The organism is Leifsonia sp. 115AMFTsu3.1 (assembly GCF_004362795.1).
Classification (GTDB): domain Bacteria; phylum Actinomycetota; class Actinomycetes; order Actinomycetales; family Microbacteriaceae; genus Leifsonia.
Map to the genome: position 1 here is coordinate 1 of NZ_SNYB01000001.1, position 109,954 is coordinate 109,954.

The 109,954-nt window shown below is 68.6% G+C and carries 117 protein-coding genes, 2 tRNA genes and 1 pseudogene (1 of these 120 cut by a window edge); 40 read left to right on the top strand and 80 right to left on the bottom strand.

All coding sequences use genetic code 11. From position 1 onward, the window contains the following. Positions 1-3,789 (bottom strand): annotated as a pseudogene (locus tag AXZ95_RS00005) (DUF11 domain-containing protein); the annotation flags it as partial. Between the two features lie 563 nt (positions 3,790-4,352). Beyond that, positions 4,353-5,171 (bottom strand): SDR family oxidoreductase, encoded by an 819-nt coding sequence (locus AXZ95_RS00010; protein WP_018188927.1) that lies wholly within the window; start codon positions 5,169-5,171, stop codon positions 4,353-4,355. 56 nt (positions 5,172-5,227) lie between these two features. On the opposite strand from AXZ95_RS00010, the gene AXZ95_RS00015 reads away from it, so the two are divergent. The 4 genes from AXZ95_RS00015 to AXZ95_RS00030 all read left to right on the top strand — a co-directional run bounded on the left by AXZ95_RS00015 (position 5,228) and on the right by AXZ95_RS00030 (position 6,880). Continuing rightward, positions 5,228-5,896, top strand: coding sequence for an HAD family hydrolase (locus AXZ95_RS00015; RefSeq protein WP_018188928.1), 669 nt, complete (start codon positions 5,228-5,230; stop codon positions 5,894-5,896). A gap of 119 nt (positions 5,897-6,015) precedes the next feature. Beyond that, positions 6,016-6,315, top strand: coding sequence for a hypothetical protein (locus tag AXZ95_RS00020; RefSeq protein WP_018188929.1), 300 nt, complete (start codon positions 6,016-6,018; stop codon positions 6,313-6,315). Continuing rightward, on the top strand, positions 6,312-6,659 hold the full coding sequence (locus AXZ95_RS00025) for a hypothetical protein (RefSeq protein WP_018188930.1): 348 nt from the start codon (positions 6,312-6,314) through the stop codon (positions 6,657-6,659). Before AXZ95_RS00020 ends, AXZ95_RS00025 begins: the two co-directional genes overlap by 4 nt. Before the next feature lie 26 nt (positions 6,660-6,685). Next, a complete protein-coding gene (locus tag AXZ95_RS00030) occupies positions 6,686-6,880 on the top strand; it encodes a hypothetical protein (RefSeq protein ID WP_018188931.1) in 195 nt (64 codons plus the stop codon). 112 nt (positions 6,881-6,992) lie between these two features. Here the strand turns inward: AXZ95_RS00030 and AXZ95_RS00035 are convergent, their stop codons facing one another. From AXZ95_RS00035 to AXZ95_RS00045, 3 genes are all read right to left on the bottom strand, one after another. Further along, positions 6,993-7,307: a hypothetical protein gene (locus AXZ95_RS00035; protein ID WP_018188932.1), complete on the bottom strand. Its 315-nt coding sequence runs from the start codon at positions 7,305-7,307 to the stop codon at positions 6,993-6,995. 22 nt (positions 7,308-7,329) lie between these two features. Next, positions 7,330-7,542: a hypothetical protein gene (locus AXZ95_RS00040; RefSeq protein ID WP_018188933.1), complete on the bottom strand. Its 213-nt coding sequence runs from the start codon at positions 7,540-7,542 to the stop codon at positions 7,330-7,332. Positions 7,543-7,690: 148 nt separating this feature from the next. After that, positions 7,691-10,582 (bottom strand): hypothetical protein, encoded by a 2,892-nt coding sequence (locus AXZ95_RS00045; protein WP_018188934.1) that lies wholly within the window; start codon positions 10,580-10,582, stop codon positions 7,691-7,693. Positions 10,583-10,704: 122 nt separating this feature from the next. Between AXZ95_RS00045 and AXZ95_RS00050 the strand changes: the two genes are divergently transcribed. Further along, positions 10,705-10,932: a hypothetical protein gene (locus AXZ95_RS00050; protein WP_018188935.1), complete on the top strand. Its 228-nt coding sequence runs from the start codon at positions 10,705-10,707 to the stop codon at positions 10,930-10,932. Between the two features lie 86 nt (positions 10,933-11,018). Here AXZ95_RS00050 and AXZ95_RS00055 read toward each other — a convergent pair whose 3' ends face one another. The 3 genes from AXZ95_RS00055 to AXZ95_RS00065 all read right to left on the bottom strand — a co-directional run bounded on the left by AXZ95_RS00055 (position 11,019) and on the right by AXZ95_RS00065 (position 12,602). After that, positions 11,019-11,207, bottom strand: a complete 189-nt coding sequence (locus AXZ95_RS00055) for a hypothetical protein (protein WP_018188936.1) — start codon at positions 11,205-11,207, stop codon at positions 11,019-11,021. A gap of 16 nt (positions 11,208-11,223) precedes the next feature. After that, the gene (locus AXZ95_RS00060) at positions 11,224-11,853 is read right to left on the bottom strand and encodes a TMEM175 family protein (protein ID WP_018188937.1); all 630 of its coding nucleotides are present in this window, start codon (positions 11,851-11,853) and stop codon (positions 11,224-11,226) included. 65 nt (positions 11,854-11,918) lie between these two features. Beyond that, a complete protein-coding gene (locus AXZ95_RS00065; protein ID WP_231374283.1) occupies positions 11,919-12,602 on the bottom strand; it encodes a TetR/AcrR family transcriptional regulator C-terminal domain-containing protein in 684 nt (227 codons plus the stop codon). A gap of 30 nt (positions 12,603-12,632) precedes the next feature. On the opposite strand from AXZ95_RS00065, the gene AXZ95_RS00070 reads away from it, so the two are divergent. Next, positions 12,633-13,385 carry a DUF4386 domain-containing protein gene (locus AXZ95_RS00070; RefSeq protein WP_018188939.1) on the top strand — a complete coding sequence of 251 codons (753 nt, stop codon included), beginning with the start codon at positions 12,633-12,635 and terminating at the stop codon, positions 13,383-13,385. On the opposite strand, the gene csrA is transcribed toward AXZ95_RS00070, so the two are convergent. The 8 genes from csrA to fliO are packed head-to-tail and all read right to left on the bottom strand — an operon-like array spanning position 13,363 to position 19,838. Beyond that, positions 13,363-13,599: a carbon storage regulator CsrA gene (gene csrA, locus AXZ95_RS00075; RefSeq protein ID WP_018188940.1), complete on the bottom strand. Its 237-nt coding sequence runs from the start codon at positions 13,597-13,599 to the stop codon at positions 13,363-13,365. The two genes, AXZ95_RS00070 and csrA, sit on opposite strands and share 23 nt — an antisense overlap. 9 nt (positions 13,600-13,608) lie before the next feature. Beyond that, complete coding sequence (locus AXZ95_RS00080; protein WP_018188941.1) at positions 13,609-14,334, bottom strand: hypothetical protein; 726 nt, start codon at positions 14,332-14,334, stop codon at positions 13,609-13,611. Continuing rightward, positions 14,312-16,369 carry a flagellar biosynthesis protein FlhA gene (locus AXZ95_RS00085; protein ID WP_018188942.1) on the bottom strand — a complete coding sequence of 686 codons (2,058 nt, stop codon included), beginning with the start codon at positions 16,367-16,369 and terminating at the stop codon, positions 14,312-14,314. The genes AXZ95_RS00080 and AXZ95_RS00085 overlap by 23 nt, the downstream gene beginning before the upstream one ends. Further along, positions 16,366-17,460: an EscU/YscU/HrcU family type III secretion system export apparatus switch protein gene (locus AXZ95_RS00090; RefSeq protein WP_018188943.1), complete on the bottom strand. Its 1,095-nt coding sequence runs from the start codon at positions 17,458-17,460 to the stop codon at positions 16,366-16,368. Before AXZ95_RS00090 ends, AXZ95_RS00085 begins: the two co-directional genes overlap by 4 nt. Next, the gene (locus AXZ95_RS00095; RefSeq protein WP_018188944.1) at positions 17,457-18,218 is read right to left on the bottom strand and encodes a flagellar biosynthetic protein FliR; all 762 of its coding nucleotides are present in this window, start codon (positions 18,216-18,218) and stop codon (positions 17,457-17,459) included. Before AXZ95_RS00095 ends, AXZ95_RS00090 begins: the two co-directional genes overlap by 4 nt. After that, positions 18,218-18,493, bottom strand: a complete 276-nt coding sequence (gene fliQ, locus AXZ95_RS00100) for a flagellar biosynthesis protein FliQ (protein WP_018188945.1) — start codon at positions 18,491-18,493, stop codon at positions 18,218-18,220. The genes AXZ95_RS00095 and fliQ overlap by 1 nt, the downstream gene beginning before the upstream one ends. Continuing rightward, positions 18,490-19,302 (bottom strand): flagellar type III secretion system pore protein FliP, encoded by an 813-nt coding sequence (gene fliP / locus AXZ95_RS00105; RefSeq protein ID WP_051087282.1) that lies wholly within the window; start codon positions 19,300-19,302, stop codon positions 18,490-18,492. Before fliP ends, fliQ begins: the two co-directional genes overlap by 4 nt. Positions 19,303-19,340: 38 nt before the next feature. After that, positions 19,341-19,838 (bottom strand): flagellar biosynthetic protein FliO, encoded by a 498-nt coding sequence (gene fliO, locus AXZ95_RS00110; protein ID WP_018188947.1) that lies wholly within the window; start codon positions 19,836-19,838, stop codon positions 19,341-19,343. A gap of 124 nt (positions 19,839-19,962) precedes the next feature. Between fliO and AXZ95_RS00115 the strand changes: the two genes are divergently transcribed. Continuing rightward, the gene (locus AXZ95_RS00115) at positions 19,963-20,703 is read left to right on the top strand and encodes an SUMF1/EgtB/PvdO family nonheme iron enzyme (protein ID WP_018188948.1); all 741 of its coding nucleotides are present in this window, start codon (positions 19,963-19,965) and stop codon (positions 20,701-20,703) included. 19 nt (positions 20,704-20,722) lie between these two features. On the opposite strand, the gene fliN is transcribed toward AXZ95_RS00115, so the two are convergent. Both fliN and AXZ95_RS00125 read right to left on the bottom strand, forming a co-directional pair. Further along, positions 20,723-21,439: a flagellar motor switch protein FliN gene (gene fliN / locus AXZ95_RS00120; RefSeq protein ID WP_020076242.1), complete on the bottom strand. Its 717-nt coding sequence runs from the start codon at positions 21,437-21,439 to the stop codon at positions 20,723-20,725. 5 nt (positions 21,440-21,444) lie between these two features. After that, on the bottom strand, positions 21,445-22,329 hold the full coding sequence (locus tag AXZ95_RS00125) for a flagellar motor switch protein FliM (protein ID WP_018188950.1): 885 nt from the start codon (positions 22,327-22,329) through the stop codon (positions 21,445-21,447). A 147-nt stretch (positions 22,330-22,476) separates the two neighbouring features. Here AXZ95_RS00125 and AXZ95_RS00130 point away from each other — a divergent pair, with 147 nt between their 5' ends. The 4 genes from AXZ95_RS00130 to AXZ95_RS00145 all read left to right on the top strand — a co-directional run bounded on the left by AXZ95_RS00130 (position 22,477) and on the right by AXZ95_RS00145 (position 25,220). Further along, entirely contained in the window at positions 22,477-22,803 is a 327-nt protein-coding gene (locus AXZ95_RS00130) for a flagellar FlbD family protein (protein ID WP_018188951.1), read from the top strand. Next, entirely contained in the window at positions 22,803-23,621 is an 819-nt protein-coding gene (locus AXZ95_RS00135) for a MotA/TolQ/ExbB proton channel family protein (RefSeq protein ID WP_018188952.1), read from the top strand. The genes AXZ95_RS00130 and AXZ95_RS00135 overlap by 1 nt, the downstream gene beginning before the upstream one ends. 1 nt (position 23,622) lies before the next feature. Then, entirely contained in the window at positions 23,623-24,450 is an 828-nt protein-coding gene (locus AXZ95_RS00140; RefSeq protein ID WP_018188953.1) for a flagellar motor protein MotB, read from the top strand. Between the two features lie 92 nt (positions 24,451-24,542). Then, on the top strand, positions 24,543-25,220 hold the full coding sequence (locus tag AXZ95_RS00145; RefSeq protein WP_018188954.1) for an SDR family oxidoreductase: 678 nt from the start codon (positions 24,543-24,545) through the stop codon (positions 25,218-25,220). Here the strand turns inward: AXZ95_RS00145 and AXZ95_RS00150 are convergent. From AXZ95_RS00150 to AXZ95_RS00245, 20 genes are all read right to left on the bottom strand, one after another. After that, the gene (locus AXZ95_RS00150) at positions 25,217-26,722 is read right to left on the bottom strand and encodes an alpha-N-arabinofuranosidase (protein ID WP_018188955.1); all 1,506 of its coding nucleotides are present in this window, start codon (positions 26,720-26,722) and stop codon (positions 25,217-25,219) included. The two genes, AXZ95_RS00145 and AXZ95_RS00150, sit on opposite strands and share 4 nt — an antisense overlap. Before the next feature lie 148 nt (positions 26,723-26,870). After that, positions 26,871-27,884, bottom strand: a complete 1,014-nt coding sequence (locus tag AXZ95_RS00155) for a LacI family DNA-binding transcriptional regulator (RefSeq protein ID WP_018188956.1) — start codon at positions 27,882-27,884, stop codon at positions 26,871-26,873. A gap of 99 nt (positions 27,885-27,983) precedes the next feature. Next, the gene (locus AXZ95_RS00160; RefSeq protein ID WP_018188957.1) at positions 27,984-28,733 is read right to left on the bottom strand and encodes an ABC transporter permease; all 750 of its coding nucleotides are present in this window, start codon (positions 28,731-28,733) and stop codon (positions 27,984-27,986) included. Positions 28,734-28,861: 128 nt separating this feature from the next. After that, a complete protein-coding gene (locus AXZ95_RS00165; protein ID WP_018188958.1) occupies positions 28,862-30,034 on the bottom strand; it encodes a flagellar hook protein FlgE in 1,173 nt (390 codons plus the stop codon). A 31-nt stretch (positions 30,035-30,065) separates the two neighbouring features. Then, complete coding sequence (locus AXZ95_RS00170; protein WP_018188959.1) at positions 30,066-30,527, bottom strand: flagellar hook capping FlgD N-terminal domain-containing protein; 462 nt, start codon at positions 30,525-30,527, stop codon at positions 30,066-30,068. A gap of 12 nt (positions 30,528-30,539) precedes the next feature. Continuing rightward, on the bottom strand, positions 30,540-32,036 hold the full coding sequence (locus AXZ95_RS00175; RefSeq protein WP_043741994.1) for a flagellar hook-length control protein FliK: 1,497 nt from the start codon (positions 32,034-32,036) through the stop codon (positions 30,540-30,542). After that, entirely contained in the window at positions 32,033-32,725 is a 693-nt protein-coding gene (locus AXZ95_RS00180) for a C40 family peptidase (RefSeq protein WP_018188960.1), read from the bottom strand. Before AXZ95_RS00180 ends, AXZ95_RS00175 begins: the two co-directional genes overlap by 4 nt. Next, the gene (locus tag AXZ95_RS00185; protein ID WP_018188961.1) at positions 32,722-33,156 is read right to left on the bottom strand and encodes a hypothetical protein; all 435 of its coding nucleotides are present in this window, start codon (positions 33,154-33,156) and stop codon (positions 32,722-32,724) included. Before AXZ95_RS00185 ends, AXZ95_RS00180 begins: the two co-directional genes overlap by 4 nt. Beyond that, positions 33,156-34,484 (bottom strand): FliI/YscN family ATPase, encoded by a 1,329-nt coding sequence (locus AXZ95_RS00190; protein WP_018188962.1) that lies wholly within the window; start codon positions 34,482-34,484, stop codon positions 33,156-33,158. The genes AXZ95_RS00185 and AXZ95_RS00190 overlap by 1 nt, the downstream gene beginning before the upstream one ends. Beyond that, complete coding sequence (locus AXZ95_RS00195; RefSeq protein WP_018188963.1) at positions 34,481-35,089, bottom strand: FliH/SctL family protein; 609 nt, start codon at positions 35,087-35,089, stop codon at positions 34,481-34,483. Before AXZ95_RS00195 ends, AXZ95_RS00190 begins: the two co-directional genes overlap by 4 nt. Further along, entirely contained in the window at positions 35,079-36,089 is a 1,011-nt protein-coding gene (gene fliG, locus AXZ95_RS00200) for a flagellar motor switch protein FliG (RefSeq protein ID WP_018188964.1), read from the bottom strand. The genes AXZ95_RS00195 and fliG overlap by 11 nt, the downstream gene beginning before the upstream one ends. Beyond that, positions 36,086-37,687, bottom strand: coding sequence for a flagellar basal-body MS-ring/collar protein FliF (gene fliF / locus AXZ95_RS00205; RefSeq protein ID WP_018188965.1), 1,602 nt, complete (start codon positions 37,685-37,687; stop codon positions 36,086-36,088). Before fliF ends, fliG begins: the two co-directional genes overlap by 4 nt. Continuing rightward, a complete protein-coding gene (fliE, locus tag AXZ95_RS00210; RefSeq protein WP_018188966.1) occupies positions 37,687-37,992 on the bottom strand; it encodes a flagellar hook-basal body complex protein FliE in 306 nt (101 codons plus the stop codon). The genes fliF and fliE overlap by 1 nt, the downstream gene beginning before the upstream one ends. Continuing rightward, the gene (locus AXZ95_RS00215) at positions 37,992-38,384 is read right to left on the bottom strand and encodes a flagellar basal body rod C-terminal domain-containing protein (protein ID WP_018188967.1); all 393 of its coding nucleotides are present in this window, start codon (positions 38,382-38,384) and stop codon (positions 37,992-37,994) included. Before AXZ95_RS00215 ends, fliE begins: the two co-directional genes overlap by 1 nt. Positions 38,385-38,412: 28 nt before the next feature. Beyond that, entirely contained in the window at positions 38,413-38,754 is a 342-nt protein-coding gene (gene flgB, locus AXZ95_RS00220) for a flagellar basal body rod protein FlgB (protein WP_018188968.1), read from the bottom strand. A 359-nt stretch (positions 38,755-39,113) separates the two neighbouring features. After that, positions 39,114-39,458: a hypothetical protein gene (locus AXZ95_RS00225; protein ID WP_018188969.1), complete on the bottom strand. Its 345-nt coding sequence runs from the start codon at positions 39,456-39,458 to the stop codon at positions 39,114-39,116. Then, positions 39,439-39,870, bottom strand: coding sequence for a flagellar export chaperone FliS (locus tag AXZ95_RS00230; protein WP_018188970.1), 432 nt, complete (start codon positions 39,868-39,870; stop codon positions 39,439-39,441). The genes AXZ95_RS00225 and AXZ95_RS00230 overlap by 20 nt, the downstream gene beginning before the upstream one ends. Further along, positions 39,867-41,255, bottom strand: a complete 1,389-nt coding sequence (fliD, locus tag AXZ95_RS00235; RefSeq protein WP_018188971.1) for a flagellar filament capping protein FliD — start codon at positions 41,253-41,255, stop codon at positions 39,867-39,869. Before fliD ends, AXZ95_RS00230 begins: the two co-directional genes overlap by 4 nt. Before the next feature lie 106 nt (positions 41,256-41,361). Then, positions 41,362-42,198: a flagellin gene (locus AXZ95_RS00240; RefSeq protein WP_026306982.1), complete on the bottom strand. Its 837-nt coding sequence runs from the start codon at positions 42,196-42,198 to the stop codon at positions 41,362-41,364. Between the two features lie 155 nt (positions 42,199-42,353). Then, a complete protein-coding gene (locus tag AXZ95_RS00245) occupies positions 42,354-43,166 on the bottom strand; it encodes a sigma-70 family RNA polymerase sigma factor (protein WP_018188973.1) in 813 nt (270 codons plus the stop codon). 387 nt (positions 43,167-43,553) lie between these two features. On the opposite strand from AXZ95_RS00245, the gene flgN reads away from it, so the two are divergent. Genes flgN through AXZ95_RS00265 form a run of 4 tightly spaced genes read left to right on the top strand, consistent with a single transcriptional unit; the run spans position 43,554 to position 46,742 of the window. Next, the gene (flgN, locus tag AXZ95_RS00250) at positions 43,554-44,045 is read left to right on the top strand and encodes a flagellar export chaperone FlgN (protein WP_018188974.1); all 492 of its coding nucleotides are present in this window, start codon (positions 43,554-43,556) and stop codon (positions 44,043-44,045) included. A gap of 4 nt (positions 44,046-44,049) precedes the next feature. Continuing rightward, positions 44,050-45,474: a flagellar hook-associated protein FlgK gene (gene flgK / locus AXZ95_RS00255; RefSeq protein ID WP_018188975.1), complete on the top strand. Its 1,425-nt coding sequence runs from the start codon at positions 44,050-44,052 to the stop codon at positions 45,472-45,474. A gap of 15 nt (positions 45,475-45,489) precedes the next feature. After that, positions 45,490-46,362 carry a flagellar hook-associated protein FlgL gene (gene flgL, locus AXZ95_RS00260; RefSeq protein WP_331272597.1) on the top strand — a complete coding sequence of 291 codons (873 nt, stop codon included), beginning with the start codon at positions 45,490-45,492 and terminating at the stop codon, positions 46,360-46,362. Further along, positions 46,359-46,742 (top strand): flagellar assembly protein FliW, encoded by a 384-nt coding sequence (locus AXZ95_RS00265; RefSeq protein ID WP_018188977.1) that lies wholly within the window; start codon positions 46,359-46,361, stop codon positions 46,740-46,742. The genes flgL and AXZ95_RS00265 overlap by 4 nt, the downstream gene beginning before the upstream one ends. A gap of 18 nt (positions 46,743-46,760) precedes the next feature. Here AXZ95_RS00265 and AXZ95_RS00270 read toward each other — a convergent pair whose 3' ends face one another. After that, entirely contained in the window at positions 46,761-48,029 is a 1,269-nt protein-coding gene (locus AXZ95_RS00270; RefSeq protein ID WP_018188978.1) for a serine hydrolase domain-containing protein, read from the bottom strand. Between the two features lie 164 nt (positions 48,030-48,193). Between AXZ95_RS00270 and AXZ95_RS00275 the strand changes: the two genes are divergently transcribed. Together AXZ95_RS00275 and AXZ95_RS00280 are read left to right on the top strand one after the other, a co-directional pair. Next, a complete protein-coding gene (locus tag AXZ95_RS00275) occupies positions 48,194-48,607 on the top strand; it encodes a DUF4383 domain-containing protein (protein WP_018188979.1) in 414 nt (137 codons plus the stop codon). Between the two features lie 29 nt (positions 48,608-48,636). Next, on the top strand, positions 48,637-49,179 hold the full coding sequence (locus AXZ95_RS00280) for a hypothetical protein (protein WP_018188980.1): 543 nt from the start codon (positions 48,637-48,639) through the stop codon (positions 49,177-49,179). Positions 49,180-49,222: 43 nt separating this feature from the next. Here the strand turns inward: AXZ95_RS00280 and AXZ95_RS00285 are convergent, their stop codons facing one another. Next, on the bottom strand, positions 49,223-49,576 hold the full coding sequence (locus tag AXZ95_RS00285) for an FHA domain-containing protein (RefSeq protein WP_018188981.1): 354 nt from the start codon (positions 49,574-49,576) through the stop codon (positions 49,223-49,225). A 37-nt stretch (positions 49,577-49,613) separates the two neighbouring features. After that, positions 49,614-50,930 (bottom strand): AAA family ATPase, encoded by a 1,317-nt coding sequence (locus AXZ95_RS00290; RefSeq protein ID WP_018188982.1) that lies wholly within the window; start codon positions 50,928-50,930, stop codon positions 49,614-49,616. 93 nt (positions 50,931-51,023) lie between these two features. Here AXZ95_RS00290 and AXZ95_RS00295 point away from each other — a divergent pair, with 93 nt between their 5' ends. Further along, entirely contained in the window at positions 51,024-52,070 is a 1,047-nt protein-coding gene (locus AXZ95_RS00295) for a hypothetical protein (RefSeq protein WP_018188983.1), read from the top strand. Positions 52,071-52,111: 41 nt separating this feature from the next. Here the strand turns inward: AXZ95_RS00295 and AXZ95_RS00300 are convergent, their stop codons facing one another. The 14 genes from AXZ95_RS00300 to AXZ95_RS00365 all read right to left on the bottom strand — a co-directional run bounded on the left by AXZ95_RS00300 (position 52,112) and on the right by AXZ95_RS00365 (position 64,398). Beyond that, positions 52,112-54,082 carry a cytochrome c oxidase assembly protein gene (locus AXZ95_RS00300; RefSeq protein WP_029042906.1) on the bottom strand — a complete coding sequence of 657 codons (1,971 nt, stop codon included), beginning with the start codon at positions 54,080-54,082 and terminating at the stop codon, positions 52,112-52,114. A 125-nt stretch (positions 54,083-54,207) separates the two neighbouring features. Further along, positions 54,208-54,492: an HU family DNA-binding protein gene (locus AXZ95_RS00305; RefSeq protein WP_018188985.1), complete on the bottom strand. Its 285-nt coding sequence runs from the start codon at positions 54,490-54,492 to the stop codon at positions 54,208-54,210. A 246-nt stretch (positions 54,493-54,738) separates the two neighbouring features. Continuing rightward, on the bottom strand, positions 54,739-55,044 hold the full coding sequence (gene rpsN, locus AXZ95_RS00310) for a 30S ribosomal protein S14 (RefSeq protein ID WP_018188986.1): 306 nt from the start codon (positions 55,042-55,044) through the stop codon (positions 54,739-54,741). A 2-nt stretch (positions 55,045-55,046) separates the two neighbouring features. Continuing rightward, entirely contained in the window at positions 55,047-55,214 is a 168-nt protein-coding gene (gene rpmG, locus AXZ95_RS00315) for a 50S ribosomal protein L33 (RefSeq protein WP_018188987.1), read from the bottom strand. 2 nt (positions 55,215-55,216) lie between these two features. Beyond that, the gene (rpmB, locus tag AXZ95_RS00320) at positions 55,217-55,453 is read right to left on the bottom strand and encodes a 50S ribosomal protein L28 (RefSeq protein ID WP_018188988.1); all 237 of its coding nucleotides are present in this window, start codon (positions 55,451-55,453) and stop codon (positions 55,217-55,219) included. A gap of 138 nt (positions 55,454-55,591) precedes the next feature. Continuing rightward, positions 55,592-56,008, bottom strand: coding sequence for a transcriptional repressor (locus AXZ95_RS00325; RefSeq protein WP_018188989.1), 417 nt, complete (start codon positions 56,006-56,008; stop codon positions 55,592-55,594). Between the two features lie 6 nt (positions 56,009-56,014). Further along, on the bottom strand, positions 56,015-56,905 hold the full coding sequence (locus AXZ95_RS00330; protein WP_018188990.1) for a metal ABC transporter permease: 891 nt from the start codon (positions 56,903-56,905) through the stop codon (positions 56,015-56,017). Beyond that, positions 56,902-57,762, bottom strand: coding sequence for an ATP-binding cassette domain-containing protein (locus tag AXZ95_RS00335; RefSeq protein ID WP_018188991.1), 861 nt, complete (start codon positions 57,760-57,762; stop codon positions 56,902-56,904). Before AXZ95_RS00335 ends, AXZ95_RS00330 begins: the two co-directional genes overlap by 4 nt. Further along, complete coding sequence (locus tag AXZ95_RS00340; RefSeq protein WP_018188992.1) at positions 57,759-58,664, bottom strand: zinc ABC transporter substrate-binding protein; 906 nt, start codon at positions 58,662-58,664, stop codon at positions 57,759-57,761. Before AXZ95_RS00340 ends, AXZ95_RS00335 begins: the two co-directional genes overlap by 4 nt. A gap of 98 nt (positions 58,665-58,762) precedes the next feature. Continuing rightward, positions 58,763-60,211 (bottom strand): dihydrolipoamide acetyltransferase family protein, encoded by a 1,449-nt coding sequence (locus AXZ95_RS00345; protein ID WP_018188993.1) that lies wholly within the window; start codon positions 60,209-60,211, stop codon positions 58,763-58,765. Positions 60,212-60,270: 59 nt separating this feature from the next. Beyond that, the gene (locus tag AXZ95_RS00350; RefSeq protein WP_039731350.1) at positions 60,271-61,230 is read right to left on the bottom strand and encodes an alpha-ketoacid dehydrogenase subunit beta; all 960 of its coding nucleotides are present in this window, start codon (positions 61,228-61,230) and stop codon (positions 60,271-60,273) included. A 383-nt stretch (positions 61,231-61,613) separates the two neighbouring features. Continuing rightward, positions 61,614-62,753 carry a pyruvate dehydrogenase (acetyl-transferring) E1 component subunit alpha gene (pdhA, locus tag AXZ95_RS00355; RefSeq protein WP_018188995.1) on the bottom strand — a complete coding sequence of 380 codons (1,140 nt, stop codon included), beginning with the start codon at positions 62,751-62,753 and terminating at the stop codon, positions 61,614-61,616. 4 nt (positions 62,754-62,757) lie between these two features. Beyond that, the gene (locus tag AXZ95_RS00360) at positions 62,758-63,867 is read right to left on the bottom strand and encodes a pyridoxal phosphate-dependent aminotransferase (protein WP_269209380.1); all 1,110 of its coding nucleotides are present in this window, start codon (positions 63,865-63,867) and stop codon (positions 62,758-62,760) included. Positions 63,868-63,909: 42 nt separating this feature from the next. Continuing rightward, entirely contained in the window at positions 63,910-64,398 is a 489-nt protein-coding gene (locus AXZ95_RS00365; RefSeq protein WP_231374285.1) for a hypothetical protein, read from the bottom strand. 57 nt (positions 64,399-64,455) lie between these two features. Between AXZ95_RS00365 and AXZ95_RS00370 the strand changes: the two genes are divergently transcribed. Both AXZ95_RS00370 and purB read left to right on the top strand, forming a co-directional pair. Beyond that, positions 64,456-64,842: a phage holin family protein gene (locus AXZ95_RS00370; RefSeq protein WP_018188998.1), complete on the top strand. Its 387-nt coding sequence runs from the start codon at positions 64,456-64,458 to the stop codon at positions 64,840-64,842. A gap of 69 nt (positions 64,843-64,911) precedes the next feature. Next, positions 64,912-66,291 (top strand): adenylosuccinate lyase, encoded by a 1,380-nt coding sequence (purB, locus tag AXZ95_RS00375; protein ID WP_018188999.1) that lies wholly within the window; start codon positions 64,912-64,914, stop codon positions 66,289-66,291. Positions 66,292-66,327: 36 nt separating this feature from the next. Here purB and AXZ95_RS00380 read toward each other — a convergent pair whose 3' ends face one another. Both AXZ95_RS00380 and AXZ95_RS00385 read right to left on the bottom strand, forming a co-directional pair. Continuing rightward, positions 66,328-66,627 carry a hypothetical protein gene (locus tag AXZ95_RS00380; protein WP_018189000.1) on the bottom strand — a complete coding sequence of 100 codons (300 nt, stop codon included), beginning with the start codon at positions 66,625-66,627 and terminating at the stop codon, positions 66,328-66,330. 26 nt (positions 66,628-66,653) lie between these two features. Next, complete coding sequence (locus AXZ95_RS00385; protein WP_018189001.1) at positions 66,654-67,256, bottom strand: DUF308 domain-containing protein; 603 nt, start codon at positions 67,254-67,256, stop codon at positions 66,654-66,656. A 96-nt stretch (positions 67,257-67,352) separates the two neighbouring features. Here AXZ95_RS00385 and AXZ95_RS00390 point away from each other — a divergent pair, with 96 nt between their 5' ends. Beyond that, positions 67,353-68,069: a Pr6Pr family membrane protein gene (locus tag AXZ95_RS00390; protein ID WP_018189002.1), complete on the top strand. Its 717-nt coding sequence runs from the start codon at positions 67,353-67,355 to the stop codon at positions 68,067-68,069. Here the strand turns inward: AXZ95_RS00390 and AXZ95_RS00395 are convergent. Beyond that, positions 68,062-68,565: a hypothetical protein gene (locus tag AXZ95_RS00395; RefSeq protein WP_018189003.1), complete on the bottom strand. Its 504-nt coding sequence runs from the start codon at positions 68,563-68,565 to the stop codon at positions 68,062-68,064. The two genes, AXZ95_RS00390 and AXZ95_RS00395, sit on opposite strands and share 8 nt — an antisense overlap. Before the next feature lie 85 nt (positions 68,566-68,650). Between AXZ95_RS00395 and AXZ95_RS00400 the strand changes: the two genes are divergently transcribed. Continuing rightward, entirely contained in the window at positions 68,651-69,250 is a 600-nt protein-coding gene (locus tag AXZ95_RS00400; RefSeq protein WP_026306987.1) for a transferase, read from the top strand. Positions 69,251-69,270: 20 nt separating this feature from the next. Here the strand turns inward: AXZ95_RS00400 and AXZ95_RS00405 are convergent, their stop codons facing one another. From AXZ95_RS00405 to AXZ95_RS00415, 3 genes are all read right to left on the bottom strand, one after another. Continuing rightward, complete coding sequence (locus AXZ95_RS00405; RefSeq protein ID WP_018189005.1) at positions 69,271-69,684, bottom strand: VOC family protein; 414 nt, start codon at positions 69,682-69,684, stop codon at positions 69,271-69,273. A 74-nt stretch (positions 69,685-69,758) separates the two neighbouring features. Next, the gene (locus tag AXZ95_RS00410) at positions 69,759-70,187 is read right to left on the bottom strand and encodes an AraC family transcriptional regulator (RefSeq protein ID WP_018189006.1); all 429 of its coding nucleotides are present in this window, start codon (positions 70,185-70,187) and stop codon (positions 69,759-69,761) included. Positions 70,188-70,272: 85 nt separating this feature from the next. Next, entirely contained in the window at positions 70,273-70,824 is a 552-nt protein-coding gene (locus AXZ95_RS00415; RefSeq protein WP_018189007.1) for a TetR/AcrR family transcriptional regulator, read from the bottom strand. Positions 70,825-70,903: 79 nt separating this feature from the next. Between AXZ95_RS00415 and AXZ95_RS00420 the strand changes: the two genes are divergently transcribed. Then, a complete protein-coding gene (locus AXZ95_RS00420) occupies positions 70,904-71,878 on the top strand; it encodes an NADP-dependent oxidoreductase (RefSeq protein WP_018189008.1) in 975 nt (324 codons plus the stop codon). 68 nt (positions 71,879-71,946) lie between these two features. Here AXZ95_RS00420 and AXZ95_RS00425 read toward each other — a convergent pair whose 3' ends face one another. The 10 genes from AXZ95_RS00425 to AXZ95_RS00470 form a co-directional block, all read right to left on the bottom strand. Beyond that, the gene (locus AXZ95_RS00425) at positions 71,947-72,438 is read right to left on the bottom strand and encodes a hypothetical protein (protein WP_133638733.1); all 492 of its coding nucleotides are present in this window, start codon (positions 72,436-72,438) and stop codon (positions 71,947-71,949) included. Positions 72,439-72,513: 75 nt separating this feature from the next. Further along, entirely contained in the window at positions 72,514-73,887 is a 1,374-nt protein-coding gene (gene dnaB / locus AXZ95_RS00430; RefSeq protein WP_018189010.1) for a replicative DNA helicase, read from the bottom strand. 461 nt (positions 73,888-74,348) lie between these two features. Further along, positions 74,349-74,801, bottom strand: a complete 453-nt coding sequence (gene rplI / locus AXZ95_RS00435; RefSeq protein WP_018189011.1) for a 50S ribosomal protein L9 — start codon at positions 74,799-74,801, stop codon at positions 74,349-74,351. 11 nt (positions 74,802-74,812) lie between these two features. After that, the gene (rpsR, locus tag AXZ95_RS00440; protein WP_018189012.1) at positions 74,813-75,076 is read right to left on the bottom strand and encodes a 30S ribosomal protein S18; all 264 of its coding nucleotides are present in this window, start codon (positions 75,074-75,076) and stop codon (positions 74,813-74,815) included. An 81-nt stretch (positions 75,077-75,157) separates the two neighbouring features. After that, positions 75,158-75,670 carry a single-stranded DNA-binding protein gene (locus AXZ95_RS00445; RefSeq protein WP_018189013.1) on the bottom strand — a complete coding sequence of 171 codons (513 nt, stop codon included), beginning with the start codon at positions 75,668-75,670 and terminating at the stop codon, positions 75,158-75,160. Positions 75,671-75,674: 4 nt separating this feature from the next. Next, a complete protein-coding gene (gene rpsF / locus AXZ95_RS00450) occupies positions 75,675-76,046 on the bottom strand; it encodes a 30S ribosomal protein S6 (protein ID WP_018189014.1) in 372 nt (123 codons plus the stop codon). A 242-nt stretch (positions 76,047-76,288) separates the two neighbouring features. After that, positions 76,289-77,626, bottom strand: a complete 1,338-nt coding sequence (locus AXZ95_RS00455; protein ID WP_018189015.1) for a sugar ABC transporter substrate-binding protein — start codon at positions 77,624-77,626, stop codon at positions 76,289-76,291. Positions 77,627-77,639: 13 nt separating this feature from the next. Next, a complete protein-coding gene (locus tag AXZ95_RS00460; RefSeq protein ID WP_018189016.1) occupies positions 77,640-78,473 on the bottom strand; it encodes a carbohydrate ABC transporter permease in 834 nt (277 codons plus the stop codon). Beyond that, a complete protein-coding gene (locus tag AXZ95_RS00465; protein ID WP_018189017.1) occupies positions 78,460-79,362 on the bottom strand; it encodes a sugar ABC transporter permease in 903 nt (300 codons plus the stop codon). Before AXZ95_RS00465 ends, AXZ95_RS00460 begins: the two co-directional genes overlap by 14 nt. After that, positions 79,347-80,771 (bottom strand): CCA tRNA nucleotidyltransferase, encoded by a 1,425-nt coding sequence (locus AXZ95_RS00470; protein WP_018189018.1) that lies wholly within the window; start codon positions 80,769-80,771, stop codon positions 79,347-79,349. Before AXZ95_RS00470 ends, AXZ95_RS00465 begins: the two co-directional genes overlap by 16 nt. Positions 80,772-80,866: 95 nt before the next feature. Between AXZ95_RS00470 and AXZ95_RS00475 the strand changes: the two genes are divergently transcribed. The 6 genes from AXZ95_RS00475 to AXZ95_RS00500 all read left to right on the top strand — a co-directional run bounded on the left by AXZ95_RS00475 (position 80,867) and on the right by AXZ95_RS00500 (position 88,593). Next, entirely contained in the window at positions 80,867-83,140 is a 2,274-nt protein-coding gene (locus AXZ95_RS00475) for a DUF6049 family protein (protein ID WP_231374286.1), read from the top strand. Then, the gene (locus AXZ95_RS00480; protein ID WP_018189020.1) at positions 83,133-84,740 is read left to right on the top strand and encodes a lipid II flippase MurJ; all 1,608 of its coding nucleotides are present in this window, start codon (positions 83,133-83,135) and stop codon (positions 84,738-84,740) included. Before AXZ95_RS00475 ends, AXZ95_RS00480 begins: the two co-directional genes overlap by 8 nt. 84 nt (positions 84,741-84,824) lie before the next feature. Continuing rightward, a complete protein-coding gene (trxB, locus tag AXZ95_RS00485; protein ID WP_018189021.1) occupies positions 84,825-85,811 on the top strand; it encodes a thioredoxin-disulfide reductase in 987 nt (328 codons plus the stop codon). A 14-nt stretch (positions 85,812-85,825) separates the two neighbouring features. Beyond that, positions 85,826-86,152: a thioredoxin gene (gene trxA / locus AXZ95_RS00490; RefSeq protein WP_018189022.1), complete on the top strand. Its 327-nt coding sequence runs from the start codon at positions 85,826-85,828 to the stop codon at positions 86,150-86,152. A 135-nt stretch (positions 86,153-86,287) separates the two neighbouring features. Next, the gene (locus AXZ95_RS00495; RefSeq protein ID WP_018189023.1) at positions 86,288-87,613 is read left to right on the top strand and encodes a PLP-dependent aminotransferase family protein; all 1,326 of its coding nucleotides are present in this window, start codon (positions 86,288-86,290) and stop codon (positions 87,611-87,613) included. A 14-nt stretch (positions 87,614-87,627) separates the two neighbouring features. Beyond that, positions 87,628-88,593: a D-alanine--D-alanine ligase gene (locus AXZ95_RS00500; RefSeq protein WP_018189024.1), complete on the top strand. Its 966-nt coding sequence runs from the start codon at positions 87,628-87,630 to the stop codon at positions 88,591-88,593. Here the strand turns inward: AXZ95_RS00500 and AXZ95_RS00505 are convergent. From AXZ95_RS00505 to rpmH, 8 genes are all read right to left on the bottom strand, one after another. Continuing rightward, complete coding sequence (locus AXZ95_RS00505; protein WP_018189025.1) at positions 88,584-89,561, bottom strand: ParB/RepB/Spo0J family partition protein; 978 nt, start codon at positions 89,559-89,561, stop codon at positions 88,584-88,586. The two genes, AXZ95_RS00500 and AXZ95_RS00505, sit on opposite strands and share 10 nt — an antisense overlap. Beyond that, positions 89,561-90,547, bottom strand: a complete 987-nt coding sequence (locus AXZ95_RS00510) for an AAA family ATPase (RefSeq protein WP_018189026.1) — start codon at positions 90,545-90,547, stop codon at positions 89,561-89,563. The genes AXZ95_RS00505 and AXZ95_RS00510 overlap by 1 nt, the downstream gene beginning before the upstream one ends. A 3,167-nt stretch (positions 90,548-93,714) precedes the next feature. After that, positions 93,715-94,341: a 16S rRNA (guanine(527)-N(7))-methyltransferase RsmG gene (gene rsmG, locus AXZ95_RS00515; RefSeq protein WP_018189027.1), complete on the bottom strand. Its 627-nt coding sequence runs from the start codon at positions 94,339-94,341 to the stop codon at positions 93,715-93,717. 14 nt (positions 94,342-94,355) lie between these two features. Then, positions 94,356-94,913 (bottom strand): R3H domain-containing nucleic acid-binding protein, encoded by a 558-nt coding sequence (locus AXZ95_RS00520; protein ID WP_018189028.1) that lies wholly within the window; start codon positions 94,911-94,913, stop codon positions 94,356-94,358. A gap of 16 nt (positions 94,914-94,929) precedes the next feature. Next, positions 94,930-95,892: a membrane protein insertase YidC gene (gene yidC, locus AXZ95_RS00525; RefSeq protein ID WP_018189029.1), complete on the bottom strand. Its 963-nt coding sequence runs from the start codon at positions 95,890-95,892 to the stop codon at positions 94,930-94,932. Between the two features lie 9 nt (positions 95,893-95,901). Then, a complete protein-coding gene (gene yidD / locus AXZ95_RS00530) occupies positions 95,902-96,231 on the bottom strand; it encodes a membrane protein insertion efficiency factor YidD (protein ID WP_018189030.1) in 330 nt (109 codons plus the stop codon). Continuing rightward, positions 96,228-96,614: a ribonuclease P protein component gene (gene rnpA / locus AXZ95_RS00535; protein WP_081626578.1), complete on the bottom strand. Its 387-nt coding sequence runs from the start codon at positions 96,612-96,614 to the stop codon at positions 96,228-96,230. The genes yidD and rnpA overlap by 4 nt, the downstream gene beginning before the upstream one ends. Positions 96,615-96,623: 9 nt before the next feature. Further along, positions 96,624-96,761, bottom strand: coding sequence for a 50S ribosomal protein L34 (gene rpmH / locus AXZ95_RS00540; RefSeq protein ID WP_018189031.1), 138 nt, complete (start codon positions 96,759-96,761; stop codon positions 96,624-96,626). 447 nt (positions 96,762-97,208) lie between these two features. On the opposite strand from rpmH, the gene dnaA reads away from it, so the two are divergent. The 10 genes from dnaA (at position 97,209) to AXZ95_RS00590 (ending at position 108,152) form a co-directional block, all read left to right on the top strand. Continuing rightward, a complete protein-coding gene (gene dnaA / locus AXZ95_RS00545) occupies positions 97,209-98,639 on the top strand; it encodes a chromosomal replication initiator protein DnaA (protein WP_018189032.1) in 1,431 nt (476 codons plus the stop codon). A 413-nt stretch (positions 98,640-99,052) separates the two neighbouring features. Continuing rightward, positions 99,053-100,198: a DNA polymerase III subunit beta gene (gene dnaN / locus AXZ95_RS00550; RefSeq protein WP_020076179.1), complete on the top strand. Its 1,146-nt coding sequence runs from the start codon at positions 99,053-99,055 to the stop codon at positions 100,196-100,198. A 38-nt stretch (positions 100,199-100,236) separates the two neighbouring features. Continuing rightward, the gene (gene gnd, locus AXZ95_RS00555; protein WP_018189034.1) at positions 100,237-101,124 is read left to right on the top strand and encodes a phosphogluconate dehydrogenase (NAD(+)-dependent, decarboxylating); all 888 of its coding nucleotides are present in this window, start codon (positions 100,237-100,239) and stop codon (positions 101,122-101,124) included. 21 nt (positions 101,125-101,145) lie between these two features. Further along, positions 101,146-102,312 carry a DNA replication/repair protein RecF gene (gene recF / locus AXZ95_RS00560; protein ID WP_018189035.1) on the top strand — a complete coding sequence of 389 codons (1,167 nt, stop codon included), beginning with the start codon at positions 101,146-101,148 and terminating at the stop codon, positions 102,310-102,312. Beyond that, positions 102,305-102,814, top strand: a complete 510-nt coding sequence (locus tag AXZ95_RS00565) for a DciA family protein (protein WP_018189036.1) — start codon at positions 102,305-102,307, stop codon at positions 102,812-102,814. The genes recF and AXZ95_RS00565 overlap by 8 nt, the downstream gene beginning before the upstream one ends. A gap of 123 nt (positions 102,815-102,937) precedes the next feature. Further along, a complete protein-coding gene (gene gyrB / locus AXZ95_RS00570) occupies positions 102,938-104,938 on the top strand; it encodes a DNA topoisomerase (ATP-hydrolyzing) subunit B (protein ID WP_018189037.1) in 2,001 nt (666 codons plus the stop codon). A 47-nt stretch (positions 104,939-104,985) separates the two neighbouring features. Further along, positions 104,986-107,538, top strand: coding sequence for a DNA gyrase subunit A (gyrA, locus tag AXZ95_RS00575; RefSeq protein ID WP_018189038.1), 2,553 nt, complete (start codon positions 104,986-104,988; stop codon positions 107,536-107,538). After that, the gene (locus AXZ95_RS00580; protein WP_018189039.1) at positions 107,528-107,941 is read left to right on the top strand and encodes a DUF3566 domain-containing protein; all 414 of its coding nucleotides are present in this window, start codon (positions 107,528-107,530) and stop codon (positions 107,939-107,941) included. Before gyrA ends, AXZ95_RS00580 begins: the two co-directional genes overlap by 11 nt. A gap of 50 nt (positions 107,942-107,991) precedes the next feature. Next, a tRNA-Ile gene (locus AXZ95_RS00585) sits at positions 107,992-108,068 on the top strand. Between the two features lie 11 nt (positions 108,069-108,079). After that, positions 108,080-108,152, top strand: a tRNA-Ala gene (locus AXZ95_RS00590). 1,160 nt (positions 108,153-109,312) lie between these two features. Here AXZ95_RS00590 and AXZ95_RS00595 read toward each other — a convergent pair. Beyond that, positions 109,313-109,786, bottom strand: coding sequence for an Lrp/AsnC family transcriptional regulator (locus tag AXZ95_RS00595; protein ID WP_018189040.1), 474 nt, complete (start codon positions 109,784-109,786; stop codon positions 109,313-109,315). 101 nt (positions 109,787-109,887) lie between these two features. Here AXZ95_RS00595 and AXZ95_RS00600 point away from each other — a divergent pair, with 101 nt between their 5' ends. Further along, positions 109,888-109,954, top strand: partial view of a rhodanese-like domain-containing protein gene (locus AXZ95_RS00600; protein ID WP_018189041.1) — the 5' end (the start) only. The gene runs 356 nt beyond the window's last position; the window shows 67 of its 423 coding nt (coding positions 1-67); the start codon lies at positions 109,888-109,890; its stop codon lies off the right edge, out of view.

Sequence of the window (109,954 nt, forward strand, 5' to 3'; positions counted from 1 at the left end):
GAGGGTGCCGGGGGTGCCGGGCCAGGTGTAGCTGATCGCGGACAGGCCCGGGAGCTGGTCGGTGATGCTCACCCCGGTGAGGGTGACGTTGCCGGTGTTGGTGGAGGTGAAGGTGTAGGTGATCGTGTCCCCGACCGTCGCCGGGTTCTTCACCGCGGACGCGTTCGCGGTCTTGATCAGGTTCAGGGTGGGGTTCGCCACCAGCGGGGTGTCGGTCGCGGCCGGGGGCGGGGTGACCGTGGTCCCGTCCGGGGTCTTCCCGGAGGTGGTGGCCTGGTTGTTCACCTCACCGGCGTCCAGGTCGGCCTGGGTGAGCCGGTAGGTCGCGGTCGCGGTGACCTTCTCCTTCGGCTGCAGAGTGCCCGGGGTGCCCGGCCACGTGTAGGTGAGGGCGGACAGGCCCGGCTTGGGGTCGGTGATGGTGACCCCGGTCATCGTCACATTGCCGATGTTCTCAGTGACGAACGTGTAGGTGATCACATCGCCGACCGCGGCCGGGATCTTCACCTGGGAGTTGTTGACGCCCTTGGTCAGCGCCAGGCCCGGACCCTGGGTCAGCGGGGTGTCCGTGGTCGCCGGCGGCGGGGTCACCGGAGGACCGGTCGGCGGGTTCCCGGAGCTGGTGGCCGTGTTGGACACCATGCCCACATTCAGGTCCGCCTGCGTCAGCACATACTGCGCCTGCGCGACGACCTCCTGCGACGGCTGCAACACTCCCGCCACGCCGGGCCAGGTGTAGACCAGGTTCGACAGACCCGGCTTCGGATCGGTGATCGTCACCCCGGTCAACGTCGTGTTCCCGGTGTTCTTCGCCTTCATCACGTAGGTGATCACATCGCCCACCTTCGCCGGCGAGGACACCCCCGAACTCACCGCATCCTTCGTGAACGTCAGATCCGGACCCTGCGTCAGCGGGACCTGGGCGTTCGCGGGGGTGGACGTCACGGCGACGCCGTTCGGCATGTTGCCGGTGGAGGTCGCGGTGTTCGGCACGAGTCCGTTGTCGATGTCGGCCTGCGTCAGCTTGTACGTTGCCGTCGCCGTCACGGTCTCGCCTACGAGCAGGCGGCCCGGAGACGCCGGCGTCGGCCAGGTGTAGGTGAGCGCGGACAGGCCCGCGTGCGGGTCATTGATCGTGACGCCCGTCAACGTGTTGCCGCCGGTGTTCTTCGCCGAGAAGTTGTACGTGATGGTGTCGCCGACCTTCGCCGGCTTCGCCACCGCTGCATCGTCAGCGGTCTTGGTGACGGAGATCGTTCCGACCGACGACGTGGCCGTGCAGTTCACGTCTGGTCCGGCCGCACAGTTGCTGCCCACCGTGGTCGAGACGACCACGTTGTCGAGCTTGCGATCGCCGCCCGCTGTCGCGGCGTTAGCGGTCACCGAGTAGGTGATGGTGGCGGTCGCACCCGCCGCAAGGCCGCCCGACCATGCGAGGTTCGGGGCGGTGTAGTTGATCGAGCCCTGCGAAGCGGTCTGGTCGTTGTTGTAGGTGGACTCCTTCAGCGTGTCCGTCAGGTCGTCCGTGAACGAAGCGCTGTTGTACGCCTGGGTGCCCGTGTTCTTCACGGTGATCGTGTAGGTGATCTTGTCCCCCGGTTTCGCGTACGGGGTGGAGACGGACTTCTTGATCGCCAGGGAACACTGCGACGGGTCGGCTTTCACCGTGAACTCAGTCGGACCCGAGGAGTTGCCACCGGGGGCGTCGCTGCCGGCCGCGGAGGTGGTGACCGCCTTGGCGATGTTTGAGAGGGTGACCGGAGTTGCCGCGTCGCACGAGACCGGCGGAGCCGTGGTCTGAAAGCAGAGCTGAGGAGCGTCGCCGGACCAGTTGAGCTTGATCTGGCCGTTCACGACGCCGGACGGGTCGTTGACGCCGTTCACCGTGACGGAGGCTGTGATCGAGGTGACCGTGGTGGGGATGGTCGCGAGATTGAGCGTGCCCCCCGGTGCCAGGGTCACGTTGTTGAAGCCGCTGATGATGTTGTTGCTCTGGTCACGCAAAGTGACCGACGAGTTGGTGTAGGTGCCCGCCACCATGCCCGGCAGGGTGAGAGTTGTCCAGCCGCGGAAGCTCGATGATCCCGTGCCGCAGTAGTAGGCGGGCGGATTGACCGTGATGGTGCTCGGTCCGGTGACTCCGACGCAACCGCCGCCGGTAATCGCGTTGAAGAAGGTGATCTGACCGGAGTCGCCGGTCGCGACGAGACAGTTCGGAGCGACGTCATACGCCGTGCGCGTCGTGTAGTTGGCCCGGTTCTGCGGCGGAGTGAAGCCTGCGCACGCCGGAACAGCGCCCGTGCCGCTCCAGAGGGAGAAGTCGCGACACGTGACGTTGTTCGTTGCCGCCGTGTACACCTTGGCGCCTTGTTGGAACCCCTCACCCATGAGGAACGTGAAGTTCGCCCCCGTGCCGGTGTACGGATTCGCCCTGGGACTTCCGGTGACGTCCCAGCACGCGGAGGCGCCCCCATTGGCTGTGCTGGCCATGGCACAGACACCCTGCTGGGCGCCGGTCGTCTCCAGAATCGGCGCGTACACGACGGCGCCCGCAGTCGCGAGACCCGGGGCCACGACAGGCCAGTTGCCGGAACACACGTTCCACGTAATCGTGCTGTAACAATAGGTGCGGTTGGACGTGCCGGCGACCGGAGAAATCGGCGCAGTAACGAAGATTCTATTGCCGAATACTGCGGTCGTGAGGTTGATGTTGCTGACGGCAACGGCGTTGGGCAGCAGGACGCTGTTCTGCAGAGTTCCGGTCGGCGTGATCTGAAGGAGGCGCACACCGCTCGCCGTCATGACGGACGCGTACGTGAACCCGTTGTAGAAGAGCCCGGTGCCACTGATCATGGCGCCGATGGTCCCGTTGATGTCCGGTGCCGTGAACAGACCCCGGAATCCACAGCTCGTCGGGGTCGTCGTGGACAGATCGAGACACGCCACGCCCACCTGGCCGGTCGAGCTACCGGGCGTGCCGGTGCCCGCGTACCAGTACATCTTGTTCGCGTCGATCCACATACCATTCTGGCTGGCGGAGAACCCGACGAAGTCGGTGCCCGTACCGATCGCCTGGCCGACCGTCGAGGACCAGTACTGGTTGTTCGCGTTCGTGGGCCAGCCGGGGCAGGTCGTGCCGTCGGTCTTCGCGCAATAGACGATCGGCCCGGTGCGGTGGTGATACACGTTGTAGGTCAGGCCATTGCGCGAGAGCGTCATGTAAGCGTCACCGGACGCCGTCGTCAGGATGTTCGAGGTCGGGCTCGGGAACTTCGCCGACACCTGGGCAGTGCCCTGCGGCACCACCGTCCCGGTGTAGCCGAGACCGTTGGCGTTCGACGGGGGCGTGCCGGGCGCCCAGCTGACGCCGCCGTCTGTGGAGTACTGGGGCTTGATCTCGCCCGCGGCGTTCTGGTTGGGCGGGAGCTGCAGCGACCCGGGGACGTACGTGCCGGAGCTGGTGATCGTGTCTCTGAGGTCGACGGAGCCGTTCTCACCCGTGTTGTTCTGGTAGCTGACGACCCACTTGAGGTTGTCGCCGGGCTTCGCCGTGCCGGTCGCCGCGCCGCCCGGGGCGTCGGAGGAGCGCGCCACGGAGCCGTTCGTCGTGTTGGTCGCCGTCTTGAAGATGGTGGAGACGGCGGTGGTCGCGGCGTTCGAGTAGTACTGCGGGAGGATCAGGGTGCCGACGAGCGCGCCGACGGCGACGCACGCCGCGACGAACATGCCGAGGCTCCAGCGGCGAGCCAGCTTGACCCGGCGGGAACGGCTTCGGATTTGACGCGTCATGGTCAGCACTCCCCCACTCGCGCCCAGTCGCTGCACAGGGGGGACCAGCCGACCAGGGGTCGGTCGGTGAGCACGTGTGTCGTCACGAGTGAGCGCTTCAAAATGTTCCTCAACGTTCAGCGATCGCAGCGCCTCCGACGAGTCGGACAAGCGCCGCTTTCACGAGCGAATGCGTTCGGGGACCAGGTGTCCTCACTTATGAGGACGATGGTTCCGGTGTTCTATTACGCGACGACGGCCAGGTTTTTATTACCGAACTATCACCACGTCGAGAACGGGCCCGAAAGACACCTGTCGAAGAAAAACACCTGATCAGGCAAAAGAAATGCAAAGCAGACAGCACGCGGGAAGGGAGGCGCCGGCGGGTTCGCGGGCACCCGAAGCCAGGCGAACCCACCGGTCTTCATCTCGGGGCGGCGGATGGGAGACGCCGACGCGGGAGATGGCCCCGGACCGATCACACCAGGCGGCCGCCGACAAAGAAAGACAGCTGACGCAGAAAAGTCCGCGCCGCCGCACGACGAGGTGCGACGGCGCGGGCCGTCAGAACGTAAAGAGCAGGACTACAGGCGGCGCCAGTCGTCCGAAGTCAGGTGCGACCCGGCCTGCGGGCCCATCTGCAGCATCCCGCCGTCGACCGCCCAGGATGCGCCGGTGACGTACGAGGCCGCCGGCGAAGCGAGGAACGCGATGACCGCGGCGATCTCGCGCGCGTCTCCCGGACGCCCAAGCGGGATGCCGGGGCGGTGGACCTCGCGCGGGTCCTCATCCTCTGGGTCGTTCATCGGCGTCGAGATCTCGCCGGGCGCGACGGCGTTCGCGGTGATGCCGTACTCGCCGAGCTCCAGCGCGAGGGTCTTCAGGAGGCCGCCGAGCCCGTGCTTGGCGGCGTCGTACGCGGCGGATCCGACCCGCGGCTGGTGCTCGTGGACGCTGGTGACGCCGATGATGCGACCGCCGCGTCCCGCATCCACCATCCGCCGGGCCATGCGCTGGATGCAGACGAACGGGCCGTCGAGATCGGCGCAGACGGTCTTCCGCCAGGTCTCCCAGTCGGTCTCGAAGAAGGGGGTTCCGCCGTTGAGGCCGGCGTTGTTGACGAAGACGTCGCAGGCGCCGAGCTCGTCGGCCATGCGGTCGACGACGTCGCCGCAGGCGGGAGCGTCGGTGGTGTCGAGCTGCGCGACGACGGCACGGCGGCCGGTCGCGCGGACGAGGCGCGCGGTCTCCTCCGCGCCCTCCTCGTCCGAGTGCCAGGTGATGCCGACGTCCATACCGGCCTGGGCGAGGGCGACCGCGGTCGCTCGGCCGATGCCGGAGTCGGAGCCGGTGACGATGGCGGTGCGCGGGTCGGTGAGTTCCGGATACGAGTGATCAGCCATGCCGGGAACGGTGCACCCCATGCCGGGCGTGCGCAAGGGGTGGTAGTCGTGGAGCCATGACGATCTCCGCAGTGCTCTTCGATGTCGACGGGACCCTGGTCGACTCCAACTTCCTTCACGTCGACGCGTGGAGCCGCGCGTTCGCCGACATGGGGACGCCCGTCGACTCGTGGCGCATCCACCGGGCCATCGGGCAGGACTCCGCCCGGCTGCTGGAGGGGCTGGTCGGTGACCGCGACGACGACTGGGTCAAGCGGGCGAAGGATCTGCACTCGCGGTACTACCGCGAGCAGGCCGGGCGGCTGCGGGCGTTCGAGCACGCGGGCGACCTGCTGCGGGAGCTGTCGTCGCGCGGGATCCGGGTGGTGCTGGCGACCTCCGCGCCGACGGACGAGCTGGAGCTGCTGATGGATGCTCTGGATGCGGAGGACGCCATCCACGCGACGACGAACGCCGACGATGTGGCGACGGCCAAACCCGAGCCCGGGATCATCGAGGTCGCACTGGAGCGCGCGGGATCCGCGCCGTCCGACGCGCTCTTCATCGGCGACTCGACGTGGGACATGATGGCCGCGGCGCGCGCGCACGTCCGCGCGGCGGGCGTGCTGTCCGGCGGGGTAGGGCCCTCCGAGCTGCTCGAAGCCGGAGCGGTGTCGGTGTTCGACGACCCGGCGGACCTGCTCGACCGCATCGACGGCGTTCTCAGCGGCCGACGGTCAGCCTGAGACCCCGCTGGGCCTGCGGCGAGCGCGCGCTCCGCAGCGGCCGCTCGCGACATCCCTCTTGCCAAGCGCGGGCGCTGGGCGTTCGATAGGTGCCGACGAGTCCGACGAGAGGAGTCGCCATGTCGGCGAGCGAGCTCGAGATGTCCAGCGTGCGGTACCCGTACCGGGGCCGCATCTTCCACGTGGAGAAGAAGACGGCGGGGGTGTGGGTCGTCCTCGACGAATCGCACGCCGAACTGGGGACCCTGGTCCGCGTCGCCGTCGAAGGGGAGGAGCACGAGCCGGTGTTCGGCGCCGTGCCCCCGGGCTACACGGAGACGCTGCACGAAGGATCCGACTGGAAGATGCTCGTCGCATCCCTCATCAACGAGTCGCTGGACGCGGAGACGGCCGCGACAGGCAACCAGGGAGAGGCATGACGGTACGTCTCAACAAGAAGGCGCTGGAGCACGCCAGGAAGCTGGTCGAGCAGGGCAAGGTCGTGCACGACGAGCGCGACGACTGGAGCGAACACGCCCCCAGCGCCGACGAGGAGAACCGCTACATCGAGAAGAACGGCTGGGACGACTACGCGCTCTGGCACCTCGGCGAGGATCCGGACAAGAGCGAGGAGACCAAGGGCCGCTTCAGCTTCCCGTACGGCGACTTCACGAAGGCGCACCGCTGCGCGGTGATCTCGCTCGAGAGCCGCGCCGCACAGAACGACCACGATGACATCGCCCGTGAGACCAAGCGCCTGCTCGAACTGATCGACGGGGAGTAGCCGCCCGACGGGCTACGATTGCCCGGATGAACGCGACGCTGCGCACGACACTCGGCTGGGTCTCCGCCGTGACGCTCAACGTCGGCGCGCTGCTGTTCGTCGTCGGTCTGCTGCTGCCGCGGACCGGCGGGGACGCCCCGGTGCTCGGCGTGGGCGTGGGGATGTGCGTGGTCGGAATCATCGCGGGCGCCTGCTGGCTGGCCGGGCGGCCGCACGTCTGAACTGCGCTGCTGCGCTGACAGCCGCACCCGGACAGCGAGCAGCCCCGCCCTGGGATGAAGAGGGCGGGGCCGGTCGGGTACCGGCGTCACGCCGGTGGCTGGATGCGGCGGATCAGTCCGGGGGCTCGACGTGCCCCACGAGGTCCGGGTTGGACGGCTGGTCAGCCGGATCGAAGTCCGCGGGCGGGGGCTCGGCCTGGTCGGTGCCGCTGTCGGCGGCCGTCACATCCTCTGCCCCTTCCGGTGCGACTCCCGTCTCGTGCGGTTCGGAGACGTCTCCGGACTGGCCGGCTTCCGTCTCCGCGGGCTCGGCGGCCTGGGCGTCGCGCTCGGCGTCGGCGCCCTGGCCCTGCTCGAAGCGCTCGGGCTTGTCCTCGGCCGGAACGCCCTCGGCGTCCGTGTTCGGCAGTCCGCTGGTGTCACTCATGCTTCGCTCCTTCCCGGGCGCCTCACGGCTTGCCCTCTTCGCTGTACGAGGTGGCGGAGGTCCCGTCCTCCGGTTCGGCGCGGGCGTCGTCGAGATCCGGGATGACCTCCTGGATCACGTCCTTGTCCGCGGAGGGCTCGGCGGCACCGCCGTCGTCGCCCTCGAGGTCACCGGCCAACCCGTTGGTGGGGTCGTGGCCGGTGATCGGCTCCTGTGCATCGCGCGAATCGGTCATGGGCCCCACGAAACGCCGCACCCCCGCCGCCCGCAAGGGGGCTTACCGGCGCCCGCCTCCCGGCGTACCGTGCATCCCCGCGCCCGCGGCCTCCTCGCCAACAGCTCCGGAGTTTTTCGGCGTTTCGCGGTCGAAAAGGCCGAAAAACTCAGGAGCTGTCGGATGGGGAGGCGGGCGGAGCGGGCGGGGCGGGCGTGTCGAGGCGGGCGATGAGGTCGAGGAGCGCCACGCGGTACTGCGGCGCTGACTGGTAATCGGGATGCGTCGCGACCTTCACGAGGTAGCGCGGCGGGCCGAACTCGTCGGCTCCCCGGTCGATGTCGTCCGGGCGGCGGTCTTCGAGGCGGTAGCTGTTGACCGGGAAGCCCAGGTAGTCGGTCCGGCGCCACAGGTTGATCCAGGCGACCGAGCCGTCCTCCTGTGTCAGCAGCTGCACGAGCGACGGGTCGGATGCGCCGGACGCGCCGATGACGACCGGGTCGCCGTCCTGATCGCGCTCCACCTGGGTGAACCACGGGTCGGCCTTGCCGAGGAGCGGACGCCGCGAGCCGAGGGTGCCGAGCGCATCCGGTCCGAACAGCTCGGGGAAGAACCGTCCGAAGTAGACGCGCAGCTGCGACCCGTAGGTGAGCAGGGCGACGTTGCGCAGCCGGTCGGCGTCGTCCGGCCGCAGGGTGAACAGCGTCGAGACCGCCAGCACGGCGCCCAGGCTGTGCGCCGAGAGGACCACGCTGAACGGGCGCTTCTCGCCGAGCGCGACCTCCTCCTGCTCGTCGCGCCAGCGGAGTCGTTCGGCCAGCGTGAGGCCTTCCGGCGGCTCCAGGTCGTGCGTCAGCCAGTCGGCGACGCGGTCGCGCAGCTCGGGGACGACGCGCTCCGCGTAGCAGGGGGGACCGAACGGATGGCCCGCCCGCGGGAGGAAGCACATGAGGTCCCACATGATGCTGATCGGGCGTTCCTTGGCGGTCAGCGCGTTCTCGACGACCACCGCGAGGATGGCGGCGGCGATCACCGCGAGGGCCGGTCCGACGAGCGCGTCGATCCAGCGGAAGACGACCGAGTACGAGACGGCGAGCGCCACGACGAAGCCGACGGCGAGCAAAGCGGCGAGGATTCCGAGGATGGGCTCACCCCGATGCACCAGCGCGGCGAGTCGCCGTGCACGCAGGATCTTCAGCGACAGGCGGTCGGCCGTGGTGCTCGCGGCGATGCGGCCGTCGCGGTACGCATCCACCTGCTCCAGCAGCGGACGGCGGCCGTCGCGCGTGCGGGGCGTCGTCAGCAGCGGAACCCAGCGCAGGACCGCGGCGGCGACGCCGATCCCGACGAGGGCGAGCGCGATGGCGATGAACGGGAGCACGTCGCCGAAGTTGTGGTAGACGATCGGCGGCCGCAAGACCGCGTGCGGCGGGGTCGCACAGCCGCACGGCGGCGACCCGCTGACCAGCCAGCCCTGCACCCCGAGCACGAGCAGGGTGGAGAGGATCATCGCGGCGCCCAGCGACCACAGCATGACGACGCCCGGACCCATGCCCGCCCAGCCTTCGGCCCGGAATCGCTCCGGCGGTCCGGCCCGGCGGCCGCTCGGGAAGTACGGCCACCGCCAGACGAGGATCAGCTGCGCGAGGGTCAGCACGGCCGCGATGGCGAACAGGGGCAAACGAAGCGGACCCGGCGCGGCGTTCTGCGTCGGCGGATTCTGCGCGACACCGGCGAGGAAGGTCAGCCCTGCACCGGTCATCAGGGCGATCGACAGCCCGTGCGGCACCCCTCGCCGCCATCCCAGCGCCGAGATGCAGATGGCGAGCAGTACGCCGAGGATGATGGATGGCGCGGTCGCGAGCCCGAGGAACGCCCCCGACGGCGGCGCCGCATACTCGCCGCCGAACCACAGGGTTGCGCCGACGTAGAGGTAGACGAGGACGGCCGCCACCAGCACCCAGGCTGTGACCGTGCCGGTGCGGCGGAGGCGGTCGCGCAGGAACTCGTCGACCGAGGTGTCGCCGGCATCCCCCGTGCTCGTCGTCTCGGCGAACACCCCGACCAGGATGATGGTGACCGTCAGCCCTGCCGCCGCGATGATCCCGCCGCTGAGGGCGAGCACGTCCCGCGATCCGAACGCGGCACTGAGGCACTCGCCCGACACGAAGGTCTGCAGCTTCACGCACGCGGCAGCGCCGGCGAACATGCGGTCCCAGGCGAGCAGCAGGGCGACGAGCAGGAAGGCGGCCGCCAGGTGCAGACGCTCGGTCGGGGAGCCGACGCGCGCCGTGCGCCAGAAGCCCTCCGACGCGAGCGGACGCAAACGGCCGCTGCGCCGGACACCGCGCCCGCCCATCCGGTCGGCCGCGTCGAAGATCGCCGCTTCGTAGCGCGCCCTGGCCCGGCGCGACACCAGGAACAAGAGCAGGACGCCCGCGATCGGCACGAGCGAGAGCAGCGACAGCTGTGGCCCGCGCCAGCTCAGCGGCGCGTTCGCGAAGAAGCCAGTGACCGCCTCCGGAAGCGCGGTGCACGCCGTACCCGTCGCGCACTGCACGCCCAGATCGAGGCTCACGGAGCCGAGGGCGCAGACGTAGAGCAGGGTCAGTCCGAGCGCGAAGATGCGGAGGGACGCGCCGCCGACCCCGGCATCCCACTCGCCACCCGGCCGCTGGGTCGGGATGCGCCGGGTCCAGTACGCCGAGTTCGCCAGGCCGAACGGGGCCAGCAGCAGCCAGGCGAGCTGGACGAAGAGCTGCCCGATGAACAGCAGCGGGCCGGAGCCGTACCGGGCCAGCCGGCCCCACGAGTACGCCTCGGTACGCACGTCGGGCGGCGGAACGGCCGGGTCGATCGTTCCGGGCGCGTCATCGGGATCGCGGTCCGGCTCATCCTGCTTCGGCGCCCACCAGAACCCGCCGTTCTCGTCGCCCTGCGTCTGCCGCAGCTCGCTCTGCTCGCGCCCGAGCATCTCCGTCGGCGGGGTGTTCTTGATGCCGTGGATGCGCAACTCGAGCACATGATGGGGCCAGTCGTGGGGCCGCGCCTCGTCGCTCATCCCTCCGCCGATCGTCCGGGTGACGCGCGCAGACTACTCTCCGCCGGACTCGGACGGCTACAGCGACGTTGCGCACACCGCACCTGTAGCCGTGCGCGACGGCACGGCGTAATGTCCCTGCTATGAGCAACCCAGAGCAGCCGACCGGCGACGCACGCGAGAACCTCGAGGGCAGCTACACCGAGGTCGACGGCGAGGCGCCGCACGAGCGCACGGTCCACGGTCAGTACACCGAGACCGAGGAAAACCCCGGCCCCGACCCCGCGGTCGAGGGTACGTACACGGATGCGGACGAGGCCGCCGACGCCCCCGAAGGCGAATACACCGACGGGGACTACGACGAGCCCTGAACCTCGCTGACCCCGTCGGATCCACTCGGGCGGGATCCGCGCGGGTCAACCGCGATCAGGTCAGGCGATCAAGCCGGACAGAGCCGTCAGGACAGGCGCTTGCGCGCCTTCTGAGCCTGCGCCGCGGCCTTCTTACGCGCCTTCTTCACATCGGGCGCGTTCCAGAACGAGGTGACGGCCTCGGTGATCTGCTCGTAGCGTTCGCGCCCGGCGCGGGCTCCGAGCAGGTACGCGACGGCCACGACGACAAGGATGAGAACGGTCTTCAGGCGCATGCCCCGACGCTAGCCCTCAGGCTGTCGTCTGGGAAGGGCCGTAGACGAGCCTGTGGAGAAGGGCATGCAGGGGGCCCGACAGGAACAGCAGGAACAGCCAGAACAGGTTGATGCTCGGGAACAGCACGGCGAGCACGAGGGCGACGGCCATGATGCTCGCCTCGGCGATCCCGTTGGTGCGGTCGATCTGCGCCCGCGCCTCCTCGGTGAGCAGTTCCGGGGTGCGGTACAGCACCTCGGCGATCAGCCGGGTCGCGATCGTCGCGACGAGCATGTCGCCGATGTAGAGCGCATAGACCTCCGCCCGCTGCCCGTCGGACTCGGCAAGAACGTTGGCGCTGAACGGGATCGCGACGATGGCGAGCAGCCAGAGGAAGTTGAACCAGATGACCCAGGAGTTGTAGTCGCGCACGCTCTCGAACATGCGGTGATGGACGACCCAGAAGCGCGCGATGACGGCGAACGAGATGACGAACGCGAAGATCTCCCAGCCGTTCTCGGCGAGGAAGTCGCCGAACGACTTGCCGCCCAGCTTCGAGGCCTGATCGACGAGCGGAAGGATCAGCAACGTGATCGCGATCGCGACCGTCGCGTCGGAGAAGTTCACGAGCCGGTCGAGCCCGCGCTCCGTCCTGATCACCGCCATGCGGACATTCTGCCGCAGGGGTCAGTCGCGAGCCCTCTGCTCCGGCGCGCGGCGGAGGATGCGCGTCAGCCGGTCGTGATCCACTCCGGTCGCAGACGCTCCACGCCGTCGAGGAGGAGGTCGAGGCCGGTGAGGAACTCCTCGTCGTAGTCGTACCCGGCGCGGGCGAGCTCGGAGACCACTTCGAGCAGGTGCGGGAACTGCTGCGCCAGCTCCGGAGGGGTGGCGTCGAGCTTGGCGGCGGCCGCCTCCCCCGACTCCTCGGGAGTGCCGAACGGGAGCGTCTTCTCCTGCAGCGCGAAGCCGTACACGTAGGCGTCGAGGGCCGACGTGACGTGCACCGTCGTGCGGAATGTGAAGCCGGCGGTGCGCAGGCAGCCCATCATCGCGTTGTGCTGGCTGAGGTTGGCCGGGCCCGGACGCATCCGGGCCTCCAGGAGTCCGACGGCCCAGCGGTGCCGCATCAGGGCATCGCGCAGGGAGATGGAGCGGCGGCGCATCGCCTCGCGCCAGCCGAGTTCGGGCGAGGGAGCCTCGACCTCCGCCCACACGGTGTCGACCATGCCGTCGAGCAGGTCGTCCTTGTTGGCGACGTGCTTGTACAGCGCCATCGGGACGACGCCGAGGCGCTGAGCCAGTTCGCGCATGCTGAGGCCGTCGAGTCCCTCGCGATCGGCCAGCTCGACGGCCGCCTCGATCACCCGTGCGGTGCTCAGCGTCTGCCTGGGTACCGCGACGTCTCTTGACATGGTGTACAGCGTACGCCTAGCCTGATCGCGATGAAGGTGTACGCCGTACACCTCGTCTTCCGAGAGGACATCATGGACCCGGACCGTCGCCGCTCGCTCGTCGCGGGCGTGCTCTTCCTGCTCACCTTCGCCACCTCCATCCCCGGCGCCCTGCTGTACGGGCCTGTGCTGAGCGATCCCCGCTTCGTGCTCGGCTCGGGATCGGCCACGCCGGTTCTCGCGGGCGCCCTGCTCGAGATCGCCCTGGTCATCGCCAACCTTGGCACGGCTCTCGTGCTCTATCCGGTGCTCCGGCGGACCAGCCCATCGTTGGCGCTCGGCTACGTCGTCGCCCGGGTGATGGAGTCGACGCTGATCGCGGTCGGGATCCTCAGCCTGCTCTCGGTCGTGACGCTGCGGGAGGCCGACGGAGGCGCTGCGGGTACGGCCGTCGTCGTGGCGCACGCGCTCGTCGCGCTGCACGGCTGGACGTTCCTGCTCGGCCCCGGCTTCGTCGTCGGCATCGGGAACGGCCTGATGCTCGGCTGGATGCTGCACCGGGCCGGACTCGTGCCCCGCGGCTGGGCGTGGTTCGGCATGATCGGCGGGCCGCTGGTGTCACTGTCCGGCGTCGCCGTACTCTTCGGGGTCTGGGATCAGGTGTCGCCGTGGTCGGCGGTGCTCACGCTGCCGGAGGTCGTGTGGGAACTGTTCCTCGGCATCTACCTGACCGTCCACGGGTTCCACCGGCGGTCCGCCCAGGCCGCGCCGGGGTCGACGGTCAGAGTCCCAGCGACTTCTTGATCAGCGCCTCGGCGTCGTCGGTGCCGGCGGCGCGCTCGGTCGCCTCCTGGTTGGCCTCGGTCACGGCCTTGACGACCTCGTCGCGCTGGATGCGGATGCCGCGCGGCGCGTCGATGCCGATCCGCACTCCGTCACCACGCGCTTCGAGGATCGTCACGACGATGTCGTCGCCGATGAGCACCCGCTCCCCCGCCTTGCGCGTCAATACCAGCATCGGTCCAGCCTATCCGCCGGGCGGCGCGTCCAGCCAGAGCACCGGCAGGCCGAGCCGGTGTACGTCGTCCGGCGTCGAGGTGAAGGATGCGCCGGTCGCGGCCACCGCGTCCACGGCGAGCACCGCATCCACCGCCCGGACCCAGGTGCTCGTGTCGCCGAACGTGCGCGAGACGTCGACGGCCACCCAGACCTGGTCGGGGGCGATGCCGGCCAGGTCGGCGGCGAGCGCAGGCACGGCGGCGGGGCCGGCGAGCGGGAACGCGGCCACCACGGGGATGTCGCGGCGCACACCGTCTGCGCGGGCGGCGAGGGCGTCGCGGCGGTCGCCGAGGTGCTGCACCTCGGCGCCTGCGTCGGCGGAGGCGGCGAGGACGCGGGCGGCCTCCTCCGCGTCCGCACCGAGCCCCACCACGAGGGTGAGGTCGCCGCGGCCGCGCAGGCGCGCGGGGGGCGGACCGGCGGGCACCACGTCGTCGAAGTGCACGTCGTGGCTGCTATTCGAGTCGTTTTCCCGCCACAACGTGCCCTTCGGCTCAGGGGTGGGCGAGGCGGGGGGGATGGGCGGGGCGGGAGGGGTGGGCGGGGCGGGAGGGATGGGCGGGGCGAGGTCGGGCGCGTCGACGGCTCGCACGAGGTCGTCGAGGACCGCTTGGAACGCGAGCGATGACGTCGAGACGGCCGGGAGGACCTCCTCGTCGCCGCCGACCCACTCAGGCCGCGATCGACTCCGCACCGCGGACCACCCCCACCGTCTCGATCGCCGCCTGCACGGCGGTCACCTCCTGATAGGAGAGCACGGCGAGCCCCGCGATCTGGCCGGCGACCAGCCGCCGGATCGCCGGGCGCAGCGCAGGTGCGCAGACCAGGACCGCCGAGACGCCCGAGTCGTCGAGCCGCGCCGCGGTGTCGCGCACGGAGGCGAGAACCGCCTCCAGCCGCACAGGGTCGAGCACGATCTGCGTGCCGCCCTCTGACGGACGCAGGCCCTCGAGCATCGACTGCTCGAGCCCGGGATCGATCATGATGACGCGCAGCGTCCCCTCGTCGAGGTGGGGGGCGACGACGGCCGGTCCGAGGGCCGCGCGGGCAGCCTCGACCAGTCCCTCCGGGTCGTTCGACACCTTCGCGCGCAGCGTCAGCGCCTCCAGGATGCGCGGCAGGTCGTTGATCGGCACCTGTTCGGCGAGCAGCCCCTGCAGCACGCGCTGCACCTCCGCCAGCGAGAGCAGAGCAGGGATGAGCTCCTCCACCGCGGGCGGGTTCACCTGTTTGACGCCCTCGGTGAGGAGCCGCACATCCTCTCGGGTGAGAAGGCGTGCCGCGTTCGCCGTGATGATCGACGACAGGTGCGTGATGAGCACGGAGACCCGGTCGATGACGGTGGCACCGCCCAGCTCGGCGCTGTGCCGCATCTCGGACGGGATCCACTTCGCCGGCAGGCCGAACACCGGCTCGACGGTCGGCGTGCCCGGCAGGTTGTCGAGGGCGTCGCCGAGGGCGAGCACCCGGCCGGAGGGCGCCTGCCCGCGGCCGGCCTCCACCCCGGCGATCTTGATCACGTAGGTGGACGGCGGCAGCTCCGCGCTGTCGCGGGTGCGGACCGGTGGGACGATCACGCCCAGTTCGAGCGCGATCTTGCGGCGCAGCGCCCGCACGCGCGCGAGCAGGTCGTCGGAGGCGCCGCTGACGATGTCGACGAGGTCGGGGGCGAGCGTGATCTCGAGGGCGTGGACCCGCATCTGCTCGATCAGGTCTTCCGTCGTCTCCGACTTGGTGGCCGTGGCGACGGCGTTCTGCGCCGCCTGCGCCTTCTTCGCCGCCGCCTGTGCGGTCTTGATGCGCTGCGACGCGAGGATGAGGAACGCGCCGACGAGCACGAACGGGATGGGCGGCATGCCGGGAATGAGCGCCATGACGATCGCGGCGCATCCCGCGATCATCAGGGCGTTGCGCGACTGGCTGAGCTGGTTGCTCGCCGTCGTGCCCATCTCGGACTCGGCGTTCGACCGGGTCACGATCATGCCCGTCGACACGGCCATGAGGAGCGCGGGGATCTGCGACACGAGACCGTCGCCGATGGTCAGCAGCGTGTAGGAGTTGACCGCGTCGCCGAGCTCCATGCCCCGCTGGATCATGCCGATCGCGATGCCGCCGACGACGTTGATGACGATGATGAGGATGCCCGCGATCGCATCGCCCTTGACGAACTTCGATGCGCCGTCCATCGCGCCGTAGAAGTCCGCCTCGGCCGAGACCTCCGCGCGCCGCGCCCGCGCCTGCTCCTCGGTGATGAGCCCTGCGTTGAGGTCGGCGTCGATCGCCATCTGCTTGCCCGGCATGGCGTCGAGGGTGAAGCGGGCGCCCACCTCGGCCACGCGCTCTGCGCCCTTGGTGACGACGATGAACTGGATGACCACCAGGATGAGGAAGACGACTGCGCCGATGATGATCGAGCCGCCGACCGCCACATGCCCGAACGCCTGGATGACCTGCCCGGCGAACCCGTCGCCCAGCACCAGGCGCGTGGAGGCGACGTTGAGGCCGAGCCGGAACAGGGTCGCCACCAGCAGCAGCGACGGGAAGACGGAGAAGTCGAGCGGCTTCTTGACGAACATCGTCGTGAGCAGGATGACCAGCGCCAGCATGATGTTGACGATGATGAGCATGTCGAGGATCCACGACGGCACCGGGACGACGAGCAGCATGATGATGCCGACGACCCCGATCGGCACGGCGACCTTGGCGGCGAGACCCTTGTTCGGCTTCACGACATCCCTCCCTGGAGCTGCGGTCGCATGGTGTGCATCCCGGCGGCGGAACCGCGCTGCTTGAGCGACATGACGAAGGCGAGCACCCGCGCGACCGCGTTGTAGAGCTCGACCGGGATCTCGTCCCCGATCTCGCACCCCGCGTGCAGCGCTCGGGCGAGCGGGATGTCCTTGACGATCGGCACGCGCTCCTCTTCCGCCTTCTCGCGGATGCGCAGGGCGATGGCGCCCGCACCCTTCGCGACGACCCGCGGGGCCGACTTGCCCGGTTCGTACTTCACCGCCACGGCGATGTGCGTCGGGTTGACGAGCACCACATCCGACCCGCCGATCGCCGCGATCATGCGGTTGCGGCTCATCGCCAGCTGCCGGGAGCGCCGGTGCGAACGCACCAACGGGTCGCCCTCGGTGTTCTTGTTCTCGTCGCGCACCTCCTGCTTGCTCATGCGCGTGTGCTTGCGGTTGCGGCGCATGACCACGAGCACGTCGAGTCCGGCGAGCACGAGGCCCGCGCCGATCGCCGCCTGCAGCAGCCCGGCCGTGCCGCCGGATGCGGCCGAGAGCAGAGAGGCGAGCGGCATCGAACCGGAGGTGAGCAGCACCGGCATCAGCCCCTGGACGACCAGGAACAGCCCGATCGCGACAACGGCCGACTTCAGCAAGGTCTTGGCGCCCTCCCAGAGGGCGCGCATCCCGAACACCCGGCCGATGCCCTGCACCAGGTTGAACTGCTCGTACTTGCCCTCGAGCTTCTTGAAGTGGATGCCGCCCTGCACGGCCGCGGCGCCCACCACGGCGAGGGCACCGACCGCCAGCAGCGGTCCGATCGTCGCCATGATGCTGCCGAGACCGTCGCCGAGGGCGGCGACCGCCTTCGCCGGGTCCGGGCTCTCGATCACGGAGCGGACCGAGAACAGCTGCTCGATCGCCGCGGTGCTGCCGGCCTGGAGCGTGAACGGCAGCATGACGGCGGCGGCTCCGACGCCGACCCAGGCGGTCAGGTCGGTCGACTTCGAGAGGCGGCCCTTGGAGCGCGCCTCCTTCATCCGCTTCTCGGTCGCCTGCTCGGTGCGTTCCTGCGCGTCGCTCATCGGCCCACCCCCAGCATGGTCTTGACGGCGGTGTCGGTGAGCCCGGAGACGACGCCCGGAAGCGCGACGAAGACGATGGCCGCGAGCACGACGGTGAGCATGATCTTCAGCGGGAAGCCGAGCGAGAACGCGTTCAGCGCGGGGGCGACCCGAGTGAGGAGGCCGAGGCCCACGTCGGCGAGGAACAGCACCACGATCAGCGGCCCGGCGATCTGCAGTGCCGCGAGGAACATCTGGGTCAGCCCGTCGACCATCTGCTTCGCCGGGTCGGCCATGCTGAGGCCCGCGGCGAGCGGGACGGCGTCGAACGTGCGGATGAGCCCGCCGATGATCAGCTGGTAGCCACCCGACGCGAACAGCAGTGCGAGGGCCGTGAGCTGGAACATCCGCGTGAACTGCGCGCCGTTGATCATCGACTGCGGATCGAACGCCTGCGCCAGCTGGAAGCCGCCGAACAGGTCGATCAGGCTGCCCGCCGACTGGATCGCCGCGAACACCACGAAGACCAGGAACCCGAGCGTCGCCCCCACGGCGAGCTCGCGCACCATGTCGAGCAAGAACGCTCCGGTGTCGGCCGACCGGTAGCCGGCGCCCACGCGCGGGGCGACGGCGACGGCGAGCCCGATGGCGAGCATCCCCTTCACCTGCGCCGGGAAGCCGTTGTACGAGAACGGCGGCGCGATCACCAGGAAGGCGACCATGCGGAGGGAGGCCAGCGCGATCGCCTCGATCGCGGCCAGGTCGATGGGGATGGACATCAGCCACCGCCCAGCAGCTGCGGGATCTTGTCGAAGAGCACGTGGGTGAAGGAGACGAGCTCGGCGATCATCCACTGGCCGCAGATGATCAACGCGATGGCCACGGCCGCCGCCTTCGGCACGAACGAGAGGGTGACCTCCTGGATCTGCGTGATCGACTGCACCAGCGAGATCGCGAAGCCGACGACCAGCGCGGTGACCACGATCGGCGCGGCCAGCTTCGCGGTGACCATGAGGCCCTGCATGGCGATGTCGAGGACGGCGTTCGGGTTCATCCGCCACCGCCCCCGTAGCTCGTGATCAGGCTCGTGATGATGAGCCCCCAGCCGTCGACCAGCACGAACAGCAGGATCTTGAACGGCAGCGAGATCATCACCGGCGGGAGCATCATCATGCCCATCGACATGAGCGCCGCCGAGACCACCATGTCGATCACCAGGAACGGCACGAAGATGACGAAGCCGATGATGAACGCGGCACGCAGCTCGGAGATCATGAACGCGGGGATGAGCGTCAGCAGTGGCACCGCGCTCACGCTCTCCGGGTTGGGGCGGCCCGCGGCGCGGGTCATCAACGCGATGTCCTCCTCGCGGGTGTGCGCCGCCATGAAGCCGCGCAGCGGCGCCTCAGCCGCGTGCGCGGCCGCCGTGAAGTCGATGTGCCCGGCGAGATACGGCTGCACGGCCGTGTTGTTAATGTCGACGAGAACCGGGCTCATGATGAACAGGCTGAGGAACAGCGACAGCCCCGCGAGCACCTGGTTCGGCGGGATGGACGGGAGCGCGAGCGCGTTCCGCGTGATCGCGAGCACGACGAAGATCTTCGTGAACGACGACATCATCAGCAGCAGCGCGGGCGCCACCGAGAGCACGGTGATGCCGAGCAGCGTCAGGATGGCGGCGCTCGGCGTGCCGTTCGGGCCGTTGATGTCGAGGGTGATGCCGCCGGAACCGCCCGTGGGCCCGGCCGGTCCGGACGGGGTCGGGACGGGCGTTGGCACGGCGTGCGCGGCGGTGGCGCTGAGGAGGACGACGGCCGCGACGATCAGTGCGACCAGGACGCCGGCTACCGCGAGGCGGGGCATGCGGGCGCGCGCTGTGCGCGCCGTGACCTCCGGCGCCGTCACTTCTTGGGGCGCACCGCCGAACTCGCCTGACGCCACGTTGCCGGGGACAGGATCGAGCCTTTGAGTGCCTCGTCGAAGAGCGAGGCGCGTCCCTGCGCCGTGAGGAAGTCGGCATCCTGCCTGGTGGTCGTCGTGGTGCTGGTGCTGCTGGTGGTGCCTGTACTCGCCGGCGCGTCCGTGGTGCCGGTCCTGGCCTCCACCTCGCGCACGGGTTTGAGCGGGGTGACGTCCGCGTCCTGCGGGCGGTCCCCGGAATGGAGGACGCTGACCTGGCGCTCGGTGACGCCAAGCACGAAGCGGCTGCCGTCAACATCCACGACGACGACCGACGCCTTCTGGCCGATGCCCTGACGTCCGACGACGGTCACGGCGTTGCCGCGGCGGCCTCGCGCCGACGTGCGGCCCTTCGTCACCCGTCGCTGCACGAACCACAGCAGCGCGACGATGACGCCGAGCACCACCGCGACGCGCAACGCAACGAACAGGGTCTCCACGCTGCGCACTATCGGCCGCCTGGTCCGTGCCGTTAGGGGTTCGCCGAGGTGCGCGTCGTGGTCGCTATCCGCGCCGAATACCCGCCACGACGTGCACTTCGGCGCTGCGTGGGAGGGTGGAGGCGTGGACTTCGAGATGGCGAGCGTTGGGGGCGGGAGCGTGCAGCTGCACGACGCCCGGCTCAAGCGGCGCTGGACGGTGGAACTGGAACCGTTCGAGCTGGGCGTGTTCGCCGTGACCGAGCAGCAGGTCGCCGAGTTGATCGGCGAGCCGGCCCCGCATCCTCGCCGCCCGGCGACCCGGATCAGCTGGCTGCGCGCTGTGCGCATCTGCAACGCGGCCTCGGAGTGGGAAGGTTTCGACCCCGCCTATACCTTCGACGGCGAGGACGTGACCTGGCACGTGGATGCGGACGGCTACCGCCTGCCGACCGAGGCCGAGTGGGAGTTCGCGTGCCGAGCCGGCTCGACGGGCCCGCACTACGGACCGCTGCCCGAGGTCGCTTGGACGAGCGCCGACGGTCTGACGGTTCCCGCAGACGTCGGGCTGCGGCTGCCCAATCTCAACGGCCTGTTCGACACCCTCGGCAACGTGTGGGAGTGGTGCTGGGACCTCCTCGACCCGGGCCGGTACCGCGACTACCGGGTGTTCCGCGGTGGCGGGTTCGCCGACGACGCGTGGAACGTACGGGCGTCCGTCCGGCGCGGCGGACCGCCGCGCACCCAGCACGAGGACGTCGGGTTCCGCCTGGCCCGGGGAGGGTTCGACGCCGAAGGCGCCGCGCAGGGCTGGTCGGCAGCAGCGGATGCCGAGCGCGCCGGGCTCGGCGGCGCGCTGCCGCCGGGGTGGACGCCGCTGCGGTGACGGTGACTGCCGCCGCGCGTCAGTCCAGGTCTTCCGCCGTGTCGAGGATCTTCGTGATGCGGACCGCGTAGTCCTGGTCGACGACCACGATCTCGCCGTGCGCGATCAGGCGGCCGTTGAGCAGCACGTCGGCGGGCGACCCGGCAGAGCGGTCGAGCTCGATGACGGCGCCCGGCTCCATCGCGAGCACGTCGCGCACGGCCATGCGGGTGCGGCCGATCTCGACGGTCAGCGCCATCTCGACGTTGCTGATGCGCGCCAGCTTGCCGCCCAGTGCGCTGTTGCCCGTACGCTCGGCGACGGACGCGCGCCCGCGGACCGCGAACCAGCCGGCGACCCCGGACGGGCCGGACAGGGCGAAGACCGAGGTGGCCGGGTCGGCGAACAGTTCCGAGGCGTCGTCCGGGCGGGCGTCATCCAGAACGCCCGCGCCGAGCGTGTCGCTGGCGGCCTCGAGGGCCGGCTGCAGCACATCCTGGAGCGCCACCACCGGCGCGCCGTCCGCACCCTCGTCGACCAGCTGCGGCGCCTCGAGCAGCACGACGGCGAGATCGGCGGAGACGGCGCCGACGAACGTCGCGACAACGGCACGTGCCGCGTCCTGCACATCCGACCCCTGCGACAGCAGCGGGGTCAGCGGCGCGCCGGTCGGCAGCACGCGGGCGAGCGCCTCGGCGGCGGCCTGCGCCTGCCCGAGCGAGAGGCCGGACGCGTGTGCGGTGCTGGTCATGCTCATCGGAATCAGTCCTCTGTGTTGACGATCACGCAGGCGAGACGCGAGCCGCTCGAGCCGAGAGCGGCCGAAGCGACGGTCTGCCCGCCGACCGTGAGATCGAAAGGTCGGTGCTGTGGATGCGGGAGCGGGAGCAGGTCGCCGACCGCCAGCCCCAACACAACGCTGGGACGCACGGCCGCCGGGGCCAGCCGCAGGGCCACATCCACGGGGACGCGCGCCAGCTGGGCGTCGACCAGCTCGCGCGCGTTCTCGGTGCTGTGGGTCGGGTTCGTCTCGCCCAATTGCGGGAGCAGCGCGACGGCGGGCAGGGCGACGGTCGCACGGGCGACGTTCTCGCCGACCCGCAGCTCGAAGCCCGCCACGATCATCAGCTCGGAAGTCGCGGCGGCCTGCGCGAACTGCGAGTTGTACTGGATGGCGTCCACCGTGATCGGAGCGAGCAGGATGGAGCCGAGCGAATAGCGCAGATCCTCCAGTGCGTCATCCATCAGCCGGCGCACCAGCGCGTGCTCGATCTGGGTGAAGGTGCGCTCGTGATCGACCGGGGTGCCCTGACCGCCGAGCATCGCGTTCACCCACGAGAGGGCGGCCGTGGTCGGGAACTGGATGACCGCCTTCGGGGCGATGTGCTCCAGCTCGCACAGCACCATGGCCGTGGTCGCCGGAAGCGACGCCGCGTACTCGTCGTACGTCTGCAACTGGACGAAGTCGCACTCCACCTGGCTGAGCACGCGCACCTTCGCGGTCAGCTGCGTGCCCCACTGCCGGGCGAACGTCTCGAACGCCAGCTCCAGAACGCGCGAATGCTCGCGCGCGAGCGTCGTCGGCCGCCGGAAGTCGTAGACCGGCGCCTCGGGGGCGTCCGGCGACGGGGCCTGCAGAGTCGTCACGGGTTGGACTATCGGCAGGGTATCGGTGTCCGTTAGCCACAGCACTTCCACTCCCCATCCACCCCGCGTCCCCCTAACGACCGACCGACGCGGGCCGATAGTGCACTCGTGACGGCTCACCCGGAGCCGAGACCAGGATTCGCGCCCATGATCGTCGTCACCCGATTGAACGACAGCCAGTTTGCGGTCAACCCCGACCTCATCGAGCGCATCCACGCCAGTCCGGACACCACTCTCGTCATGGTCGACGGGGCGAAGTTCATCGTCACCGAGTCCATGTCCGAAGTGATCGAGAAGATCGCCGCGTACCGGGCGCGCGTGATCGCGCTCGCCCACGATCTCCCCGCCGCCGGCCCGCGACCCGTTCCCGCGCCGCCGCTCGGGCTCGTGACGCTCACCGGCCTGGAAGACGACGAGACGGGGAGGGCTCACCCCGAAGCCCGCGCCGTCCCCCTGCGAGCAAGGAAGAAGTAATGGACCCGGCAACGATCATCGGCATCGTCCTCGCGTTCGGCGCCGTCGTCGCGATGGTGACGATGGAGGGCGCGCACCTGAGCGCGCTGCTGCTGCCCGCCCCCATGGTGCTGGTCTTCGGGGCCACCATCGCGGTCGGGATCGCCAGCGGAACGATCAAGGACTTCCTGACCGCGGTCAAGGCGCTCCCCCGCGCGCTCCGCGGGAAGGTGGAGCCGCCGCAGCAGGTGATCGACCAGGTCGTCGGCCTGGCGGAGAAGGCGCGCGCCAACGGCCTGCTCGCCATGGAGCAGGAGGCCGACAACGTCGACGACCCGTTCCTCAAGCGCGCGCTGCAGAACATCGCGGACGGCACCGACGGCGACGAGCTGCGCGTGCTGCTGGAGGACGAGATCGCGACGCGGTCGAAGAAGGACCGGGTCGCCGCGAAGTTCTTCAGCGCGATGGGCGGGTATGCGCCAACGATCGGCATCATCGGAACCGTCGTCTCCCTGACCCACGTGCTCGAGAACCTGGCCGAGCCGGGCGAGCTCGGACCGATGATCGCCAGCGCGTTCGTCGCGACCCTCTGGGGTCTGCTGTCGGCCAACTTCCTCTGGCTCCCGCTGGGCGCGCGCCTGCGCCGGCTGTCCGAACTGGATGTGGAGCGCATGACCCTGCTCATGGAGGGCGTGCTCGCGGTGCAGTCCGGCTCGCAGCCGCGCCTCCTCGGCGAGCGCCTGCGCGCGATGGTCCCCGACGGCGACGCCGAGAAGGGCGCCGCGAAGGCCGCCAAGCCGGCACGCGGTTCGAAGGATCCCGTCGAGGAAGCGGCCTGACATGTCGGCCCGCCGTCGGAAGAGACACGAGGAGCCGGAGGAGCACGAGAACGAGGAGCGCTGGATGGCCTCCTACATGGACATGGTCACCGTGCTCATGTGCATGTTCATCGTGCTCTTCGCCATGTCGACGGTGGATGCGAAGAAGTTCGAGCAGCTGAAGGATTCGCTGGCGACCGGCTTCGGGCAGGTGAAGACCCAGAAGGTCGACACCGCATCCGGGGTCGTGGTGCCGCCCAAGCACGTCGACGAGTCCGGCAAATCCACCGACTTCGCCCTCGCCGAGCAGGAGGCGCAGAACCTGCAGCACCTGAAGGACCTCATCCAGGCCGCCCTCACCCGCGACGGCCTGCAGGATGCGGTGGAGCTGAAGATCGACGAGCGCGGCCTCACGATCGGGCTGGTCGGCAACTCGACGTTCTTCGACTCGAACCGCGCGGAGCTCAGCCCGCGCGCCGTGTCCGTTCTGAACGACATCGGACCGGTGCTCGCTCCGGAAGCGTACGAGGTCTCGGTGGAGGGCCACGCCGACCTGCGGCAGCCCGGAGCACCGTATCCGACCAACTGGGAGCTCTCCGCCGGCCGAGCGACCAGCGTGCTGCGGCACCTGGTCGAGGTGAACGGCTTCCCGCAGGAGCGCATCGCCGCGGTCAGTTTCGGCTCGGCGCGTCCGGTCGCCGGACACACCGGCACGACCGACTCCGACCTGGCGCAGAACCGGCGGGTGGATGTGGTGGTGCTGTCGTCGCAGCCGGACGCCATCCGGAAGCTCATCCCCCAGGCGCTGCAGTCGCCCGCGCCCACCACGGCCCCCGCCGCCTCCCGCTGACGCCCTCCACCCACCGTCGAGTACGCACAAATTGCACAGAAACCACGGCTCAGCCGTGCAATTCTTGTGGACTCGACGGGGTTGGGACGGGTATGGATCTTCAGCTTGAGAATCGCGTCGTCCTCGTCGTCGGCGGCACCGGCTTCATCGGCTCTGCGGTCGCCGACCGCCTCCGTGCTGAGGGCGCGACCGTGGTCGTCGCTTCCCGCAACGCCTCCGAGGGAGTCACGCTGGACGCCTCGGACGAGGAGTCCGTGCGCCGCGGCATCGACACCGTGCTGGAGCGTCACGGACGCATCGACGGCCTGGTCGTAACGGCCGCGCCGCCGGCGCAGACCCTCGACCCCGCCCGCAGCTCCGACCCCGAGCATATCCTGAGCGCGATCGACGGCAAGGCGCTGTCGTTCCTCCGGGTCGCTCGCGCGGTGATCCCCGCGATGCGGGAGGCCGGCTTCGGCCGGATCGTCGCGATCAGCGGCCAGAACGCCTACATCAGCGGAAACATCACCGCCGTGGTGCGCAACGCATCCACCATCCTCATCGCGAAGAACCTCGCCGACGAGCTGGCCGGCACGGGCGTCGCCGTCAACGTGATCAACCCGGGCCTCGTCACCGAGACCCCCGACGCCCAGGTCGCACCGGGGCGGGGCGGGGAATCGTCTCCGGACCAGATCGCCGACCTGGTCGCCTTCCTCACCTCGCCCCTGTCGGCGGTCGATGGCGAGTCCATCGCCATCGGCCACCGTATGCTGGGGACGACCCTGCTCTAGCCGAGCGAGACGCCCGTCCACGAGACGGGAGGCAGCTCGAGCGTGAGCACGCCGTCGTCGAGGGATGCGGTGGGCGTCGGGCGCAGGCCCACGCGATTCTGGTCGTGCAGGGTGTTCTTCGCGTACACGTCCTCATCCCAGAGTGACACGGCCTCGCGCACCGCGGAGACTCCGAGGTCGCGCACGTCCACCCGGACGGTCTGCGTCTCGGTGAGGCTCCGGTTCACGACGAACAGCGCGGCCGAGCCGTCGGCCTCGTCGAAGGTGGCCACCGCATCCACCAGGTCCGCCTCGCCGTAGACGGCGGTCTCGTACGAGCCGGTCTCGATGCGCGGGCGCAGCACCTCGCCACGGGCCAGCCGACTGGTCACCGAGAACGGGAAGAACGTGGTCTGGCGCCAGGCGTCGCCGCCCGGCTCGGTCATGATCGGCGCGATCACGTTCACCAGCTGGGCGAGGGAGGCGCTGGTCACCCGGTCGTGGTTCTTCAGCAGCGTGACCAGCAGGTTGCCGAGCACGACGGCGTCGGCCGCCGAGTAGACGTCCTCCAGCTGCCGCGGGGCGTACCGCCACTCGTCGTTGACCTCCTCCGACTCCTTGTGCTCGTCGAGGTACCAGATGTTCCACTCGTCGAACGAGATCTGGATCTTCTTCTTGCTCTTGAGCCGGTAGCCGACGTGATCGGCCGTCGAGACGACCGTGTCGATGAAGTACTGCATGTCCACGGAGGAGGCGAGGAACGAGCCGAGGTCGCCGCCGCGCTCCTGGTAGTACGCGTGCGCCGACACGTAGTCGACGTGCTCGTAGGAGTGCTCGAGAACGACGCGCTCCCACTCGCCGAAGGTCGGCATCCCCGAGCCGGAGGAGCCGCAGACCACGAGCTCGAGGTCCTTGTCGGCCATCTTCATCGCGGCGGCGGTGCGGGCGGCGAGCTTGCCGTAGTCGTCGGCGGTCATGTAACCGGTCTGCCAGGGGCCGTCCATCTCGTTGCCCAGGCACCACATCCGGATGTCGTGCGGCTCCGGCGTGCCGTTCGCGATGCGCTGGTCGCTGAGCGCCGTTCCCGACGGGTGATTGGCGTACTCGAGCAGGTCGAGCGCGGCCTGGATCCCGCGGGTGCCGAGGTTGACCGCGAGCATCAGCTCCGAGTCGGTGAGCTTCAGCCAGCGCGAGAACTCGTCGAGTCCGACCTGGTTGGACTCCAGCGAGTGCCAGGCGAGGTCGCGCCGCACCGGGCGCTTGTCGCGCGGGCCGACCGAGTCCTCCCAGCGGAAGCCGGAGACGAAGTTGCCGCCCGGGTAGCGGATCGTCGTCGAGCCGAGCTCTCGGACGAGCTCCACGACGTCGAGACGGAAGCCGTCCTCGTTGGCGGTCGGGTGCCCCGGCTCGTAGATGCCGTCGTAGACGCAGCGCCCCAGGTGCTCGACGAACGAGCCGAAGATGCGGCGGTTGACGGTGGCGACGCGCGCGGTGCGGTCGAGGGCGATGCGGGTCTCAGACAAAAGGGTCTCCTGTTTTCGAGTCTCTGCCGCTGTGCAGACCTTCGTCGTCGGGAGCCCTTCGCGCGCCGACACCGCTGTCTACAACGTTAGAGAATAACGATGTAGAACCATGATGCAGAACGGAATGTGACCGTGTCAAACGGCGTGGTCAGGACGCCGTGGACTCGCGTTCGACCAGGCGGAACGGCATCGGCAGTCGCTCCGGGACGAACGGCTCGTCCGGGTGCTCGATCCTCCGCACCAGCAGGTCGACGGCCGTGCGGGCGATCCGCTCCCGGTCCGGGTCGATCGTCGACAGGCTTGGGATGGAGTACTCCGTCTCCTCGATGTCGTCGAAGCCGATGACGGCCACGTCCTCCGGGACCCGTCGCCCGGCCTCCTGCAGCGCGCGGAGCGCCCCGAGCGCGATGGCGTCGTTGAACGCGACGACACCGTCGAACCGCATCCCGGTGGCGAGCAGTTCGCGCATCGCGTCGGCCCCGTTGCGCCGGTGCCAGGGATCGACCGGCACCACGAGCGCCTCATCGAACGGGAGGCCCGCGGCGTCGAGCGCCTGACGGTACCCCTCGAGGCGCAGGGCGGCCGAGCCGACGACGGCGGCGGGATGCGCGCCGAACGCGACGATCCGCCGGCGGCCGGACGACAGCAGGTGCTCGGTCGCCGCCCGGACGCCCTCGGTGTTTGCGATGATCACATGGTCGCGTGGCACATCCACGTTGCGGTCTCCCAGCAGCACCACCGGCGTGCCCAGCTCCGCGAGCAGGTCGACGTCGCTCTGGTCGAGGGCGAGAACGCTGTGCAGCACGCCGTCCACCGTCTGGGCGTGTGGATGCCGCAGAGCCCCGATCTCCTGCCCGCGGTCGAGGCCGTACTGCTCGATCAGCACGGCCAGCCCCCGCTCGGACGCCGCCATCATCACCGCGTCCGCCAGTTCGGCGAAGTACGCGTTGCGCAGGTTCGGGATCATCAGCGAGATCACGTTGGTCCGCCCGGACCGGAGCCCACGCGCCAGGAAGTTGGGGCGGTAGCCGAGCACGTCGATCGCATCCAGCACCTTGCGTCGCGTCTGCTCACGGACGTGCGGGTGGTCGTTGATCACGTTCGAGACGGTCTTCACCGACACTCCGGCGAGCACGCTCACATCCTGCATCGTCGCGGCCATGCACGCTCCCCTCTCGGCGTCCTGGTGTGACTTTATAACGTTGGAACGGCGATCGTCGCAGGAGCAGTCCGCACGCGCGGCGAGTGTCACCGCGTCGGGTCAGCGAAGAGCGGCGGGGCGGACGCGCACCGGCGCGAGCCACGCCGACACGATCACCGCCGTGAGAGCTCCCGCCGCCATGATCGCCGCCAGCACGACGACCTGGAACCGGCCGGCCTCGAGCGGCGACACCCCGCCGAAGATCGCTCCGACGAAGGCGCCGGGAAGCGTGACGAGACCTGTCGTCTTCGTCTGGTCGACGGACGGGATCAGGGCCGAATAGACGGCGCTGCGTGCAAGCTCCAGCGTCGACTGCCGGGGCGTCGCGCCCAGCGCGAGCCATCCCTCCACCTCGTCCCAGTGGTCGCCGACCGCCTCGGTGAATCGACGTCCGGCCAGCGTGGCGATGCTCATCGAGTTGCCGATCACGATACCGCCGATCGCGAGCGCGTAGCGCGCACTGAACTCGATGGCGCCGGTGAGGAACACCACCGAGAACGACACGACGACGCCGACCGCCATGGCCGTCGCCATCATGACGGCGTGCTCCGACGACCATCCGATCCGCCGCGTGGCCGTCGCGGCCGCAACCGAGAACATGACGAGCAGGGCGAGCGCGACCCACAGTGGGTCGGTGATGACGCCGGCAAGCACCACGCTGATGACGGCCAGCTGCGCAGCGCCGCGGAGGATCGCGAGGGCCGGCGCCCAGCGGTGCGGCACACCGTAAGCCGCGAGCACCCCGACCGCGACGAGCGCGAGCACGGCGACGCCCAGCAGCGTGGGCGCCAGCTCGTGGACGATGGGCACCCGACGAGCCTACGGCGCGCCACGGGAGCGACGGAAACGGAGGGGATCCGGGCGTGCGATGCGGCCGGATGCACGAAACGGAGGGGATCCGGCCGGCAACGCGCCGGATGCCCTCCGTTTCGACGTGGTCAGCGCTTGAGGTTGGTGAGCTCCTGCAGCACCTCGTCGGAGGTCGTGATGATGCGGGCGTTCGCCTGGAAGCCGCGCTGCGCGACGATCAGGTTGGTGAACTCCTGCGAGAGGTCGACGTTCGACATCTCGAGCGAACCGCCCTGCAGCTGGCCGAGACCGTCCTCGCCGGGGCCGCCGAGCTGAGCCGCGCCCGAGTTGACGGTGGCGCGGTAGGTGGACCCGCCGCCCTTCTCGAGGCCGCCCGGGTTCACGAACGTGGCGAGCGCGATGCGGCCGACGGCCTGCTTGTCGCCGTTCGAGAAGAGGCCGGTGATGGTGCCGTCCTTATCGAGGGTGAACGACTCGAGGGTTCCCGCCGCACGGCCGTTCTGGTCCTTGAAGGCGACCGTTGTGATGCCGGAGTACCCGGTGACCGCGCTGAGGTTGACCGCGACGCCGCCGACGGTGAGCGCGCCGCCGCCGGTGAGGACGCCGTTGGTGAAGGTGAGCGTGCTGTTTCCTGTCGCTCCCGCGGCGTCGGCGCCCGCCACATCCCAGCCGGTGCCGGTCTTGGTGAAGGTGAGGGTGAGCTTGCGGGCGGTGCCGTTGGCGTCGTACACGGAGATGTCGCGCACCAGCTGGTCGCCGACCGCGGCGTCGGAGGGTAGGTTGCCGGTGACGTTCGAGGTCGTCGTTGCCGCGGCGGGGGTGACCGCCTTCAGCGGGATGGTGATGTCGCTCAGCGCGCCGCCCTGCTGGACGACGCCGTTGACGGCATTCCATCCCTGCAGGATGGCGCCGCCCGGACCGACCAGGCGGCCCAGCGCGTCAGGGTCGAGCGACCCTGCGCGCGTGTAGACCGTCTCGCCGCCGACCTTCATGACGAAGAAGCCGTCGCCGTTGATCATGATGTCGGTGGAGCGACCCGTCGCCTGGGCGGCGCCCTGCGTGAAGTTCGTGGAGATGCCCGCGACGAGCACGCCGAGGCCGATCTGGGCCGGGTTCGTTCCACCGGTCTGGCCCTGCGGCGCACCGGCGCCCTGCACCAGTTGCGACAGGGTGTCCTGGAACTGCACGGCGGACGACTTGAATGCGGTCGTGTTGACGTTGGCGATGTTGTTGCCCGTCACATCCAGCATGGTCTGGTGCGAGCGGAGGCCGGAGATTCCGGAGTAAAGCGAGCGGAGCATGGCGTTTCCTTTCTGAGGAAGGTGCGTGAGGTCAGGCGGTCGGCGTCGTGGAGCCCGAGCCGGTTGGGGCTGGGGTGACCACGCCGAGGATGGCGTCGAGGGCGAGCTTCTGATCGCCCACCGTGACGATCGGGACGGCGCCGGCGTAGGAGACGGACGAGGCGAGCCCGGTCTGGGTGTCGCCGTTCTTGTCGAGGTAGCTCACGGTGTGACCGATGAGCGCGGCCGCGGCCTGCCGCATCTGGAGGGCGAAGCCCTCCTGCGCGGTCGTGTCCATGTTGGTGAGCTTCTCCATCATGGCCAGCTGCGTCGTCTGGGCGATCATCTGGTTGGTGTCCATCGGCGAGCTGGGGTCCTGGTTGCGGAGCTGGGTGACCAGCAGCTGCATGAAGGCCTCGCTGTCGAGCGACTGCTTCGGCGTCCGCGTCGGCGGGGTGGAGTAGATGCCGCCCGTGGAGGCGGTGTCTGCTCCGGTGATGGGGTCGACGGCCACGGTGGCTCCCTTCTAGACGATCAGGTCGATGGTGTAGGCGGACCCGTCCGCGGGTGCGGACAGGGTGGATCGGGGGGATGCGACGCCCTCGGAGGAGGCCCGCGGTGCGGTCGGGCGTCCCTCGGGTACGCCGTGACGACCGCCGCCGGGAGCGTCGTGCTGGGGCGCCGGCTGGTTCTGGGACGACAGGTCGAGCGTCCCGGTGAGGCCCGCGCCGCCGAGATCACGGCGCAGGTCCGGGAGGATGGCGCGCAGCGCATCCCGCCCGGCATCCGTCGGCGCGAACAGCTCGACGCGGACGCCCTCGCCGCCGACGTGCGCACGGACCGTCACCGGCCCGAGTGTGTCCGGGGTGACGTGCACGGTCATGACGTGCTCGCCGGCGCCGGCCGCCGCGAGCGTGAACACCGGGCGAGCGAGCTGCGCGCCCAGCGTGGCCTGCGGTGCGGGGGCAGCGGGAGCGGGGGCGGCGACCGGTTGCGCGGTCGGAGCGCGGTCGAGGCCGGGCAGCGGCTGCGGGGCGGCCGTCGGCGCGGCGACCGGGTCGGCCTTCGGCGACTCGGGACGAGTGGATGCGGTGGGCGCCGCGGCTGCAGACGGCGCAACCTCGGCCGACGCTCCGGCGGTCGCGGTCTGCGGGGTAAGCGGAGGCGTCGTCGGAACGGCGGCGGCCTGGGCAGCTGCCGCCGGTGCCGCGGGGACGGTCGCCGCTCCGCCGGTCCCCGTTGTCGGAGCCGGGGCAGCACCAGCCTCGCCCGAATCCACGCGCGAGGCGGCAGCCGGGCCGCTCGTGCCGCGGCCCGGCCGCGAAGGAGCACCCGCCTCTCCGCTCTCCCCCGCGTTCGCGACCGCGACGGCCGCCACGAGCGGTGACTCGGTGCTCGAATTCGGGTCGAGTGGTGACGTGATGTCGCTACTCGAGGCTGGGGTGACGGGGACCGGGGGCGTCGGCGTGGCGGGCTGGGTGGCGTCGGCCGGTGCGGCGACGGTCTGGGCCACAGCGGAAGGCGCGCCGACGGATGGGCCAGCGAAGGTCGGGGTGGCAGCGATCGGGGATGCGGCGGCCGCGGTGGACGCGGCGGCCGCGGTCACGACGGGGGACGTTGCGGCGTCCGTCGTAGCGGCCGGGAGACCCGGAACCGTGGCGGCGGTCTGCGTCGGGGCGGTCGACGAAGACGGAGTCTCCGTGCCGGTCGTTGCGGCACCCGCCGCCGTGCCGTCCGCGCCGGCGGCAGCGTCCTTCTGGCCGTCCGCGCCCCCGGTCTGCGCCGGTCGAGCAGTGTCTCGCGCGGGGGCAGCGCCGGCCGCATCCGGCTTGTCCACACTCCGGTCGTGCTCGCGCGCCGCCTTCGGCCGCGATCCGCCGTGTGCATCCCGCGGGGTGGCATCCACCGCGCCCTGCAGGAAGGCGTCGAACGCGTCGCCGGAGCCCTTCGTCGCGCCGGAGCCGGGCCGGGCTGCCGTGGACGGCGCAGCGGGCGGAGAGGACGTGACCGTCGCCGGGCTCACAGCGAGCCTCCCTGCACGAGTGACGCGAACAGCGAGCGCATCATGTCCGCCTGAGCGGACGACGCCGACGACGCCGACGACGCAGAGCCACCGAGCCCCGCCAGCGCCGCAGCCGGAGCCGCACTCGCCGGCGCCGCCTGCGGAACCACCCGCCGGATCGTGACGATGTCGAAGTCGCTCATCCAGTTGTCCACCAGGCTGACGTTGCGCCCTTCGCTCGGAGCGTGGATGACCTTGCCGTCTCCCGCGTAGATGACGATGTGCTCGCCGCCGTTGGTGACGATGAGGTCGCCCGGCTGCGCCTGAGCGAGCGACGGCACCTCGGTGCCGACGGTCGACTGTCCGGAGACGAGGCGCGGCACGTCGATGCCGAGATCCTTGAACACGCGCTGCACCAGCCCGGAGCAGTCGAGCCCGGAGGCGCTGGTGCCGCCGAAGACGTAGGGGACGCCGAGATACTTCTTGGCGTCCGCGACGACATCGGCGCCCGTCGGCGACCCGGTGCCGCTCGTCGCACCGAGCGCGCCGGACAGCGCAGCAGCGAAGTCCGTGGCCGACGTGGCCGACGCCCCCGACGTTCCGGAAGCGGACGATGCCGACCCGGCAGCCGCCGTCTTCGCCGGACTCTCCAGCTGCACCAGCGTCGCCTGGATCTGCGCGATGCGCCCGATGGCGTCCGTGACGGTCATGCGTCTCCCCCTTCTCGCGCGCGCTGCCACGCGCCGGTGGCCATCTCGTCGATGGCCGACTGCTCGGCGCTCAGTTCGCCGGCGACGACCTCGGCGCGGTGGCGGTTCTCCAGCTTCTCCAGCCCGACCGCGCGCTTCTTGGCCTCGGTGAACGCCTCCTGAGCAGCGGCCGCCTCGGCTTCGCGTTCCGCGGCGAGCGCCGACAGGTCGGCGAGCATGCTGCGGCTGGATGCGCGCGCGGCAGCCATGGCGAAGAGCGTCCCCGCATCGGTCGCCTCCGCGGGCACGGCGTGCAGCGCGGCGATGGCGCGCGCCTGCCGCTCCCCCGCATCCCGCCGGAGGGCGTTGGCCGCGGCGAGGTCGCTCGCGGCGTGCTCCTTCTCGATCTGCCGCAGCCGCAGCAGACCGGCCAGTGCGAATGCTCGTGCCATCACACGCCTCCCAGCATCCCGATGAGTGCCTGCAACCGGGCCCACGACTCCGCTGACGGGGCCGGTTCGCCGATTCCCTGGCGCAGGAACGCGTCGATGGCGTCGGCGTTGGCGACCGCCGCATCCACCTTCGGATTGGTTCCCGGCTTGTAGGCGCCGACGTCGAGCAGGTCCTGTGCGGCGACCTTGGCGGCCAGCACGCTGCGCAGGGCGATCGCCGCCGCGCGCTGCTCGGGGGTCGTCACGCGTGAGGCGAGACGGGAGACCGAGCCCAGCACATCCACCGACGGGAAGTGCCCGACGACCGAGAGCCTGCGGTCGAGTACGACGTGACCGTCGAGGATGGAGCGCGCCGCGTCGGCGATCGGCTCGTTGTGGTCGTCGCCATCCACGAGCACGGTGTACAGGCCCGTGATCGAGCCGGTCTCGCCGGTTCCCGCCCGTTCGAGCAGTTGCGCGAGCAGCGAGAACGTCGACGGCGGGTAGCCGCGCGTCGCGGGCGGCTCTCCGGCCGAGAGGCCGATCTCGCGCTGCGCCATGGCGACACGGGTCAGGGAGTCCATCATCAGCACGACGTCGGCGCCCTCGTCGCGGAACGCCTCGGCGATGCGGGTCGCCGCGAAGGCCGCACGCAGGCGCATGACGGCCGGTTCGTCCGAGGTCGCCACGACCACGACCGAACGCGCGAGGCCTTCGGGGCCGAGGTCGTCTTCGAGGAACTCGCGCACCTCGCGCCCGCGCTCCCCCACCAGCGCGATGACCGACACCTGGGCGTCGGTCCCCCGCGCGATCATCGAAAGCAGCGACGACTTGCCGACGCCCGAGCCGGCGAACAGGCCCAGGCGCTGGCCGCGGCCGGTGGTCACCATCGTGTCGAGCACGCGGACGCCCAGGCCGATGGGCTGCAGGATGCGCGCGCGGCGCATCGCGTCGGGTGCGCGGTTGCCCAGCGCGACGAAGCCGTCCGCCTCGATCGGCCCGCGGCCATCGACGGGGCGGCCGAGCGCGTCGATGACGCGGCCGAGCATCCCGCGCCCGGTCGGGACGAGCAGCGGGGCGCGCACGGCGCGCGCGGGGGCACCGGCGGCCACACCGGTCAACGGGCCGTACGGCATCACGCGGACGCGGTCGGCGGTCGTCGCCACGACCTCGGCGTGCACCCCGGGTTCCTCCCCGATGACCACGACGTCGCCGATGGCGGCGGGAACGCCCTCGAGTTCAGCGCCGAGGCCCACCACGGCGCTGACCCGGCCGACGGTCTCGACCTGTGCGGCCGCTACGGCCGCATCCCAGCGACCGCCGATGCCCGGGCTCAGAACCGCGCTCACGACAGGGCCTCCTTCGCCCGGTCGAGGGCGGCGTGGATGCGCGCATCCAGCCAGCCGTGCGGGAGCTCGCCGATAGCGTCGCCCGGCGCGAGCGTCGGGTCGGCGATCAGTTGCAGGTCCTCCCCCGCCCCGGCCCCGCGGAGGGCGGCTATGTCATCGGGATGGAGGCGGACCACCGGCACGACACCGCCCGGCGCTGCGGACAGCACACGTCCGACGGCAGCGCGGGCGGCGGTGACCCGGTCCTTCAGCGCGACGCCGACGACGGCCGTCGCCAGCTCGAACGCCGCATCCACCAGCGCGGACTCGGCATCGGCGAGCACCGGAACGGTCGCCTCCCGCAGCTCGACGGCCGCCGTGCGCAGCGCCCGCGCGAGCACCGCGACCTGTTCGGCGGCCTCCGCCGACTCGGCGGCACGGGCGGCGTCCGCCCGGTCGACCCACTCCGCCTGCTCGCGTGCGGCCGCACGGCGCCCCTCGGTGAAGCCGGCCGCGTAGCCGCGGGAACGGGCGGACGTCATGGCGGCGCGCTCGTGCTCCGTCTCGGCCAGCACCGGGACGGTCAGCGGCGCGAAGTCGCGCGCGACGGCGGCGTCATTCGACATATGCGTCCTCGTCCCCGCGCTGCACGGTGATCGCGCCGGTCGCCTCCAGGTCGCGGATGGCCCGCACGATCTCGGCGCGGGCGTCCTCCACCTGCGAGACGCGGACCGGACCCAGGATGCGCACCTCGTCCTCGAGGATCTCGCGGTTGCGCTCCGACAGGTTGGTGGTGATGACCTCGCTGACCGCCTCCGACGCGCCCTTCATCGCGACCGCCAGAACAGCCGCGTCGACGCCGCGCAGCACCTGCTGAACGTCGCGCGACTCGAGCCGGACGATGTCGTCGAACGTGAGCATCCGCGACCGCACCTCTTCGGCGAGCTGCGGGTCGCGCTGCTCCAGCGCCTCCAGCAGGGCCTTCTCGGTGGCCGCATCGGAGCGGTTGATGATGTCGACGAGCGGCTGCACTCCCCCGACGGCGTCGGACGCTGCCCGCGACGACACGACCGCGCTGGCCCGCTGCTTGAGCGTCTCGGCGACGACCCGCACGGCGTCGGGGCTGGGCGATCCCATCGTGGCGATGGCGTGGGCGACCTCGGTACGCGCCGTGTCATCCAGCCCGGCGAGCACGCGGGACGCGTGATCGGCCCGCAGGTGCGCGAGCACGAGCGCGCTGGTCTGCGGCAGCTCCCCGGCGAGCAGCATCTGCACTTGCGCGGGCTCCACGGCGTCGAGGAACTCGAACTGCTTCCCGGCCAGATTGGATGCGACCCTGTTGAGCACGCCTGTCGCCCGTTCGGCGCCGAACGACGCCTCCAGCAGTCCGACCGCGATGTCCCGCCCACCGCGCGTGGTCACGGCACCGCGGGTCGCCAGGTCGTGGAACTCGTTGAGCGCCTTCTCGGCGACCCCCGGATCCACTCGGCGCAGCCGCAGGATCTCGGCGGTGATCTCGTCGGCCTCCTCGTCGGAGAACTGCTTCATCACCTGGGCCGCGCGCTGCTGATCCATGTTCATCAGCACGACCGCGACCTTCTGCGCGCCGGTCAGAGCGGTGCTCATACGCCCGCCCTGTCATCCATGAGGCTGCGGAGGAACTCCGCCGTGCGCTGCGGGTCGCGCTCGGCGAGCGCCTCGATCTCGGCACGACGGCGGTCGGCCTCCACCTCGGCCGGGTCGGGCGTCGGGTCGGGGAGCGGGTTGAGCTGCATCGGCACCGTCGGCGCGGCCTGCTCCAGCGCGATCGGGAAGGCCGCTGCGTCGAGGGCCAGCGTGTCGGCGTCCTCGGCGAGCGCCGCCGTCTCGGCCGCGCGGCGCCGGCCGCGGCGGAACAGGAGGAACGCGATGATGGCCGCGGCGACGATCGCCGCCGCGATGACGGAGGTCCGGATGATGCTGCTGAGCTGGTCGGCCGCAGCGGCATCCTTGGCCTCCTGCAGCGCCTTGGCCGCCTCGGTCGCACCGGTCTTGCTGAACGGCACCATCTCGACGCTGACCGCGTCGCCGCGCTTCACGTCGATGCCGGCGGCCGCGTTGACCAGGTTGCGGATCTCGTTGGCGCTGACATCCCCCACGGCGTCCGAGTTCAGGGCGACGGAGACGGTCTGCCGGTTGATGGCGCCGGCCGGGATGGTCCGCTGCTCGGTGACCTTGTCGACCGCGTTGTCCTTCGTGCTCGATTCGGAGTTGAAGGTGCCGTTGCCGTTGGTGCCGTTCGGGACCGCGATGTTGTCGGGCCCGAGCACCCCGGCGTTGCTGCCGCCGGAGCCCGTGTAGGTCTCCTTCTGGGTCGTCTCGCTGAGCGACGGCGCATCCGTCGGGGCCGTATACGACTCCTCCGTGCGCTGGGCGCTTTCGGTGCTCACATCGGCGGCGACGGCGACGGTCGCGTTTCCCGGGCCCACGACCTTGTCGAGCATCTCCTGCACAGCGGACTTCACGCGGGTCTCATAGTCGCTGGCCTGCTTGTCCGCTCCCCCTGTCGCGCCCCCGCCGACCGTGCTGAGCACGGTGCCGTCGGCATCCACGACGGCGACGTCCGTCGGCTTCATGCCCGGAACGGCCGCGCTGGTCAGGTGCACGATGGCCTGCACCTGGTCGGCGGTGAGGGTCACCCCGCTCTGCGTCTCCACGAACACCGACGCGGTCGGGTCCTTCTTCTCGGACGCGAAGACCGTCTCCTCCGGGATGGCGAGGCGCACCGACGCCGCCTTGACGCCCTTCATGGCGGCGATGGTGTTGCCGAGCTCTCCCTCCATCGCGCGCTTGTAGGTGACGTTCTGCTGGAACTCGGACGAGGTCACGCCCATCTTGTCGAGCAGCGAGTATCCGCCGGTGGTGGAGGCCGGGAGGCCCGCCGACGCGGCCTTGAGGCGCTCGTCGTAGACCTTCTCCTGCGGGACGAGGATGGTCGAGCCGCCGTCCGTGAGCTGGTACGGCACCCCGTCCGTGCGCAGCTGGTCGACGATCGCGGAGGCGTCCGACGCCGCGACGCCGGAGAACAGCGGCGTGTACGACGGCTGCGACGCCCACAGGGCGAGACCCGTCGCGCCGAGGGCGACGACCGCGACACCGATGAGGGCGATCACCCGCTGGGCCACGGAGAAGCCGCGGATCGAGTCGCCGATCCGCCGGAAGAAGCTGGTCACCTGCTGAGGCATCAGGCCTGCATCCGCATGATCTCGTTGAAGGCGTCGACCGCCTTGTTCCGGACGCCGGCGACGAGCTCCAGGGTGACCTGGGCGCGCGTGGATGCGAGCGTCGCGTTATGGATGTCGTCGAGGTTGCCGGTGACGGCCTGGATCGCCAGGCGGTCGCTCGTGCCCTGCAGGCCCTGCAGGTCGTCGATCGCCCCGGTGAGGGCGTTGCCGAAGGCGGCTCCCCCGGTGCCGCCGGTCTGCTGGGTCGCTGAGACCCCGGCGGTGGCGTCGATGCCGGAGAGCGCTCCGATCGCGGGAATGGGCATCAGTTCCTCCCGATCTGGAGCGCCGCCTGGTAGGTCTCCTTGGCGCGGTCGACGACGGCCGCGTTGGCCTGGTAGCCGCGCTGCGCCATGATCAGCGAGCCCATCTGCTCGGACAGGTCGATGTCGGGGTACCGCACGTACCCCTTCTCGTCGGCGACGGGGTTGTCCGGCTCGTAGACCATGCGTCCCTCGGCATTTCCGAGGGCGGCGCCGGCGACGTAGACGCCGGAGACGCCTTCGCCCTCCTGCGCGACCACGTAGCGGGCCTGGAACGCAGCGCCGTTGGTCGGCTTCGCGGTGTTGATGTTGGCCAGGTTGTCGGAGATGGCGTCCAGCCAGTGGCGGTGCAGGTTCAGCCCCGTCCCGGCGATCCCGATGGCGTCGAAGGTCATGTCGTGCTCCTCTCGTCGGTGTCCTGGCTCAGCTGGTCTTCAGGGCGGCGCGGATGGCCGAGAACTGCCCGCCTGCGGCTTGCGAGGCGAACTGGAAGCGCAGCACCGTGTCGACGTTCGAGAGCGTCTCGGTGTCGAGGTTGACGTTGTTGCCGTCGAGCCGCGTCGGCTCCAGCGACCGGGCGGTCGTCGCGGCGGCGTGCCCGTCGTGGTCGGCGACGGAGGCGGCGAGGGCGTCTTCGAACGACACCCGCTCGGCGGTATAGCCGGGGGTGTTGACGTTGGCGATGTTGTTCGCGATGGCGCGTTGGCGCGCGGCGAGGCCGTCGAGGGCGCTCGCGAGGGCGGCGCTGGTCACGGATTCGAGCACAGCTGCACTCCTGGGTCGTGGGGCGGCCCATCCGTGGCCAAGTCGATGAGCGATCCGTGCTCGAAAGGAGCTATCGGCAGCTCTCCCCCGCCCGTTAGGGACGACATCCCGGGCGTGTTCGCCGAGCGATTTCCCACACCGTCATCCACAGCGTGTACCCCGATGTGAATTACACCGGTGTGGTTTCGAAGGGGTGTTCGATCCTCACAGAATGGGAAGGAAACTGCTGGTCAAGTCGGGTTTTTAGAACCTGAGAATCTGAGAGTGCACACATCTCGCGCGTGTCCTCCACACGATTCGCGCTCTCATCCACTGATTCTGCACAGAGTTATCCACAGGTGGAGAACTGCTATGGGGAGTCAGCCGATCAGGTCGAAGTAGACCGGGTGCGCGCCGACTTCGGACCGGGGTACAGAACGCACCGCCGCGAGGTGCCGCGCGTTCGTCTGACGCACGTCCTCGAGATAGCGGATGGTGTGCAACTGCGCCTCCAGGAGACGCGTCGCACGTTCCTGCAGCTCCGGTGGGATCGGGCCAAGCGCGATCGGCGGACGCCAGGGGACCGGGTCCACCTGTGCGAGCGCGCCGTGCAGCTCGTCTTCCATGCGGTCGAGCGCCTCCGCCCAGGCGGCGGCCTCCGGAGCGACCTCGGGAGCGACCTCGGGCAGGTCGCGCGACACGTCGTCAGGCGACGCCGAGGTCACGGTCCGCTTCCGTCGTGGTGGCGGCCGCCGGCAGCAGCGCCGCGGCCTCGTGCCAGGTCCGGCGCAGGGGCTCGGCGAGCTCGATGGCCTCGCGCACCTTCGCCGGGTCGCGCTCGATCATCCCGCCGACGATGAGATCCGCCAGGTAGCCGTACAGCTGCAGCAGACCCTCGGCGCCGTCCCACAGCTCCACCCGCAGCGTCCCCGCGAGCTCGGCCACGATCTGGTCGGCGTGCCGCAGGTTCTCCCAGGCGGTCGGCCACTGCTCGGCCGTGAGCGCGGCCTCGCCGCGGGTGAGGTCGAGCAGGAGCCGGTCGTACAGCATCGTGAGGAGTCGCGCCGGGCTGGCGGAGAGGACGCTGTCGCGGTTGTAGGCCGAGAGCTTCGCGGCCGCGGAGGTGAGGACGTTCATGATGCGCTCGCAGACGGGAGGGAGGACAGCTGGCCGGTGAGCCACGACGACTGGGACTGCAGCTGCTGCAGCTGCACTTCGAGGTTGGCGTACGTCTTCTCGAGGGTCGCGCGGCGGTCGGCGAGACGGCCGTCCCAATCGGTGATCTGGTCGTTGAGGCTCTTGACCGTGGACTGCTCGCCCTTGATCTTGAGCGAGATCGAGCCGGTGTACGTGTCGCTGGCGTCGGTGGCAGCGTCCGCGACGCGCTGGGCGATCGTGGCGACGGCGGTCTTCACCGCGTCGGGGTCGGCGGTCATGGCCGTGGCGAAGACGTCCTGGTCGAAGGTGACCGCGCCGTCCCGCGTGATGCTGATGCCGTAGGTCGAGGGGGAGACGCCGCCGATGGGGGCGATCACCGCATCCACCAGCTTCTGGTTGACATCGCGCACCGACGACTCGCCCGTGAACACGCCTCCCGTGACGACCGTGCCGCCCGCGGCGTCGGTCGAGGTGGAGACGGCCTGCTTCTGGCCGATGTAGGTGAGGATGTCGTTGACCGCTGTGGCCAGCGAGCCGGCCGCCGCCGAGATGCTCTTGTCGTCGCGGGCGACCGTCAGGGTCACGGGTGAGGTGGACGCGGCGGTCACCGAGACGGTCACGCCGGGGAGCACGTCGGCGAAGCTGTTGGTCGCGCTGGTCACGGTCTGCGCGGCGCCGGTGCCGGCCCAGAGGGTGAGCTGGGCGTCCTGCGCCTGTCGCACCTGCGACGAGCCCGCGTCCGACAGGATGTTCGTGGCGGTACCGGCCGCGACATCCGCCGCCGTCCCGCGATAGGCCGTGAAGGCGGCCGCGGCCCCGGTCTTCGTGGAGCTGAGCTGCAGGCGGTACAACTGCTGCCCGGTCGCCGGGTCGAGACCCGCGGCGACCCGTGTCGCGCTGACACCTGCGCCGGCCTGGCTGATGGCGGCGGCGACATCGGCGAGCGACGAGCTGGCGGCGGTGATCTGCTTGGTGGTGCCGTCGGCGGCGACGAAGGTGAGGGTCGGCGGCTGGTCCGGCCACTCGGTCAGCGGCCCGGTCACGGTGACCTGCGACTGCGCGAGGCGGTCGACCGTGAAGTCGATGGTGCCGTCCACGGCGCCCGTGCCGGCGGTGGCGGTGACCGTGGTGGAGCTGGTGCTCGCCGTGTGCAGGTCGGTGCCGGCGGGCTTCGCCAGCTTCGCGGCGGAGTCGGCGAGCGCGGCGACCTTCGAGTTGAGCGCCTGCATCGCCGAGATGAAGTTGGTGGAGTCGGTGACCTTGTTCTTGAGCAGCGTCTGCGGAATCGCCTCCGCCTGCATCAGGCTGTTGATCAGATCCGTCGTCTGCAGGCCGCTGATGAGTCCGTCGATCGCCATGCCCATGCGGTGGTCTCCCTCCTACGACGGTGGTTCGGGGTGGTGCGGTGGTGCGGGGTGGTGCGGCGGCCGGGGCACGCTTTGGGGACTACGCCCCGGCCGCCGGGCCCGATCAGCGGAGCAGCTGCAGGACGCCCTGGTTGGACTGGTTCGCCTGAGCGAGCATCGCGGTGCCGGCCTGCGACAGGATGTTGGAGCGGGTGTACTTCACCATCTCCTCCGCCATGTCGGTGTCGGTGATGCGGCTGGACGCGGCCGAGAGGTTCTCCTTCGAGACGTTCAGGCTGCGGACAGCGGACTCGAAGCGGTTCTGCGAGGCGCCGAGCTCCGAGCGAGCGGTCGAGATCGCGGTGATCGCGGTGTCGATCGCCGTGATGGTCGTGTTCGCGGCAGCGTTGGTGCTGACGTCGAACCCGGTCGCGCCGGTGGCGCCCCCGAGGGTGCCGACAGAGGTGGCGACATCGGCCAGGCCGACCGCGATGGTGTCGTTCGCCGTCGAGCCCGCGCCCACCTGGAAGTTCAGCGAGCCGCCCTTGAGCAGGTCGATCCCGTTGAAGTTCGTGCCCTGCGTGATGCGGTCGAGCTCCTTGCCGAGCTCGTCCGCCTCGGTCTTGATGGCCGCACGCGAGGTGGTGTTGTTCGAGTCGTTACCGCCCTGCACCGCGAGGTCGCGCATGCGCTGCAGGATGGAGTGGACCTCGGTGAGCGAACCTTCAGCGGTCTGCACGACGCTGATGCCGTCCTGAGCGTTGCGGGCGGCGACGGTCAGACCGCCGACCTGCGACTTCAGGCCCTCCGAGATGGCGAGACCCGCCGCGTCGTCCGCCGCACGGTTGATGCGGAGGCCGCTGGACAGCTTCTCGAGCGACTTCGAGAGGTCGCTCTGGGTGTTGTTCAGGTTGCGGTAGGCGTTGTTCGCCGCGATGTTGGTGTTGATCTGCATACCCATGATGTTTCCTCCATGACTGGGTGGTGGTTCGCGGCCCTTCCGTGGTCCGCATCAGCCTCTATCGGCTGTCTTGTCCGTCCCGTTAGCAGCAATCCGCTCCTGACTTTTTCGCGCATTTCGGCCGATTCAGGCGAAAAAAGTCAGGAGCTGATGGCTCAGGACGCCCGGGCAGAGCTCGGGGACGTGGGGGAGAGGCGCGAGACGCCCGCGACCGCGTGCTGCGCGAGACGCGCCAGATAGGCGCTGCGCCGGGCCTGCGAGGTCTTCGCCTCGATGACGACGGGGTCGCCCTCGTCGGCGTAATGGGTGGCCATGCCTTCGCGCATGAGGCGGATGGCCTCTGACCGCTGCTGCGACACGGCCGAGTGGGTGATCCCCAGCTCATCCGCGATCTCGGTCACCGTGCGGTCGTCGAAGTAGATGGCCTCGACGATGGATCGCATCCGGTCGGGGAGGGCGGCGACCGCGGCACGCACGTAGGCGGTCTGCTCGTCGGCCAGCAGGGAGTCCTCGGGGCCGACGGTCTCCGAGACGAGCAGCGGCTCGATGGTCTCGTCGAGCGCGGTCACCGTGCGGGAGGCGTCGGCGAGGCCGGCAGCGGCCGTCTCGCGGTCGACGCCGAGCGCACCGGCGATCTCGTCGACGCTGGGCTTCCTCCCGAGGGCCGAAGTCAGGCTCTCCTGCACCGCGAGGGTCTCCTTGATGCGCTTGCGCGCGGAACGTGTGGCCCAGTCGGATGCGCGCAGCTCATCGGCAAGTGCGCCGAGGATGCGGGTGCGGGCGTACGCGCCGAACGGGACGCCCGTGGTGGCGTCGTACGCGTCGGCCGCCTGCACGAGGGCGACGGCGCCGGCCGAGGCCAGGTCGTCGCGCGACAGGTGGGTGGCGCGGGAGCACAGGTCGGAGACCAGATAGCCGACGAGCGGCAGGTTCTCCACGACGAGCGTGTTGCGTTCGTTCCGGTTCACGCTGGGCGACCCCTCTTCATCGGACGGGTACCGCGCGTCGACCTCTTTCGGGGAGGGTGTCGCGGGTACTCGGGCGGTGCGGTGGACGCTCGGGCTGGGTCGGGTGCCGAGCGAGGTGCTAGGAGTCTTCCGCTGTTCACGGTAACAATTCGAGACTGTTCAGATTGCATGCTTTCTGTCCCCATTACGGGGCAGTGAGTACCCCCAGTACGGGGAATACTGACAGCACCCCGAAAAGCGGTAGGTCGTGCCTCTCGGCGGGGTGATCGCGCGCCTAACATCGGGCGCAAGCGTGCCGATGGTCTGGGGTGGCGGAACACATCCACCGCCTTCGGAACCCGAGGAGACCAGGTGCGCACATCGACTCACGAGGAAGTTGGTAGCGACATGGCCGCGAGCGAACTCTCTGCGCAGCTCTGGAAGGAACGCGAGCTCCTCGAGCTCCTGCTGTTCAAGCTGGAGGAGGAGCAGCTGCTGCTCATCGCGGGCAAGTCGCGGTGGATCTCGCATGCCACCCGTGAGGTCGAGCAGGTCATCGAGCGGATGCGCGCCGTCGGTCTCGCCCGCACGGTCGAGGTCGCCGCGCTGGCGGAGGAGTGGGGCCTCGGCCAGGATGCGACCCTCCGTGAGCTCGCCACCGCCGCACCCGACGGCATCTGGTCCGACATCTTCGGGTCGCACCTCGCGGCCATGACCGAGCTGACCGCGCAGATCGCCGAGGTGCGCGACACCAACGAGCGCCTGCTCCGGGAGGCCGCCCGCTCCACGCAGGAGACGCTGAGCTCGCTCTCGGGCGCCGGCGACGACCCGGGCGTGTACGGAGCAGGCGGCACGGGCCAGGCGGGCGACACCGCGCGCTTCTTCGACACGGAGGCCTGACCGGATGAGCACCTTCAGCGGCCTGAACACCGCGTACACCGGGCTGGTCGCCGCAAAGGCGGGCCTCGACGTGGTCGGCCAGAACCTCGTGAACGCGAACACGCAGGGCTACACCCGGCAGCGCGTGACGACCTCGGGCGTGCCCGCGCTGTCGTCGGCCGGGCTCTTCAGCGGCGGCGTCCGCCCGGGCCAGGGCGTCACGATCGACGGCATCCAGCGGCTCGACGACGCCGCACTGGATGCGCGGGTGCGCACGACCACCGCGCTCTCCGGGTACACGAACACCCGTGCCGACGCCCTGGCGACCCTCGAGCAGTCGCTCAACGAGCCGGGGACCAACGGCCTCTCGGCTCAGCTGCAGAAGTTCTGGTCGGCTTGGGGCGACGTCGCCAACCAGGCGGGGGAGCAGGCACCGGCCGGCGTGCTGCTCGGGCAGGCGGGCAGCCTCGTCACCCAGCTGCAGACCGGGTACCGGTCGGTCGACGACCAGTGGACCACGCTCCGCGCGTCGATGGACGGCATGGCCTCCGACCTGAACACCGCAGCGACCGCCGTCGCCGACCTCAACGGGCGCATCCGCTCCGCACTGGCGTCGGGTCAGTCGGCGAACGAGCTGCTCGACCGGCGCGACCTGCTCACCGCATCCATCGCCAAGCTCGCCGGGGGAGTGGTCCGGCCGAACGACGACGGCACCGTGGATGTGCTGGTCGGCGGAAACGCGCTGGTCTCCGGCACCAGCACCAACCTCGTGAAGGCGGCCGGCGCGTCCCGCATGGCCGACGCCGCGACGGACCCGGCGCGCCTCGAGTGGGCGTACCGGCCCGGCGCCGCTATCGCCCTCGAGGGCGGATCGATCGCCGGAGCCGTCTCCACGCTCGCCCCCGCCGACGCCTCGGGCACCGGGGGAGTGCTCGCGGAAGCGGCCGTCAGCTACAACGCGTTCGCCGTGACGCTCGCCCAGCGCGTCAACGCCATCCACTCCACCGGGGCGACCCCCACCGGCGCCACCGGCCTCGACTTCTTCGCCATCGACCCCACGAAACCGGCCGCTCTCGGACTCTCCGTCGTGCCGACCGGCGTCGGCCAGATCGCCACGGGCACCCCGGGAGCGGGTGGCAGCGACGGCAGCGTCGCCGACGCGATCAGCCAGCTCGGCACCGGAGCGAACGCCGTCGACAAGCAGTGGTCGTCCTTCGTCGTGCGCGTCGGCGTCGCCAGCCGCACCGAGAAGCAGCAGTCGGACCTCGCCGACCTCGCGTCCAGCGCCGCGACGAACGCCCAGCTCGCCAGCTCCTCCGTCGACCTCGACGAGGAGAACATGAACATGCTGTCCTTCCAGCACGCCTACCAGGGCGCCGCGCGCGTGATGACCGCCGTGGACGAGGCCCTCGATGTGCTCATCAACCACACCGGACTCGTCGGGAGATAAACCGTGATCAGCCGCGTGACCAACGCCACCCAGACCCTCAACGCCCAGCGCAACCTGCAGCTCAGTCTGCAGCGCCAGGCGCAGCTGTACGACCAGGCCACCAGCCGACGGCTGCTGAACAAGCCGTCGGACGACCCCACCGCCACGGCGAGCGCCATGGGAGTGCGGTCGGACGCCGCGGCCACCGCCCAGTATCAGCGCAACGTCGGCAACGGCGACGCCTGGCTGACCACCGCCGACTCGGCCCTGACGTCGGTCGAGACGCTCATGCGCCGGGTCCGCGACCTCACGCTGCAGGGCGCGAACGACGGCGCCATGTCGCCCGAGGCGAAGGAGTCGATCGCGACGGAGCTCGACGGACTCAAGAAGAGCCTCCTCTCGCTCGCCAACACGACCTACCTCGGCCGCACGGTGTTCGCGGGCAACTCGGACGCCGGCGTCGCCTTCCAGCCCGACTACTCGTTCACCGGGACGGCGGGAAGTACAGTGGAGCGCAGGATCGGCCCCGACACCACGGTGCGGGTGGATGCGGACGGCGCCGCGGTCTTCGGAACCGGCGCGTCGTCGGTGTTCGCGCTGATCGACAACACCGTGAACGACCTCCGCACGGGTGTGAACGTCACCCCGCGCCTCGCGGAGATCGACGACAGGATGAAGGCGATCGTGGGAGAGCACGCGGAGGTCGGCGGTCGGCAGACCCGCATCGACAAGGCGAAGGACACGCTCGCCGTCGGAGCCAACGCTCTGGAGGGTCAGCGCTCCTCCCTGGAGGACGTCGACCTGAGCAAGGTGATCCTCGACCTGAAGACGCAGGATGTGAATTACCAGACCGCGATCGCCGTCACGGCCCGCGTGCTCCAGCCGACGCTGATGGACTTCCTCCGGTGAGCGCCGTCCGCTTCCTCACCCCGCCGCCCGGACTCGAGCCGCTCGATGCCTTCGACCTCGACCCGGTCGCCGGCGCCGACGGGCTGTACACGCTCGCCTCGATCGAGCGGCCGGAGATCCGGCTGTTCACCATCGACGCCGAGCGCCACCTGCCCGGCTACTCGCCGGAGCTGCCGGACGACCGCGCCGCCGAGCTCGGCATCGCCGAGGCCGCGGACGCCCTGCTCCTCGTCGTGGTCACGCCGTCGCCCGAGGGCAGCACGGTCAACCTGCTGGCTCCGGTGATCGTCAACCGGGCGACCGGGTCGGCCCTCCAGCTGGTACTCGACGACGACGCCTTCCCGGTGCGCGCCGAGCTGGCGGCTCTCGCAGGAGCGTAACCGGCCCGCGTTCGCCGCCTATCCGGCCTTCTTGGCCGGGCAGGGCGCCGACTTGGTCATCCCGTCGACCGCCTGCTGCTCGGACCACGGCAGCGAAGCGACGACCTTCGCGCCCTTCTCCTTCGCCGGCGTCTTGGAGACGATGGAGGCGAGCCGCTGGGCCAGGAGCTGGGCGAAGCCCGGCCCCGGCGTGGAGTTGTTGAGCGCGACGACGATCGTCAGGCCGGACGCCGGGTCCGTGTACATCGCGGACAGATACCCGGGAACCGCGCCGCTGCTGCCCCGCAGCGGGCCGAGCATCTGCATCCCGAGCCCGTAGCTCTCCCACGACTGGCCGATCACGATCCCGTCGGCCTGCGCCTTGCGCGACTTCTCGCTCAGGAGGCTGCCCGACGCGAGCGCCTGGCCGAACGCCTTCAGGTCGGTGACGTTGGAGACGACTCCGGCCGACGTCCAGCCCTGGGACGGCGACATGCTGCTCACATCGCGCATCGGCTCGCAGACGATGGCGCCCGCCCCATCCAGCCCCACCGAATACCCGGTGGGATGCGGCCCGGGCACCGAGAACTGCGAGCTCTCGGGCAGGGAGCTCGCCGTCATCCCGAGCTTGTCGAAGATGTACTGCTTGTAGAGGTCGTGCCAGCTACGACTTGTCGCGTTCTGGAGGGCCATCCCCAGGAGCACGGCATTCGTGGACGAGCGACCCCACTTCTCGCCGGGGTTGCCGTAGCGCTGCATCGCGATCCCGTCGCTGGCCAGCTCCAGCGGGGGCCACTGCCGCGTCGGGTTCATGATGAACTCCGGGTTGAGCTGCGCCAGGTAGTCGCCGATGCCGGACGTGTTCTGGCAGAGCTCGCGCAGGGTGACGCCCTCGACCCCGACCAGCCCGGGAAGCCACTTGGTGAGCGGGTCGTCGAGCCCCACCTCTCCGTCGTCGACGAGCTGCAGCAGCACCGTGCAGGTCATCGGCGTGGTGTTCTGCCCGATACGGAAGCGCATGTCCTCGCTGACCGGCTTGGAGCCTCCACGCGTGGTCGTCCCCTGCGCGGTGGTCCAGGTCCCGGACCAGGGCGCCCACACCCCGGCGAAACCGGCGGAGGCGTCGGCGAGCGTCATCGCGTCGGTGACCGCTGACGAGAGCCGCTTCTCGACGTCCGCGGAGAACCCGCCCTTCTGCTGCTCGGGGAGCTTCGCGCCCGCCGTCGAGGTACAGGCCGAGAGGACCAGCGCCACGAGTCCGGCTGTCGCGGCGAGCGCGATCCGCCCGAACTTCGTGTGACGTCGCATCGATGAAACTCCCGGGGTGTCGGCCCTGCGTGTCCAGCGATTGTAACGTGCGGCAGAAACGGAACGGACGCGCAAGGGGCTGTGGCCGCAATCCGATCGGGCCGATGCTGCGAATGGACAAGTGAGGCGCGCGTCCGTGCGCCGTCCTACGGAAGGAACGAACAATGCGCACATCTCCGAACCGCCTTGTTGCCACCATCTTCGGAGCGGTCTATCTGCTCGTCGGGCTGCTCGGCTTCGCTGTCACCGGAGGCGTCGGATTCGTCGCCACCAAGGGCGGTCTGCTGCTGGGCATCTTCGAAGTGAACCCGCTGCACAACATCGCCCACCTCCTTATCGGCGCCGCTCTGCTGATCGCCGGCCTGACCCGCGTTGCGGCCGCGAAGGCCGTCAACATCACGGTCGGGGCGGTCTACCTGCTGCTCGGTATCGTGGGCTTCTTCCTGGTGGGCACCGACGCGAACATCCTCGCGCTGAACACCCCCGACCACTTCCTCCACCTGGTGAGCGCGATCGTCCTCCTCGGAACCGGCCTCGGTGCCGACCGCGGAACGCGCGCCACGACGGCCGCCGCCTGACCGGCGGGGCCACGGCTCCCATGAGCAGGATGACAGGAACGCTGCGGGTCGCCCCCGCCGCCTCGGCCACCACGGCCGTCGCGGTGGGCTCGGCGACCCGCGCCTTCCTCGCCGTGGCCGCTCTGGGGGCGGGGCTGCTTCACGCGGCGCTCGCCCCCAGCGCACCCCCTGCTCTGCTGGCGGCCTTCCTCCTGCTCGCCGTGGCGGAGCTGGGATGGGCGGCCGCGACCCTCGCGCGCGATCGTCCTCCGTCGTTCCGCCTCGTCCCCGCGCTGGCCCTCCTCCCGGTCGGGCTCTGGGCGGCGCTCGCCATCGTCGGAGCAACGGCGTCCGGCGGCACTGTCATCGCGCTCCCGCTCATTCCGATGGGCGCGGCCTCCCTGCTGGATGTCGCCGTCGCAGCCACCGCAGCGGTCGTCATCCGCGCCGGCAAGGCCCGACCCGACCAGGGCGGACTGCGCTTCTTCCTCGCGCTCGTGCTGAGCGCCTGCGCGGTCTGCGCCGTCACCATCCCGGCCCTCGGGCTCACCGACGCGGGCATCGCCGCCGTCACGGTGCATCACCACCACTGACGACGCGCCGGGCACGCTCCCGCGCGGCCGGGTCAGCGGCGGGTCAGCGGCGGGTCAGTGCGAATGACTCCGCGCCGAACCGCACGATCGACCCCGGGTCGACCTCGTGCCGCGTCTTCGGATCGCACGCGAACGTGCCCTCACCCGGGTAGGTGATCGTGGTGCCGTTGGCGGACCCCAGGTCCATCACCCAGAACACGCCGTCGTACTGACCGAACGCCAGATGCGCTCGCGACACCGACTTCACGTCGTCCTGGATCGTGATCAGCTGCACGTGACCGGGGTCGTCCATCTCCGTCCCCGGCGTGTGGACGGCCGGGTTGCGCCCGATCACGCCGTTGCCGCTCGTCTCGATGTGCTGTCCGTCGCTGAAGTCCAGCACGAAGGTCACCGCCACGTCCGACCCCTCTCCTGATGCATCGTCAGCACTCATCTCATCCGGCCTGCTGGGCACCCGCGACCGGGATCGTCACCGGCCGGGCGTCGCGCATGAAGCGCTCCACATCCGGGTCGACGGTGATGTCGCTCGGCCGCAGCGGCCTCGTCAGGTACAGCCCGTCGAGCGTCGTGATCCTGCTCAGGGCGACGTACGTCTGCCCCGAGGTGAACGCGCGCGTCCCGAGATCGACGATCGCCGCGTCGTAGGTCTTGCCCTGCGACTTGTGGATGGTGACCGCCCACGCCAGCCGCAGCGGGAACTGCGTGAACTCCGCCACGACGTCCTTCGTCAGCTTCTTCGTCTCGGGCGACCAGGTGTACTTGAACTTCTCCCAGATCGCCGGCTCGACCTCGTGCACCTCGCCGTCGACATCCACGTAGACGTTGGAGTCGATGCGCGTGACCGTGCCGATGGTGCCGTTCACCCAGCGCGGCCCGTCGCCCTGGCCCACGTCGTTGCGCAGGAACATCACCTGGGCGCCCACCTTGAGCTCGAGCGACTCGTCGGCCGGGAAATTGCGTCCGCCGAAGTCACCGCTGACCTCCGCCTTCGCGGTGAGGGCACGGCCCGGGAGGCGCTCCAGCGCCTGCGCGTTGATGCGGTTGACCGTGTCGTTGCGGGTGGCGAGGGTGATGGTGCCGTCGTCGGGCGCCGGGCGCGCGCCGACCTCGTTCAACCGGTCCGCGATCTCCTTGGTGACCTGTCCGTGGCGCACGGCGTTGAGCATGAACCGGAAGTCGGATTCGTGCTGGCGGTGCACCTGCAGCAGCTCGACGATGCGCAGATCGGTCTCCTGCCAGACGCGCGCGTCGAAGAACCACATCGAGCGGTAGGTGTCGGCGAAGTACGCGCGCTCCTCGCGGTCGCCGGGAACCGGGGCCAGCTGGTACGGATCGCCGAACAGTACGACCTGGACGCCGCCGAACGGCTCGCCCGCCCGCTGACGTGCCTGGCGCAGGCTGCGATCCACCGCATCCATCAGGTCGGCGTTCACCATCGAGACCTCGTCGATGACGAGCGTGTCGATGCTGTTCAGCAGCTTGCGCAGCTCGGCGCTCTGGTCGATGGCGTGGTCGGCGATGACGCCGATCGGCAGCCGGAACAGCGAGTGGATGGTCTGGCCGCCGACATTGAGCGCGGCAACACCCGTCGGCGCCGCGATGACGAGCGACTTCTCGGTGTTCCACGAGAGGTGGTTGAGCAGCGTCGACTTGCCTGTGCCGGCACGGCCGGTCACGAAGACATGCTCGCGGGTGTGCTCGATGAGCTCGAACACCGCCTGCTGCTCCGGCGAGAGGGAAAGCCGGCCCATCCCCGCCCCTTCCGTGTCGCCCGACCTGCCGGACTACTCTAACCCGGCGCAGCTCCCCGGAGCCGCTCATCCACAGGACCCTAGGATGGCCTCATGGCTGTGGGGGATGCGCACGCGCACCGACGCGCCGTCCTGATCTGGTCGGGTGTCGGCGTCCTCCTGGTCGCCGCTGTGCTTGCGGGCTTCGGCGCGGTGCAGCGGGCGTATTACAGCCCGACCGGGTTCGTCACGGCGTTCGCGGAGTCGATCGCCTCCCATGACGTATCCACAGCTCTCGCCATGCCGGGAGCCAACCCGACCTCCTCGGCCCTGGACGCCGCGCGGCTCCCGGTGGGCGCCTCCCGCGAGCTCCTGCGCTCCGACATCCTGCCGACCGTGCGCGATATCGCCGTCGCCTCCGACACGACCGGAGCGGACGGCGTCCACACCGTCGTCGTGCGGGCCGTCGCGAACGGCGACCCCGTGTCGGCGACGTTCCGCGTCCGTCAGACGGGAGCCGTGCTCGGGATGCTGCCCACCTGGTCGTTCGCGACCTCGCCCGTCGGCGTCGCGCGCATCACCGTCGCGCACGCCTCCACCTTCACCGTCGGCCGCCACACCGTGAACCCGCGTGCCGCATCGCCCGATCAGCCCGCCGACGCCTTCACCGTCTCCGCCGAGTACCTCGTGCTGCCGCTCGCGCCCCTCGAACTGAGCCACAGCTCGCGCTACGTCCGCGCCACGCCCGTCGCCGCATCCGCCTCGCCCGGCCGGATCACCGAGACCACGGTGGATGCGCAGCCCACCCCAGCGTTCACGTCCGCGGTGCAGAAGCAGGTCGACGGCTTCCTCGACCGCTGCGCCGAGCAGCACGTGCTGCAACCCGCCGGGTGCCCCTTCGGCGTCGAGATCGACGACCGGGTGCAGGGCGACCCCTCCTGGTCGATCGACACCTACCCCGACGTCCGGCTGCAGGTGGGGGACACGGGATGGGTCACCGGTCGGATGGTCGGCGTCGCGCACCTCGACGTGACCGTCCAGTCGCTGTTCGACGGAACGGTGACCCCGCGCAGCGATCCGGAGCCTTTCGCGATGAGCCTCAGCAGTGTCACCATCCGTTCGGACGGCTCGCTCGACATCGTCGTCGCACAGGAGCCCTGAGCGCGAGCATCAGCCACGGTCCGGGCCGTCTCCGCGGGTGATCAGCGGGAGACGCGGTCGCGGTCGGCCATGCGCGCCAGCCGCTCGTTGTACGCCTTCAGTTCGGCCTCGCCCGTGCGATCCGCATTGCGGTCGCGCCGCTTCGTCTCGCGCTCGTCACTGCGGCTCCACTGGATCGCCACGACGATGGCGAGGATCACCGTGGGGATCTCGCCGATGCTCCACGCGATGCCGCCGCCGGCCTGCTGGTCGACGAGCGGGGAGTCCCCCCAGGTTCGGCCCATGGCCCCGAACCAATCGGCCAGCAGCAGTCCGTGCATCTGCATGATCGAGAGCCCGAAGAACGCGTGGAACGCCATCGTGAGCAGCAGCAGGAGCAGTCGGAACGGGTACGGGAGGCGGTACTTGACCGGGTCGATCCCGATCAGCGACTGCACGAAGAGGTAGCCCGTGATCAGGAAGTGGACGATCATCCACTCGTGCCCGATGTGGTCGGTCGTCGCCCAGCGGAAGACGGGCGTGTAGTAGAAGACCCAAAGCGACCCGGCGAACAGGACCGCCGCGACGATCGGGTTGGAGATCACACCTGCGAAACGCGAGTGCACGGCGAGGAGCAGCCACTCCCGGCCGCCGCGCGAGCCGTCGCGACGCTTCCGGATCGCCCGCGCCGCCAGGGTGATCGGCGCACCGGGGACGAGCAGCAGGGGCACCCCCATCGTCAGCACCATGTGCGCCGACATGTGGGCCGAGAACAGGTACTTCTCGTAGACGTTGACGCCGCCGTTGGTGATGTAGAACAACAGGACGATGCCCAGCGTCCACAGCACCGTGCGGTAGATCGGCCACGCGTCGCCGCGCTTGCGCAGCCGCCAGACGCCGGCGAAGTAGAAGAACAGTCCGAAGGCGCAGGCCAGCACCCACAGCAGGTCGAAGTTCCACGAGGTGAACAGCCGGTCCCAGGTGAGAGCGGGAGGCAGCTTCTCTCCGGTGAGGATCTCGGCGGGCGTCGGGGTGGCGGCACGGGTCTGCGGGACGGGCGTGACCGTCCGGGCGAGCGCTGCTGCGACGCCGGACGCGATGCCCATGAACGCGAGCTCGGCCACGACGATCCACCAGAAGCTCCGCGGCTCGCCCGACTGCTTGAGCCGACCGATCAGGTACCGCCGCTGCGTGAGGCCGAACAGGCCGAGCACGACGAGCGCGGCGACCTTGACCAGCACCAGGATGCCGTACGGCGTCGCCAGCTCGGCCAGGGTCCCGACGCGGAGCTCGGCGTTGACATATCCGGACGCGGCGACGACCACGAAGCAGATCAGCGCGACGGTCGAGTACCGCTCCAGGACGGTGACGAGTCGCCCGTTGCCCAGCCGCTGCTTCACCACGATGAGCGTCACCAGGCCGCCCAGCCAGATCGCCGCGAACAGTACGTGGAGCCCGAACGACGTCACCGCGGCGTCGTGACCGGCTGCCTCCGCGCTGTGGCCCTGCTGCGCCATCGGCACGACGGTCGCCATGGCCAGCAGGGTGACGAAGACGATCGCCGTCTGGTTGCGAACCGCGAAGCACAGCACCGTGACGGCCGCCGCGATGAGGGTGATCCCGAGCCACGCCTGGCCCAGCGAAACGCTGGTGATGAACGAGCTGAGCCCGTTGCTGAAGGTCGCGTCGAACGACCAGGGCACGTTCGACACGCTGACGAAGGTGAACAGTCCCGTCGCTGCGGACGCGACCGTCATCACCGCGGCGCTGCCGGCGGCGAAATCGAGGGCGTTGCCGTACTCGTCGCGATCCGGGCTGAACGCGAAGCAGGCCAGGACCAGGGCGCCCACCGTGCCGGCCAGGCTGAGGTTGACCACCAGGGTCGCCGCGGGCAGACCCCAGCGCACGAGCGCACCCGGGTCCGCGAGCAGCGGCGCGTTCGCTCCTCCGCCGAACGCGAGGGCGGCGATCATCGCCGCCACAGCTGCGACGAGCAGCGCGGCAGGGCCGATCACACGGAGGATTCGAGGCACCTGTCCAGCCTACGTCCCCCGCCCTGGACGGCCGCCCACAGCCTGTTCGCCCGTATGCCCGCCGGAGATACGACGAGGGCGGCGCCGCACGATGCGGCGCCGCCCTCAGGCAAAGCTGGGAAGGACTACTTGACGGCAGCCTTGAGCTTCGAGCCCGCGGTCAGCTTGACGCGGTGGCCGGCCGGGATGGAGATCTCCTCGCCGGTCTGCGGGTTGCGGCCGGTGCGGGCAGCGGTCTCGCTGCGCTCGGCGGCGAGCCAGCCGGGGATGGTGACCTTGCCACCCTTGGCGACGGTCTCGCTGATGGTGCTGAAGAACGCGTCGACGACGCTCGAGACGGTGGCCTGGCTCTGACCCGACGCCGCAGCGACGGCAGCAACGAGCTCGGTCTTGTTCAGGTTGTCAGCCATTGAGTGTCCTCCTCGGACCTTGTGCTGGATCTACAGCTATCTTGTGGAACGGTTGAGGCCACTGAGGGCCGTAACGTTTGGTCGGTTGACCGCCTTGAATGTATCAGAAACCCGCGGAAACACGCGGAACTTCGTCCTCTTTCGCCGACATCGGACCGGATGCGCAGCTTCGAGCATCCATTCGGGTACGGCAAAGGGGCGCCCGGCCGAAGCCGGACGCCCCTCGAGGTGCGTCGTCGCGCTGGCTTACCAGCTCGACTTGGTGATGCCGGGCAGCTCGCCGCGGTGCGCCATGTCACGGAAACGGACACGCGAGATACCGAACTTGCTGAGGTTTCCGCGCGGACGGCCGTCGACCGCGTCGCGGTTGCGCACGCGGATCGGGGAGGCGTCGCGGGGCAGCTTCTGCAGGCCCAGGCGAGCGGCCTCACGGGACTCGTCGGAGCCGTTCGGGTCGACGAGAGCCTTCTTCAGCTCGGCACGCTTCGCGGCGTAGCGCTCGACGATGACCTTGCGCTGCTCGTTCTTGGCGATCTTTGACTTCTTGGCCATGTTTAGCGCTCCTCTCGGAAGTCGACGTGCTTGCGCACTACGGGGTCGTACTTCTTGAGCACGAGTCGGTCGGGGTCGTTGCGGCGGTTCTTGCGAGTCACGTAGGTGTACCCGGTGCCCGCCGTCGAACGGAGCTTGATGATCGGACGGACGTCCTGCTGCTTCGCCATGCTTAGATCTTCTCCCCACGGGCCAGGAGGTCCTTGACCACGGACTCGATGCCACGGGCATCGATGACCTTGATGCCCTTGGCGCTCAGCGTCAGGGTGACGTTACGGCGAAGCGACGGCACGTAGTACGTCTTCTTCTGGATGTTCGGGTCGAACCGGCGCTTCGTGCGACGGTGCGAGTGCGAGATGTTGTGACCGAAGCCGGGAACGGCTCCAGTCACCTGGCACACTGCTGCCATTGCTTTCTTCTCCAATACCGTGGTGCCGGTCGGCACCACCCAAGGTCACTTGTCGGCATACGACTTCCCCGTCGTCTTCGTGATGGGGGTTTCGCATACGATCTGAGCGGGAGGAGCCCACTCAGCCAAACATCCATGCTACGGCATCGACGCGGTGCCGGCCAAATCGCTCTTCGCCGTGCACGAGGCGCACAGCCCGAAGACATCGACAACGTGCTGCGCCTGCGTGAATCCGTGGGCAGCGGCGGCCTGCCGGGCCCACTGCTCGACCGCATCCGCCTCGATCTCCACCGTCAGCCCGCAGTTGCGGCAGATCAGGTGGTGATGGTGGCCGGTGGTGCAAGCCCGGTACAGGCTCTCGCCCTCAGGCGACTGGAGCGAGTCGGCGTCGCCTTCGGCCGCGAGGTCGGCGAGCGCGCGGTACACGGTGGCCAGCCCGATGGGCGAGCCCGCCTCGTGCAAGCTCAGGTGCAGCCCCTGCGCGCTGATGAAGCCCTCCGTCGAGGTCAGAGCCTCGCGGACGGCCTCCCGCTGCCAGGTGTTCCGCTTCACCATCCCAGGCTAGCCCGCCTGGCTCACGAGTCGCCGAGAAGTCGTCGCCGCACCGCGGCGGCGCACACGCCGACCGCCGACGATGCGGCAGACGACGTAGATCAGGAACGAGATGGTCGTCACGTACGGGCTGATGGGGAGCGCGCTGCCCAGGGCGAGCAGGATGCCGCCCACCACCGAGACCAGAGCGAACAGCACGCTGAGCACCGGCACGCCGAGGGGCGACGACGAGATGCGCATCGCGGCCGCGGCGGGTGTGACCAGCAGCGAGAGCACGAGCAGCGCGCCGACGATCTGGACGGACACCGCGACCGCAAGCCCGAGCAGCACCATGAAGGCCAGGGCGACGAACCCGGTCGGGACGCCGCGTGAGGCGGCGACGTCCGCATCCAGGCTGTCGAAGGTCAGCGGGCGCCACATCAGCAGCAGCGCGACCAGCACGATCGCGCCGATGATCAGCAGCCAGCCGAGCTGCGGGTCGTCGACCGACACGATCTGCCCGGTGAGCAGCCCGAACTTGTTCGCGCTGCGACCGGGGTAGAGCGCGAGCGCCAGGATGCCGAGCCCGAGCCCGAAAGGCATCAGCACGGCGATGATCGAGTTGCGGTCACGGGCTTTCGCCCCGAGGAGACCGATCAGGACGGCCGCGACCAGCGATCCGGCGAGCGACCCCGCCACGACGTTGACGCCGAACAGCAGGGCGATCGCCGCTCCGGCGAACGACAGCTCGCTGATGCCGTGCACCGCGAATGCCATGTCCCGCTGCATCACGAACACGCCGATCAGACCGCCGACGATACCCAGGATCGCTCCGGCGAAGATCGAGTTCTTCACGAGCAGGAGCAGCTCGCCGTAGTCGCTGAAGTCGAACAGCTGCTGCCAGATGTCGAGGTGCATCATGCCGCCGGCTCCGGGTGCTCGGTGCGGGTGTGGATGTGGTGGTCGTGCGTCTCGGCGTCCGGGATGCCGACGACCACGATCCTGCCGCGGCTGCGGATGACATCCACCGGCGTCCCGTACAGGTCGGTCAGCACGTCGCTGCGGAGCACCTCGTCCGGTGTGCCCGTGCGGAAGCGTCCGCCGGCCAGATACAGGACGCGGTCCACCATCCCGAGCACCGGGTTCACGTCGTGGGTCACGAAGACGACGGCGCTCCCGTGGTCGCGGCGACGGCGGTCGATGAGCTCGCTCACGCCGCGCTGGTGCTGGAGATCGAGGGACAGGAGCGGCTCATCGCAGAGCAGCAGGGCCGGGTCACCGGCGAGCGCCTGCGCCACACGCAGTCGCTGCTGCTCGCCGCCGGACAGCGAGCCGACCGCCGTGTCGGCGTAACGGCGCGCGCCGACGGAGTCGATCAGCCGGTCGACCTGCTCGCGGTCGGAGCGGTGGGGGAGCGGCAGCCCCCAGCGGTGACCGTTGACGCCGAGGGCGACGAGGTCGCGGGCGCGCATGGGCGTGCCCGCCGGGATGAGCTTCTGCTGCGGGATGTAGCCGATCCGTCGGTCGCCCCGGCGTACCGGTTGCCCCTCGAAGGCGATCTCTCCGCTGTCGAGGTGCTGCTGCCCGAGGATGGTCCGCAGCAGGCTCGTCTTACCCGAGCCGTTCGGCCCGAGCACCGCGACGAACTCGCCCGCGTGCACGTCGAGGTCGAGACCGCTCCAGAGGGTGCGGTCGCCGAAGCCGAGCGACGCATCGCGCAGCCGGAGCACCACGTCCCGGGAGTCGGGGACGGGCACGCGTTCGAGCGGTTCGGTCACTTCGCCAGCGCACCCTTCACGGCGTCGAGGTTGCCGCTCATCCACTCGATGTAGTGCATGCCCTCTGGCAGAGTCTCGGTGACCGGGACGACCGGGATGCCGGCCGCCTTGGCCGCAGCGAGGACCTTCTCGGTCTCGGCGCCGGTGGTCTGCTCGTTGTAGGCGAGGAGCTTCACCTGGTGACCGCTGAACAGCTGGAGGGTGTCCTTCAGCACGATGGGGGAGACGTCGTTCTCCTCCTCGATGGCCTCGCTGAACTTCTCGGGGGTCTTGTTGACCAGCCCGATGGCGTCCAGCAGGTACAGCGGCACAGGTTCGGTGATGGCCACGCCTTCGCCCGCGTAGGTCGACTTCAGCTGCGCCTCGGTGGCCTCGAGTGCCGACAGCTTCTCGCCGAACGCCGAGGCGTTCTTCTCGAAGGTCGCCTTCTGCGACGGGTCCGCGGCGGACAGGGCGGCGGTGAGCGCATCGGCGAACTTCTGCACCGTGGGGAAGTCGTACCAGACGTGTTCGTTGAGTTCGCCGTCCACGGGCTTCTTGCCCGAGAGATCGACGACGTTCAGCACCTTGACGCCGCTGTTCTTCGCGCCCTTAACGAGGTTCTGCATGTAGTCGTCGTAGCCCCCGCCGTTCTCGATGACGACGTCGGCCTTCGACACCGCGAGCTGGTTCTGGGCGCTCGCCTCGAAGGAATGCGGATCCTGCGCGGGGTCGGTCATCAGCGAGGTGACGTGCACGGCGTCGCCGCCGATGGTGGTCGCGATGTCGCCGTATACATCGGTGCTGGCGACGACGCGGACGGTGCCGTCGTCGGAGCCGGCCGACGACGAGGAGGAGCAGCCGGCCAGGGTCAGGGCGATGGCGGCCGCGGTGAGGGCGGAGACGAGAGAACGCGTCTTCATGGGTGAGCCTGTCTAAGTCGCGAACGACGTGAAGAAGTGGATGCCCGCGGTCGCGGGCACCGGCTCACACTACGGCTTATTGAAAATGATTGTCAAATTCAGTCGAGGAGCAGCGCAGGCTCTTCGATGATCGACGCGACGTCCGCCAGGAAGCGCGATGCCACATCCCCGTCGACGACACGGTGGTCGAACGACGCGCCCAGTGTGGTTACGAAGCGCGGGCGGACCTCGCCGTCGACCACCCAGGGCTTCTGCTTGATCGTCCCGAGGGCGACGATGCCGACCTCGCCCGGGTTCAGGATGGGCGTGCCGGTGTCCATCCCGAACACGCCGATGTTCGTGATGGTGATCGTGCCGCCGCTCATGTCTGCCGGCGGCGTCTTGCCGTCGCGGGCTGTGAGGGTCAGCTGCTCGAGGGCTCGCGCCAGCTCGAGCAGCGTCATGCCCTGCGCCTCCTTGATGTTCGGCACGATGAGGCCGCGGGGGGTCGCCGCGGCGATCCCGAGGTTCACGTAGTGGCGGACGATGATCTCCTCGTCCGTCCACGCCGAGTTGACGGTGGGGTTGCGACGGACGGCCCAGATGATGGCCTTCGCCATGATCAGCAGCGGAGACACCTTGATGCCGGCGAAGTCGGCCGAGTTCTTGAGCCGCTTGACGAACTCCATGGTGCGGGTGGCATCCACGTCGACGAAGAGGCTGACGTGCGGGGCGCTGAACGCGCTCGACGTCATCGCGTTGGCGATCGCCTTGCGGACGCCCTTGACCGGGATGCGCTCCTCGCGGTCGTCCGGCCACTCCGGCGTCTGGATGTTGCGGAACACGGTGACCTGAGAGGCCTCGCGCAGCACGTCGTCACGGGTGACGTCGCCGACAGGACCGGTCGGAGTGACGACGGTGATGTCGACGCCCAGGTCTTTGGCGAGCTTGCGGACGGGCGGCTTGGCGATCACCGGGCCGCCGGCGTGCGGCGTCGGAGCGGTGTGTGCCACAGGTGCTGGGTGGGGTGCAGGCGCGGCGGGTGCCGGGGCCGGGGCGGTCTGCGCAGCCGTGGCCGCGGGAGCGGGAGCCGACGGGGCGGCGGGTGCGGCCTGCTGTGCGACGGATCCGGAGAAGGCCACCGGCAGGGACGCCGTGCCGGGGTGCGTGACGCGGCGGCGACGGCTCGATCCGTGCCCGGCGGAGCCGTAGCCGACCAGCACGGCACCGGCCTTCGGCTCCTCCTCGTGCGAGACGCTCGCGGCGGTGTCGGCCGCGAGCTCCTCGGCGGGCTCCGGCTCACGGACGGGCGCCTCGGCAGGCTCCCCGCCGGCCGTGACCGTGAAGATCGGGGTGCCGACCTCGACGGTCTGGCCTTCGGAGACGAGGAGTTCGCCGACCGTTCCCTCGAACGGCGACGGCAGCTCGACGAGCGACTTCGCGGTCTCGATCTCGACGATCACCTGGTTGACCGCGACCTGCTCGCCCGGGGTCACCTTCCACGAGACGATCTCCGCCTCGGTCAGGCCCTCGCCCACATCGGGCAGGAGGAACTGGGACTCGCTCATGTGCGACTTCTCTCTGTCGGTCTCGCGGCGGGCAGCGCCGCCGATGTATGCGCCGGGCGTCAGTAGGCGAGCGCCCGGTCGACGGCCTCGAGGATGCGGTCGGCGTCGGGGAGGTACAGCTCCTCGAGCTTCGCCGGCGGGAACGGGACGTCGAAGCCGGCGACGCGCATGACGGGCGCCTCCAGCGAATAGAAGGCCTTCTCGGCGACGGTCGCCGCGACCTCGGAGCCCACCGAGACGTTGCTCGGCGCCTCCTGCGCGATGATCAGCCGCCCGGTCTTCTGCACGGATGCGATCACCGGGCCGTAGTCGACGGGGGAGAGCGAGCGGAGGTCGACGACCTCGAGGCTGCGGCCCTCCTCGGCGGCGAGCTCGGCGGCGCGCAGGGCGACGCTCACCATACCCGCCCACGCGACGATGGTCGCGTCCGTTCCGGTTCGGACGACCCGGCTGGCGTGCAGCGGCGTCGGGTTCTCGACCAGGTCGACCTCGCCCTTCGGCCAGTAGCGGCTCATCGGTTCGAAGAAGACGACGGGATCGTCGGAGCGGATCGCCTCCTGGATCATCCAGTAGGCGTCGTGCGGTGTGGACGGGGCGACCACGCGCAGACCTGCGGTGTGCGCGAAGTACGCCTCCGGAGCCTCCTGGTGGTGCTCGACGGCCCCGATGTGTCCGCCGTGGGGGATGCGGATGACGACGGGGAAGGGGATGCGGCCGCTGTGGCGGTTGGTCATCTTCGCGAGCTGCGTCGTGATCTGGTCGAAGCCGGGGAAGACGAAGCCGTTGAACTGGATCTCGACGACCGGACGGTATCCGCGCATCGCGAGTCCGATCGCGGTTCCGATGATGCCGGCCTCTGCGAGCGGTGTGTCCATCACCCGCTGCGGTCCGAACTCCTTCTGCAGCCCCTCGGTGACGCGGAAGACGCCGCCCAGCGGGCCGATGTCCTCGCCCATCAGGATGACGCGCGGGTCGTCGGCGAGCGCGCGTCGCAGACCGGCGTTCAGCGCCTTGACCATCGGGAGTGACTGGATGCGCGGCTCGGGGGCCGCATCCACCGTCGGCTCGGAGTCGGTGACCGCCGGACCGTCGCGCTCCGCCTCGGCCGCCGCCTCTCCGACCTCGGCCGATGCCTGGAGGTCCGCTTGCGCGGTCTCCTGCTCGTCGACCCGATCGCTCTCCTCGTCGTCGATCACGAATTCACGCGTCCACTCCTGCTCGGCGACGTGCTCCTCGAGCACGCGGGAGTCGGGGTCGCTCTCGACGATCTCGACGACGTCGATCGCCTGCGTGTCGAGCGACGCGGTGTCGACGGACGCGCCGTCGTCGCGTGACTCTGCGCTGTCGCCGGGATTCTCGATCAGCTCGGCCTCCACGTACTCGGCCTCGCTCCTCACGTCACTCATGCGTCACCTCCGAACGACGCCTCGTACTCCTCGAGCCAGCGTCGTTGCTCGTCCGTCACGGGATGCGGCTCACTGTAGACGTGCTGGAACATCGACGCGACAGGCGGCGGCGCCAGCTCAAGTGTGCGACGGCGGATGTCGGCGGCGAGATCGGCCGCCTCCTCGTCTGCGCTGTCGAAGAAGCCCTGCCCGACGCCCTGCTCTTCGAGGAAGACGCGGAACCGGCGGATCGGGTCACGCTCGGCCCAGGAGGCCAGCTCCTCGTCGGTGCGGTACTTGCTCGGGTCGTCGCTGGAGGTGTGGGCGCCCATCCGGTAGGTCAGGGCCTCGATCATGCTCGGGCCCTCGCCGTTCCTGGCGTCGTCGAGGTGCTTGGCGGTCACGGCGTAGGCCGCGAGCACGTCGTTTCCGTCGATCTGGACGCCCGGGATGCCGAACCCGCTCGACCGGAGGTAGAGCGGGGTGCGCGACTGCGTGCTCACCGGCACGGAGATCGCCCAGTGGTTGTTCTGCAGGAAGAACACCTGCGGGGTCTGGTAGCTGGCCGCGAAGACGTACGCCTCGTTGACATCCCCCTGGCTGGTCGCGCCGTCGCCGAAGTACACGATGGACGCCTCGTCCTTCGACGGGTCGCCCGTGCCGACCTTGCCATCGAGCTTCATGCCCATGGCGTAGCCGGTGGCGTGCAGGGTCTGCGAGCCGATGACCAGCGTGTAGAGGTGGAAGTTGCCGACGGCCGGGTCGGTCGGGTCCCATCCGCCGTGTGTCGTGCCGCGGAGGAGGCCGATGATCCCGATCGGGTCGATACCCCGGACCATTCCAACGGCGTGTTCGCGGTAGGACGGGAAGAGGTGGTCCTGCGGCTTGGCGGCATGCGCCGAGCCGACCTGGGCACCTTCCTGCCCTTCGCTCGGGACCCAGAGCCCGAGTTGTCCCTGCCGCTGCAGGTTCGCCGCCTCATGGTCCAAGGCGCGAACGCGCACCATGTCGCGGTAGAAGCGGCGGTAGTCGTTCTCGTCGAGCCGCTCCAGGTAGGGGAGGTATTCGGCCGACGTCTCGCTCGGCTGGAACCGGCCTTCAGCGGTCAGCAGCTGGACGGTGTTCGCCGGGCGCGGGATTTCGTTCGTCGCAACCACCTGTCTAACCTAACCGCTTGCCCGAGTGCCCATTTGGTAGGTTCCGCACAAGATCACCCGCGACCTGCAGGAGTTTCTCCACAGATTCCTCCTCGCCGACGCTGATGCGGATGCCCTCCGGCGGGAAAGCCCGTACGGTCAGCCCGGCGTCGAAGAAGGCGTCGTTGGCCTCCACGGTCTGCTCACCGGTTGCGAGCCACACGAAGTTGCCCTGAGCCTCCGGAACCGCCCAGCCCTGTTCGAGCAGGGCGTCGCGGAGCCGGTCGCGGCGCATCGCCACTCGGGCGACGCGCTCCATCAGCTCGTCCTCAGCCTCGATGGAGGCGAGGGCCGCGACGCGGGAGGCGTCGGTGACCGAGAGCGGGATGGCCGCCGAACGGGCAGCATCCAGCACCGCCTGCGGGCCCACCGCGTAGCCGATACGCAGCGCCGCGAGCCCATAGGCCTTCGAGAACGTGCGCAGCACGACGAGGTTGGGATAGCGGGAGAGCAGCGGGATGCCGTCGACAGCCGCATCGTCGGTGACGAACTCGTAGTACGCCTCGTCGAGCAGCACGAGCAGGTCGGACGGCACCCGTGCCATGAACGCCTCGAAGTCGGCGGCGGTCACGATGGTGCCGGTGGGGTTGTTGGGAGTGCACACGATGACCACCCGCGTGCGGTCGGTGATGGCGGCGGCCATCGCCTCCAGGTCGTGGCTGCCGTCTGGGCGGTTCGGCACCTGCACACTGGTCGCTCCCGCGACGGTCACCAGACCGGGGTAGGCCTCGAACGACCGCCAGGAGTACACGACCTCGTCGCCGACACCGGCTGCAGCCGAGATCAGCTGCGAGAGCAGCGCGACCGAGCCGCTGCCCAGGTGGACCTCGCCGACGCTCACGCCGTGTCGCTCCGCCAGGCGCTCGCGCAGGTCGGCGCCTCCCGCGTTCGGGTAGCGGTTGAGCTCGCGCAGGGTGGCCGCCACGGCCTCGACGACCGAGGGCAGAGGCGGGAAAGGATTCTCGTTGCTCGACAGCTTGAAGCCGTCAGCCGGCGCGGGTCGCCCCTGCCTGTAGGCGGGCACCGCGACGATCTCGGGCCGTAGTCTCACGCCGAGCGTGTCATCCGAACTCACAGACCCAACTTAGCCGCGCCCGCATACCGCGGGAGGAATTCCCTAGATCTGTGGATGACGCCGCTGGGCTGTGAGGCGAATCGACGAGTTGAGGAAAGCGAGGCCCAAGAAGGCGGTCTCCACGAACACGATCGCCCAGCCCGCGTCACGGAGGCGGGGGTCGAAGAACGGGGTGGAAGCGCCGAGGAGGTACATCGCGGCCAGCCACCAGCCGATCAGCGGGCGTGCCGACAGCCTCCACCACGCCCTGGGCGCGGCAACGGGCTCTCCGAAGCCGCGGAACGAGCGCGCCGTCGCAATGACAGTGACAACCACGAGGGTCTGGGTGACCACCGAGTTCACCATGGCCGGAAGCACCAGACCGAGGCTGAGGCTGATGAGACGAATCGCCGCGTTCTGCACGACGAGCACCGCGAGTTTGTGCCACGGGTTCATCACGCGGAGCGGCCACCACTGCAGTGGTGGGTACACCTTCTTCGCCGGGACGGCCCGCAACGGCTCCGGTTCGATCAGCCCATCCGCTCTCGCCACGCGCCGACTCTAGCGCCACCCCTGTACCCCAGCCGCGCTCACTGGAAGGATGAAGCCATGCGATTCCTGCTCAGACTGATCGTCAACGCCCTCGCCCTCTGGCTCACGACGCTGATCGTCAGCGGTGTGACCGTGCACCCGTACGCTCCGGACACCACCGCCACGGTTCTGACCTACCTGCTCATCGCGCTGATCTTCGGCTTGGTGAACGCGATCGTCGGCACGGTCATCCGGGTGGTCGCGTTCCCCCTGTACATCCTCACGCTCGGGCTGATCTCGCTGCTCGTGAACGCGTTCCTGCTGTTCATCGTGTCGTGGATCAGCGATGCCATGGGCTTCGGGCTCCACATCGACGGCTTCTGGTGGGGCGTCCTCGGCGCGCTCGTGCTGGGCATCATCGCGTGGCTGCTCGGGCTGCTCATCCGGCCCGTCAGCCGCGACTGACGTCCGCGGGCGCCGCGCACGTGCGGGAGAATGGTCGGGTACCCGCCGCCTGATCCCGCGAGGAGCACCATGTCCGCCCTGCCTCCCCAGCCGCTCAGCCCCCTCGACGGCCGCTACCGGTCCGCCGTGATCGGCCTCGGCGACCACCTGTCGGAGGCCGGTCTGAACCGTGCCCGCGTCCAGGTCGAGGTCGAGTGGCTGATCTACCTGACCGAGCACCGGATGTTCGGCTCCTCCCCGCTGACCGGTGAGCAGAAGGCGATGCTCCGGGCGCTCGCCGACGAGTTCGGGCAGGCAGAGATCGACCGGCTCGCCGAGCTGGAGGCGACCACCAGGCACGACGTGAAGGCCGTCGAGTACCTGGTCCGTGAGCGGCTGCACGCGCTCGGACTCGACCACATCGCCGAGCTCACGCACTTCGCTGCGACCAGCGAGGACATCAACAACCTCTCGTACGCCCTGACGGTGAGCGCCGCGGTGAGCGAGTCCTGGCTGCCGAAGTTCCGGGCGGTCATCGCGGAGCTCCGCGCGCAGGCGAAGCAGTACCGCGACGACGCGATGCTCGCCCGCACGCACGGGCAGCCGGCCACCCCGACGACCATGGGCAAGGAGCTCGCGGTCTTCGTGCACCGCCTCGAGCGGGTGCGGGAGCAGATCGAGGGCGGCGTGCACCTGGGCAAGTTCAGCGGCGCGACGGGCACCTTCGCGGCGCATCTCGTCGCCGACCCGGACGCCGACTGGCCGCGCATCTCGCGCGAGTTCGTCGAGAGCCTCGGCCTCGACTGGAACCCGCTGACCACGCAGATCGAGTCGCACGACTGGCAGGCGGAGCTCTACTCGCGCATCTCGCACGCCAACCGCATCCTGCACAACCTGTGCACAGACATCTGGACGTACATCTCGCTCGGCTACTTCCGTCAGGTCCCCGAGCCGGGCGCCACCGGTTCGTCGACCATGCCGCACAAGGTGAACCCGATCCGCTTCGAGAACGCCGAGGCCAACCTCGAGCTCTCCAGCGCGGTGCTCGACTCGCTCGCCTCGACGCTCGTCACCAGCCGCCTGCAGCGCGACCTGACCGACTCGACCACGCAGCGGAACATCGGCGTCGGACTCGGTCACTCGCTCCTCGCCCTCGACAACATCGAGCGCGGACTCGGCCAGATCGCGATCGACCGCCAGGCTCTCGCAGACGATCTCGACGCCAACTGGGAGGTGCTCGCCGAGGCCATCCAGACGGTGATCCGCGCCGAGGTCACCGCCGGCCGTTCGACCATCACCGACCCGTACGCGCTGCTGAAGGAGCTGACGCGCGGCAAGCGGGTCGATCATGCCGCGCTGAACGAGTTCGTCAACGGGCTGGAGATCGGCCAGGCCGCGAAGAACCGGCTGCTGGCACTCACGCCCGCCGGTTACATCGGCCTCGCGTCGGAGCTGGTCGACTACCTTTAGGGCGCGGCGACCTCGCCGGCGCGGGCCGGGGAGCGGTCAGTGGCCGCGGGGCCGATCTTCGCCCTCCGCGCGGGCCTGCGCCTTGGCGCGCGCCTCCGCATCCTGCTCGTGGATGTCCTCCACCTCGGCCTCGGTCGGCTTGAACGCGAGCGCGAACAGGGCGAGCAGGACGACGCTGATGATGAATGTGACGCCGAAACCGACCCCGGCAAGCACGAACTCCCGCGTGGCGACCAGCACGATCAGGCCGACGAAGACGGCGAGCCCGGCCGAGATGCCCAGCAGCTCGACGGGAAGGAAGCGGTCGCGCCGCGTCGGCTGCAGGCTCTGGTTCACTCGGGGGTCCTTCTTGCTGCGCCGGCTCACGATCTGCTCTCCGCTCCGCGCGACGGCGTCCGCTCGTGCGCCGCGCTCCGCAACGTCGCCGCCCCGATCCCCTGGAAGACGCCGACGATGACGGCCCAGGCGCCGAACAGGCCGATCGCGAGCACCGCGTCGGCGGGCACGAACAGCAGCACGAGAGCCAGCACCGCGGTCAGGGCGCCGGTGATGAGCCAGTCGCGGGCGGCGGCGTCACGGCCGCGTTCGCGGACACCGTTGTAGAGCTCGAGGATGCCGGTGAGCGCCGCCCACACCGTCACCAGGTAGAGGAAGAGGCCGAGGCCGGAGTGCGACAGCACCAGGGCGAGGACGCCGGCGATCACGCCGATCGCTCCCTGCACCGCGAAGAGCACGCGGGTGATGCGGCGGCCGGCGAGCAGTGCGCTCAACACGCCGGTGGCGAGCCCGTCGACGATCGCGAAGACCCCGAACACGATGAGGCCGAACATCGCCGTGTGCGCATCCCGGGTGAACGTGATGACCGCTGCGGCGGCCAACGCGACGACGGCACGGACGGCGGGAACGACCCAGTACCGGCTGTGCGCGTGGATGTCGGAATGCTGGGCAGGGACGGCGGTAGCCACGTAGGCCCTCTTTCATACGGGATTCGCCAACCATTCTAGTCGGCGGGTTCCTGCGCGTTCGCCCACTGACGGCCGCTCGCTCGCTACGATCGCGGCATGCGGATCGGTTTCGCGGTTCTCCGCGCGGTGTTCTTCCTCCTCACGCTGGCGGCGGTCATCGCCCAGTTCACGACCAGTGTTCGATCCATCGGCGATCGGGGCGGCAACGTCGCCGGTCTGGTTGCGAACTTCTTCAGCTTCTTCACGATCGACTCGAACGTTCTGGGAGTCGTCGTGCTCGGGATCGGCGCGGTTCTGCTGTTCGTGCGGAAGGGGGACGACCCGGGATGGTTCACCGGGCTGCGTGCCGCATCCGTCACGTATCTGGTGACGACCGGGGTGGTCTACAACCTGCTGCTGCGCAACATCTCGCTCGCGCAGGGGACGACGGTCGGCTGGTCGAACGAAGTGCTGCACGTGATCGCGCCCGCTTACCTGCTGATCGACTGGCTCTTCGCGCCCGGTCGCACCCCACTGCGCCTGCGTGCCGTGTGGGGGATCGCCGTCTTCCCGATCCTCTGGGCGGTGTACACGCTGATCCGCGCGCCGTTCGCCGCGGACCCGGTGACGGGGAAGTCGCCGTGGTATCCGTACCCGTTCCTGAACCCGCAGACGAGTCCGAACGGCTACCTGTCCGTCGCGTTCTACGTGGTGCTCATCGCCGTCGTGATCCTCGCCGCGGGCTACGGAGTCGTGTGGATCTCCCGACGGTGGCGAGGCGGTCGGCCCCTGCCCGACTCCGCGGCTGCAGCGGCGGCCGCCGGGGTCAGCTGAGCTGCGGTTCCGGCTCCTCCGCGCGCGCCCAGAACACGACAGCGGCGAGCGCCCCGACCGTGAGCAGGAACGCGCCCGTCGGCGTCACCGTGTCCGGCATCCCGTGCTGGACGAGGACGGCCGAGACGATGCCGGCGAGCGCTCCGCATCCTGCCACCACAGCGAACGCGACCGAGATGGCGCGCGCGGCGCCGTCCAGGACGAGCCCGCGGATGACCAGGGCGACGGCGCCGATGAGCCACAGTGCGGCGACCGGGAACGCGAGCAGCAGCCCCAGCGGATCGCGGAGCAGCACGCCCGGCGTCGCGTAGATGAGGGATGCGGCCAGCACGAGCACAAGTCCCAGGCCGGCGAACCCGGCGAGCCGTGCCCGCTCGGTCCGCAACCGCAGGAGCGGCGCCAGGAGTGAGGGCCAGCTGAACGCGAGGGCGAAAGCGACGAACGCGAGCGCCACGCTGCCTGCGCCCTGCAGCACCGGGAGGAGGATGCCGATCATGCGTCTATTGAACGCCTCCGGACACGATCGCGCGTCCTCCCGGAGGATGATCCCGTCCACGACCGCGATCGGCCATCATGGGCGCATGCTCATCAGACACCGAGACCGTGAACCGTCGATCCACGCGACCGCCTCTGTCGCGCCGTCCGCGGTCCTCGTCGGCGACGTCCGGGTCGGGGCGGGCGCTCGCATCCTTCACGGGGCCGTGCTCAGCGCGGAGGACGGTGAGGTGACCATCGGCGAGGACACCGTCGTCATGGAGCATGCGCTCATCCGCGGACGGTCGGGGCACCCGACGCGGGTCGGCGCCGCCGTCATGGTCGGGCCGCATGCCCACGTGAACGGGAGCATCGTCGAGGATGAGGCCTTCATCGCGACCGGCGCCTCACTCTTCCCCGGCAGCCGCATCGGCACGGGCGCGGAAGTGCGCATCAACGGTGTCGTCCAGGTGAACACCGTGCTCGAGCCGGGCGTCGTCGTCCCGATCGGATGGATCGCGGTCGGTTCACCCGCATCCATCCTGCCGCCGGAACGGCATGACGACATCTGGGCCATTCAGCGGGAACTCGACTTCGCGGGAACCGTCTACGGCGCCGGCCCCGACACGTCGATGCGGGAGATCATGCGGCGGCAGTCGGAGTTCTACGGCGCTCACGCCGACGACACGGTGATCGACGGGGGCTGATCGTACGAGCTGGAGACGGCTCAGCCGTTCCCCTGCTGCAGGATGCGGATCGGGTTGCCGAACGGATCGCGGACGCCCATGTCGGTGCCGTAGAAGTGCTCGGTCGGCTCCTGCGTGAAGTCGGTGACGCCGCGCTCGCGCAGAGTGTCGTACAGGGCTCGCACGTCATCCGCAATGAACACGAGGCCCCCGCCGAGAGCGCCCTTGGTGATCAGCTCGCGGATCTGATCTCCCGTCGCCTCGTCGTGCACCGGCGGGCCGGGCTCCTCGAGGGAGATCTCGGTCTCGCCTCCGGGTACGCGGACCGTGAGCCAGCGGTAAGTGCCCTGCTGGACGTCGTTCCCTTTCTCCAGCCCGAGTTTGCCGACGTAGAAGTCCAGTGCCTCGTCCTTGTTCAGGACGAAGATGGACGCGACATTCAGTGCGGTGATCATCGTCTTCCCGGCTCCTTCGCCTTATGAGTCCCCATTGTCAGTCCCGATCCTAGAAAGCGGCGAGGGTCGACGACTTATCCGAACGTGCTCTCTTGCTCGAGTCGACGCGGCCCGGGGACGGGTCGCATGACGGTGAGCTGGACACAGTGCGGCGTCGCCGCAGGCCCGTGCCGCTTCCGGTAGGCGCCGGGGGTCACCCCGACGATCGCCCGGAAGGTTCTGCTGAATGTCCCCGGACTGCTGAACCCGACGTCGAGGCAGATCTCGCTCACGGGACGTCCGGTCTCACGCAGCAGGAACATCGCCCGCTCGACCCTCCGTCGTTGCAGGTACTGGTGAGGCGACTCGCCGAACACGGCACGGAAGGAGCGGCTGAAATGCGCAGGCGAGATGTGGGCGACGGCCGCGACGGCGCGCACATCGAGCGGCTCGGCGTACGACCGGTCCATGGCGTCGCGGGCCCGCAGCAGGCGCCGGTTGCGCTCCTCGAGTTCGCGGCTCACGTCCCCAGGTTAGGAGGTCGGACGCGTCAGGTGGCAGAGGTGGCGCCAGGCCGTCCGCGTCCAGCTACAACCTCATGGTTCGGTGTCAGAGCCGCCGGACCTCGTCGACGGCGTCCCGGACCAGCGTCGGGAGGTCGAGCGACGGGTCTGCGTACCACTGTGCGCCCGCGCGCTGGAATGCTGCGGCACCGACCTGGGCAGCGAGGCGAGCTGTCGGCTCAGTGATCCCCCGCGACATCAGGGCGTCAACGACCGCGTCGGCGAGGGCAGCAGTCTTGGCGTGCGCTCGCTCTTGAAGGGCAGGAGTGGCGTCGATGAGTTCCGCGCGCCGGATCGCGATCGGTCGCCCGGCGACGAACAGGGGCGCGGCGGCGAGATAGGCGCCGACCACGAGATCGAGGGGCGACGTCTCGGGCGCCGCGCCCGCGATGGCGCCGACCATCGTGTCCCGTAACTCGGAGTCACCGCCGAAGAGCACCTCCCGCTTGTCGGCGAAGTGCCGAAAGAACGTGCGCTCGGTTACGCCGGCGCGGGCGGCGATCTGCGCGGTGGTGGTCGAGTCGTAGCCCTGCTCGCCGTAGAGATCGAGCGCAGCCTCCCGCAGGCGACGGCGTGCATCCTCGCCGCTTCTCGGCATGCGATCTCCTTCGTAGTGACAGTCACTGACTTAACGTGGTAGCGTCAGCGACTGTCACAACGATACCGAGGAGGAGCGCATGACCGCCATCCCATCCCGCACCGTCCGTTTCCACGAATACGGCGAACCATCCGATGTGCTCCGCGAGGAGCGGACCGAGGTCCCCGATCCCGGCGCCGGCCAGGTCCGTGTCCGTGTGGCCGCAGTCGGCCTGAATCCCGCCGACTGGGAGGTGTGCCGCGGCTTCCAGGCCGGTGAACTGCCGCGCGGGATCGGCTTCGACGTCGCCGGAACCGTTGACGCGGTCGGAACAGGGGTGGATGGCGTCGCCGTCGGCGATCGGGTTTTCGGCACGGCGGACGTCACCGGACAGGCCAGCGGCGGCCTTGCCGATGTGGCGATCCTGCGCGAGTGGTTCCCGCTGCCCGACGGTCTCGACGAAGCGCACGCCGCCGCCCTCCCGATGGTCGTCAAGACCGCGGTGTGGACGCTCGACGCCACGGGGGTGGAGCGCGGCTCCACGCTTCTCGTCCACGGCGCCGGCGGCATGGTCGGCTTCGCGGCGGTGCAGGTGGCCTTGCGGCGCGGTGTTCGCGTCATCGCGACAGCTGGACCGAGCCTCGCGGATCAGCTGGAGGAGTTCGGCGCTCTTGTCACTCCTTATGGAGAGGGAATGCCCGATCGGGTGCGCGCCCTAGCCGGTGGCGACGTGGACCTGGTGCTCGACACCCCGCGCCCCAGCCCGGGAACACTGGCCGAACTCATCGCGCTCGCAGGCGGCGTGCCGTCCCGTGTCGTGACCATCAGCAACCACGACGAGGCGCGACAGCTCGGCGCCCGGGTCAACCTCGACTTGCTCCTCGCCTCCGGCGCGTTCCCGGACGCCGACGTCGTCGCGGAGTACGCCGAACTCGCAGCCAGAGGCGAGTTCCGGCTCCCCATCGCGGGCACCTTCCCATTCAGCGACTGGCGCGAGGCCATGGAGGCGAGCGTTTCGGGCGCGCCCCACGGCAAGCTCGTCGTGCTGCCGCCACAGGAGTCGCCCGCGTCCTGATCACGACGGCCGGCCTCGATCCCAGCCATCACACCCAGATCGCACACCAACGTGTAATGCAGGCTAGGTCAGTTGTTGGGGCTGCCGTCGTTCCGAGCGCCGAGCCACATCGGCACGCGGCGCCGGATACCTAGAAGGAAGAGACCGATGGTGGACAACGCAGCGATGACGACTCCGAGCGCCGGAACCCAGGGAGCGAGTGCGTTGCCACCGATGGCGAGCCCGACGCCGGCGAAGAACCCCAGTGCGACGAGGCCTCCGAACCGGGCGAGGCTCTGGCCACCCAAGTAGGCTCCGCCGACGAGCGCTACTGCGGTAACGAGCGCGGCGACGCCGAGTCCGAGCGCCGGCATCGTGTCGTCGTGGATGAGGAGGCCGATGAGCGCGAGGACAGCGCCGACCGCGTAGCCGCTGAGCATCGTGTAGATCAGCACGCGGGTCCACCGGTTGATCGTGCGTGCGCTCAGCCGATAACCGCGCGGCGGACGTTTCGTGGGCGCTTTGGATGACCGCCCGGTTGAGGCCGGGTTGCCGCGCTTACGCGATTTGCGTTGAGCCATCGACGTCACTCTAGCGGCGAAGCCGAACGGGAAACGATGGTGGTTTCAACCGGTGCGCTGGTCGACAACGTCGAATCAGATCGGGGCCATGTCCGTGAAGCGGGAGTACATGCCCTGGAAGGCCACGGTGACCGTTCGGGTGGGGCCGTTTCGGTGCTTGGCGACGATGAGGTCGGCCTCGCCCGCGCGGGGGTTGTCCTTCTCGTAGGCGGACTCGCGGTGAAGCAGGATGACGACGTCGGCGTCCTGCTCGATCGAGCCGGACTCGCGGAGGTCGCTCAGCGCGGGGAGCTTGTCCGCTCGCTGCTCGGGACCACGGTTCAGCTGCGACAGAGCGATGACCGGAACCTGCAGCTCTTTGGCGAGGAGCTTGAGCGCACGCGAGAACTCACTGACCTCCTGCTGGCGACTCTCGACCCGCTTGCCGCTGGTCATGAGCTGCAGGTAGTCGATGATGACCATCTTGAGGCCGACGCGCTGCTTGAGTCGGCGGCACTTGGCGCGGATCTCGACGAGGGTCATGTTGGGGCTGTCGTCGATGTACAGCGGTGCGTCGTTGATCCGGCCGCGGGTGGATGCGATGGTCGTCCAGTCGCGGTTGTCGACGGTTCCCTTGCGCATGTTCTGCAGCGGGACGGTCGCCTCCGCGGACAGGAGGCGCATCGCGATCTCGCTACGCCCCATCTCGAGGGAGAAGAAGATGGTGGGCATGTCGTGCTTGATCGCCGCGGCGCGGGCGAAGTCGAGCGCGAGCGTCGACTTACCGAGTGCGGGTCGGGCGGCCACGATGACCATCTGGCCGGGATGGAGCCCGTTGGTCAGCTCGTCCAGCTCGGCGAAGCCGGTGGGGACACCGGTCATCGAGCCGTCCTTGTGCTTCGCCGCCTCGATCTCGTCGATCGCGACGGTGACGGCCTCGGTGAGCGGGACGTAGTCCTCGGTCTCCTGGGTGCCCGTGACGGAGTAGATCTCGGCCTGCGCGTTGTTCACCAGGTCGAGAACCTCGCCCTCGGCCTTGTAGCCCATCTGCGTGATGCGCGTACCGGCCTCGACGAGCCGCCGGAGCAGCGCCTTCTCGCCGACGATGTTGGCGTAGTAGCCGGCGTTCGCCGCGGTCGGGACGAGGCTCGTCAGCGTGTGGAGGTACTCGGCGCCACCGGCACGGGAGAGCTCGCCGATCTTGGTCAGCTCGTCGGTGACGGTGATGACGTCGGTCGGCTCGCCGTGCGAGTACAGCGACAGGATCGCGTCGTAGATGATCTCGTGCTTGGGGATGTAGAAGTCGGTGCCGCGGATCACCTCGACGACGTCGGCGACGGCATCCTTGCTGAGCAGCATTCCACCGAGGGCACTCTGCTCGGCGAGGAGGTCGTGCGGCGGAGTGCGCTCCGGCGAGCGGGCGTCGCCCGGGTCACGACCGTCGGCGAGACCGATATGGGCGATCGACACGTTCACTCCTCTGCTGGTCCGTTGCCTCGGGGCACGACGAAGCCGTCGTGGGGTCGTTCGACGCTTTCGCGTGGACGAGTTCCCTCGGGTCGATTGTCGGGACGACCTCCGACATCGCCGCTCCTCGCGGCTGCCGTCCGTCGACGTCGATCAACCCTACGAACCCCTGTCCGTGGTGACAACTCAGCCTGTGGATAAAACTGGGGAGAATGTGGGCGAAACGCCGCAGAGCGTGTGTAGAAGGTGTGTGGAACCCTGTGGAGAAAAAAGAACTTTCGGAGCGAATATATCCGCTGACCAGCGGTTTTACTTTCCCCAGGCTGTGTGTAAAAACTTCCTTGAACCCTGTGTTCAAGCTTGCTTCGGAACGATCACGCCCTGTGCACAGAACGGGGGAAAACAGCCTTAACGAAAGGTAGCGGCGGGCCTTCGCCCGCCGCTACACTTCTGCTTCGTCGCGCCTACTTGGCAGCGACCACCTGGAGGCTGATGACGGCCGAGAGGTCGTCGTGCAGACGCACGGTCGCCTCGTGGTCGCCGACGACCTTGATGGGGTTCGGAAGCTCGATCTTGCGCTTGTCCAGCTCGCCGATGCCGGCCGCCTTGACGGCGTCCGCGACATCACCGGTCTTGACCGAACCGAACAGACGGCCCTCGCGGCCCGCCTTGACGGTCAGCTTGACCTTGGTCGCCTCGAGCTTGGCCTTGAGGTCCTGAGCCTGCTCGACGGTGTGCAGCTCGCGAGCGGCGCGGGCCGCCTTGATCTGCTCGACCTGCTTCTCGCCACCACGCGACCACGCGATTGCGAAGCCCTGCGGGACGAGGTAGTTACGGGCGTAGCCGTTCTTGACGTCGACGACGTCACCGGCCGAGCCGAGGCCGGTGACCTCGTGCGTGAGAATAACCTTCGACATGTCGTTGCTCCTTAGCGGCCAGAGCCGGCGTAGGGGAGGAGCGCCATCTCGCGCGCGTTCTTGACCGCGCGGGCGATGAGTCGCTGCTCCTGGACGGAGACACCGGTGATGCGACGGGCGCGGATCTTTCCACGCTCCGAGATGAACTTACGCAGGGTGGCGACGTCCTTGTAATCGATGACGCCCACGCGAACGGACTTCGCGGGAGCGGCGTTCTTGCCGTCCTTGCCCTTGCGGATCGGCTTGCGGCGGTCGCCGCTCGACTTTCCAGCCATGGTTTCCTTTGCTTTCCGCCCGACCCGGCCTCCGGCCGGCGGGCTGATGATGTGTGCCCCTCTGCGGAGGAGCGAGTCTCGTTAGAAGGGGGTCTCGTCGTTGTAGGAGCCCGGAGTGTTCCAGACATCCGCACCGGCGGAAGGATCCGCCGGAGCCGATGCGGCCCACGGCTCCTCGACAGCAGGCGAACCACCGCCGAAGCCACCCGGGCCTCGTCCGCCTCCGGACGACTGCGTGCGGGTGATCTGAGCGGTGGCGTAGCGCAGCGACGGGCCGATCTCATCGATCTCGAGCTCGATGCTGGTGCGCTTCTCGCCTTCCTTCGTCTCGTAGGAGCGCTGCTTGAGGCGGCCCTGCGCGATGACGCGCGACCCCTTGGTCAGCGAACCGGCGACGTGCTCCGCGAACTCGCGCCAGACGCTGGCGCGGAGGAACAGAGCCTCACCGTCCTTCCACTCGTTCGCCTGACGGTCGAACGTGCGGGGGGTGGACGCGATGGTGAAGTTGGCGACAGCCAGCCCGTTCTGCGTGTAGCGCAGCTCGGGATCGGCGGTGAGGTTCCCCACCACGGTGATGACGGTCTCGCCGGCCATGGGACTAGGCGCCGGCCTTCTCGGAGGTGGCAGCCTTGCGGGCGGCCTTCTCGTCGGCACGCTTCTGAGCGGCGGCGACCTGAGCGATCGCCTCCTCGGCGCGGAGGACCTTGGTGCGCATGACGGCCTCGCTGAGCTTCAGCTGGCGGTCGAGCTCCTTGGTCGTGTCGCCCTCAGCGGTGAGCTGGACGACGGCGTAGATGCCCTCGGACTTCTTGTTGATCTCGTAAGCCAGGCGACGACGTCCCCAGATGTCGACGTTGTCGATCGTTCCACCGTCGTTCCGGACGACGTTGAGGAACTTGTCAAGGCTCGGAGCCACGGTGCGCTCATCGATCTCGGGATCGAGGATGACCATCAACTCGTACTGATGCATGACTAACCCACCTCCTCTGGTCTCAGCGGCTGCAGACGTTCTGCAGCAGGAGGGTGTCATAGACGTGCCCAGGGCAGGACTCTGCCCGGGCAACTTCCCTAGCGTAACGGATGCGGGTGCGGGGCGCCAGCCGGCGGTGATCTCGGTCATGCCTCCACCCTCGCCGGGCCTGCTCGTCCGCGAGCCCGGAAACCCGCATCTGTGGACAGCCGGGCGATCAGGAGATCTGTGGACGGAATCCCTCAGTCGGCGCCGATCGCCGCGTTCGCCGCCGTCTGCGCCTTCTTCAGGGCGTCCGCCACCGGGATGCGCCCGAGGAACATCTCCTCGAACACGGGCCCGAACGCATCCTGCGCCTTCGCCCACCCGGCGCCCTGCGGTGCTTGCACGCTGCCGTTCTTCAGCACCTCGTAAAGCGGTGAGACGTCGACGTCCTTCCTCTTCCAATAGTCGAGAAACCCCTGCTGGGCCGCGACCACCGCGGGCGAGGCGGAGCCGTCCTCACCGATCGCCGCCGAGCCCTCGGCACTTCCGAGCCACCGCAGCACTTTGTCGACCGCGTCCGGGTGCTTCGAATGCGCATTGCCGGCGGCGATCACGCCGTTGGTCACGCTGATCGCGCCGGCAGGGCCGGCCGGAAGCGGAGCGACGCCCCATAGGAACGACGCGCCCTGTTCGACGTTCGCCAGGTTGTAGGACCCCGTCTGGAACAGCGCGAGGCGGCCCTGCGTGAACTGGTCGCGGCTGAAGTCGCCGTTGGTGTTCGTGTCCGCCGCCGATGGTGCGACGTGGTACTTGTCGATCAGGTCGACGACGTACTGGAACGCCTGCCTGCCCTGCGGGGTGTCGAAGACGAAGCGGTCCCCCTTCTGCAGCGCGGCGCCGTTCGACCCGAGGTAGTTGATGTAGATCGCGTTCAAGTCGTTGGCCGCGTTGTAGCCGTACTGCACGATGTGCTGCGGGTCGAAGCCGGGGTCGGCCGCCGTGTGGCCCGCCGCATCCAGCGTCAGCTTCTGCAGCACGGGGAGGAGGGTGTCCGACGCGCGATCGGGCGACCAGTGGAGGCTGCCCAGCGACGCCGGGTCGACGCCCGCCTTCTTCAGCAGGTCGGCGTTGTAGAAGACTCCGATGCCCGGGTCCGCGAGCTGGGGAACACCCCACAGCGATCCGTCGAGCGTGTACTGCTTCACGACGTTGGGCTGCCAGCGCTTCGAGGCTCCGGATCCCAGGGTCTTGCCGACGTCGACCAGGTCGCCGCCCGTCGCATAGTCCTCGAAGTTGCCTGCGTTCACCCAGAAGACGTCGTCGGCGTCGCCGGCGGCGACATCGGTGCGCAGCTTCGTGAAGTAGTCCGCCCACGGCACGAGCACCGTCTTCACGTCGATGTCGGGGTTCTTCTTCTCGAACTCGGCGAACGAGGTTCGATAGGCCTTCTGCACCTGCTCGTCCCACAGCCGCACCGTGACCGTCTGCTTCGCCGGCTGTGCCGATCCCGCGACAGCTGTCGTGATGCCGACCGCGGCGACCAGCACGACGAGACCTGCCACCGATGCCGCGATGACGGTCGAGCGCTTGGCCATGTCAGATCCTCCTCTACCGGAAGCCGGTGATCGTGATGGACCGCACGAAGCGCTTCTGGAAGATCAGGAAGAGCACGACGAGCGGCACGATCGCCAGCGTCGTCGCTGCCATGACAACTGTCCAGTTGCCGTTGTACTGGGATTGGAGGCTAGCAGTGGCGACGGTGGCGACCCGCCACGTGTTACCGCTTGTGATGACCAGCGGCCACAGGAAGTTGTTCCACTGGCTCACCGCCGTGATCAGCACGAGCGTCGCGATGATCGGCCGGGAGAGCGGGACGACGATCTCCACGAGGATGTCCAGGGTGGATGCGCCGTCGAGCCGGGCGGCGTCGATGAGCTCCTGTGGGATCCCGCGGAAGTACTCGCGCAGAAGGAAGATCGCGTACGGGCTCCCGAAGGAGAAGGGGAGCACGAGGCCCCAGAACGTATCGCGCAGTCCCAGCTGCGCCATCATCAGGTACAGCGGGATGACGAGCACGATCGCCGGCACCATGAGCGTCGCGAGGTATACCCAGAACAGCGCATCCCGTCCGGGGAAGTCGACGCGGGCGAACGCGTAGGCGGCCATGATCGAGAAGACCAGCTGGAACACCAGGATGAACAGGGTGACGAGCGCCGTGACGAGGAGCGCCCGGCCGAAACCGGCCGGGCCGGTGAACAGCGAGACGAGGTTGTCGAGCGTCCACGGATCGGGCGGCGTCAACGCGGGCGTGCGGGCGAACTGGGCCGGCGTCTTGAAGGCCGTCATCGCGCTGAGCAGGAAGGGCGCAAGCGTCACCGCCGCGCCGACCAGCAGCAAGAGGTAGACGCCGACCGTCCGGAGGACCCGCCTACCCGAGGTCATAGGTCGTCCTCCTGCGGAAGTACAGCTGCTGCCCGACGGTGATCGCCACCAGCAGCACGAGCAGCACCACGGCCATGACGGATGCCCGCCCGAGGTCGAACGACTGGAAGGCCTCCGTGTAGATGCGGTTCGCGACCACATCCGTCCGGTGCTCCGGCCCGCCGCCGGTGAGCGCATAGATCTGGTCGAAGAGCTGGAAGGTGGCGATCACGCTCGTGACCAGCACGAAGAACATCGTCGGCCGGAGCAGGGGCAGCTTGATCCGCCAGAACAGGGCGACCGGACCGGCGCCGTCGATGCGTGCGGCCTCCACGATGTGGTTCGGGATGTTCACCAGCCCGGCGAGGAAGAAGAGAGTGACGTAGCCGACGTTCGTCCAGATGACCACAGCGGCCGCGGCGGGCAGCGCGAGCACGGGGTCCGTCAGCCACTCGACACGCACACCGAGCAGCGCGTTGAGCGCACCGCCCGTCGGGGCGAAGATCCACTTCCATACGACCCCCAGCGCCAGGGGCGCGCAGATCCAGGGGAGGGCGTAGATCGTGCGCAGCACGGCCGAGCCGGGGAGTCCACGCGTCAGCAGCGATGCGCCGAACAGCCCGAGCGCGGTCTGGACCGGGATGACGATCACCACGAACACCGCCGTCACCAATAAGGCATTGCCGAAGACGGGATCGGTCAGAACCGAGGCGTAGTTGGCCAGCCCGGCGAACCGCAGCGGGTGGATGAGATCCCAGCTCTGGAAGCCGAGCCACACCACCACGAGCACCGGCAGCACGAGGAAGCACGCGACACCGAACAGGCTCGGCGCGAGCAGTGCGTAGCCGGTGACGGCATCCCGTCGCCGCAGCGCGCGGGAGCGGGAACGCTGGGTCAGCGGTTCTCCCACCACGTGAGGAGACGCCGCGTGGCCTCCTCCTCGCCCAGGGGTCCCTCGTCGAGTCGCAGTTCGAGGAGGAACCTCATCGCCTGACCCACCTCCCTGCCGGGGCGGATGCCGAGGATGCTCATCACCTGCTCTCCGTTCAGATCCGGGCGCACCGCATCCATCTCCTCCTGCTCGCGGAGTTCGCGGATGCGCGTTTCGAGGTCATCGTAGGCGAAGCCCAGACGGTCGGCCTTCCGCCGGTTACGGGTCGTGACGTCGGCCCGTGTGAGCATGTGCAGGCGCTCGAGCTCGGGGCCGGCGTCGCGGACGTAGCGGCGCACGGCCGAGTCGGTCCAGTGCGCGTCGGCGTAGCCGAAGAACCGCAGGTGCAACTCGATCAGCCGGGCGACGGAGTCGATGGTCGACTTGTCGAACCGCAGAGCGGTGAGCCGCTTCTTGGCGAGCTTCGCGCCGACGACGTCGTGGTGATAGAAGCTGACCGCCCCGCCGGGCTCGAAGCGGCGGGTCGCCGGCTTGCCGATGTCGTGGAGGATCGCGGCCAGGCGCAGCACCAGATCGGGCGCCTCGCCGGGATGCCGCTCCTTCTCGTATCCGATCGCCTGGTCGAGCACGGTGAGGCTGTGCTGGTAGACGTCCTTGTGGTGGTGGTGCTCGTCGGCCTCCAGCCGGAGCGCGGGGATCTCGGGGATCACCTCATCGGCCAGGCCGGTCTCCACGAGCAGTTCGAGCCCCCGCCGCGGCTCGTCCGCCATCAGCAGCTTGCTCAGCTCGTCGCGGACGCGCTCGGCGCTGACGATCTCGATCCGCTCGGCCATGGACGACATGGCCTCCCGCGTGGCCTCGTCGACCGTGAAGCCGAGCTGTGCAGTGAAGCGCGCGGCGCGCATCATCCGCAGCGGGTCGTCGCCGAAGGATATCTGGGGGCTGCTCGGTGTGGTGATCACCCCGGCGATGAGGTCCTCGACCCCGCCGGAGGGGTCCACCAGGCGCACTTCCGGCAGCCGGAGTGCCAGAGCGTTGACCGTGAAGTCGCGGCGCAGCAGGTCGCCTTCGAGGGTGTCGCCGAACTCGACCTCCGGCTTGCGGGTGGTGCCGTCGTAGCTGTCGCTCCGGTAGGTGGTGATCTCGACGGCGTCATCGCCGAGGCGCGCCCCGATCGTGCCGTACTTGCGGCCGACATCCCAGATCGCATCGGCGATGGGCCCGACGACCCGGACGATATCGTCGGGGCGGGCGTCCGTGGTGAAGTCGAGATCGTGCACCGGCCGGCCGATCAGGGCGTCGCGCACGGGGCCGCCGACGAGCGCTAGCTCGTGCCCCGCGGCCTGGAAGGCGTCGGCGAGGCGGGCGACCGACGGCGTGCGTGCGAGGTCGCCGAGGCGTTCGAGGGATTCGGCGACGCTCTGCATGGTGCCCCAGTTTAACGGCCCTCCTCGCCGGCCTCTCAGCAGGCGGCCTCTACAATCGACCACATGGAGGCCGAGTCGGGATCGCGCGTCGACGCATGACGGCAACCTCCCCCACCCTCCGGAGGGGTGCGTCGCTCCGCGCCCGTCTGCGTGTGACGGCGGCAGCCGTCGCCGTCGGGGCGCTCGCCGTTCTCGCAGGCGTCGCGCATCCCTCAGGTGCAGCGGAAGCGGTCACGCCGGCTCCGAAGGCCGCGGCAGGGACGGAGCTCACCGCATCCATCACCGCTGATGACGCGGGGGTTCTGACGCCCGGCAAAGACCTCGGGGTCTCGGTCACGGTCTCGAACCCGACCGACACCGCTTTCCAGTCGGGCACCGTCTCGCTCTGGGTCGATCCGGCGGCGCAGAACGACCGGAAGGCGCTGGCCTCGTGGCTCGCATCCACCGACTCCGTGTCCGGCGCGGTCGACCTCGGCAAGGCGCAGCTGAACACGCTCGAGCCGGGCTCGAGCACGGTGGTGCGCGTGAGCGCGCCCGCGGCCTCGCTCCCGTTCGCCGGTCGCACGTCGTCGGCCGTGTTCGGAATCGGCGCCTCGGTGCATGCCGGATCCTCGGACGCCACCGCGCGCGGCTCCGCCGTCTGGTACCCGGGCGGCACCGCAAAGCAGGCCAGCGTCAACGTCGCTCTGCCGATCGTCACGCCGTCGGGCACGAACGGGATCATCTCGGCAGACGACCTCGCGACCTACACGGCGCCCAACGGCATCCTCACCCGCGAACTCGACGGCCTCGCCGGACACACCACCGTCACGGTCGGCATCGATCCGATGATCATCGCCTCGATCCGAGCCCTCGGCAACGCGGCCCCGGCGAGCGCGCTCGACTGGCTGGAGCGGCTGGCCGACCTGCCCAACGAAACCTTCTCACTGGGTTACGGGGATGCTGACCTCGCCGGCCAGCTCCAGGCGGGCCTCCCGACGCCGCTGCAACCGACCTCGCTCTCGTACGCGATCGACCCGAAGAACTTCACGCCGGCGCCCACACCCGTAGGGGAGCCGGCCACGGCGACGCCGACCCCCACACCGAAGACGTCGACCTCGACCCCCAGCCCCACGCCGACGACGAGCCCCGGGCCCGTCCTGCCGACGATGGATGAGCTGCTCGCCTGGGACTACACCCTCACCGGCATCGGCTGGCCGGGCGACAAGACGGTCCGTCGAGCCGACCTCGCACCGCTCGCGGCCGCCGGCCTGAAGACCACCATCGTCTCCGGCAGCAACACCAACGCGAACGACCTGAGCACGACCCCGAACGCGACCCTGAGCTCGGGAGACAGCCGCATCCTGGCCTCCGACCATCCACTGAGCGACGCGCTGCGGCAGGCGATCTCCGCGCCCAGCGACGTCGCGTGGAACTCGGCCATGTCGAAGGTGAACGCCCAGCTGGAGCTCATCGCGCAGGAGTCCGGCGACGCGCGCCGGCTCCTCGTGGCACTCGACCGCTCCTGGCCGTCGAGCGGAACGCAGTTCGAGCGAACGCTCAACGCGCTGTTCTCCTCGCCGTGGTCGGCTCCCGCCTCCTTCCCGGCGATCGCCGGCGCACCCCAGACCGCCGGTTTCGATCTCGTCGACACCCCGGAGAGCGCCGATCGCATCACCGGCATCCGCGCGCTCATCCAGGACGAGGTCGCGCTGGGCCAGTTCGCCACGGTGCTCGACGACCCGACGACGCTGACCGGCCGCACCCGTTCGGATCTGCTCGCGCTGCTGGCGGTCTCGTGGCTGAACCCGCGGACGGACTGGAATACCGCCGTGGCGAAGGAACGGGCAACGACGGACAAGACGCTGCATTCCATCCGCATCCTGCCGACGGAGAACGTCAACCTCGTGAGCGCCCAGGGGTCCATCCCCTTCACGGTGAGCAACGGCCTCACCGACGAAGCCGTGACGATCGTGCTGACCGCCGCTCCCTCCAACGGCCGGCTCGAGGTCGACCAGTCGACCACCAAGCGCATCGTCAAGGACTCGCGCGCGACCGTCCTCATCCCGGTCAAGGCCAAGGTGGGCAACGGCCAGGTCGTGCTGTCGCTGCATCTGTACAGCCCGACCGGCGTGCCCATCGGCGATCCGACTTCGGTGACGGTGGATGTGCACGCCGACTGGGAGGGCATCGGCGCGCTGATCTTCGGCATCCTGCTGGTGCTGCTGTTCGGCTTCGGGATCGTGCGGAACATCCTGCGGCGGCGGTCGAAGCGGGCTGAGGATGCCGCCGAGGCGGCTGAGGCCGAAGACGCCGAAGCCGAGGCTGTCCCGTCAGAGGGTTCCGACTCTGCGGCAGCATCCCCTCCGGAGGAGCGGCCCGGTGGCTAGCGTCGGCCGCGCCAGCGCGCTCCTCGCCTCCGGCACCCTCGTGTCGCGTCTTCTCGGGTTCGCGAAGGCGTGGCTCCTGGTGCAGGCGATCGGCGCGATCAGCTTCGCCGCGAACGCCTACGGCACCGCGACGATCGTCCCCAACAGCGTCTACGCGATCATCGCGCAGGGAATCCTCAACGCCGTCCTCGTCCCGCAGATCGTCCGCGCCTCCGTCAACGCAGACGGCGGCCGCGCGTACATCAACAAGCTCGTCACGCTCGGGATGGTCGTCTTCGCCGCGGTCGCGGTGGTCGCCACATTCCTCGCACCGGTCCTGGTCTCCCTCTTCGGCATCCCCGCCGCCCAGAGGGACCTCGCCACCGCGTTCGCCTACTGGTCGCTGCCGCAGATCTTCTTCCTCGGCCTCTACACGCTGCTCGGCGAGGTGCTGAACGCTCGCAAGTCCTTCGGGCCGTTCACCTGGGCGCCGGTCGTCAACAACGTGATCGCCATCGTGCTGCTCGCGGCTTTCATCCTTGCCTTCGGCACCGCCGCCTCCGGCAAGCACGACAGCGGCTGGTCGTTCTGGATGATCGCCCTGCTGGCCGGCGGTGCCACCCTGGGCGTGGCGGTGCAGGCGCTCATCCTGTTCGTCTTCTGGCGGCGGGTCGGGCTGCGCTTCCGGTTCGACTTCGGCTGGCGCGGGGTGAACCTCGGGACGGCGGGCAAGGCCGCGGGCTGGACGTTCGCCATGCTCATCGCCACCCAGATCGCCGGGCTGGTCGAGACGAACGTCTCCAACTCGGCGGGGGAGGCCAACGCCGGTCCCTTCGTCATGCAGAACGCGTGGCTGATCTTCATGCTCCCGCACGGCATCATCGCCGTCTCCATCGTGACCGCCTTCTATACGCGCATGGCCGAGCACGCGCATCGGGGCGCCACAGCCGACTTCCGTCAGGACTTCTCGTCGGCGGCGCGGTCGATTATGTTCCTCATCGTCTTCTCGTCGGCGGCCCTCATCGTCACGGCCTACCCGATCGCTCGCGTGTTCACCGGCGACTACCAGGCGATGGGGCTCGTCCTCATCGCGTACCTGGTCGGCCTCGTGCCCTTCTCCCTCGTCTTCATGGCGCAGCGGGCCTTCTACTCGCTGGGGGACACGCGCACGCCGTTCTTCTTCACCCTGGCCCAGGTCGCCGTCATCCTCGCCGGCGTGCTGCTCTGCTTCCTGGTGCCCGCCCCGAACCGGGCTGCCGCCGTCGCCCTCGTCGTCTCGATCGCCAGCTTCGTGCAGGCGATCCTGGCCTTCGCCCTGCTGCGCCGCCGGACCGGGGGAGTGGATGGGGCGCGCATCCTGAGCTCGCTCTGGCGCTTCCTCGTCGCCGCCCTCGCCGCCATGGCCGCCGGCGCGGGCTTCCTCATCATCCTCGGCGGCGTCGAGAAGGGGGCGTTTCCGGTGAGCGGCCCGATCGCGGCCGTCGTCGCCACGGCGATCGTCGGCGTGGTCATGCTCGTCGTCTACGTCGGCTTCCTGGGGATGCTGCGATCGCCCGACCTGGAGGCCGGTCTCGCGCCCCTCCTGGGCCGCGCCGGAAGGCGTTCACGCACGCCCAGGTGACACGGAATAGCATCCGCCTAGGATGTGTTCTACAGGTCGACGCCTCCAGACGAAGGTGTCGCGATCAGGTCAAGGAGTTCCGCCGTGCGGCAGATCATCATCATCGGTTCCGGCCCTGCCGGTTACACCGCGGCCATTTACGCGGCCCGCGCCAATCTGAAGCCGCTGCTGATCGCCTCCTCGGTCGAGGCCGGCGGTGAGCTGATGAACACTACGGAGGTCGAGAACTTCCCGGGGTTCCCGGAGGCCGTCATGGGCCCGGACCTCATGTTCAAGATGCAGGCGCAGGCCGAGAAGTTCGGCACCGAGATCGTCCTCGACGACGTCGTCTCCGTCGACCTGACCGGTGAGGTCAAGCGCGTCACGCTCGGATCGGGCGCCGTGCACGAGGCTCTCGCCGTGATCTTCGCGACGGGGTCCGCGTACCGCAAGCTTGGCCTGGAGGACGAAGAGCGCCTCTCCGGCCACGGCGTCTCCTGGTGCGCCACTTGTGACGGGTTCTTCTTCCGCCAGCGCACGATCGCCGTCGTCGGCGGCGGAGACTCGGCGATGGAGGAGGCCACCTTCCTCACCCGATTCGCCGACAAGGTGTACGTCATCCACCGTCGCGACTCGCTGCGCGCCTCCAAGATCATGCAGGACCGCGCGTTCGCCAACGACAAGATCGAGTTCATCTGGAACTCCGAGGTCGTGGCGATCGGCGGCGACGAGCAGGTGCAGAACATCACCCTCCGCAACCTGGTCACGGGCGAGGAGAGCGAGCTGCAGCTGCACGGTCTGTTCATCGCGATCGGCAACGACCCCCGCGTCCACTTGGTGCACGGTCAGCTCGACCTGACCCCCGAAGGTACGATCGCGGTCGACGGCCGGAGCTCGAAGACCAACCTGCCCGGCGTGTTCGCCGCGGGTGACGTCATCGACCCGACCTACCGCCAGGCGGTCACCGCCGCGGCGTCCGGTACGGTCGCCGCGCTCGACGCGGAGCACTACCTGACGACGCTTCCCCAGAACTTGCTCGACAGCGCAGCGGATGGCGCGTCGGGTGACCTCGAACTCACGACCACCGCATAAGGAGATACAAGAAAATGTCAGCAGCACGTTCGGTTACGGACTCCAGCTTCGAGCAGGACGTCCTCAACAGCGAGAAGACCATTCTGGTGGACTTCTGGGCTGAGTGGTGCGGTCCGTGTCGCGCCGTCGGCCCGATCCTCGACCAGATCGCCTCCGAGCACGCCGACAAGATCGAGATCGTCAAGCTCAACGTCGACGAGAACCCGGAGACCGCTGCGAAGTACCAGATCACCTCCATCCCCGCGATGAAGGTCTACCAGGGTGGCGAGGTCGTCAAGACCGTCATCGGCGCCAAGCCGAAGCCCGCCCTCGAGGCCGACCTGGCCGCCTACCTGGCGTAGCGCGACCCGTCCTCTTCAGACCCGTCCGGCGCTCACCCGCCGGGCGGGTCTTTTTCGTACCCGGCGACGCACGATTTTCTCCGCAGTGCGTCGCCCCCATAGCATGGCTCAACGGCAGAGAAACGGAACTCACACGTGATCGAACAGGGCACTCCGCAGCAGCGGGGCAACAATCTGGACCCGTGGTATCACCACTACGCGCAGCGTACGAGCGGCCTCGCCGCCAGTGAGGTCCGAGCCCTGTTCGCCGTCGCCAGCCGCCCCGAGGTGGTCTCGCTGGCCGGCGGCATGCCGTTCGTCTCCGCCCTCCCGCAAGACCTGGTGGTCGGCGCGATGGATCGCGTCATGCGCGAGCGGGGAGCGGTCGCCCTCCAGTACGGCTCCGGTCAGGGCGTCCCGGCCCTGCGCGAGCAGATCCTCGACGTCATGGCGCTCGAGGGCATCAGCGGCAGCGCCGACGACGTCGTCGTCACCACCGGTTCGCAGCATGCCCTGGAGCTGTTCAGCAAGCTCTTCATCGATCCGGGCGACGTCGTGCTCGCCGAGGGGCCCAGCTACGTGACCGCGATGGTCATCTTCAAGTCGTACCAGGCCGAGGTGGACCACGTCCCGATGGATGCGCACGGCCTCATCCCCGAGGCGCTGCGCGAGCACATCGCGCGGCTGAAGGCGGCCGGACGACGCGTGAAGTTCCTGTACACCGTGCCGACCTTCCACAACCCCGCCGGCGTCACCCTGACCTGGCAGCGGCGACTGGAGATCCTCGCGATCGCGCGAGAGAACGACATCCTCGTGCTGGAGGACAACCCGTACGGGTTGCTCTACTTCGAGGAGAAGCCGCCCGCGGCGATGCGCTCGGTCGAGAAGGACGGCGTCGTCTACCTGGGGACATTCTCCAAGACGCTGGCTCCCGGGTTCCGGGTGGGCTGGGCCCTGGCGCCGCACGCCATCCGCGAGAAGCTCATCCTCGCCAATGAAGCGGCTGTACTGAGCCCGAGCTCGTTCAGTCAGCTGGTGATCTCGGAGTACCTGCAGGACGCGGACTGGAGGGCGCAGATCGACACCTTCCGCGGCGTCTACCGGGAGCGCAAGGAGGCGATGATCTCCGCTCTGAACGAGCACCTGCCCGAGCTGAGCTGGACCGATCCCAACGGTGGGTTCTACGTCTGGCTCACCCTGCCGCCGCACCTCGACTCGAAGGCCATGCTCCCTCGCGCCGTGACCGAGCTCGTGGCCTATACGCCGGGCACGGCCTTCTATGCCGATGGATCTGGTGCTCACAACATCCGGCTGTCGTTCTGCTACCCGACTCCGGAGAACATCAGGGTTGGTGTGCGGCGGCTCGCGAACGTGATCGGCGGAGAGCAGGACCTGCTCGACACCTTCGCCGGCACCGGCCCGCTCGAGGCCTCTCAGCGGCGCAGCCGCACGAGCGCCAACCCTCCGACCGATCTGCGCTAGAGAAAGACCTGATCATGGCCGAAAAAGCAGCACTGAATGTCGTCGTCCTCGCCGGGGGAATCTCGCACGAGCGCGACGTCTCCCTGCGCACGGGGCGCCGCGTGGCCGACGGGCTGAACGCGCTGGGCCACACGGTGACCTTCCGCGACCCCGATGCCTCGCTGCTTGCCTTCTTGGAGGAGTCAGCGCCCGACGTCGTGTGGCCGGCGCTGCACGGTGCCAGTGGAGAGGATGGGGCGCTGCGTGGCCTGCTGGAGATCACCGGCGTGCCCTTCGTGGGGTCGCGGGCCGACGCTTCCCGTCTAGCCTGGTCGAAGCCGACAGCGAAGACGATCGTCGCCCGTGCAGGAGTCGCGACACCGGAGTCGGTCACCCTTCCGCAGGAGACCTTCCGTGAACTCGGGGCGGGCAGCGTGCTCACGACCGTGCTCACGGGACTGGACCTCCCGGTCGTCGTGAAACCCGCCCAGGGCGGGTCCGCGCAGGGCGTCACCATCGTGACATCGGCCGAGGAGTTGCCGCGCGCCATGGTCGACGCGTACACGTATTCGGATGTCGCGCTGATCGAGCGCAAGGTCGAGGGCGTGGAGGTCTCGGTCGCGGTGGTGGACACCGGCGATGGTCCGGAAGCTCTGCCCGCGGTGGAGATCGAACCCGTCGACGGTGTGTACACCTTCGACGCGCGGTACAACGCGGGGGAGACCCGGTTCTACGTGCCCGCGCGGCTGGACGAGAAGGTCCTGGAGGCGGTGGCCGAAGCGGCGCGAACCGCCCACAACGCGCTGGGCCTGCGGCATCTCTCGCGAATCGACCTGATCGTCGATGGCGCCGGCACGCCCTGGTTCCTCGAGGCGAACGTATTGCCGGGACTGACGGAGACGTCCATCATGCCGCAGGCCATCAGCGCCTCTGGGCGCGAGCCGGCCGAGGTGTACGCGGCGCTGGCTGCCGCGGCGATCGCCGACGCCTCTCAGCTGTAGCTGGGTTGCCCGATCTCGTCGAGGATCCGGTTGAGGTCTTGGATGGTCGCGAAGTCGACGACGATCTGACCCTTGCGTGCGCCCAGGGATATCTTCACCCGAGTGTTCAGCCGATCTCCCAGCTGACCAGCAATTTCATCCAAGTGGCCGCGGTGCCGACCTGCCGTCGCCTTAGTGCGCGGCGGCTTCGGGGTCTTGCTGGCGGCGGCCTCGGCCGCCCGCACGGAGAGGTCTTCGTTGACGATCTTGTCGGCGAGGCGGATCATCGCCTCCTGGTCGTCACCGAGTGACAGAATCGCGCGGGCGTGCCCTGCGCTGAGCACGCCGGCGGCGACACGCGCCTGCACCGACGCGGGCAGTTTGAGAAGCCGGATGGTGTTGGTGATCTGCGGACGAGAGCGTCCGATCCGGGTCGCCAGCTCTTCCTGGGTGATGCCGAAGTCGGCCAGGAGCTGTTGGTAGGCGGATGCCTCCTCGAGGGGGTTCAGCTGGCTGCGGTGGAGGTTCTCCAGCAGCGCGTCGCGCAGCATGTCCTCGTCGGCGGTGTCCTTGACCACCGCGGGGATGGAGTCCAGCCCGAGCTCCTTGGTCGCCCGCAGGCGACGCTCGCCCATGATCAGTTCGTAGCGGCCCGGCTCGTCGGGGAGCGGACGCACAACGACGGGCTGGAGAACCCCGACCTCGCGGATGCTCGCGATCAGCTCGTCGAGGGCGTCACGGTCGAACTCGGTGCGCGGCTGCACGCGGTTCGGGACGATGTCGGCGGGGGAGATGCTGGCGAGGCGAGCGCCGGGAACCGCGACCAGGTCGTCCTCGCGCTCCGCGACGGCGACCGCGGCCGATGAGCGGGCGGCGGCGCCTCCCGCGCTGTTATCAGGGAAGAAGACGTCGACGGGACGGGCGGACTGATCGCTGGTGGGGATGAGTGCGCCGATTCCTCGGCCCAATCCGGTGCGCTTCGCTGCCATTAGCGGGGTACTCCTCTTCGTGCGATCTCGGCGGCCGCCTCCATGTAGGAGAGGGAACCGCTGGAGTTGGTGTCGTAGCTGATGACGCTCTGGCCGTAGCTGGGTGCTTCGGAGATGCGGACGGAGCGGGGGATGATCGTGTCGAGCACCTCGTTGGGGAAGTGCTCACGAACATCCGCAGCGACCTGGTGAGCGAGGTTCGTGCGGGAGTCGTACATCGTCAGCAGGATCGTGGACACCTGCAGCCGGGGATTCAGATGCCGCTCGATCAGCTGGATGTTCTTCAGCAGCTGGCTGAGGCCCTCCAGCGCGTAGTACTCGCACTGGATGGGGATGAGCACTTCGCTGGCAGCAACGAACGCGTTGATCGTGAGGAGCCCGAGTGACGGCGGGCAGTCGATGAGTACGTAGTCGATGTCGTACTCGTCGAGGAAGCGGTTGAGGGCGCGCGACAGCCGCTGCTCCCGCGCCACCATCGAGACGAGTTCGATTTCGGCGCCGGCAAGGTCGATGGTCGCGGGGACAACGAAAAGCCCATCGAACTCCGGGCTCTTCTGGATCACCTCTTCGAGCTCTCGGTCGTTCACCACTACGTCATAGACGCTGGGCGTTCCTTCGCGGTGCTCGACACTGAGGGCCGTCGATGCGTTGCCCTGCGGGTCGAGGTCGATCACCAGCACCCGCGCGCCCGATTTGGCGAGCGCCGCGCTCAGGTTGACCACTGTGGTGGTCTTGCCGACGCCACCCTTCTGATTCGAGATGGTGAAGATGCGCGTCTGAGAGGGAAGTGGCAACGTTGTGGATGCGATCACCTGCCGACGGCGGGCCAGGTCCTGAATCTCCTCCGCCAGGGGAGTACCCACGTCAAAGCTGTCGTCCGTCGTTTCGGCATCCGTCACGTTGTCGATCTCACCTACTCCGCCGTGCTCGTCCTGATCGTGCTCGTCCTGATGGGGTTGTTTCACGTGAAACTCGCGTCGCTCCATGATGCGTTGCACCGGCTTCCGGCTGGTCGTCGGCACACCAGCAGCGCACCCGTGAACCACTCTAACTCGGATGTCCGACGCTTTCCGCGCGGCGCGCAACCTGTGGAGAAGTGTCGTTCCGATCGCGCGCATGGGTGGTGCGGCATCGTCTGTTTCACGTGAAACGTCGGCCTGTGTCGTCGCTGTCTTCAGCGCGGGGACAGCCTGTGTCGCTCGAAGCCTCGTTTGATGATGTCCGCCGGGGCGAGAGCTCGTGTTGCGCGTGTTTCACGTGAAACCACGGTGATGCGGCCACCACCCCGCCCAGCACCGCGAAGCCTGAATTCACCCACGGAGCCAGCATGGTCGACTGGCCGGAGTGTCTCGAGTCCTGCGGTACTAACGAGTACCCCGGCGGGCCGATGGGGAATGAGCAGGATTGCGGCGGTCTGGCTGGGGGAGTGCTTGGGCCCCGGTCGCCCGGTTTCCGAAGGCGCGCGGTCCAGCCGCAATCCACACATGGGTGATCGCTGGCCATGAATGGTGGTGGATGCTGCGAGTCGCACGCCGTCGTTCGGCTACGAGGGGTTGACGCCGCGCGGGTCCGACAGTGCTCTAGGGCTCGCGGCAGCGCTCCTCAACTTACCCCTGCCCGCCACTACTTCCGGGGGTCCACTCGGTCTTCCAACCTCACCGGCGGCAGCCCTATCGCCCGATTGAATCGCGCCACCCCACCTTCCGAGTGCACCCGGCCCGGCTTGCAAGTTTGCCGCTGCCCGCTGGCTGTTCCGTCGTCCGCTCGGTCTTCCAACCTCACCGGCGGCAGCCCTATCGCCCGATTGAATCGCGCCACCCCACCTTCCGAGCGCACCCGACCCGGCTTGCAAGTTGCCGCTGCCCGCCAGCTGTTCCGTTACACGCTCGGCCTTCCATCCTTACAGGCGGCAGCCCTATCGCCCGATTGAGTCACGCCGCCCGCCTTCCGAGTGCACCCGGCCCGACTCGCCTGGCAGATGTATCGATCGGGAACCTAGTCGTAGCTTCACGGGATCCGCGTCACCAATCGCAGATCGCGTCCATACCCGAACGGCCGCTCTTGAGTCGGCGGGGAGCATGTGTGTCTGTCCTGGAGTCCTCCCGCGTCATGCGCTGGCCCGCTGCTGCGCGCACGCGGTCGGAATCGAAACCGGAGGGCCTGTCCGAGTCAATTCACGACGAGGAACGGTGGCGAACGGAGCGCTTGCTCTCATGGCGAGCTGAGCGGCGCGCGTCGAATGGTCTGCCAAGCTCCCTCAGCCCTTGCACGTCCGGTCAGACTCCGCCGATCCCATGGCGATGTGTCGGGAATCCGCATCGTTTCACGTGAAACGACATCACGCCTGCCCAGCTTGCCGTGGCTACAGGGTGCGGAGTCCCGCCCCAATCCTCTCAAGCACCCACGGGGCCGTGCCGGTTGCGGACTTCCGCCCCCCGCCGCAGGGCCGCCGCGAAAGCCCGCTGCGCAAGCGCCAGCAACCCCGACATAAGCCTGCTGCAAAAGTCCCTCGACACCCCGCCACGAAACCCCCTGCGGAAGCCCCGCGAAAGCCCGTCACGCATCCCCTACGCAACCCTGCCACCCACGCCTCACGCAACCCCGCCACCCACGCCTCACGCAACCCCGCAACAAAAACCCGCTGCGGGAGCCCCACGAAAGACCGCCACGCACGCCTCACGCAATCTCGCCATGAAAGACCTCTGCGGAAGCCCCGCCACGCTCGCCCTACCCAACCTCGCCACGAAAGCCCTCTGCGGAAGCCCCCCACGCCCGCCCTACCCAACCTCGCCACGAAAGCCCGCCACCCACGCCTCAGAAAACCCCGCCATCCACGCCCTACGCAACTCGTGGCAAAAGCCGACCGCGGAAGCCCAGCACCAGCCCTGGTACCAAGGTCCGGCGCTGAATCCGGCACGAAGCTCGCTACAGAGCGCGCTTCTACTCGAGGTCGCCAGCCGGCTGTTTCACGTGAAACTTGCGCCGCATCCTGCATGGTGCGCGGCCGACGGTGCACAATGACTCCAAGTGGCGGGCCCAGCGCCGCTAAGACACAGCCCGTCCTTTACCGTCCGTCCGTCCGTTTCCGTACGTCGAAACATCGGTCACCATGAGCTCGGGAGCTAGTGAACTCCCGCGAATCGTTCACGGACTCAGGTGGCGCTGATATCGCGCTCACCTGTCATCTCGCCTTCCGTCACCCCCGAGTCCCACCACCCGCAGCGGCGCCTCCGGGGAACTGGCGAGTTAGCTCAGGTCGTGGGTAGGCTCAAAAGCCGCAAACCAGGGGAGTCTTTCCATTCGAAGGACTCAGGTCTTCGACGCCCGGTCGGGGGAGGACGAAGCTGAGACGCACCCCCTTAGGGCGGTGATCCGCATTTTCCGCCCGCGGAGTCGACCCCAGATACAGCCAGAGTCCTCACTCCTCGGCTCCTCGTCCCTGGTCGAAACATGCGGCGGTTCCGCCTTTGGGCGCGCTGGCCGGACCGGACTCGCAGCGCTATAACCGACCGAGCGACTGCCGTCCAACCCAGCGAACGTGAAAGTGATCGCCGGACCATCACGCCCCGTCGGCGTTTCACGTGAAACACCGACGCGTCCGAATATGGGCTCGCTGAGGCGGCGAGTGTCCAAGGATCCACGGGCGCCGAACAGCGCAGCGCGCCCTCCACCCGGTCGCCGCACATGCGTTCGGGCCGGTCGCCCCGGCCTCTCGCCTGAACATGCGCCGACGACCATAAGAAACGAGTAGAGCCTGGACTGGGACAACTGCGTTGCCCTAACCCGCACACGAAGGCGCGCGAGGTGCACACGCCGTCCAATCAGCTCGTCTTCCGGGTCCCGTCAGCGGTCGGCGCGGCTCCCCGAGACGAGAGCACGCCCAGGTCGTCGACGTTGGCATCACTCAAGCGCTGTCACGCTCAAGAGAGAATACGCCGGCCGACGGTCAGTCAGCTCCGAGGGGGAGAGTCAACGATGTCGCGAACACGCTCTGTCCCTGTCGCGACCGCGAAACATGCCCGCAGACCCGAAATCGAGACGGGAGCCAGCGTCGAACATCGCCTCAGAATGGCTCTGACGCAACGGAAGCACGCGCTCCGGTTGTCAGAGAGAGATCCTAAGCCCGATTGCAGCGACCGCCGCGCGGCCGGGATCAGCGCACGCGAGCGCGAATGACGCGCGTGACTTCTGTCAAGACACCCTCACCGAGGGTCAGAACCTCGATATCGGTCACCTTGTACTTCCGGATCTCCTTGGTCGCGGCCTCGACCTCGGCCGGGGCCGCCGCGCCCTTCATCAGGACGAGCTCACCGCCGTCCCGGAGGAGGGGAGCGGTCAACGGAAGGAGCTTACGGAAAGCGCTGACGGCACGAGCCGTCACCTGGTCGAGCGGGTCATCGATCCTCGCGTCCTCGGCGCGCGCCCGGAGGACCGCCACATTGTCGAGACCCAGCTCCGCGACCTGCTCATTCAGCCAAGCGACTCGACGCTCCATCGGCTCGATCAAGACGAAAGACACGTCAGGCCGGGCAATGGCGAGCACCAGTCCCGGCAGTCCGGCCCCGCTTCCGACGTCCCCAACTCGCCCCGGCCGAAGCAGGGGAGCGACGATCGCGCAGTTCAGAATGTGGCGTGACCACAGGCGGGGGAGTTCCAAGGGTCCGATGAGACCGCGTTCCTCACCCTGTTGCGCGATGTTGTGCGTGAACTCGCGGGCGAGGTCGATGCGGTCGCCGAAGAGGACGGCCGCCGCCTCGGGTTCGTGCTCGACGTCGGTCACAGTTTCACGTGAAACTAGCTGGCCGTGATGACCGTGTAGCGTTCGCGGCCTTCGCCACGCGAGGTCGACACGTAGCCGCGCTCCGAGACGACGTCGTGGACAAGCTTGCGCTCGTAAGACGACATGGGCGGAAGTGCAGCCTCCGCCGCCCCCTCATCGAGCCGCTCGATCGCACGGTCGACCAGACGCGCCAGCTCGGCCTGGCGCGCGTCGCGAGAGCCGGCGATGTCCAGGATCAAGCGCGAGTAGCCGCCGGTCTGGTTCTGCACGGCCAGGCGCGTCAGCTCCTGAAGCGCGGCAACGGTGTCGGCGTTGGCCAGGAGCGAGAGGTTGGACGACTCGTCGTCGGTGTTGACCGAGATGTACGCACGACCGTTGCGGGTGTCGATGTCGATGTCGCCGTCGATGTCGGCGATGTCGAGCAGCTCCTCGATGTAGTCGGCCGCGATGTCACCCTCCCGGTCAAGGTCGGCAGCGGTCGGCTCGTCCGTCTCGACAGAGACGGAAGCGTCGTCCGCCACCACCTCGGAGAGGTCGGCGGGATCGGGGGAGGAGGTCTGCACGTCGGTCATCGGTTGAAGATCCTAACTACTTTCCGGCCTGCTTCTTCGCGCGAGCCTTGCTCACCGGCTGAACGCGCTGGACCTGCTTCTTGGGCTGCTCCTCGACGGTCAGCACAGTCGCGCCATCCGGCTGGACCAGCTTGCCCTTCTTCGCGAGGCGCGCCTCCCGAGCCTTGGCCGCGTCCGATCCGGGGGTCGGCATGTTGCGGATGACGAGGAACTGCTGACCCATGGTCCACAGGTTCGAGGTCAGCCAGTAGAACATGACACCGAGCGGGAAGGCGAAACCGGAGAAGAGGAAGACGAAGGGGAGCAGGTACAGCAGAATGCGCTGCTGCTTGAACTGCGGGCTCGCCTTGGTCTCCGGCGACATGTTCTTCGAGACGATCTGCAGCTGCGTGAGGAACTGCGACCCGGTCATCAGAATAACCATAACGGCCGCGATGATCATGACGGCGACCTGCGGGGGGTGCGCGTTCATCGCCCCCTGGAAGCTCTGGTGCAGCGGTGCGACTCCGAAGAGCGTCGCATTTCCGAACTGCTGGGCGAGCGTCTCGTTCAAAGGACCGACACCCGCCTTGCCGCTCTGGGCGCCGTTGAGCACCTGGAAGAGCGAGAAGAAGACAGGCATCTGGAGCAGAAGAGGCAGGCACGAACTCAGCGGGTTGGTGCCGGTCTTCTTGTAGAGGTCCATCGTCTCGCGCGACATGGCCTCGCGGGAGAACTGATCCTTCTTGCCCTTGTACTTATCCTGGATCTTCTTCAGCTGCGGCGCGATCTCCAGCATTCGTCGCTGGTTCTTGATCTGGCGCACGAAGATCGGGATCAGCGCGGCGCGCACGACGACCGTCAGTCCGACGATGGCCAGCACCCAGGTGATGCCCGCAGCCGGGTCCAGCCCCATCTGGGTGAACAGCCAGTGGAAGGCGACGAGGATCAGCTCCACGACCCATTTGATGGGCCAGAGGATGGTACCGATGATGTCCATGTGTTGTTGCTAGGCCCTTCGCTGACTGATGACGCTGCCGTGCGTGGTGGCGACGACGAATCCGAACGGGGTCACCCGATACCGCGGCTTCTTCGCCGGGGGGACGTCGTCGACCCCGCCGGCCGCCCACGGGTGGCACCGGGCGATGCGCCGGATGCCGAGGAACGAGCCCACGACCACGCCGTGCTGCTGGATGGCCTGCAGTGCATAGGCCGAACACGACGGGTAGTACCGGCAGACGTCACCGTAGAGCGGCGAGATCACGGCCCGATACGCACGCAGCACCAGCACCGCGGCATTGCGCGGCGCGAGGAGCACTGCTGCGAGCGCGGTGTTCATGAACGGACGCTGCCCTTACTGAGATGACTGCGGCTGGTGAAACGGGACGATGCCCGTGAGAGCTCTTCGTGCAGGCTAGCCCACGGTGCTTGAACGGAGGCTGGCAATGCGCGCACGACCACGTCGAGCCCGGCACTATCGCCCGGACTCGGAGAGTAGAGCGGAAGCAGATCGTAGGCGGCGGCCTTGAGCCGGCGCCGGACCCGGTTCCGCATGACCGCGTTACCGACCGTCTTGCTCACGATAAAGCCGAATCGCACCACACTGGAGTCCGGATTCGGGCGGATGTACGTGACGGTGGACGCTCCAGTGAAGCGAGCACCGCGTCGTACGGTCGCCCGGTAGTCCGCCCCCCGCGTGATGCGATTGGCTTTCGCGAGCACCGGAAGCGGTTACGCCGAGAGCTTCTCGCGGCCCTTGCGGCGGCGAGCGGAGAGGATGGCGCGACCCGCGCGGGTGCGCATGCGCAGACGGAAACCGTGGGTCTTCGCACGCTTGCGGTTGTTCGGCTGGAAGGTTCTCTTGCTCATATCTATCTCCGTGGTGGTCTCTTCACAGGCCTGTGCTGAGAGAAAGAGCCAGCACGGGGAGGCCAGGAAAGTTACAGGGCAGCCGGAACGGCCGCAAGTCAACTGATTAAAACTACGGCCTGGGGTGGGACGAGGTCAAACCGATCGAGTCAAATCCACTGATTATGCACGGTATTAGCAGGGAAGCGATGGCCGACGCGCCGACGTATGCCGCCGATCGGATTTGATCGCTCTTCTGTGGACAAGTTACCGTGAGGTCGAAAGTTATCCCCAGGCCATGCCAATTCTGGCCGGAGATCGCTACGGTATTGCTCACACAGCGGTGGATAACTCTGTGAATACCCACCGGCGGCATCCGAAGCCGCCAACCCGACGAGAGTCACCGGGGGTCGACTCGTCCCCTCGTCGGGCTGACGGCATCCGCAACACAGACGAAGACGGGGAACGATGGCAGGCGGCGAAGAGTCCATAGCTGCGGCATGGCAGGACGTGCTCGAAAAACTCGAGACGGACGACCGGATCACCCCGCAGCTGTACGGGTTCCTCAGCCTGGTCGAGCCCAAAGGCATCATGGCCGGCACCTTCTATCTGGAGGTGCCCAACGAGTTCACACGCGGAATGATCGAGCAGCGCAGCCGGGTCCCGCTCCTCCACGCGATCGGCTCACTCGACGACGAGCTCCAGGTCAACACCTTCGCGATCGTGGTCAATCCCGAGATCCAGCAGGACACGATGGCCGGCCCTGCGCCGGAGACCGAATCGGCGCCCTCCTATGTCGAGCAGTCCGCTCCGGTCATCTCGACGCCCACCGAGATCACGGCACCGCCGCGTGGCGGCGACACCCGGCTCAACGCCAAATACAGCTTCGACAACTTCGTCATCGGCCAGTCCAACCGTTTCGCGCACGCGGCCGCGGTTGCCGTGGCCGAGGCGCCGGCCAAGGCCTACAACCCGCTCTTCATCTACGGCGACTCGGGCCTCGGCAAGACACACCTCCTCCACGCCATCGGCCACTACGCGATGAGTCTCTACCCGGGGATCCGCGTCCGATACGTCTCGTCCGAGGAGTTCACGAACGACTTCATCAACTCGATCGCGAACAACCGCGGCTCGTCGTTCCAGGCGCGCTACCGCAACATCGACATCCTGCTGATCGACGACATCCAGTTCCTCCAGAGGGCGGTCGAGACGCAGGAGGCGTTCTTCCACACCTTCAACACGCTCCACGACCACAACAAGCAGGTGGTCATCACCTCCGACCTCCCGCCGAAGCACCTCACCGGCTTCGAGGACCGCATGCGGTCGCGCTTCGAGTGGGGCCTGATCACCGATGTCCAGGTACCGGACCTCGAGACCCGCATCGCGATCCTCCGCAAGAAGGCCCAGAGCGAGAAGATCCAGGTTCCCGACGACATCCTGGAGTTCATGGCCTCGAAGGTGTCGAGCAACATCCGCGAGCTCGAGGGGACGCTCATCCGCGTCACTGCGTTCGCGAGCCTCAACCGCACCCCGGTGGATATGCCACTCGTTCAGACCGTCCTGAAGGACCTGATCACGCTCGACGACGACAACGTCATCGCGCCGACGGACATCATCACCAACACCGCCGAGTACTTCAAGCTCAGCGTCGACGACCTCTACGGCTCCAGCCGGTCGCAGGCGGTCGCCACCGCCCGGCAGATCGCCATGTACCTGTGCCGTGAGCTGACGAACCTCTCTCTGCCCAAGATCGGCCAGCTGTTCGGCGGCCGCGACCACACCACGGTCATGTACGCGAACAAGAAGATCAGCGAGCTCATGAAGGAGCGGCGCTCGATCTACAACCAGGTCACCGAGCTCACGAGCCGGATCAAGCAGAATCACCGCTACGGCAAGTAGCGACGCGCCCCTCTAGCGCAGAACTTATCCACATATCCATCCCCAGAGTGGGGACAAAGCGTTATTAACACTTGTGGATAACTTGTGGAGAGCTTCCGGAGAACCACACGTTTAATGGGGACTGCGCTCGCGATGCTGTGAAAAGGCGTCGCTCGGCCCCACCCCTGCGGATCGTTGTGAACAGCCGGAATCCTCAGGTCATCAACAAGTCACCGACGTGTAGTTCCCTGTGATCGCGCGGCCTCAACAGAGTTATCCACATTTTCCACAGCAGTTAACACGATTACTCCTTAACTCTTTTCAATGAGGGCAGACGACAACCTCAAGGGGTCGAGGGAGCACCGCATCCGCGTCACAGGGCAGGCGCTAGGATTTGTGACGTCCGTGACCGTCAAGCCGACAGAGGTGACTTCGTGAAGTTTCAAGCCAATCGGGATGTGTTCAGCGAGGCTGTCTCCTTCGCGGTGAAGCTCCTGCCGCAGCGGACAACCCTGCCCATCCTGAGCGGTGTCCTCATCGAGACGACGGACAACGGACTCCAGCTGTCGTCATTCGACTACGAGGTATCTGCGCAGACGGAGATCGCCGCAGAGGTCGAAGAGCCTGGACGTGTCCTGGTCTCCGGTCGCCTCCTCGCCGAGATCGCCTCGAAGCTTCCGAACGCACCGGTGCAGTTCTCGACCGAGGAGTCGAAGATCGTCGTCCGTGCCGGATCGGCGAACTTCACCCTGCTGTCCATGCCGGTCGAGGAATACCCGAGCATCCCGCAGGTCGGCGGCGATGCCGGGCTGGTGCCCGCGGAGGAATTCGCCGAAGCCGTCGCCCAGGTGGGCGTCGCCGCCTCGCGCGACGATGTGACCCCCGTCATCACCGGTGTGCAGCTCGAGGTCGGCGACAACACGCTGGGGCTCGTCGCCACCGACCGGTATCGTGTCGCCGTCCGCGAGATCGACTGGGACAACGGCACCACGTCCGGTGAGCCCGTGACCGCGCTCGTTCCGGCCCGGACGCTCACCGAAATCGGCAAGACCTTCGGGCACAGCGGCAACGTCTCGATCTCCATCACCAACCGCGACGACCGCGAGTTGATCGCGTTCACCGCGGACAGGAAGACCGTCACGTCGCTCCTGATCAAGGGCAACTTCCCCCCGGTCCGCCGGCTCTTCCCTGAGCAGGTCGACAACTACGCGGTGATGAACACCGCCGAGCTCATCGAGGCGACCCGTCGAGTCGCTCTCGTCCTCGAGCGCGAGGCCGCGCTCCGCTACACCTTCACCGCCGACGGGCTGACGCTGGAAGCGATCGGATCCGAGCAGGCGCAGGCATCCGAGAGCATCGACGCTCTTCTCACTGGCCAGGAGACGGTGGTTTCATTGAAGCCGCAGTTCCTGCTCGATGGTCTCGGCGCGGTGCACTCGGAATTCGTGCGCATCTCGTTCACCAAGACCGAGAACCCCAACAAGCCGGGCCCTGTGCTCATCACGAGCCAGACGTCCAAGGATCAGGCAGGCGCGGACTCTTACAAGTATCTGCTCCAGCCCAACCTGCTCCTGCGCTAGAACCCGGCGCCGCTGAAGCAAGGAAGAGAAGGACAATCATGCACATCGGCCTCATCGGTCTCGGACGCATGGGCAACAACATGCGTGCCCGGCTCGAGAAGAACGGCATCGACGTCACCGGCTACGACACGAACCCCGAGGTCTCTGACGTCGCGACCGTGGCCGACCTCGTGGCGGCGCTCCCCGCGCCGCGCACGATCTGGGTCATGGTGCCCGCAGGCCAGATCACCGACTCGGTGATCCGTGAGCTCGAACCGCTGCTCGAGAAGGGCGACCTCGTCATCGACGGCGGCAACTCCAAGTTCACCGAGGACTTCAAGCACTCCGAGCTCCTCGCGCCGCGCGGTGTCGACTTCATGGACGTCGGTGTCTCCGGCGGCATCTGGGGACTCGAAAACGGCTACGGCCTCATGGTCGGCGGTTCGGCCGCGCAGGTCGAGCGTGTCATGCCCGTCTTCGACGCGCTGCGCCCGGAGGGTCCGCGCGACGAGGGATTCGTCCACGTCGGCGAGGTCGGCGCCGGTCACTACGCGAAGATGGTGCACAACGGCATCGAGTACGCGCTGATGCAGGCGTACGCCGAGGGCTACGAGCTCCTCGACACGCGCAAGGACATCATCAAGGACGTCACCGGCACCTTCAAGGCGTGGCAGCGCGGGACCGTCGTGCGGTCCTGGCTGCTCGACCTGCTCGTCCGCGCTCTGGAGCAGGACCCGGAGTTCGAGCACATCGAAGGCTACGTGCAGGATTCCGGTGAGGGCCGCTGGACCGTCGAGGAGGCGCTCAACAACGCCGTCCCCGTTCCGACGATCAGCGCCTCGATCTTCGCGCGGTTCGTCTCGCGCCAGGAGGACTCGCCGGCTATGAAGGCCGTCGCCGCCCTGCGGAACCAGTTCGGCGGCCACGCCGTCAAGGCCGTCGACTGAGACGCGTGAACTGAAAACTCTGTGCGTGTCACTCATCTCTCCCTGACCGACTTCCGCAATTACCGCACTGCGGAGGTGCCGTTCGCGGCCGGCGCGAACCTCTTCGTCGGCCGCAACGGCCAGGGAAAGACGAACCTCGTCGAATCGCTCGGCTACCTGAGCACCCTCGGGTCGCATCGGGTGTCGAGCGATCAGGCGATGATCCGGAAAGATGCCGACGCGGCGATCGTCCGGGCACGGATCCAGCACGACGGCCGGGAGATCCTCGTCGAGGTGCAGCTGAACCGCAGCTCACCGAATCGGGCCCAGGTGAATCGGGCCGCCATCAAGCCGCGTGAGCTGCCGCGGTACTTCTCCAGCGTTCTGTTCGCACCCGAGGACCTCGCCCTGGTCCGTGGGGAGCCGGGGATCCGCCGGCGGTTCCTGGACCAGCTTCTCATCCAGCGGAATCCGCGATTCTCGGCGGTCATCGCCGATTATGAGCGCGTTCTGAAGCAGCGGAATACCCTGCTGAAGTCGGCGCGCGCCTCCCGCGTCCGGGAGGACCAGCTCGGCACCCTCGAGATCTGGGACGACCGGCTCGTTCAGCTCGGTTCCGAGCTGATGGACGCTCGGCTCGACCTTGTCGGGCGACTGAGCGATCCCCTCGTGGCGGCGTACCGCTCGGTCGCCGGCGACGACCACCATCCACGGCTCCTCCCGCAGCTCACCATCTTCGGCGCGCACGTCGATGAGGATGAAGGCGCGACGGAAGAGGATGTAACGGGCTCAGCCGGTGTCGCGACCCCCGAGGCCTTCCGCCGGGCGCTCGCAGCCGTGCGCCGCAAAGAGCTCGACCGCGGTCTCACCCTGGTCGGACCGCACCGCGACGACGTGCTGTTCGAGCTGAACGTTCTCCCGGCGAAGGGGTATGCCAGCCACGGCGAATCGTGGTCGTTCGCCCTGGCTCTCAAGCTGGCATCTGCGGAACTCCTCCGCCAGGAGTCGACGACCGGAGACCCGGTGCTCATCCTCGACGACGTCTTCGCCGAACTCGACCAAGCTCGGCGACGGATGCTCGCAACCGCCGTGGCCGGATACGAGCAGGTGCTCATCACCGCGGCCGTCTACGACGACGTGCCGGACCAACTCACCGCGCACACCATCCGCATCGAGGCGGGCAGCATCGTGGAGACGCCCGATGCCTGATCGCACAACCCGGAACACACCGAGCGAGAGCGAGGCATCGGCCGTCTATCTGCGGCTGAAGGCGCTCTTCACCGGCACGACCTCGCGAAACCGGCGCGGCCCACGTCGCGAAGAGAGCACGACCGGCAGCCAGCCCTTCGGGTCGGGGCGCGACCCGCGCGGTGTCGGTGACGTCGTCGACGCGCTCGCGGCGCAGCTCGGCTGGACCTCCGCCCTCGCGAAGTCCGACCTGCTGGAGGGTTGGCGCGAACTGGCCGGCGAAGAGACCGCGAAGCACGCCGAACCGGACCAGATCACCGACGGCGTCCTCGTCGTCCGATGCGAGTCGACGGCGTGGGCGACGCAGCTGCGGATGATGCGCTCGGAGCTGCTCGCGCGCATCGCGGAGCGATTCCCCGAGGCGGGCATCGAGTCGATCCGTTTTCAGGGGCCGGACGCCCCCTCCTGGAAAAGAGGCCCCAGGTCGATTCCAGGGCGTGGCCCGCGCGATACTTACGGCTGAGAGCGCAAAAGAGGTCGCCACAGTGCGGAAAAAGCCTCAGACGGCCGTTTTCGGGGATTTCGGCCCCCGTCTCTTGGTAGAATGGAACGTCACTGTTGAGTGCGGTCAGGAGCCTAATTTCATATGACGATGGAACCGAACGCGGCCGGGACGGAACACGAATACGGCGCGAATGAGATCCAGGTCCTCGAGGGTCTCGAAGCCGTCCGCAAACGACCCGGGATGTACATCGGTTCCACCGGTCCCCGCGGTCTTCACCACCTGGTCTACGAGATCGTGGACAACTCGGTCGACGAGGCCCTCGCTGGTCACGCGGACAACATCGAGGTGACGATCCTCCCGGATGGCGCTGTGCGCGTCGACGACAACGGTCGTGGCATCCCGGTCGATGAGCACCCGGTCGAGAAGAAGTCCACGGTGGAGGTCGTCCTCACCATCCTGCACGCCGGCGGAAAGTTCGGCGGCGGCGGGTATGCGGTGTCGGGTGGACTCCACGGCGTCGGCAGCTCGGTCGTGAACGCGCTCTCCAGCCGCCTCGACGTCGAGGTGCACCGACAGGGTCACGTGTGGCGGCAGAGCTACCGCAACGGTGTCCCGCAGGCTCCGCTCGAGAAGGGCGAGGCGTCGGACCGCACCGGAACGATCATCACGTTCTGGCCGAGTGCCGAGACGTTCGAGACGATCGTGTTCGACTACGAGACGCTGCGCACGCGGTTCCAGCAGATGGCCTTCCTGAACAAGGGACTGCGCATCGCGATCACCGACGAGCGCGCGCCCGAGATCGAGCACGTCGAGGGCGAGGTCGACGAGGAGCACACTCCGCGTCACGAGGTCTTCCTCTACGAGCGCGGTCTGATGGACTACGTCCAGTACCTGAACTCCGCGAAGAAGGTGGAGGTCGTCCACGACGAGATCATCTCGTTCGAGTCGGAGGACACCGACCGCAAGATCGCTCTCGAGGTCGCCATGCAGTGGACGACCAGCTACAACGAGAGCGTGTTCACCTACGCGAACACGATCAACACGCACGAGGGCGGCACGCACGAGGAGGGATTCCGCGCTGCCCTGACCACGCTGGTCAACCGGTATGCGCGCGAGAAGGGCATCCTCAAGGACAAGGATGACAACCTCTCGGGCGACGACGTGCGCGAGGGTCTGACAGCTGTCATCTCCGTGAAGCTCTCCGAGCCGCAGTTCGAGGGCCAGACCAAGACGAAGCTCGGCAACACCGAGGCCAAGGCCTTCGTGCAGAAGGTCGTCGGCGATCAGCTCGGCGACTGGTTCGACCGCAACCCGAATCAGGCGCGGGACATCATCCGCAAGGCGCTCCAGGCCGCGACCGCGCGCCTCGCCGCCCGCAAGGCGCGCGAGACCGCGCGCCGCAAGGGCCTGCTGGAGAGCGGCGGGATGCCGGGCAAGCTGAAGGACTGCCAGTCGAAGGACCCGACGATCTCGGAGATTTTCATCGTCGAGGGTGACTCGGCCGGCGGCTCGGCGGTGCAGGGTCGCAACCCGGAGACGCAGGCGATCCTGCCGCTGCGCGGCAAGATCCTCAACGTCGAGAAGGCGCGGCTCGACCGCGCCCTCGGCAACAACGAGGTGCAGGCGATGATCACGGCGTTCGGCGCCGGCATCGGCGAGGACTTCGACCCGGAGAAGGCGCGGTACCACAAGATCGTGCTCATGGCCGACGCCGATGTCGACGGCCAGCACATCACCACCCTGCTCCTCACCCTGTTGTTCCGCTACATGCGGCCGATGATCGAGCTCGGCTACGTCTACCTGGCGCAGCCGCCGCTCTACCGGCTCAAGTGGTCCAACGCCGAGCACGAATACGTGTACTCCGACCGCGAGCGTGACGCGTTCCTGGCCGAGGGGCTCGCGGCTGGCAAGCGCATCCCGAAGGACAACGGTGTGCAGCGCTACAAGGGTCTCGGCGAGATGGACTACCAGGAGCTGTGGGAGACCACGATGAACCCGGAGACCCGGACGCTGCTCCAGGTCACGCTCGACGACGCGGCCGCCGCGGACGAGATCTTCGCCACGCTGATGGGCGAGGACGTCGAGTCGCGCCGCTCGTTCATCCAGAAGAACGCCAAGGACGTGCGGTTCCTCGACATCTGATGCTCCGGCATGGGTGAACGACGAGGGATTGCGAGGGAGAGAAGACTGTGACGGACGAAGAGAACGTGTCGGGCGAGAGCGGGGCCGGCTTCGGCATCCACGGCAGGATCGACCAGGTCGACCTGCAGTCGGAGATGCAGCGGTCGTACCTCGACTACGCCATGTCGGTCATCATCGGGCGTGCACTGCCCGAGGTGCGTGACGGGCTGAAGCCGGTGCACCGCCGCGTGATCTACGCGATGTTCGACGGCGGCTACCGCCCGGACAAGGCGTTCTCGAAGTGCGCGCGCGTCGTCGGCGACGTGATGGGACAGTTCCACCCGCACGGCGACTCGGCGATCTACGACGCGCTGGTCCGTCTCGTCCAGCCGTGGAGCCTGCGCTACCCGCTGGCCCTCGGCCAGGGCAACTTCGGCTCGCCGGGCAACGACGGCGCCGCGGCCCCGCGGTACACCGAGACGAAGATGGCCCCGCTCGCGCTCGAGATGGTGCGGGACATCGACGAGGAGACCGTCGACTTCCAGGACAACTACGACGGACGCACCCAGGAGCCGGCGGTCCTGCCGAGCCGGTTCCCGAACCTGCTCGTCAACGGCTCCGTCGGCATCGCGGTCGGCATGGCCACCAACATCCCGCCGCACAACCTGCGCGAGGTGGCCGACGGTGCTCTGTGGCACCTGCAGCATCCTGAGGCTTCCCGTGAGGAGCTGCTCGAGGAGCTCATCAAGCGGATCAAGGGACCGGACTTCCCGACCGGCGCTCAGATCCTCGGGGTCAAGGGCATCCACGACGCCTACCGCACCGGTCGCGGCTCGATCACGATGCGCGCCGTCGTCACGATCGAGGAGATCCAGGGTCGGGTCTGCCTCGTCGTCACCGAGCTGCCGTACCAGGTGAACCCGGACAACCTCGCGATCAAGATCGCGGACCTCGTCAAGGAGGGTCGTATCGGCGGCATCGCCGACATCCGCGACGAGACCTCCGGCCGCACCGGCCAGCGCCTCGTGATCGTGCTGAAGCGCGACGCCGTGGCCAAGGTCGTGCTGAACAACCTGTACAAGCACACGCAGCTGCAGGAGAACTTCGGCGCGAACATGCTCGCGATCGTCGACAATGTGCCGCGAACCCTGGCGCTCGACGGATTCATCACCGCGTGGGTGGACCACCAGATCGAGGTCATCGTCCGGCGCACGCGCTTCCGTCTGCGGAAGGCGGAGGAGCGTGCCCACATCCTGCGCGGCTACCTCAAGGCGCTGGATGCGCTCGACGAGGTCATCGCGCTCATCCGCCGCTCGCCGACGGTCGACGACGCACGTGAGGGTCTGAAGACGCTCCTCGACGTCGACGACGTGCAGGCGGATGCGATCCTCGCCATGCAGCTCCGCCGCCTGGCCGCGCTCGAACGGCAGAAGATCGTCGACGAGGCCGATGCGATCGAGAAGCAGATCGCCGAGTTCCACGCCATCCTCGACGACCCGATGCGCCAGCGCTCGATCGTGAGCGAGGAGCTCACCGAGATCGTCGACCGCTTCGGCGACGACCGCCGCACCGAGATCATGTTCGGCTACGACGGCGACATGAGCGTCGAGGACCTCATCCCTGAAGAGGAGATGGTGGTCACCGTCACCCGCGGCGGGTACATCAAGCGGACGCGCAGCGACAACTACCGCAGCCAGCACCGCGGCGGGAAGGGCGTGAAGGGCGCGCAGCTGCGCGGCGAGGACGTCGTCGACCACTTCTTCGTGACGACGACGCACCACTGGCTCCTCTTCTTCACGAACAAGGGACGCGTCTACCGCGCCAAGGCCTACGAGGTGCAGGAGGCCGGCCGCGACGCCAAGGGTCAGCACGTCGCCAACCTGCTCGCCATGCAGCCGGATGAGGAGATCGCCGAGATCCTCGACATCCGCGACTACCAGGCGGCGAAGTACCTCGTGCTCGCCACGCGCGACGGCCTGATCAAGAAGACGGCGCTCGAAGAGTACGACACCAACCGTACGGGCGGGATCATCGCGATCAAGCTGCGTGAGGACGACGAGCTCGTCTCCGCGCTGCTGGTCGAAGAGGACTCCGACCTGCTCCTGGTCTCCCGCAAGGGCATGTCCATCCGCTTCACGGCGTCCGACGAGGCCCTCCGTCCGATGGGTCGGTCGACCTCCGGTGTCATCGGTATGCACTTCCGCGGCGACGACCGGCTGCTCGACGCCTCGGTGGTCTCCGACGAGGGCTACGTCTTCGTCGTCACCGAGGGCGGGTACGCGAAGCGCACCGCTGCGGACCAGTACCGACTGCAGAACCGCGGCGGTCTGGGCATCAAGGTGGCCAAACTCAACGACGACCGGGGAGACCTGGTGGGCGCGCTGATCGTCGGCGAAGACGACGAGGTCCTTGTGGTTCTTGCCAGCGGCAAGGTGGTACGCTCTGCCGTGGCCGAGGTACCAGCCAAGGGCCGCGACACCATGGGTGTCGTCTTTGCACGTTTCGCCGAGTCCGACAAGATCATCGCTCTGGCGAAGAACACCGAACGTGATCTCGAATCCTCCCTTCCCGCGGAGGATGCCGAGGCCGTCGGGAAGGATGAAACCGTAGATGAGCAGTAGCGTCGCCGAGAAGTTGGCCAAGAAGTCGTCCCGCCGACCCGCGTCCGCCAAGCAGGTGCGGCTGAAGCTGGTGTACATCGACTTCTGGTCGACCGTGAAGCTGTCGTTCCTCGCCGGGATCTGCCTCGCGATCATCGCCATCGTCGGCACGTTCCTGATCTGGACCGTGCTCGACCGCACCGGCATCTTCGACCAGGTGAACAGCCTGTTCAAGGACATCTCGGGTGCCGGCGGCAGCGACCTCCGCTCGATCCTGGGGCTCGGTCAGGTGATGGGCTTCTCGCTCATCGTCGCCATCCTCGACATCGTCGTGGTGACCGCTCTGGGCGCCGTGTTCGCGCTGCTCTACAACCTTTCAGTGAAGATCACCGGCGGTCTGCTGGTCGGTTTCACCAACAACTGACCGATTTCGCAATGGTCGGGCAGATCGGGTAGTCTCGTATCTGCCCATTCGGGGATATAGCTCAGGCGGTTAGAGCGCTTCGCTGATAACGAAGAGGTCCGAGGTTCAAGTCCTCGTATCCCCACCATCACCTCATACGGGGCCTTAGCTCAGTTGGTAGAGCGCCTGCTTTGCAAGCAGGATGTCAGGAGTTCGAATCTCCTAGGCTCCACAGTTCGTGTCCTGATCGATTGACTTAGAGTCGCGAAATGAGCGACGCGAGGATCTGACCAAGGACTCCCATAGCGGCGGCAAGAATTGCCACCAGCGATGCTTCCGAGATCCTGCGCTTCGACCGCTTCTTGTGGCGGGGTGAACTCATAGCGTGGTGAAACGTAGGTCCAGTTCGAGGTCTGTCCCTTCGAGGCTGAGAGGCATGTAGTAGCCAACAGTCTCGTGATCGCCTCGGCGTGAGAAGCGAGGTTCCAGCCACGGCGACGTGAGCTGATCTATCAGCCCGGGTATACCCGGGAGAGACTGTTCGTGCACCGAGACCTCAACGCTGTAACGGTGCATGGAACTCCAACTGTCGATCCATCGAGGTTCGAGTTGCATCAAGAGACCGAATCTGCGGACGAACGCACTCGCGACTGGTGCTGCGATGTGTCTGTATAAGGCGCTGACGCGCTCCTGCCGGGTAGGACCTTGCTTCCCGTCGATGGACTCCACGACGCCGGAACGAATCCACTCGTTTCGTAGGCGGACGAAGTTATCGACATCGATTCCCGAGAACGTAACCCTGGCGCGTCTACCAGGGAAGTAGAAGTCGACGGCGGACGCACGATAATCCAAGCGATACCGCAAGCCAACAATGCCGTTGTCAACCGTCTCGGAACCTGGCTCCCAGGAGGGAAGTAGGCGGTAGCAGAGCTTATCGGGCGCCGAATCAGCGCTCAGTTCGAGAGTGAGAGAATCCGATTCGGCGCTAATGCGCGTAATCACAAAAGGACCGTCGCCAACGGTGAAGGACCGCGGTTCATGAAGATACCCCAGTCCGCAGAGCACTTCGCCCTCGAGAGTCTGCTGGGCGTCCAGAGCCGTAGGCACCAAAGGGCTTCGAGTCGCGGTACCGGTGAGATGTCTAGCGGCGCTGCTGTACGGCTCTAGCAGCGCAAGTTGACGAAACCGGGCGCGAACTCTTCGCGTGTCAGACAAAGACATTCCTCACCTGCCGCCGACCCGACAACAAAGGAGATGCCATCTACTTCACGCTTCACTCAAGCGGAACATAGTTCCTTTCGCTCTGGTGGACTATTCGGTCGGGAATGTCCGAGCGGGGGAGCTTTTCGCCCGCGACCAGCTTGCCACGAATCGCACGAAAGGGAAACTCGCCTATTCGGTAACAGGCTGCGGCGGGACGATCGTCCGCGTCGGGAACGGGCTCGAGTACGAGACGCTCGTTGTAACGCTTCCCAGTGTTCCGACGCGACCGCTGATCTGCTCCAGGTGTCGCATGGAGGTTGCGACCACTTTGAGGATGAAGCAGTCGTCTCCGGTGACGTGGTGCGCCTCGACGACTTCAGGGATCTCGGCGAGCAGGTCGTGGAGCGGCTTGTACTGACTGCTGGGGTAGCGCAGTCGCAGGTAGGCGAGGATCCCGTAGCCCAGCCGCTCGGGGTCGATCACTGCCCGATAGCCCGTGATCACGCCGGCCTCCTCCAGCCGCCGCACGCGTTCGGCCACCGCGCTGTTCGACATGTGGACGGTGCGGGCCAGCTCGGCGATCGACTGCCGGCCGTCGCGTTGCAGCTCCGCCAGGATGCTCCGGTCGGTGCTGTCGACGGCGAACGTGGAAGTGACGGTCATGGCGTGATTCTGCCATGAGATCGACGGTCGAAGCGGCTGAGGGCCGTGGATCGGTCCTTCAGCCGGCCGCCGGGTTTTCCTAGTCTCGTGGCATGACGACAATGACCGAAGACGCCATCCAACACTTCGCCGCGAAGCTCCGCTTCGAGTCCGATCCGTCCGACGTGC

What these genes read in the sequence shown, in the direction of transcription:
- AXZ95_RS00070 (WP_018188939.1), top strand. Translation starts at nt 12,633, where the DNA reads ATGAAGGTGTACGCCGTACACCTCGTCTTCCGAGAGGACATCATGGAC.
- AXZ95_RS00460 (WP_018189016.1), bottom strand. Translation starts at nt 78,473, where the DNA reads ATGACCTCGGGTAGGCGGGTCCTCCGGACGGTCGGCGTCTACCTCTTG.
- AXZ95_RS00400 (WP_026306987.1), top strand. Translation starts at nt 68,651, where the DNA reads ATGCTCATCAGACACCGAGACCGTGAACCGTCGATCCACGCGACCGCC.
- AXZ95_RS00295 (WP_018188983.1), top strand. Translation starts at nt 51,024, where the DNA reads ATGGCTGTGGGGGATGCGCACGCGCACCGACGCGCCGTCCTGATCTGG.
- AXZ95_RS00030 (WP_018188931.1), top strand. Translation starts at nt 6,686, where the DNA reads ATGAACGCGACGCTGCGCACGACACTCGGCTGGGTCTCCGCCGTGACG.
- AXZ95_RS00095 (WP_018188944.1), bottom strand. Translation starts at nt 18,218, where the DNA reads ATGTCCATCCCCATCGACCTGGCCGCGATCGAGGCGATCGCGCTGGCC.
- AXZ95_RS00240 (WP_026306982.1), bottom strand. Translation starts at nt 42,198, where the DNA reads ATGGGTATGCAGATCAACACCAACATCGCGGCGAACAACGCCTACCGC.
- rpsF (WP_018189014.1), bottom strand. Translation starts at nt 76,046, where the DNA reads ATGCATCAGTACGAGTTGATGGTCATCCTCGATCCCGAGATCGATGAG.
- AXZ95_RS00565 (WP_018189036.1), top strand. Translation starts at nt 102,305, where the DNA reads ATGCCTGATCGCACAACCCGGAACACACCGAGCGAGAGCGAGGCATCG.
- fliF (WP_018188965.1), bottom strand. Translation starts at nt 37,687, where the DNA reads ATGCCTCAGCAGGTGACCAGCTTCTTCCGGCGGATCGGCGACTCGATC.
- AXZ95_RS00305 (WP_018188985.1), bottom strand. Translation starts at nt 54,492, where the DNA reads ATGGCTGACAACCTGAACAAGACCGAGCTCGTTGCTGCCGTCGCTGCG.
- AXZ95_RS00445 (WP_018189013.1), bottom strand. Translation starts at nt 75,670, where the DNA reads ATGGCCGGCGAGACCGTCATCACCGTGGTGGGGAACCTCACCGCCGAT.
- flgK (WP_018188975.1), top strand. Translation starts at nt 44,050, where the DNA reads ATGAGCACCTTCAGCGGCCTGAACACCGCGTACACCGGGCTGGTCGCC.
- AXZ95_RS00510 (WP_018189026.1), bottom strand. Translation starts at nt 90,547, where the DNA reads ATGGAGCGACGCGAGTTTCACGTGAAACAACCCCATCAGGACGAGCAC.
- AXZ95_RS00425 (WP_133638733.1), bottom strand. Translation starts at nt 72,438, where the DNA reads ATGGCTCAACGCAAATCGCGTAAGCGCGGCAACCCGGCCTCAACCGGG.
- gnd (WP_018189034.1), top strand. Translation starts at nt 100,237, where the DNA reads ATGCACATCGGCCTCATCGGTCTCGGACGCATGGGCAACAACATGCGT.
- AXZ95_RS00350 (WP_039731350.1), bottom strand. Translation starts at nt 61,230, where the DNA reads ATGGTCAAGGCGCTGAACGCCGGTCTGCGACGCGCGCTCGCCGACGAC.
- AXZ95_RS00140 (WP_018188953.1), top strand. Translation starts at nt 23,623, where the DNA reads ATGTCGGCCCGCCGTCGGAAGAGACACGAGGAGCCGGAGGAGCACGAG.
- fliN (WP_020076242.1), bottom strand. Translation starts at nt 21,439, where the DNA reads ATGAGCATGACCAGCACCGCACACGCGTCCGGCCTCTCGCTCGGGCAG.
- yidC (WP_018189029.1), bottom strand. Translation starts at nt 95,892, where the DNA reads ATGGACATCATCGGTACCATCCTCTGGCCCATCAAATGGGTCGTGGAG.
- fliD (WP_018188971.1), bottom strand. Translation starts at nt 41,255, where the DNA reads ATGGGCATGGCGATCGACGGACTCATCAGCGGCCTGCAGACGACGGAT.
- AXZ95_RS00330 (WP_018188990.1), bottom strand. Translation starts at nt 56,905, where the DNA reads ATGATGCACCTCGACATCTGGCAGCAGCTGTTCGACTTCAGCGACTAC.
- AXZ95_RS00135 (WP_018188952.1), top strand. Translation starts at nt 22,803, where the DNA reads ATGGACCCGGCAACGATCATCGGCATCGTCCTCGCGTTCGGCGCCGTC.
- AXZ95_RS00165 (WP_018188958.1), bottom strand. Translation starts at nt 30,034, where the DNA reads ATGCTCCGCTCGCTTTACTCCGGAATCTCCGGCCTCCGCTCGCACCAG.
- AXZ95_RS00060 (WP_018188937.1), bottom strand. Translation starts at nt 11,853, where the DNA reads ATGGCGGTGATCAGGACGGAGCGCGGGCTCGACCGGCTCGTGAACTTC.
- AXZ95_RS00065 (WP_231374283.1), bottom strand. Translation starts at nt 12,602, where the DNA reads ATGTCAAGAGACGTCGCGGTACCCAGGCAGACGCTGAGCACCGCACGG.
- AXZ95_RS00180 (WP_018188960.1), bottom strand. Translation starts at nt 32,725, where the DNA reads ATGACCGTCACGGACGCCATCGGGCGCATCGCGCAGATCCAGGCGACG.
- rpmH (WP_018189031.1), bottom strand. Translation starts at nt 96,761, where the DNA reads ATGAGCAAGAGAACCTTCCAGCCGAACAACCGCAAGCGTGCGAAGACC.
- AXZ95_RS00275 (WP_018188979.1), top strand. Translation starts at nt 48,194, where the DNA reads ATGCGCACATCTCCGAACCGCCTTGTTGCCACCATCTTCGGAGCGGTC.
- AXZ95_RS00155 (WP_018188956.1), bottom strand. Translation starts at nt 27,884, where the DNA reads ATGGCCGCGACGATGCAGGATGTGAGCGTGCTCGCCGGAGTGTCGGTG.
- fliG (WP_018188964.1), bottom strand. Translation starts at nt 36,089, where the DNA reads ATGAGCACCGCTCTGACCGGCGCGCAGAAGGTCGCGGTCGTGCTGATG.
- AXZ95_RS00370 (WP_018188998.1), top strand. Translation starts at nt 64,456, where the DNA reads ATGCGATTCCTGCTCAGACTGATCGTCAACGCCCTCGCCCTCTGGCTC.
- yidD (WP_018189030.1), bottom strand. Translation starts at nt 96,231, where the DNA reads ATGAACACCGCGCTCGCAGCAGTGCTCCTCGCGCCGCGCAATGCCGCG.
- rplI (WP_018189011.1), bottom strand. Translation starts at nt 74,801, where the DNA reads ATGTCGAAGGTTATTCTCACGCACGAGGTCACCGGCCTCGGCTCGGCC.
- dnaA (WP_018189032.1), top strand. Translation starts at nt 97,209, where the DNA reads ATGGCAGGCGGCGAAGAGTCCATAGCTGCGGCATGGCAGGACGTGCTC.
- AXZ95_RS00290 (WP_018188982.1), bottom strand. Translation starts at nt 50,930, where the DNA reads ATGGGCCGGCTTTCCCTCTCGCCGGAGCAGCAGGCGGTGTTCGAGCTC.
- AXZ95_RS00470 (WP_018189018.1), bottom strand. Translation starts at nt 80,771, where the DNA reads ATGCAGAGCGTCGCCGAATCCCTCGAACGCCTCGGCGACCTCGCACGC.
- gyrB (WP_018189037.1), top strand. Translation starts at nt 102,938, where the DNA reads ATGACGATGGAACCGAACGCGGCCGGGACGGAACACGAATACGGCGCG.
- AXZ95_RS00390 (WP_018189002.1), top strand. Translation starts at nt 67,353, where the DNA reads ATGCGGATCGGTTTCGCGGTTCTCCGCGCGGTGTTCTTCCTCCTCACG.
- AXZ95_RS00040 (WP_018188933.1), bottom strand. Translation starts at nt 7,542, where the DNA reads ATGACCGATTCGCGCGATGCACAGGAGCCGATCACCGGCCACGACCCC.
- purB (WP_018188999.1), top strand. Translation starts at nt 64,912, where the DNA reads ATGTCCGCCCTGCCTCCCCAGCCGCTCAGCCCCCTCGACGGCCGCTAC.
- AXZ95_RS00505 (WP_018189025.1), bottom strand. Translation starts at nt 89,561, where the DNA reads ATGGCAGCGAAGCGCACCGGATTGGGCCGAGGAATCGGCGCACTCATC.
- rpsN (WP_018188986.1), bottom strand. Translation starts at nt 55,044, where the DNA reads ATGGCCAAGAAGTCAAAGATCGCCAAGAACGAGCAGCGCAAGGTCATC.
- AXZ95_RS00455 (WP_018189015.1), bottom strand. Translation starts at nt 77,626, where the DNA reads ATGGCCAAGCGCTCGACCGTCATCGCGGCATCGGTGGCAGGTCTCGTC.
- AXZ95_RS00025 (WP_018188930.1), top strand. Translation starts at nt 6,312, where the DNA reads ATGACGGTACGTCTCAACAAGAAGGCGCTGGAGCACGCCAGGAAGCTG.
- fliE (WP_018188966.1), bottom strand. Translation starts at nt 37,992, where the DNA reads ATGCCCATTCCCGCGATCGGAGCGCTCTCCGGCATCGACGCCACCGCC.
- AXZ95_RS00185 (WP_018188961.1), bottom strand. Translation starts at nt 33,156, where the DNA reads ATGGCACGAGCATTCGCACTGGCCGGTCTGCTGCGGCTGCGGCAGATC.
- AXZ95_RS00090 (WP_018188943.1), bottom strand. Translation starts at nt 17,460, where the DNA reads ATGAGCGACGCGCAGGAACGCACCGAGCAGGCGACCGAGAAGCGGATG.
- AXZ95_RS00230 (WP_018188970.1), bottom strand. Translation starts at nt 39,870, where the DNA reads ATGAACGTCCTCACCTCCGCGGCCGCGAAGCTCTCGGCCTACAACCGC.
- AXZ95_RS00010 (WP_018188927.1), bottom strand. Translation starts at nt 5,171, where the DNA reads ATGGCTGATCACTCGTATCCGGAACTCACCGACCCGCGCACCGCCATC.
- AXZ95_RS00035 (WP_018188932.1), bottom strand. Translation starts at nt 7,307, where the DNA reads ATGAGTGACACCAGCGGACTGCCGAACACGGACGCCGAGGGCGTTCCG.
- AXZ95_RS00280 (WP_018188980.1), top strand. Translation starts at nt 48,637, where the DNA reads ATGACAGGAACGCTGCGGGTCGCCCCCGCCGCCTCGGCCACCACGGCC.
- AXZ95_RS00325 (WP_018188989.1), bottom strand. Translation starts at nt 56,008, where the DNA reads ATGGTGAAGCGGAACACCTGGCAGCGGGAGGCCGTCCGCGAGGCTCTG.
- AXZ95_RS00145 (WP_018188954.1), top strand. Translation starts at nt 24,543, where the DNA reads ATGGATCTTCAGCTTGAGAATCGCGTCGTCCTCGTCGTCGGCGGCACC.
- AXZ95_RS00420 (WP_018189008.1), top strand. Translation starts at nt 70,904, where the DNA reads ATGACCGCCATCCCATCCCGCACCGTCCGTTTCCACGAATACGGCGAA.
- AXZ95_RS00415 (WP_018189007.1), bottom strand. Translation starts at nt 70,824, where the DNA reads ATGCCGAGAAGCGGCGAGGATGCACGCCGTCGCCTGCGGGAGGCTGCG.
- AXZ95_RS00215 (WP_018188967.1), bottom strand. Translation starts at nt 38,384, where the DNA reads ATGACCTTCGACGCCATCGGGATCGCCGGGACGGGGCTGAACCTGCAC.
- AXZ95_RS00395 (WP_018189003.1), bottom strand. Translation starts at nt 68,565, where the DNA reads ATGATCGGCATCCTCCTCCCGGTGCTGCAGGGCGCAGGCAGCGTGGCG.
- flgN (WP_018188974.1), top strand. Translation starts at nt 43,554, where the DNA reads ATGGCCGCGAGCGAACTCTCTGCGCAGCTCTGGAAGGAACGCGAGCTC.
- fliQ (WP_018188945.1), bottom strand. Translation starts at nt 18,493, where the DNA reads ATGAACCCGAACGCCGTCCTCGACATCGCCATGCAGGGCCTCATGGTC.
- rpmB (WP_018188988.1), bottom strand. Translation starts at nt 55,453, where the DNA reads ATGGCAGCAGTGTGCCAGGTGACTGGAGCCGTTCCCGGCTTCGGTCAC.
- AXZ95_RS00520 (WP_018189028.1), bottom strand. Translation starts at nt 94,913, where the DNA reads ATGACCGACGTGCAGACCTCCTCCCCCGATCCCGCCGACCTCTCCGAG.
- AXZ95_RS00195 (WP_018188963.1), bottom strand. Translation starts at nt 35,089, where the DNA reads ATGTCGAATGACGCCGCCGTCGCGCGCGACTTCGCGCCGCTGACCGTC.
- rpsR (WP_018189012.1), bottom strand. Translation starts at nt 75,076, where the DNA reads ATGGCTGGAAAGTCGAGCGGCGACCGCCGCAAGCCGATCCGCAAGGGC.
- trxA (WP_018189022.1), top strand. Translation starts at nt 85,826, where the DNA reads ATGTCAGCAGCACGTTCGGTTACGGACTCCAGCTTCGAGCAGGACGTC.
- AXZ95_RS00055 (WP_018188936.1), bottom strand. Translation starts at nt 11,207, where the DNA reads ATGCGCCTGAAGACCGTTCTCATCCTTGTCGTCGTGGCCGTCGCGTAC.
- csrA (WP_018188940.1), bottom strand. Translation starts at nt 13,599, where the DNA reads ATGCTGGTATTGACGCGCAAGGCGGGGGAGCGGGTGCTCATCGGCGAC.
- AXZ95_RS00345 (WP_018188993.1), bottom strand. Translation starts at nt 60,211, where the DNA reads ATGAGCGAGTCCCAGTTCCTCCTGCCCGATGTGGGCGAGGGCCTGACC.
- AXZ95_RS00270 (WP_018188978.1), bottom strand. Translation starts at nt 48,029, where the DNA reads ATGCGACGTCACACGAAGTTCGGGCGGATCGCGCTCGCCGCGACAGCC.
- AXZ95_RS00580 (WP_018189039.1), top strand. Translation starts at nt 107,528, where the DNA reads ATGAGCAGTAGCGTCGCCGAGAAGTTGGCCAAGAAGTCGTCCCGCCGA.
- AXZ95_RS00050 (WP_018188935.1), top strand. Translation starts at nt 10,705, where the DNA reads ATGAGCAACCCAGAGCAGCCGACCGGCGACGCACGCGAGAACCTCGAG.
- AXZ95_RS00130 (WP_018188951.1), top strand. Translation starts at nt 22,477, where the DNA reads ATGATCGTCGTCACCCGATTGAACGACAGCCAGTTTGCGGTCAACCCC.
- AXZ95_RS00595 (WP_018189040.1), bottom strand. Translation starts at nt 109,786, where the DNA reads ATGACCGTCACTTCCACGTTCGCCGTCGACAGCACCGACCGGAGCATC.
- AXZ95_RS00500 (WP_018189024.1), top strand. Translation starts at nt 87,628, where the DNA reads ATGGCCGAAAAAGCAGCACTGAATGTCGTCGTCCTCGCCGGGGGAATC.
- AXZ95_RS00045 (WP_018188934.1), bottom strand. Translation starts at nt 10,582, where the DNA reads ATGAGCGACGAGGCGCGGCCCCACGACTGGCCCCATCATGTGCTCGAG.
- rpmG (WP_018188987.1), bottom strand. Translation starts at nt 55,214, where the DNA reads ATGGCGAAGCAGCAGGACGTCCGTCCGATCATCAAGCTCCGTTCGACG.
- fliP (WP_051087282.1), bottom strand. Translation starts at nt 19,302, where the DNA reads ATGCCCCGCCTCGCGGTAGCCGGCGTCCTGGTCGCACTGATCGTCGCG.
- AXZ95_RS00340 (WP_018188992.1), bottom strand. Translation starts at nt 58,664, where the DNA reads ATGAAGACGCGTTCTCTCGTCTCCGCCCTCACCGCGGCCGCCATCGCC.
- AXZ95_RS00015 (WP_018188928.1), top strand. Translation starts at nt 5,228, where the DNA reads ATGACGATCTCCGCAGTGCTCTTCGATGTCGACGGGACCCTGGTCGAC.
- AXZ95_RS00475 (WP_231374286.1), top strand. Translation starts at nt 80,867, where the DNA reads ATGACGGCAACCTCCCCCACCCTCCGGAGGGGTGCGTCGCTCCGCGCC.
- AXZ95_RS00020 (WP_018188929.1), top strand. Translation starts at nt 6,016, where the DNA reads ATGTCGGCGAGCGAGCTCGAGATGTCCAGCGTGCGGTACCCGTACCGG.
- AXZ95_RS00405 (WP_018189005.1), bottom strand. Translation starts at nt 69,684, where the DNA reads ATGATCACCGCACTGAATGTCGCGTCCATCTTCGTCCTGAACAAGGAC.